The organism is Streptomyces sp. KR80, assembly GCF_052245555.1.
GTDB lineage: Bacteria > Actinomycetota > Actinomycetes > Streptomycetales > Streptomycetaceae > Streptomyces.
The window spans coordinates 111,712-195,497 of record NZ_JBQQCD010000012.1; the positions used below are offsets into that span (position 1 = coordinate 111,712).

An 83,786-nucleotide genomic window follows, 5' to 3' on the forward strand; every position below is an offset into this window, starting at 1 on the left:
GTCGAGCGGTGTCCGGAAGCCGCTGCGTACGCCCCCGGGGCGATCCTCTGACGCGACCCTGAGACTCCGCGCGCCGAACGGGCCGTGCATCCCCCGGGACCGTCACCGCGGCCATGTCGCTGCCCTCCGGCTCCGCCCCGGACGTAGCGTTGGTGGCATGGACCGCGGTGCAGAGGTGGAGCCGCCGACGAGGTCGGATGATCCGGAGTTCCCGGCCCGCCGCGCTCCGCACTGCGGCAGGGTCGCCGAGTTGGACACGGTGGTGCCCGAATGCCGGGCGTGCCCCAGGCTGGTGGCCTGGCGCGAACACGTCGCCGACGTCCGTCGGAAGGAGTTCCGGGACTGGGACTACTGGGGGCGGCCCGTACCGGGATTCGGCCCGGCCGACGCCGGGCTGGCGCTCGTGGGGCTGGCCCCGGCGGCGCACGGGGGCAACCGAACCGGCCGGATCTTCACCGGGGACCCCTCCGGCGACGTTCTCTTCGCGGCGCTCCACGCCGTCGGGCTCGCCTCCCAGCCGACCTCGACGCGACGCGGCGACGGGCTGACGCTGCGCGGCGTACGGATCACCGTGCCGGTGCACTGCGCTCCGCCGGGGAACAAGCCGACCCCGGCCGAGCGCGACACCTGCCGTCCGTGGCTGGCGCGCGAGCTGGAACTCCTGCGCCCGACCCTGCGCGCCGTAGTGGTGCTCGGTGCCTTCGGCTGGCAGGCCCTGCTGCCGATCCTCGCCGAGGCCGGCTGGCAGGTACCACGCCCTCGTCCCGCATTCGGACACGGCGTGCACGTCACGCTCGCCGACGGCCGAGCGCACCACGAACTGCATCTGCTCGGGTGCTACCACCCCAGTCAGCAGAACGTCTTCACTGGGAGACTCACCCCGGCGATGCTGCGCGCGGTGCTGAGCCAGGGAGCCGAGCTGGCGGGACTCCGCGCTGACCAGCGGACCGGCCGGCAGAGCGGGTCGCGGGCACGCGGCTGACCGCGAGACACGGATACCGGTGCGATGGCAGCGAGTTGACGGTGAAGATCGGTGATGCCGTGGCCCGCCGGTCGGAACCTAGCGCACGTCCGGCTCTCCTATCCCGACGACCAGCTGGAACGGGAGCGCCTGACCGCCACGGCCGACGCCGAGCCCGATCCAGCGCCCGTCGACCCGCCATGCGTACACCTGCGATACGAAACCGCACAGGGCGTCCAGCGGCGGCCGCACCGGCTCCCCCATCGCGAACTGCTCCAAGTGGTCCGCGAGCCACACCACTTCCGGCTCACCCCAGCGACGGGTCAGCACCTCGACGAGCACGAGTAACTCGGCTTCGAACTCCTCCTCCACCTCGCGCACCCGGACCACGTCCGCGTCCTCGAACTCCCCGCTCACCGCGAGATCTGCCAGGTGAAACCCCGGGCCGCTCTCGACCCACGACGAACCGCCGCTCCCCCGGCCAACGCTGGGACACCCCGCCTGCGCCGGGAACGGCTGGGCGCGCAGCAGGTCGATCGTCGCCAGGTGTCGGCTGATGTTCATCTGATCTCCTTCGTGGATACCCCCGCCTTTAGGCGGGGGAGGAAACGGACTCCTGCGGAGCAGGGCTGGGAAAGCCGATTCGCCGCCAGGGCGGATCGGCGTCCACCGCCAACCACCGGCATGGGCTCACAAGTTGGGCTGATAGTATGTGAGGCATGGCGACCAGTCACGTGAAGCGGGCGTTTAAGTACCGCTTCTATCCGACCGATGCGCAGGCAGCCGAGCTGTCGCGCACGTTCGGGTGCGTGCGGAAGGTCTACAACATGGCGCTCGCCGCCCGTACCGAGGCATGGGCGCGTCAGGAGCGGGTCAACTACAACCAGACCTCGGCCATGCTGACGGCATGGAAGAAGACCGAGGAACTGGCCTACCTGGGCGACGTGTCCTCGGTGCCGCTCCAGCAGACCCTGCGGCACTTGCAGGTGGCGTTTACGAACTTCTTCGGCAAGCGGGCCAAGTACCCGCGCTTCAAGTCCAAGCGGAAGTCTCGGAAGTCGGCCGAGTACACCACCAGCGCGTTCCGCTTCTGCGACGGTGCTCTGACGCTGGCGAAGATGGCGGAGCCGCTGGCGATCGTGTGGTCCAGGCCCTTGCCCGAGGGGGCGAAGCCCTCCACGGTGACCGTCTCCCAGGACAGCGCCGGACGCTGGTTCGTCTCCATGCTGTGCGAAGACCCCAGCGTCAAGCCGCTCCCCGCCGCGAACACGGCGGTCGGTATCGACGTCGGCCTCGACCACCTGGTGACACTCTCGACCGGTGAGAAGATCGCCAACCCCCGGCACGAGCGCCGCGACCGTGCCCGTCTGGCCAAGGCTCAACGCGTGTTGGCGAAGAAGGCCAAGGGCGACGGGGCGAACCGGGCCAAGGCCCGACGCAAGGTCGCCCGTATCCACGCCCGCATCACCGACCGCCGCCGGGACCACCTCCACAAACTCACCTCGAAGCTCGTGCGTGAAAACCAAACGCTCGTGATCGAGGACCTGACCGTGCGCAACATGGTCAAGAATCGGAGCCTGGCCCGCGCCATCTCCGATGCGGCATGGTCGGAGTTCCGGAGCATGCTGGAGTACAAGGCCGCTTGGTACGGGCGGGAAGTGATCGCGGTGGACCGCTTCTTCCCCTCCTCCAAGCTGTGCTCCACCTGCGGCACCCTGCAAGAGAAGATGCCGCTGAACGTCCGCACCTGGACGTGCGACTGCGGAACGACCCACGACCGGGACGTGAACGCAGCGAAGACCCTGCTCGGGGCCGGGCTGGCCCTCAGAGTCTGTGGAGCTGGTATAAGACCTCAACGGAGCACTCCGGGCGGGCAGTCGGCGACGAAGCAGAAAGCATCACGGCGCGAGCCGTGAGAATCCCCCTCGTTCACGAGGAGGAGAAGTCAAGACGTCAGTAAACCGCGCTCATCTGACATTTGGCGGCTAGTCAGGCATTGCGCGGGGATACGTGGAGGCCGGCGAGGAGTCGATGCCGCCCCTACGGTGTCCTTCCGCTGGAGCTCGGATTCGCCCGAGCGACGGCACCGGGAGCGGGGCACGCTGTACGGTGCCGACCGAACGGTCCGATGTCTGCGAGACCCTGCGCCCCATGATCGGCACCGGTCGGCGAACCCCGGTCCCGCGCAGCCGTGCCCGGGCCGTCACACGGCGTGCGCTTGAGGTCCGTCGTCGCCGGTCGGACCGGGAATCGGCTCCGTAATCTTTCTGACGCTCGCCGCACCGCAGCTGGGCGGCTACGATCCCGCACACACGCACACGAGGGAGGCCCGCGTTGGGGCGGCTCACCGGCGGGGATCCATCCCTGCTGCGACGGATCAACTCGGCGGTGGTGCTGTACGCACTACGAGACGGCGGGTCCGCCAGGCTGACCGACCTCGTCCAGAGCACCGGCCTGTCACGGCCCACCATCGAGGGCGTCGTCGAGGGCCTGATCGAGACCGGTCTGGTCGCCGAGGCCCCCGCCGAGCAGGGCGAGACGCGCCGCCAGGGAAGGCCGGCCCGCCGGTTCCGGTTCCGCGCCGAGGCCGGTCATCTCTTGGGGGTGGAGATCGGCTCGCACCGGGTCGCGGTCCTGCTGTCCGATCTGCGCGGCCGCGTTCTCGGATCCTCGGTGCGGGATGTGACCGAGGAGGCGCCGGCGGACGAGCGTCTGGAGCGGGTCCGGACCGTGGTCGCCGACCTGCTGCGACGCACGGGTATCGCTCGGACCTCCCTGCGCGCCGTGGGGGTGGGCACTCCGGGGATCGTCGGAGCGGACGGGCAGGTCCGGCTGGGGACCGCGCTGCCGGGCTGGACCGGACTGCCGCTCGGCGAGCGGCTGCGGCGGTCCTTCCGCTGCCCCGTGCTGGTGGAGAACGACGCGAACGCGGCCGTGGTCGCCGAGCACTGGAAGGGGGCGGGTGTCGGCTCCGATGACATCGTTTTCGTACTGGCCGGTTTGAGCCCCGGTGCCGGCTCTCTGATCGCCGGCCGGCTGCACCGCGGCTACGGCGGGGCTGCCGGGGAGATAGGCGCCCTGCATCTCCTGGGCCGCGAGGCGATGCCGGAACAGGTGCTCTCCACCACTGGGACGCCGCTGCACCCGCTGGACGAGGAGGCGGTGGCCCGGGTGTTCGCCCGCGCTCGGGAGGGGGACGGCCGGGCCCGCGAGGCAGTCGACCGGTTCCTCCAGCGGCTCGTGCACGACGTGGCGGCGCTGGTGCTGGCGCTGGACCCGGAGCTGGTCGTGGTGGGCGGCTGGGCCGCGGGGCTCGATGGCGTTCTGGAGCCGCTGCGCGTCGAGCTCTCGCGTTACTGCCTGCGACCGCCACGTGTCGAGCTGTCCGGGCTGGGCGAGGCCGCGGTGGCGACGGGGGCGCTCCGGCTCGCTCTGGATCACGTCGAGGAAGAGCTCTTCGCCGTGGAGGGCACGGTCACCTCCTACAGCTGAGGCGCGGCCTGCGGTGAGCCGGTGGGCACCGGTCCGCGGCGAAAAACTGTCCCCCCGTACACCCTGTGAGGCGTACGGGGGGACAGTTCTTCGCCGCGGACCGCGAACGGCGGCTCCGTCAGGAGGCGGCGCGCTGCTCCTCGTGGTGCGTGATCTCCACCGTGCCCGTCTCCCCGAAGGTGAGACGGCAGGTGTCGGCGCGATACGTGGCCACCGCGACCGCGACAGTCCGGCCTTCCGCGTAGTAGCGGGTGGTGACCACCAGGACCGGTGCACCGGGCAACCGGTCCAGCTGTTTGGCGTCGTCGGCGCGGGCCGAGCCCAACTCGACGGCCCGGTCCTGCCCCTCGAGCGCGAGGTGCTGCAGCTCGCGCAGCACCGCCCGGGCGCGGGCCGCACCGCTCGGCGCGCCGATGGCCGTCAGTCCCGGCACGGAACCGGCCGGGACGTAGAGCAACTCGGCCGCCACGGGCTGTCCGCGCGTCATACGGATGCGCCGGACCGTGTACACCTCTTCGTCGCGGTCCGTGTCCAGCAGCCGGGCGACCGCGGCCGGAGGCGCGGTCTCGCCGCATTCGACGGCCTGCCAGGCGCCACCGGCGGTGCCCGGCCAGGCATTCCGCTCGGTGCCGACGTCGACGCCCACCCTGGGCGGCGCCACCGTCGTGCCCACGCCTCGCCGGCGCTGCAGCCTTCCCTCGAGCTCGAGTTGCTCCAGAGCCTGCCGGAGTGTGGCACGGGCGACTCCGAAACGGGCCGCCAGTTCGCGCTCGTTGGGCAGAATCTCGCCCACCGCGAACTCCGAGTCCAGTGCGTCGCTGAGCACGGTCTTCAGGTGCCAGTACTTCGGTTCAGGCACCGATTCAAGCTGCGTAGTCCCCACCCTGTCCTCCGCAATCATCGTGTCCCTGGGCTCCCCCGGGCCGAAGTCCGGGGGAAATTTTTTGCGACCTTGTTTATGAAAGGTTCCTGCACTATCTCTGCGACCATAGGGCGGTGCTCACCCTTGGTCAAGACCAATCCTCAAGCCGCTACCCCCTTCCCCGCGCCGCGGCAGCACAGCGTTCATAAGGCGTTCGCGAACCCCCCTCGAGCCGGGCAGCTCCCGCCGCAACGGTGAACGGGTAGTTTCGGATGATCAACGGCTGGACGGGAGGGGCGGAGCGATGGACCAGGTCACGGTGGTCACCGGCGGCAGCCGCGGGATCGGGGCGGCGGTGGCCGTGCGCCTGGCCCGCGCGGGGCACCGCGTCGGCATCGGCTACGAACGCGCTCGGGAGGCCGCGGAGCAGACCGCGGCCGCCGTACGTGCCGCCGGCGCGCAGTGCGTGACGGTACAGGTCGACACCAGCGTCGAGGAGCAGGTCGAGGCCCTCTTCGACAGCGTGCGGGAGCGGCTCGGACCGGTCACCGGACTGGTCAACAACGCCGGGATCACCGGCCCGCTGGGCCGCTTCGCGGACACCCCTCCCGAGGTGATGCGCCGGGTCGTCGAGGTGAATGTGGTCGGCGCGCTGCTCTGCGCGCGCCGCGCGGTGCGCGACATGTCGTCCCGGTCCGGCGGCCGGGGCGGGGCGATCGTCAACATCTCCTCCGGCGCGGCGACCACCGGCAGCCCCGGCGAGTACGTGCACTATGCGGCGAGCAAGGCCGCGGTGGACGCGATGACGATCGGGCTGTCGAAGGAGCTGGCCCCGGAGGGCATCCGGGTCAACTCGGTGCAGCCGGGCATGATCCGCACCGATATCCATGCCGCCATGGGCGACCCGGAACGGCCGTGGCGCGAGCCCGGCCGGGTGCCGATGCGCCGCCCCGGGGAGCCCGAGGAGGTCGCCGGAGCGGTCGCTTGGCTGCTCTCCCCCGAGGCGTCGTACACCACGGGCGCCGTCCTGCGCGTCGCGGGCGGCCTGTGAGTCTCCCGCCCCCGTCCTGTTCAGGGCGCGACCGCGCCGAGCTTGTTGGGGTTGCGGACCGCGTAGACGCAGGCGATCCGACCGTCCTCGGCGATGTCCAGCTGGACGACGGTGTCCGGCTGCCCGCCCGAGAGGATGAGGAGGGAGGGGACGCCGTTGATCTCCCGAGAGACCACCTCCATGTCGGGTGGCGGTTGCTGGGCCACGGCGCACAGGAAGCGGCCGACCTTGTCGGCGGTCTCCAGGACCCGCAGCGGGGCTTTGGCCTTGCCACCGCTGTCGCCCACGAACCTTGCGTCGGGCGCCAGCAGTTTCAGCAGGTCACCGAGGTCACCGCCGGTGGCGGCAGCGAGGAACCGCTCGGTGACGTCGCGCTGCTCGGCGGGGTCGACGGCGTAGCGCGGCCGCCCCTCGGACACATGCCGACGAGCACGGGCGGCGAGCTGGCGGACGGCGGGCTCGCCGCGCTCGAGGGCGGCGGCGATCTCCGCGTACGAGAGTCCGAACGCCTCGCGCAGCACGAACACCGCGCGCTCCAGGGGCGACAGGGACTCCAGGACGACGAGGACGGCGAGGGAGACTGATTCGGACAGCACCGCGCGCTCGGCGGCGTCCGGGACGGTGTCCGCGTAGTGAGGGGCGATCGGCTCGGGCAGCCACGGCCCGACATACGCCTCGTGCCGCGACTGGACGTGGCGCAGCCGGTCGACGGCGAGCCTGGTAGTGATCCGTACGAGATAGGCGCGCGGATCGCGGACCCGCGTGCGGTCGGTGTCCGACCAGCGCAGCCACGCCTCCTGAACGACATCCTCCGCATCGGCGACCCGGCCGAGCATGCGATAGGCGAAACCGGTCAGCAGCGGCGGGTGGTGCTCGAAAACGTCGGTTGCGGTGTCCATGGGCACGCTCTCATCCCACCCCGAGGGTGCGCCGCGTGTCCAGGTGGCACGGCGTGCCTCAGCCATCCGGCAGGCGCCCGGGATCCCGGCGCCGCGTCTCCCCCTTGAACTCGGGGCTACTCGGCGGTAATTGTTGCTGACACACCGTCTACGCCGCGCCGCACTCCGACGACCAGGAGCGACTCCCATGCCCGCAACGGCATCCTTCACGATCGACTCGACGACCGGGAGGCTCCCGATCTCCCTCGTGTACGAGCGCCGGGGCTCCGGGGAGCCGCTGCTGCTCCTGCACGGCATCGGTCACCACCGCCAGGCCTGGGATCCCATTGTCGACATCCTCGCCGTGGAACGTGACGTCATCGCGGTGGACCTCCCCGGTTTCGGGGAGTCCCCCGGGCTGCCCGACGGGGCGCCGTACGACCTCCCGACGGTGGTTCTTGCGCTTGGCGCGTTCTGTGCAGAACTGGGGGTGAACCGGCCGCACGTCGCGGGGAATTCCCTGGGCGGCCTCCTCGCGCTGGACATGGGCCGCTCGAAGCTCACCCGGTCGGTGACGGCGCTGTCCCCAGCGGGTTTCTGGACGCAGGCCGAGCGCCGCTACGCCTTCGGCGTGCTGCGCGGCATGCGCGTCGGCGCGCGGCTGCTCCCGCCGCGCGTGGTCGAGCAGCTGTCCCGGACGACCGCCGGGCGGGCCGCGCTGGTCAGCACCATCTACGCGCGGCCGGGGCGGCGCTCTCCGGAGGCCGCGGTGGCCGAGACGCGGGCGCTGCGGAACGCGACCGGTTTCCAACCCACGCTCAGTACGGGGCGCGGGGTGCTGTTCACCGACGACGTGCCCCACGTGCCGGTCACCATCGCCTGGGGCACGCGCGACCGGCTTCTGGTGCCCCGTCAGGGGGTCCGTGCCACGAACGCGATCCCCGGTGCCCGGCTGATACGGCTGCCGGGCTGCGGCCACGTCCCGATGAGCGACGATCCGGCGCTCGTGGCGCGGGTCGTCCTCGACGGCAGCGCGCCGGTGGGGTCCGGCTGACGCCGTTCCTTGGACCGCCGAACTCATGGCCGGGAACCGGCCCTCCGCTAGAGTCGATCTTGTGCGAGCCACCCGTCGGTGGCAGTGTCGGCCTTCCGGTCGCATGAGCAGTGGGGGGACCGGTCCGTGACCGGGCCGGGGCGCGACCGCGTCACCGCTGCGCGATGTCCATGGGCTTCTGTGCCGCGAGGGTGAGTTGTTCACTGAGCGTTTCGATGTCCGGCAACAGGCACCGGTAACAACGGCGTGGCACCGTGGACGATCGAACACGGTCGAAAAGTCGAACGGGAGTGAGCACATGGGGCAGGGAACGACACAGGGGGCCGGGAGAGACATGGGCCGGCGGTCACTGCTGCGCGGCGGTGCCGCGGCGTCGGCGGCCCTCGCGCTGCCGGCTCCGGTGACGCTGTTGGCGGGGGCTCCCGCGCAGGCGCTGTCGGGTCGGCCCGCGGCCAACTGGGGTGTGCAGGTGGGGGATGTGACCACCTCGTCGGGCCTGGTGTGGGTGCGGTCCGACCGCCCGGCGCGCATGATCGTCGAGACGTCTCCGACCGAGTCGTTCCGCGCCGTCCGACGCTGTGTGGGCCCCGTCGTCGGCCCCGGTACGGACTTCACGGGGACGACCGCGCTGCGCGGTCTGCCCCCGGGAGAACAGGTGCACTACCGCGTGGTGCTCGCCGACCCCGACGATCCACGGCGGACCGGCGAGCCGGTGTACGGCACGTTCCGTACGGCGCCGGTCCGGCGTACGGGGAGGCGCACTGCGGACGCCAGGACCGGCGTGCGATTCCTGTGGTCCGGCGATCTGGCCGGGCAGGGCTGGGGCATGAATCCCGACCGCGGCGGCTTCCCGATCTTCGAGGAGATGCGCCGCCGCGACCCGGACTTCTTTCTGTTCAGCGGTGACACCATCTACGCGGACGGGCCGATCGCGCCGAGCGTGACGCTGCCGGACGGCAGGATCTGGCGGAACGTCACCACCGAGGAGAAGTCGAAGGTCGCGGAGACGCTGGCGGAGTACCGGGGGAACTTCCGCTACAACCTGCTCAGCGAGGAACTACGGCGGTTCAACGCCCAGGTTCCGGCCATCGTGCAGTGGGACGACCACGAGGTGGTGAACAACTGGTACCCGGGCGAGATCCTGGATGACGCCCGCTACACGGAGAAGCGGGTGGACGTGCTCGCGGCCCATGCCCGTCAGGCGTTCACCGAGTACTTCCCCGTGTCGACTCTGCGTCCCGGCCGCGACGGACGCATCCACCGCGTGGTGCGGCACGGCCCGCTGCTGGATGTCTTCGTACTGGACATGCGGACGTACCGGAACCAGAACTCTCCGGGCCGGCAGCCGCAGGACACGCAAGGCGTTCTGGGCGCGGACCAACTGGCCTGGCTGAAGCGCGAACTGGCGCGGTCGCGGGCGGTGTGGAAGGTGATCGCCTCCGACCTGCCGCTCGGCCTGGTCGTCGCGGACGGTGCGGTGAACTTCGAGGCCGTGGCGCAGTCCGACCCGGGAGCACCGCTCGGACGTGAACTGCAGATCGCGGAGCTGCTGCGGTTCATCAAGCACCGAAGGATCACGGGCACGTTGTGGCTGACGGCGGATGTGCACTACACCTCGGCGCAGCACTACGACCCCGCGCGGGCGGCGTTCCAGGACTTCGAGCCGTTCTGGGAGTTCGTCTCCGGCCCGCTCAACGCGGGCGGCTTCCCCGCGGTGAAGCTGGACGGGACCTTCGGTCCGCAGCAGGTCTTCGTGAAGGCGCCGACGCGCGCGAACGTCTCGCCCCTCGAAGGCGGCCAGTACTACGGCGAAGTCGACATCGACGGTCACAGCGGCGAACTGACGGTGCATCTGCGCGAGGAGGGCGGCGCCGTGCTGTTCACCACAGTGCTCCAGCCCGGCCGGGTGGGTCAGTAGCGGTCGGCGGGAGCGTCGCAGGCCTGCCCCAGGCACGAACAGAGCTGCGTCCACGGAATTCCTTGAAAAACCGACCAAAAGCACCCTTAACCCATCGGACACAAGTCGTTTGTGATCACGCAATACCGGTCAGGAAGGCTGTTCCCATGACTGACGTGACCTCCGCGAAGACCAGCCGCCGCCCGCACCACTGGCGGCGGGACCTCATCGAACTCGCCGCCCTGTTCACCGCCGTCGCGGTCGCGGATGCGATCGCCAATCTGGTCGTCCACGGTCCGCACGGTCCGGTCCTGCTGGTGGCCTCGGCCGTTTTCATGATCGCCACGGCGGGATTCCACACCTGGTGGTCCCGGCGCCACAGTCATGCCCCGCCGAGAGGTGATACCGGCGCCGCCGCACTCACCGGGGGGACAGTGAGCCCGACCGCGGGCGACACGACGCTGTGGCGGATGCGGACGACCGTACGGGACGAGCCCGGCAGCCTCGCCGCGCTGTGCACCGCGCTCGCCCGGCACCGGGTGGACATCCTGAACCTCCAGACCCACCCCCTGTCCCACGGCACCGTGGACGAACTCCTGGTGCGCGCCCCGACCGCCCTCACCCCCGCCGAGCTGACCCGTCATGTCGCCGGAGGCGGCGGCAGCAGCACCTGGGTCGAGCGGGCCGATGCCCACGATCTCGTCGACGCCCCCACCCGCGTGCTGGGCCTCGCCACCCGTACCGCGCTGGACGCCGCCGAGCTGCCGCTCGCGCTGCGCCAGCTCCTCGGCCGCTGCACCATCCAGTCGTTGCCTGCCCGGTCGCCCGGCGGACGGCCGCTCGCCGACCCGGTTCCGGAGGAGGGCGTTCTCGAGGACACCGTGATGCGGCTGCGGGACCCCTCCGGTGGCGTGATCGCGATCGAGCGTCCGTACCTGCCCTTCACGCCGACCGAGTTCGCCCGCGCCCGGGCCCTCGTCGAGCTCGATGCCCGGCTCGGCCCGCGGGTGCCCGCCGGCCAGGACGTGCTGACCCTGCCGGAGGGCAACGAGATCACCGTCCGCCGGGCCGACCGCGGCGACCTGGCCGCCGCCCGTGCGATGCACGACCGCTGCTCGGGGCGCACGCTCGGCCTGCGCTACCACGGCCCGGTCGCCGACGCCGACCGCTACCTGGACCATCTGCTCAGCCCGCGCTACGGCCGCACGCTCGCCGCGCAGACCGCCTCCGGACGGCTCGTGGCCCTCGGCCATCTGCTCTGGGACGGCGATGAGACCGAGGTCGCGCTGCTCGTCGAGGACGCGTGGCAGCGCCGAGGCATCGGCATGGAGCTGCTGCGCCGGCTGGTCGCCCTGGCCGTCGAAGCGGGCTGCGACAGCGTGTACGCGGTGACGCAGTCGTCGAACACCGGCATGGTCGCCGCCATGCGCGGCCTCGGTCTGCCGCTCGACTACCAGATCGAGGAAGGCACCCTCGTCATCACCGCCCGGCTCGACCCGGCGCCGCTGCCCGCGCAAGGTCCTCACCGCCCCCAGGAGACGTACCAACCGTCCCGCCACTGAGGACCCGGCGGGCCCCGGTCCGCGGTGGGGCGCCGAGGGCCCGGTCGAGGTCGCGCCACAGATCCTCGACGTCCTCCAGCCCCACCGACATCCGCAGCAGCCGGTCGCCGACCCCCGAGGAACGGCGGTCGTCCGCATCCACGATGCGGTGGCTGATCGAGGCCGGGTGCTGGATCAGGGTGTCGACGCTCCCGAGGCTGACCGCCGGGGTGATCAACCGCACCCCGGCGATCACCTCGTGCGGTTCCCCGTACACCTCGAAGGCCACCATCGCCCCGCCCAGCTTCGGGTAGTGGACCCGGGCGACCCGGGGATGGGCAGCCAGCCGCCCCGCGAGTTCGGCCGCGGACGCCGACGCGGCGCGCATCCGTACGGGCAGCGTGGCCAGTCCGCGCAGCAGCAGATAGCCGGCCAGCGGGTGCAGCACCCCACCGGTGGCGAATCGCACCTGCCGCAACTGCCGTGCGAACTCCTCGTCGCAGCCGACGACCCCGCCCAGGACGTCTCCGTGCCCGCCGAGGTACTTGGTCGCGCTGTGCAGCACGATCCGCGCGCCGAGTTCGGCGGGCCGCTGCAGGACCGGCGTGGCGAAGGTGTTGTCGGCCAGCAGCGGTACGTCACCGCAGGCCGCGGCCACGGCCCGCAGGTCGATCTCCACCAGCGTGGGGTTGGCCGGGGACTCCACCATCACCAGACCGGTGTCAGGACGGATCGCGTCGGCGATGCCATCCGGGTCCACCCACGTCACCTCGGTGCCGAGCAGACCCGCGGTGAGCAGATGGTCGCTGCAGCCGTACAGCGGACGGACCGCGACGACATGCCGGAGTCCCTGAGCGACGCGGGCGAGGAGGCAGGCGGTCAGGGCCGCCATGCCGCTGGCGAAGGCGACCGCGCTCTGGGTGCCCTCGAGCCGGGCGAGAGCGGCCTCGAAGCGGGCCGTGGTGGGGTTGTCCAGCCGTGCGTAAACCGGTGGGCCCTCCAGCCGGGCACCCGTGGCGGCGAACGCGTCGAGCCGCGCCGCCTCCGCCCGGCTGTCGTACGACGGATAGGTGGTGGACAGGTCCAGCGGTGGCGCGTGCAGACCGAGCTCGGCGAGGTCCTCGCGGCCGGCGTGCACGGCTTCGGTGGCGAGCGAACGGGGTGGGGTCGCGGCTGTCGTCTCCATGCCCCGATGCTGAACACGCGCCGGGAGAGAGCGGCAGATCTCCGTGCTACGTTCGGTGAATGGCCGATTCGATACCTCTGGATCCGGTGGATCTCCAGATTCTGCGACTGTTGCAGAACGACGCCCGGACCACCTACCGCGACCTCGCCGAGGCGGTCGGCGTGGCGCCCTCGACCTGCCTGGACCGGGTGGCCCGGCTCCGCCGCTCCGGCGTGATCCTCGGGCACGAGCTGCGGCTCGATCCGGCCAAGCTCGGGCGCGGCCTGGAGGCGCTGCTGCTGGTGCAGGTCCGTCCGCACCGCCGCGAACTGATCGGTCCGTTCGTGGAGCGGATCCGCGCGCTCCCCGAGTCACGGGCCCTGTTCCACCTCACCGGGCCGGACGACTACCTGGTCCATGTGGCGGTGAGCGATCCCGTCGATCTCCAGCGGCTGGTGCTGGACGAGTTCACCTCGCGGCGGGAGGTGGCGCGCGTCGAGACCCGGCTGATCTTCCAGCAGTGGGCCTGCGGCCCGCTCCTGCCACCCGCGTCAGGTACGTAGCGCCACTCGCTGGTGACGCACGGCCCGTCAGGTACGAGGATGAGCGCATGTCCAACAACATCAGCAGTCCGTTGCCCCGTCAGGTCGCCGACGCCTTTGTGGACGCCCTCGTCGAACTGGACCCGATCACCGGTACCTACCTGGGGGTCGCCGAGAGCTCGAGCCGGCTCCCCGATTTCTCCCCCGCCGGGCAGCAGGCGCTCGCCGACCTGGCCCGTACGACGCTGGCCCGGCTGACCGAGGCGGAGGCCCGGCCGGGTGCCGACGATGACGCCGAGCGCCGCTGCGCCCGCCTGCTGCGGGAGCGGCTGTCCGCCGGCCTCGCCGTGCACGAGGCGCACGAGGACCTCCGCGCCGTCAGCAACATCCACTCGCCCGTACACGCGATGCGCACAGCCCTCACCGTGACGCCGGCCGTGAGCACCGAGGACTGGTCGGCGATCGCCGAGCGGCTGCATGCCGTCCCGGCCGCCGTGGAGGGCTATCGCGTCTCGCTGGCCGAGGGTCTTGACCGCAAGCTGCCGGCCGGTCCCCGGCAAGTGGCCACCTTCATCGGGCAGTTGGACGACTGGGTCGGCAAGGACCGCAGTTGGTTCGCCGAGTTCGCCTCCGCGGGGCCGAAGGAACTGCGCTCGGAACTGGACATGGCGGCGGCCGCCGCGACCGGGGCCCTGGCCGACCTGCGGGACTGGCTGCGCGGTAGCTACGCCCCAGCCGTCGAGGGCGCCCCCGACGTCGTGGGCCGGGAGCGCTACGCGCGCTGGGCGCGTTACTGGAACGGCACGGATCTGGACCTCGAAGAGGCCTACGCCTACGGATGGTCGGAGTACCACCGGCTGCTGGCCGAGATGCGCACCGAGGCGGAGAAGGTCCTGCCCGGCGCGGCGACTCCCTGGGAGGCGTTGGCGCATCTCGACGAGCACGGTGAGCACATCGAGGGCGTGGAGGAGGTACGGGTCTGGCTCCAGGGGCTGATGGACGAGGCGATCGAGGCGCTGGACGGCACGCACTTCGACCTCGCGGAACGGGTCAAGAAGGTCGAGTCGAGGATCGCCCCGCCCGGCGGCGCCGCCGCTCCGTACTACACCCCGCCGTCGATGGACTTCTCCCGCCCGGGCAACACCTGGCTGCCGACCATGGGCGAGACCCGCTTCCCCGTCTATGACCTGGTGAGCACCTGGTACCACGAGGGCGTGCCCGGGCACCATCTGCAGCTCGCGCAGTGGACGCACGTCGCCGACCGGCTCTCCCGCTACCAGGCGACGGTGGGCGAGGTCAGCGCCAACGTCGAGGGCTGGGCGCTGTACGCGGAGCGGCTGATGAACGACCTGGGCTTCCTCACCGACCCGGAGCGGCGACTCGGCTACCTGGACGCTCAGATGATGCGCTCGACGCGGGTGATCGTCGACATCGGCATGCATCTCGCGCTGGAGATTCCGGCGGATTCGCCCTTCCACCCCGGCGAACGGTGGACGCCCGAACTGGCGCGGGAGTTCTTCGGTCTGCACAGCGGGCGTCCGGCCGACTTCGTGGACAGTGAGCTGATCCGGTACCTGGGTATGCCGGGCCAGGCCATCGGATACAAGCTGGGCGAGCGCGCCTGGCTGACCGGCCGCGCGGCCGCCCAGGCGGCCCACGGTGATGCCTTCGACGCCAAGGCATGGCACATGGCCGCACTGTCCTTGGGCTCGCTCGGCCTGGACGACCTGGTCGAGGAACTCTCCCGGCTCTGAGGGAGCCGTCCCGTCCGGCCGGTGGGCGGATGCGCCGTCGGCCGGCTGGATGGGGGTGACCTCGGGTGGGCCCCCGGCCGGTACCGCGGTGGAAGGTGCGTGACCTGCGCATCTGTTCACAGCGGTACCCGCAGCGGTACCGTGACCGCATGCCAGCCCTGAACGTGGAATTCAGCGAGCGGGAGCTCGAGGACCTCCGGGCCATCGCCAAGGAGCGCGGCACGACGATGAAGGCGATCGTCCAGGAGGCGACCGCCGCGGACATCGCCCGCCACCGCGCCCTGCGGGAGGGCGCCGAGGTCTTCCGCCGGTTCTTCGCCGACAATGCGAAGGCCTTCGCCGAGGCCTTCCCCGACGACGAGCCCGGCCCCTCTGCTCCGGGACGGGCCGCCTGACTCATGGCCCTCCACATCGATGTGCCCTGGCTTCTGCAGCGGCACGAGGAAGTCCTGCCCGAGCAACCGGCGATCGCCGACTTCTCCGGGTTGGTCGCCGCCGTCGCCCGCCACCGCGTCGAGCCGCCCCGGCTCGGCGTGGACCCGGACGCCGCCTGGCGCGCTGCCGCGCTCCTGCACACCCTGGCGCTGCTCAAGCCCTTGCCGTCGCGCAATGCGCGATTCGCCTGCGCGACAGCCGTCGCGTACATGCACGCCGGCGGGGAGGGCATCGACCCGCCCTACGGCGCACTCATCGACCTCGTCCGGGACCTCCAGTCGGGCACGGCGACGGTCTTCGACGCGGCCGACCGCATCCGGTCCTGGCGCATCTGACCGGCGGACAGCGGCGGATGCCGTCGCCGGCACCGGTGTCGTACGTCGGACGGCGCGCTCTCAGGTGCCGGTGCGTGGCGCGCGGTGCCGTACGGATGAGCCGGACCGTTCCTTGACGACCTCCAGCTGGGCCGGGATCCGCTGCCGGAGATCGGCGATATGGCTGACGATCCCGACCGTCCGGTCGCGCTCGCGCAGCGCGTCCAGCACATCGAGCACGTCGTCGAGCGTCTGCTCGTCCAGGCTGCCGAACCCCTCGTCGATGAAGAGGGTGTCGAGCCGGGTGCCGCCGGCCTCGTCGGTGACCACATCCGCGAGGCCGAGCGCCAGGGACAGCGACGCGAAGAAGGTCTCCCCGCCGGAGAGGGTGGCGGTGTCCCGCTCGCTGCCGGTCCAGGCGTCGACGACCTGGAGTCCGAGTCCGGACCGGCCGCGGCCGCCGGCCCTGGCGTCGGTGTGGACGAGGGTGTAGCGCCCGGCGGACATCCGCTGCAGGCGCACGCTCGCGGCCGCGGCGACCTGTTCGAGCCGGGCGGCGAGGACATACGACTCCAGGCGCATCCGGTGCTCGTTCTCGGCGGAGGTGCCCGCGGCGAGGGCCGCCAGCCGGGCCACGCGCTCGTACTCCGTACGGAGCGGGGCGAGTCGTCGTGCGTCCGCGGTGGCCTCTGCGCTGAGCCGGTCGAGCTCGGCGCAGCGGGTACGGGCCGCGTCCTCCTGTGCCGAGGCTTCGCGCAGCCGCAGCGTGGCGGTCTCGACTGCTGCCTGGGCGGCGGCCGGGTCGGCGGCGGGCAGCGCCGCTGCGGCCGTGGTCCGCGGGTCGGCGAGCTCCCGGGCAACCGCCGCGGTCTCGGCCTGCCACTGGTCGACACAGCGCTGCAGCTCGCGCCGCTCGGCGTCGGCGAGTCGCGCGTCGGCCGCGGCCTGCGGCGTGCCGAAGCCGGCGGGGAAGGCGGCGTCGGCGAGGCGTGCGTCGGCCTCCTTCAGCCGCCGGGCGGTCGCTTCGGCCGTGCGCACGGCCTCGCCGGTCTCGCCGACGAGGGCGGTGAGGCGCTCCAGTTGGGCGGCGCGGTCGGCGACGCTCGGCGCGCCGCCGCGGGCGCGGGCCAACTCCGCTTCCAGCTCGGCCTGTTCCCGCGCCAGTGCGTCGCGGCGCGAGGTGCGGGCGGCGGCGCGGCGCTCGGCCTCCTGCTGGGCGGTGCGGCGGCATTCGTACTCCCGCTCCGCGCGGGCGAGCGCCTCGCGGGCGGCGTGGGTGTCCGCCGCGACGGCACGGGCGTTGGTGTGCGCCTGCTGCACGGTCCGTACTTCGTGACGGAGTTGGGACAGGGGCGTGTCGCCCGCTGCCGCAGCCGCCCCCGCGAGGGCCTCCCTCAGGGTCCGCACCTCGCTGTCGGCCTGTTCCCGTGCGGCGTCGGCCCGCTGGTGGGCCTGGAGTGCGACGTCCTCCGCGGCCCGGTCCACATGGTCGGCCGACGTGCGGGCCGGCGCGGGATGCTCAGTGGCGCCGCACACCTTGCACGGCTCTCCGGACCGCAGCTGGGCGGCCAGTTCGGCGGCGATGCCGTCGAGCCGCCGTTCCTTGAGCTCGAGCCACTGCTGACGGGTGTCGGCGGCCCGGCTGCGCGCCTGCTGCCATCGTTCCTCCGCCTCGCGTACCCGGTCGGCGAGGTGGTCACGGCGCTCGGCGGCGTCGAGTCGCCGGAGAGCCGGTTCGATGTGGGCCCCGAGCTGTTCGGCGCGGGTACCGGCCTCCAGGGCGGTGTCGATGCGCTGTTGGAGGCGGAGCCGCACCGACTCCCATTCGGCCAGCCAGCCCGCGGCCTCCTCGAGCACCTCGTCGTCGGCGCGTGACTCGTGGTCGAGGTCCGCCCGTTCGGCGGCAAGCCGAGCAGCCCTCTGCTCGGACCGGCGGGCCGCGGCCAGGCGGCCCAGCTCCGCGCGCAGTTCGCGTTCCACGGCTGCCAGGCTCCCCCAGCCTTCGGCCGGGTGGGGGTCCCCCCGGCGCAGCCAGGGGGCGTGCCCCCAGGCGCCCGCGTCGGTGAGGTCGCTCAGCAGGCCCGCCCTCGGCTCCGGCGGATCCGCGCCTACGGCGGCGACGCCCGGCTCACCCTCGGAGGTGGTGGTAGCCCACTCTGACGTCCCTCCGAGCTTCCCCACGGGCCCGGACAGTTCCCGGGCCAAGGCCTCCCGGTGGTACCGCAGTGCAGTGACGGCGGCTCTTTGCTCCCGCTCGGCGGTGTCGCGCAGGTCCAGCGCGGGCACGACGACGTCGGCCGACCGGGCGCGCTCCAGGCGCGCCCGCAGCCGCGCGAACTCCTCGCCGCGGTCGGCGAGTTCGGCCGACCGGCGCCGGGCGTCGGCGTGGGCGTGCTGCAGCCGGGCGCACTCCCGCACGTCCTCGCTCGTACGCTGGGCGCTCCGGTGGGCGGATTCGGCGGCGCGGACCGCGGCTGCGGCAATGTCCAGGCGCTCGCGCGCACTCGTACGGGCCAGCGCGGCCCAGCGCAGGACGGCATCGGCCAGACCCAGGTCACCGGGAGCCGGCAACGCCCCGTCCGCGCGGGCCCTCGGGCGGACGGCCGAACGCTGCTCGGGCAGCCGGGTCCCGGCGGGGTCCGGCTCCATGAGCAGGGGGCCGCCCGGTTCGGCGCCGTCGCCCGCTGCCTGATGCATGCGGTGGGCGAGGGCCAGCAGCCGCTCGTCGCCCCGGCGGACCTGATGCTGGGCGACGGCCCGCAGCTCGGCGAGGCGCTCCTCGACAGCGGCGAACCGACGAGTGTCGAAGAGCCTGCCCAGCACCTTGGCCCGGGCTTCCGCGTCGGCGCGCAGAAAGCGTGCGAAGTCGCCTTGCGGGAGGAGGACGACCTGGCAGAACTGCTCCCTGCTCATGCCGAGCAACTGGGCGATCTCCTCGCCCACTTCCTGGTGGGAGCGGCTGAGGCCCTTCCACCGCCCGTGCGCGTACTCGCTCAGCAGCGTCTGGGCCTTGTCCCGGGTGAAGCCCTCTCCGCGCTTCTTGGGACGGTATTGCTCGGGGCGGCGGATGATCTCCAACCGGCGCCCGCCGACGGTGAGGTCGAGCAGCACCTCGGTGGGCGTAAGCGGGTCGGCGTGGTCGCTGCGCAGACTCTGGCCGCTCTGCCGCGCGCCGGGCACGCCGCCGTAGAGGGCGTAGCAGACGGCGTCGAGCACGGAGGTCTTGCCGGCGCCGGTCGGCCCGTGCAGCAGGAACACGCCCGCTGCTGACAACTCGTCGAAGTCGACTTCCTCGGTGCCGCCGAAGGGTCCGAAGGCGGAGATCCGCAGCCGGTGCAGTCTCACCGGCCCACCTCGCACACGCCACCGCGGATCGCCGCACCGGCCCGTACGTCGTCCAGCGCGCCTCGGAGCACGGCCCGTTCGCCGTCGTCGGGACCGCTGCCGGCCCGCACATGCGCGACGAAGTCCTCGGCGATCTGCTGGTCCGTACGGCCTTTGAGCCGCTCGGCGTACGAGGCGAGGGGGTCCTCGGCGGCGCGCTCGGGGGCGAAGACGAGGCTGAGCACATACGGGAAGCGCTCGGCCAGCCGGGCCATCGGCTCGTGCGGGCGGACGGGGTCGGTGAGGGTGACCTCGACCCAGGCCTCCTCGTGCCGCTCCAGCTCCGGGTCGGCGAGCAGGTCGTCGAGGTGGCCGCGGATTCGGGCGAGGGGGCGTGGCACGGGGCAGTCGATCCGCTCGGCCGTGAGCGCACCGCCCGCCCCCAGATCGATGAGCCACATGCTCTTGCGTTGGTGGCTCTCCGAGAACGAGTACGCCAGCGGTGAACCCGAGTAGCGGACGCGGTCGCTGATCGTCTGGCAGCCGTGCAGATGGCCGAGTGCGACGTAGTCAACCCCGTCGAAGATCTCGGTCGGTACGGCGGCCACACCACCGACGCTGATGTCGCGTTCGCTGTCGCTGCCCGCGCCGCCGGAGACGAAGGCGTGGGCGAGGACGACGGAACGGGTGCCGGACGGGCGGGTGGCAAGGTCCGCACGCACCCGGTCCATGGCAGCGCCGAGCACGGCCGCGTGCCCCGGCTGCTCGGCGCCCAACTCCTCCCGTACAAGGGCCGGTTCGAGATATGGGAGTCCGTAGACCGCGATCTCGCCGTGTTCATCGGTCAGGACGACGGGGTCGGCGCAGCCGGCGGGGTCGGTGCGCAGATGAATGCCGGAGCGCTCCATCAGCCCGGCCCCGACGCCCAGTCGGCGCGCAGAGTCGTGGTTGCCGGACGTCATGATCGTGGGAACGCCCAGGCCGGCGAGGCGGTGGAGGGCGCCGTCGTACAGCTCGACGGCGGCCAGCGGAGGCACCGCCCGGTCGTAGACGTCACCGGCGACGAGCATCGCGTCGACGTGCCGCTCCCGCACCGTCTCCACGAGGTGGTCGATGAACGCCTCCTGGGCGGACAGCAGGCTCACCCGGTGGAAGGACCGGCCCAGATGCCAGTCGGATGTGTGCAGGAGTCGCATGATCCCCGACTGTAACGGTGGGCACTGACACCCACGGGCGCTCGACCACGCCGAGCTGCTGGAGCAGCGGCGCCGCTCGGACGTCTCCATGCTGCCGTCCGCCGTCGAGCCGTTGGCTCGAGCCGTTGGCCGTATCCGCGCTGGAGCCGTTGTCCGTCGGTGCTGCTGATCGCCACCGGTAGCGAGGTCCATCTCGCGCTCGAGGCCCATCACAAGCTAGCCGCGGAATCCATCCGCTCACGGGTCGTCAGCCTGCCCTGCTGGGAAATCTTCGAGCGCCAGCCCGCCACCTACCGCGACGAGGTCCTGCCGCCGTCGATCACCGCCCGCGTCGCCGTGGAACAGGGCGCCACCCTGGGCTGGGAGTGCCATGTCGGCCGGGACGGCGCGATCGTCGGCGTCGACGACTTCGGCATCTCGGGTCCGATGTCGGCCGTGCTGCCGCGCTACGGCTTCACCACCGACGCCGTCGTACGGGCTGCCCGGGACCAGCTCCGCATGGACTGATCAGCCCGGAATCCAGCCATCACACCGACTCGGCGACCGATTAGTAGGAAGGTTTCCTGCCAGCTGTTGACAGAGGCATGGCCCCTTGCCACGATCCCTGCAGCGGCTTGGCGCGGCGTCCGTCATGGCGGGCGTGACGCGCTCAGTTCGAGCTCTGACCCGGCCGCTGCGCTTCCGCCCTGCCCTCGTGGGCTGCTAGAGGCGGACCGCAGCGCCGTGTGTCCAGCTCGCACCTCAGGCCCAGGAGTCCAGGCATGCACCTGATCGCCTCCAGAAGTCCACGTCGTATCGTCCCCATCGCCCTCGCCGCCGTCCTCGCGCTCGTCATCGGCGCCCTGCTGACCCTTCCCGACCGCGCCGGCGCCGCCGATCAGCTCGTCTCCCGGGGCAAGTCCGCCACCGCCTCCTCGAACGAGGACTCCACCCTCGGTCCGGCCAACGCCTTCGACGGCGACACCTCGACCCGCTGGGCCAGTGCCGAGGGCAAGGACCCGCAGTGGATCCGTGTCGACCTCGGCCGCAGCGCCACCGTCTCCAGGGTCGAGCTCACGTGGGAAGCCGCCTACGCCAAGGCGTACCGCATAGAGATCTCCGCCGACGGCACGACCTGGACCCGGCTGGCGAACGAGACGGCGGGCAACGGCGGCAGGGACGACTGGACCGGCCTCACCGGCAAGGGCCGCTACCTACGCGTGTACGGCACGGCCCGCGCCACCACCTACGGCTACTCCCTCCACGAAGTGGAGGTCTTCGGCAGCCTGGAGGGCGGCGGCCAGCCGCCCACGACGGGCCGGTTCGCCGTCGTCGCCGCCGGGGACATCGCGGCGCAGTGCACGGCCGACTCCAGTTCCTGCGCCCACCCGAAGACCGCCGCACAGGCGCAGAAGCTCGACCCGAAGTTCTACATCACCATGGGCGACAACCAGTACGACGACGCCACCATCGCCGACTTCCGCAAGTACTACGACACCTCGTGGGGCAGGTTCAAGGCGAAGACCCGCCCCACTCCGGGCAACCACGAGACCTACGACCCCGCGGGCGAACTCGCCGGCTACAAGTCGTACTTCGGCTCCATCGCCTACCCCCAGGGCAAGAGCTACTACAGCTACGACGAGGGAAACTGGCACTTCATCGCCCTCGACTCCAACGCCTTCGACGACAGCGCGCAGACCCAGTGGCTCAAGGACGATCTGGCCGGGAACACCAAGGGCTGCATCGCCGCGTACTGGCACCACCCGCTGTTCAGCTCCGGTGACCACGGCAATGTCCCGGTCAGCAAGCCCGTCTGGAAGATCCTCTACGGCGCCGGAGCCGATCTCGTCCTCAACGGACACGACCACCACTACGAGCGCTTCGCCCGCCAGAATCCCGACGGCAAGGCCGACGGGCGCGGCATCGTGGAGATCATCGGCGGCATGGGCGGCGCCGAGCCGTACCCCATCGAGCAGGTTCAGCCCAACAGCCAGAAGCGCATCAGCGGTCCCTACGGCGTGCTCGCCCTCGACCTGACCGACACCACCTTCGGGTGGCGGTTCGTCGGCACCGACGGCAAGTCCCTGGACACCAGTCCCACCTACACCTGCCACTGATGGGGTTGACTGCTGTTCGCTCGCGGATCCCGGACCGATGTATCTCGCCGCCAGCCGCCAGGACGCGCCGTCCCCCGTGGATAAGCCATCGGGGCGGCGGCGCGTGCCCGGCACCGTTCTCGCACTCGGCGCGGTCAGCCTCGTCACCGACATCTCCTCCGAGATGGTGACCGCCGTACTGCCGCTGTATCTCGTGCTCGAACTGGGGCTGAGCCCGCTCCAGTTCGGGTTCCTCGACGGGCTCTACAACGGCGTGAGCGCGCTCGTCCGGATCGCCGGCGGGCATGCCGCCGACCGACGGCAGCGGCACAAGCTGGTCGCGGGGGCGGGCTACGCCCTGTCCGCGCTGTGCAAGCTCGGCCTCCTCGCCGCCGGGAGCTCGGCAGCCGGGATCGGCGGTGTGCTGGCCGCCGACCGACTCGGCAAGGGCGTACGAACGGCGCCGCGCGACGCGCTGATCACGCTGCACAGCGACCCCCGCGACCTCGGACGGGCCTTCGGCATCCACCGGGCCATGGACACCACCGGCGCTCTGCTCGGCCCGCTGGTGGCGTTCGCGCTGCTGTGGGCGACCGCCGACGCGTACGACGCCGTGTTCGTCGTCAGCTTCTGCATCGGGATGCTGGGGGTGGTGATGCTGGTGACGCTCGTGCCGCAGGACCGGTGCAGGGCCGCCGCCGAGCGGACGCCGCGAGCCTGGCGGCGCCTGCTGCGCGCTCCCGCCGTCCGGCGGATCCTGGCGGCGGCCACCGTGCTCGCACTGTGCGGCGTGGGCGATGCGTTCGTCCACCTCCTGTTGCAGCGGAGACTCGGCCTGGACGCGGCCTGGTTCCCGCTGCTCCCGCTGGGCAGCGCCGCCGTGTACCTGCTCCTCGCCATCCCCCTGGGGCGGCTCGCCGACCGCGCCGGGCGACGCACCGCCTTCCTCGCAGGTCACGCCGCTCTCTTGGCCGTTTACCTGGTGCTGCTCGGTCCAGTGGGCGGGGTACCGCTCGCCGTGACGGCCCTCGTCCTCCACGGCACGTTCTACGCGGCCACGGACGGCGTCCTCATGGCGCTCGCCGGGCCGCTGCTCCCGGAGGACCGCAGGGCAGGCGGGCTGGCGCTGCTCCAGACCGGCCAGACGGTGGGCCGGCTGCTGGCGTCGGTTCTCTTCGGGGCTGCGTGGACGGTGTGGAGCGCCGATACGGCCCTCGTCCTCGCCGCGGCCGCCCTCGCCCTGGGACTGGCCGTGGCGACTGTGTTGTTGAAGGAGGCTCATTGAGCGCCCGGTCGAAGATCGTCGTCCTCACCGTTGCGGGAGCCCTCCTGGCCACCGTGGCGCTGACGTACACCCTCCATGCGGCCCATCGCACCGACGCGACCGCGGCCTCATCTTCATCCAGGAGGTCCGAACTCGCCCTGGACCGAGGCGGCCTGCTCCATCTGGACGGCACCGACCGGGTTGCCCGCCTCGGGGGAGGCGTCTCGAACCTGTCCTGTGAACGCTTCCACGCCTCCGCCCGGAGGGCCGTGTGCCTGACCCGCCGCCCGGGACTCCCGCCACGATCGGAAGCCGTTGTCCTGGACCGGAAGTCGAGGGAGGTCCGCCGGGTGAAACTCGCCGGTATCCCCAACCGGGCCAGGGTCTCACCGTCGGGCCGGATGATCGCATGGACGACGTTCGTCACCGGGGACTCCTATGCCACGTCCTCGTTCTCCACCAGGACCGGAATCCTCGACATGCGCACCGGCTATCTGATCAAGAGCATCGAGAGCATCCCCCTCCGCATCGACGGCCGCCGCTACCACGCTCCCGACGTGAACTACTGGGGCGTCACCTTCGCGCGTGACGACAACCGCTTCTACGCCACGGTGTCCAGCGCGGGCCGGACCTATCTCGTGGCGGGCGATATGGCGAAGTGGTCGGCTCGCGCCCTGCGCCGCAACGCCGAATGTCCCTCGCTGTCGCCGGACGGCACCCGCGTGGTGTTCAAGAAGAAGGTCTCCGGCAATCCGCGGCGACCGTGGCGGCTCCACGTACTCGACCTGACCACGATGCGGGAGACGCCGCTTGCCGAGAGGGCGAGCGTCGACGATCAGGCGGCATGGCTGGATGACAGGACGGTGGCGTACGCCCGGCCCGGCCGGGCGAGGGGAACCTCCGACATCTGGTCCGTCCCAGCCGACGGCTCCGGCGCACCACGCCTGTTGGTGCACGGCGGCTCCTCCCCGGCCCCGGTCGGCTCGGGTAGACCAGCACCGGCTGGGGACTTCGGCTGAAAGCGCCCCGGGCGTCGAGCGGTTCAGACGGTGCCGTATGCCTCGCCGCCGAGCTCGAGGACGGCCGTGCCCGCCGTGGCGTCGGCCAGCCAGTCGCGGAAGGCGTCCACCTCCGCCTCGGGCAGTCCGATCTCGAGGGTGACCTCGGCGGCGTACCGCACGTCCCGCACCTGGCGTCCCGTCGCCCGCAGGTCGTTCTCCAGCTTCCCGGCCCGCTGGTGATCGACGGTCACGGTGGCCAGCCGGAACCGCGTCCGGGTGACGGTGCCCAGCGCGTCGAGGGCTTCGCCGACCGCACCGCCGTACGCCCGAATCAGCCCGCCCGCGCCGAGTTTGACGCCGCCGTAGTAGCGGGTGACGACGGCGACCACGTACCGGACCTCGCGGCGCAGCAGCATCTGCAGCATCGGCACGCCCGCCGTGCCACCGGGCTCGCCGTCGTCGCTCGACTTCTGGACACCGCCGTCGGCGCCGATGACGTAGGCGAAGCAGTTGTGGGTGGCGGTGGAGTGCTCCTTGCGGATGCGCTGGACGAAGGCCTGTGCCTCCTCCTCGGTCGCAGCGGGCGCGAGCGCGCAGCGGAAGCGGGACTTGTTGATCTCGAGCTCGTGCACGCCCCCGCGCGCCACCGTCCGGTATTGCTCCTGCATCCCTTCACCCTATGCCTGGCGGACACCGCAGAAGCGAGCCGCCGACCGGGACGAAGGGAATCTCCGGAGGCCGGTTGCTGTTGCCCAGCACAGGTGACCCACCCAGCCGCAGGAGGCAGAGCGTGTACGGCGACCCGGCGACGATCCGCAAGATCCTCACGGAGCTCGGCGACACCTGGGCGGTCGTCGGACTGTCCCCGAACCAGCGGCGAGCGGCGTACGGAGTCGCGGACGTCCTGCAGCGCTACGGCAAGCGGATCGTGCCCGTGCATCCGAAGGCCGAGACCGTGCACGGGGAGCAGGGATACCCCTCGCTCTCGGCGATCCCCTTCGACGTCGATGTCGTGGATGTCTTCGTCAACAGCCGGCTGGCCGGCCCGATCGCCGATGAGGCGGTGGAGATCGGCGCGCAGGCCGTCTGGTTCCAGCTCGGCGTGGTGGACGAGGAGGCGTACGAGCGGACGCGCGCGGCCGGGCTGGACATGGTCATGGACCGGTGCCCGGCGATCGAAATCCCGCGCCTGGACTGAGCCCCGCCACCGCAGCGGACGCCCCCGGTTCGAGCACCGTCAGGAGATACCGAGGCCCTCCAGGACGGTCGCTCCGGGGAGCTCGGCGAGCGCCTTGCCGGGCACGAGCAGCTTCCCGCGCCGCCGACCACTGCCGACGACCACGTACGGCACGTCGACGACGGCCGAGTCGACGAGCAGTGGCCAGTCGGCCGGCAGCCCGAACGGCGTGATGCCGCCGTACTCCATGCCCGACTCCCCCACGGCCAGCTCCATAGGGGCGAACGACGCCTTCCGCACCCCGAGGTGGCGCCGGAGCGTTCCGTTGACGTCCACGCGGGTCGTGGAGAGCACCACGCAGGCCGCCAGGGTGACGCTCTGCCCGCGCTTGCCCACGGCCACGACGCAGTTCGCGGACGCCTCGAGGAGCCCGGGCCCGTAGGTCTCCGCGAAGACGGCGGTATCCGCCTTGTCCGGGTCGGTGTCGACGTAAAGCAGCTGCTCCACGGGCACTGCGCCGCGCCAGGTGCGGACGGCCTCGGCGACCGGCGGGACCAGCTCGTCCAGGCACTCGGCGGCCGGTCGGACGGAGTCGAAGTTTCCGATGGGAGCGCGCACGTACGCCACGCTAACAGGCGGCCCACCCAGCTCAGTCGGATGTCTCAGCGAGCGGGCGGGACCGAGATGACCATGGTCATCTCCACGGGCTCGGCGCCGTCGTTGCGGTAGCTGTGCGGGGCGTTCGCCTCGAACGTGGCCGAGGCCCCGGTCGGCACAGGGTGCTCCGCTCCCTCCACGATCAGGGTCAGCTCCCCCGCTGTCACATGGATGAGTTCGAAGGTGCCCGAGGGATGCGGATCGGAGCTGCTGCCCTCTCCCGGCATGAGCCGCCAGGACCACAGCTCGAGCGGGCCGGGCGCCTGCGTTCCGGCCAGCAGGTACGTCGAACTGCCCGCCTCGGTGGACCACATCCGTACGGCCCGTTCGGCCGGGACGAGCCGGACCTTGGGCGTCTCGTCGAAGTCGAGCAGCCTGGTGATGCTCACCCCGAGGGCGTCGGCGATCTTCACGGTGGTGCCGACGCTCGGGTTCGTCCGAGCCTGCTCGATCTGGATGATCATGCCGCGGCTGACGCCTGCCCGGGCCGCGAGCCCGTCCAGCGTGAAGCCCCGCTCGGTGCGCCAGCGCTTGAGGTTGCGCGCGAGGGACTGAGTCAGGTGATCGAGGTCCGTCACGTTCCGTCCAGTATTTTAAATGGCCTAGTTCAGTGGGGTGCACTATTGTGTGCTGAACCCAAGCGTCCACCCCACTGTACTGCGAGGTTTGTCATGACAGCGGTCTTCGCTCTGGCCACCAGCTTCCTGTGGGGGCTGGCCGACTTCGGCGGCGGGCTGCTCACCCGGCGTATCCCGGCTCTCACGGTCGTCGTGGTCTCGCAGACCCTCGCCGCCGGCGTCCTGGGCGCGATCGTCGTCGCGACCGGCGGCTGGAGCGAAGCCGGCCCGCGGCTGTGGTACGCGGTCGCGGCGGGCGTGGTGGGTCCGGTCGCCATGCTCTGCTTCTACCGGGCGCTGGCACTCGGTCCCATGGGGGTCGTGTCCCCGCTCGGCTCGGTCGGCGTGGCCGTCCCGGTCGGAGTCGGGCTGCTGATCGGCGAGCGCCCCGGACTGCTCCAGGTCGCGGGCATCCTCGTCGCCGTGGCGGGCGTCGTCCTGGCCGGCGGCCCACAGCTGCGCGGCGCGCCCGTGCAGCGGCAGGCGATTCTGCTCACGCTCGTCTCGGCCCTCGGGTTCGGCGCGGTGATGGCGCTCATCGCGGAGGCGTCGTCGACCGTGACCGGGCTGTTCCTCGCCCTCTTCGTCCAGCGGGTCGCCAACGTCGTCATCGGCGGGGCGGCGTTGTCCGTGTCCGCGCGGCGGGGCGTCCCGGCTCTGCCCGAGGAGGGCGGTCGGCGGGTGATCCTGGCCGCCCTTCCGGCGCTCGCCTTCGTGGGTCTGGCCGACGTCGGCGCCAACGGCACGTACGCCCTCGCCGCCCAGCAGGGTCCGGTGACCGTGGCGGCCGTGCTGGCCTCCCTCTACCCGGTGGTCACAGCGCTCGCGGCGCGCGGGCTGCTCAAGGAGCGGCTGCGCGCGGTGCAGGCGGCGGGGGCGGGGCTCGCGCTGTTCGGCACGGTCCTGCTCGCGGCCGGCTGAGCGACGCCGCGGCAGCCCGGAGGCGCGGCGCAGTAGACCCGCGGAGCACGCTCAGTACCTGCGGATGGCGTAGATCGCCAGCGCGATGCCCTGGATGACCACCGCCACGGCCAGCAGGATGCGCAGGGTGCGATGGTTCATGGCCGGTCTGCGCCTCCTCACAACGGCTGCCGGAAGACCCGGCTTCAGCGGTCCGCCGACACGTCCAGTGTCCCCGGGCCGGACGTTTCAGGGTCGAGTTCCGCCAACGCCGCCAGCTGAGGGGGCGTGATCCCGTCGGGGACCGGGACGGGCGGCGGCGTACGCAGCGGCGGCTGCCAGCCCGTCGTCGGGTCCCAGCGGCGGACGATGCGGGCGGGCGCGCCCGCGACCACCGCATGGTCGGGCACCTCACCCCGTACGACCGCGCCCGCCGCGACCACCACATTGCGGCCGAGTCGTGCGCCGGGCAGGACGACGGCGCCCGTGCCGAGCCAGCTGCCGGGACCGATCTCCACGGGTGCGGAGCGCAGCCACTGCCGGCCCACCGGCTGGTCCGGGTCGTCGTAACTGTGGTTGTCGCTGGTGACGTAGACGTACGGGCCGCAGTAGACGTCGTCGCCGAAGACGACGGAGCGGGAGGCCACCACGTGGCTGCCGCGGCCGAGCACGACGCCGTTGCCCAGCCGCAGGACCGGGTCCGGTCCGAGGTCGAGATCCGGCAACATCCCGGCGGTCAGGGTGACCTGCTCGCCGATGATGCAGTGGTCGCCGAGGTGTATCCACGGCTCGCCGAAGAGGGTTCCCTGGGGGAAGGCGAGGCGGGTTCCGGGGCCGATCCGGCCGAAGCGGTGCCGGCCCGGGCGCTCGGCGGTGACCGCACCCGTGTTCTGCATCCAGCGCCAGACGCGGTGGACCACTCGCGTGAGGGCCCGGCGGCGCCAGGCCGCGAGCGATGAGAACGTGTTCCGGTTCTTCGGCACCCGGACACCGTACTCAGCCGCGCCGCGGCCCAGGACCGGGCCGAGCTGTGATCTTCACCCCACCCGGCCGCCCGCCCCGCTCGCCCGTCGCCTACGGTGCCGGTGAGCAGGCGGTCCGGGACGGACCCCGATACGAGAGCGAGCGGGAGAGATGGCGGAGCGAGCGCTGATCGCGGCGGTGGGCGGCAAGGAGCCGAAGGTCGACCCGGAGGCGTTCACCGCGCCGACGTCCGTCGTGGTCGGTGAGGTGTCGCTGGCGGCGGGTGCGAGCGTCTGGTACCAGACGGTGCTGCGCGGCGACGGCGGACCGATCACCGTCGGGCCGGACAGCAACATCCAGGACAACTGCACGGTCCATGCCGACCCCGGCTTCCCGGTCACCGTCGGCGAGCGCGTGTCGGTGGGGCACAATGCCGTGCTGCACGGCTGCACCGTGGAGGATGACGTCCTGGTCGGGATGGGCGCGACCGTCCTCAACGGAGCGCGGATCGGGGCCGGTTCCCTGGTCGCCGCGCAGGCACTCGTGCCGCAGGGCATGCAGGTGCCGCCGAACTCGCTGGTCGCCGGAGTGCCCGCCAAGGTCAAGCGGCAGGTGACCGACGAGGAGTCGGAGGGCATCGCGTTCAACGCCGCCGTCTACGTCGACCTCGCGCGGGAGCACCGGCAGGCGCTGGCGGACTGACCGCCCCTGGGCGGGGGAGCCGTCAGTCGGCGGCCGGGACGCGGTCCCGCTCGGCCGCCGCTTCCGACTCCGCCTCCAGCAGTTCCTGTTCCTCCGCGGCCTGCTTCCCCCGGCGCTTGACCACGAGGAACGAGACGAGGCCGACCAGGGCCGCGAGGATCAGGCCGAGCCAGGAGAAACGCTTCAGCCACGCCTCGGCCACCACGCCGACGTAGTAGACGACGGCCGTCGTGCCACCCGCCCAGACGATTCCGCCGAGCACATTGGCGATCAGGAACTTCCAGTAGGGCATGCGCAGCACGCCCGCGAGCGGTCCGGCGAAGATCCGCAGCAGGGCGACGAAGCGGCCGAAGAAGACCGCCCACATGCCCCACCGCTCGAAGGACCGCTCGGCGGTGGCGATGTGGTGGGGTCCGAAGTGTTTGGGGAACTTGCCCCCGAGCCAGGTCAGCAGCGGCTTGCCGCCCTTGCGGCCGATCGCGTAGCCGATGGAGTCGCCCACGATCGCGCCGGTGGTGGCACATGCGCCAAGGATCACGGGGTCGATATCGCCGTGCTGGGAGGCCAGCAGCGCCGAGCTGACGAGAATGATCTCACCGGGCAGCGGGATCCCCAGGCTCTCGAGTCCGATGACGATCCCGACCAGCAGATAGATGCTGACCGCCGGAACGGTCTCCAGCCACTCCTGGACGTGCAACGCCGGCTCCTCCCGTGTGATGACCCCTGGTGCCCGGCGTGCACGTGCTGCTGCCCGGCGTGCGCGAATGAACGCACGCCGGGCAGCCTACTGGATCCGGGGAACCATCAGCCGACAACCGAAGCAATCAGGCATTGGGACGGAGAGTCCAGATGATGGACATGGCGCCGGTGACCGCCCCGTCCTCGCGGGTGATCTCTATGTGCACGGGGAACTCCGGCCGCTCCCCTGCGTCGAGTTCGGCGACCACCTCGGCGACCGGGCGGCCCAGCCGCGCGGTCGCGGTGACCGGCCCCATGGCGAGCTTCTTGTAGCCGATCTCGGCACGTACGGCCAGCGGGACGGCCCGCGAGAGCTGGTCGCCGAACGCCGCGAGCACGATGGCGCCACTGGCGGACTCGGCCAGGGTGAACATCGCACCCGCGTGCGGGCCGCCGACGTGGTTGTGGAAGTCGGCCTGGTCGGGCAGCCGGACCACGGCGCGCTCCGCGGTGGTCTCGGTGAACTCGAGGTTGAGGGTGCGGGCCATCGGCACGGTGGCCGCCAGCATCTCGCCGATCGAGGGCAGGGTCTCGGACATGCAGCTACGTTACCAGCGAGTAGCAAAACCCGGGAGGGGTGCGGCGGCGATAGAGCGCCCCGACGGTCCGGGCGCGCGGTATTAGGCCGGATGCGCTGCACCGGAGCGAAATCCGGTTGGCAACGGCGGCCGCCCGCCGGGACAGTCCTCGGGTGACGCCACCCACTCCCCCGGCACTCCGCCGCCCCGCGTGGGCCGGCCGCAACTACACGCTGCTGACGGCTGCCGCCGTGGTCACCGGCCTCGGCAGCTCCGGAGCCTTGATCGCGGCGGCGTTCGCCGTCCTCGAGGCGGGCGGCAACGGCACCGACGTGGGACTCGTCGCCGCTTCCCGCACGGTCCCGCTCGTCCTCTTCCTGCTCATCGGCGGCGCAGTCGCGGACCGGCTGCCACGGCAGCGAGTGATGGTGGCCGCGAACACCCTCAACTGCCTGTCGCAGGGCGCCTTCGCCGTCCTGGTGCTCAGCGGCGAGGCGCAGCTGTGGCAGATGGCCCTGCTCTCCGCACTCGGCGGCACGGGGCAGGCGTTCTTCGGGCCGGCCGCGGAGGGCATGCTGCTCTCCAGCGTCTCGGGCGAGCAGGCCGGCCGCGCCTTCGCCTTCTTCCGCATGGGCATGAACGGCGCCAACATCGGGGGCGCCGCACTCGGTGGCGCCCTCGTCGCCTCCGTCGGACCCGGCTGGGTGCTGGCCGCCGACGCGGTGGCCTTCGCGGTCGCGGCCGGGCTGCGCGCCTTCCTGGACGTCGGCGCGGTCCCCGACCGCGAGCCGGGCGGCGGGCTGTTGGCCGACCTGCGCGTGGGCTGGCGCGAGGTCGCCGTACGCCCCTGGCTGTGGGGCATCGTCGCGCAGTTCTCGGTGATCAACGCCGTGGTCGGAGCGGCCGAGGCGGTGTACGGGCCGCTGGTCGCCGAGGAGCATCTCGGTGGCGCCGGACCGTGGGGTATCGCTCTCGCGGCCTTCGGCGCGGGCACGGTGGGAGGCGCGCTGCTGATGACGCGCTGGAAGCCGCGCCGCATACTGCTCGCCGGCACCCTCTGCGTCTTCCCGCTGGCGCTGCCCTCGGCCGCGCTCGCCGTACCGCTCCCGGCATGGGAGGTGACCGCGGCGATGTTCGCCGGAGGCGTCACGATCGAGGTGTTCTCGGTGACCTGGATGATGGCGCTGCATCAGGAGATCCCTGAGGACAAGCTGTCACGGGTCGCCTCGTACGACTGGTTCGGCTCGGTGACGATGGTCCCGGTGGCGGCGGCGCTCGCGGGGCCCGCGGCCGAGGTCTTCGGTCGTACGGCCGCGCTGTGGGGCTGCTCGGTGCTCATCGTCCTGCTCACGGCGGCCGTCCTGACGGTCCCGGACGTCCGCCGCCTGACGCGGCGCGTCCCGGAGCCGAGTGCGGGCGGCGGGCCCGCAGCGGCGAACCCTCCGCCGCCGGTCGTGGACGGCTCGCCGACTCCCGCAGACAGCTGAGATCGTGCGCGGGCCCGATTCATGACTCCGCCACCGGCCCGGGGGCCGGTGGCGGAGTTCTGCGTGGGCCTGGGTGGCTCTCAGCCGCCGATCTGCACATCGACGCACGCGTAGAACGCGTTGGCGGTGTCGGCGATGTTCCAGACCGCGAGCACCTTCTGCTTGCCGGTCAGCCCGCCGAAGTTGACCTGGTGCGTGACGGTCTCGCCCGGCTGTGCGTTGCCGCCGTCGAACTCCCCGATCTTGTTACCGCCGACGAAGTACTCCCAGTTGGTGGTGCGGTGCGGGGCGGTGTTCTTCCAGCTGAAGGCCGCCGTGCTGCCGACGGGTGTGACCTTCCAGCCCTTGCTGTCGTCGTCGAGTTCGGCGAAATTCGAGTGACCGGCGCTGCAGCTCCTCAGCCCCTTGGGCCCTTCGACGCTCTGCGGCTCGTACTTGATGGGACCGCACTCCACGGTGCCTGCCGCGCACTGGGCTTGCCGGCTCGGGGGTTGCGACACGTAGCCGTGTGCACTCGCGTGGTCGGCCGGCAGGGTCACCAGGACGAGCGGAGCGACTCCCGCACCGATCGCGATGGCCAACATCCTGATCTTCTTCATGCCAACTCCTTGCCTGAGGCCGCCGCCTGGGTGGGGGCATCGATACCGCGGTATCGAAGAGGTTTCCTGGCGGCCTCGTTGGGTGTGGGGGGAAGCGAGGACGTGAAGACGGGCATGTCGGCGACAGGCCCGCAGCGACCCGCGCAGGACTGACGCCTGCACTGGTCGACCCGGGTTCACGCATCGCCAATTGGTCTAGACTTAAACACCGTTGACGGAACGCGGTCAAGACTTCCGGACAACCGACCGATGCGGCGGCCGACATCGGGTACCTGCCGACGGCGGTCCACCGGACGCCGTTCCTCACCCCCGCCCCCGCCCAGGCCTCCTTCCGCCTGCGCGACGGATCAGCCGATGCTGAAGGTGCCCGCAGGGGGTTCCGGTGACGGGACCGCGTGCGCGTCGTAGACCGGCGACGCCCCGGCCAACAGCCGCTCCAGCGCCGCACCGTGCTCGACGCGGGCCGGGAAGGGGTCCGCGGCGGTCAGGCGGGTCAGGGGGGCGACGGGAAGCTCGCAGTCCGAGGCGAGGAGCACGACGTTGCCGAAGCGGCGGCCGCGGAGGACGGCGGGTTCGGCGACGAGGCACAGGTCCGTGAAGACCTCGGCGAACGTGGCGAGTTGGGAACGCAGGAAGGTGAACGGTGCCGCGTCGGCGAGGTTGGCCGCGTAGCGGCCGCCGGGACGCAGCACCCGGGCGGCGATCCTGACGTACTCCACGGAGGTGAGGTGGGCGGGCACCCGCGAACCGCCCGAACCGCCGAACACATCGGCGACGAGGACGTCCGCGCTGCCGGCGGTCGCGTTCTCGAGCCACGCCCGGGCGTCCGCACCGTGGACGGTGACATCCGCCTCCGCGGGCAGCGGCAGCACGTCGGCGACGAGTTCGAGCAGTCCCCGGTCGCTCTCGATCACGGTCTGGTGCGACCCCGGCCGCGTGACGGCGACGTAGCGGGGCAGGGCCATCGCTCCACCGCCGAGGTGGAGGGCCTCGATCGGGCGGCCAGGCTCGGCGACGGTGTCGAGCACGTGGGCGAGCCGGAGGGCGTACTCGAGCTCCAGGTGGGTCGGATCGTCCAGGTCCACGTACGACTGGGGCGCGCCGTCCACCGTCAGCAGCCAGGCACGGGCCCGGTCCACGTCGGGCAGCAGTTTCGCGGTCCCGCAGTCAACGGTCCGGGTCACGGGAATCGGCTCGTCCACGCCCCCATTCTCCCCGGCCGCACGGTGCACCGCCCCTCTCTCAGAGGGTCATCTCTCAGCCGGTCATCCGGCCCAGACCCGGGCCACCGCCTCCGCGTGCGCCTGCGCCTGGGCGCGGCCCGCCCGGGCGGCGGCCGCGCGGCGCGCCGGATCCAGCGGATTCCGGCCGAAGGCGGCCCGGGCCGTGCGGTCCGGGGTGACCAGTGCCACGCACGCGCCGTCCGCGGTCAGCCGTTCCGCCTGGGCGCGGACCGTCGGGACGGGGCCGCCACCCGCGGCCATGGGTGCGAGGATCACCACGCACGCGTACCCGGCGGCGAGATCGGCGTTGGCCGAAGAGCGGATGCCGCCGTCGATCCAGCGCCGCCCGTCGATGGTGACCGGCGGCCAGACCCCCGGCACGGCGCAGCTCGCGGTGACGGCGTCGACGATGCCGATCCCGCTGGCGCGTTCGAAGGCCGTGAACTCCCCGGTGACCGCATCCACCGCAGTGATCACCAGCCGCCGGTCGGGCCAGCTGTGGGAGACAAGCCGCTGGGCGATGACGCCCCGCCGCTCGGCCTCGGCGGGTGTGCGCGCCCGGAGGGCCAGCCGGCCCATCCGCGCACAGAACGCCGCGCTGTCGCGGGAGCGGAGCGCCCCGAGGACATACCGGGACAGCACCCCGGGGCCCAGCCGCGCGGCGATCTCCCCTCGCGGATCGACCAGTTGGCGCTCGTAGAGCTCGTCGAGGGTGAGTAGGCCCGAGGTGAGCTGCGCGCCCACCACGGAGCCGGCGGACGTGCCGATCACCGCCTCGGCGGTGCTCAGCTCCACTCCCGCGTCGGCCAGTCCGGCGAGCATGCCGATCTCCCAGCCGATTCCAGTGATTCCGCCGCCACCGAGCACCAGTGCCGTGTCCGCCATCGCGATCGCTCCCCTCCGCGCACCAAGGTGCGGGCAGTCTCGCACCCGCCGCAGGAGACGGACAGCGCGGTGGCGGGCGGCGCATCGGCCGCGCTGCAACGACGGAGGCGGCCTGCTGCCGGGTGTGGCCCCGCCCCATGCGGGGCGGGGCCACACACAGCTGATCTCTAGTCCGCGACGGCGACCACCGTGCCGGCGCCCACCGTGCGGCCTCCCTCGCGGATCGCGAAGCCGAGGCCGGCCTCGAGCGGTACCGCACGGCCCAGTTCGACCGTCACCGTGACCGTGTCACCGGGCCGGGCCACCGCGGTCTCGCCGAGGTCCATGTCGCCGACCACGTCCGCCGTACGGATGTAGAACTGCGGCCGGTAGCCGGTGGCGACGGGGGTCGTGCGGCCGCCCTCGGCGGCCGACAGCACGTACACCTGCGCGGTGAAGCGCCGCCGGGGGCGCACGCTGCCGGGCGCCGCCACGACGTGTCCCCGGCGCACCGCCTCGCGCGGCACACCGCGCAGCAGCAGCGCCACGTTGTCGCCCGCCTCGGCGGACTCCATCGGTTTGCCGAAGGTCTCCAGACCGGTGACGACGGTCTCAAGCTCCGCCCCCGGCACCTCGACCTTGTCGCCGACCCGTACGCTGCCGCGCTCGACGGCCCCGGTCACGACGGTGCCGCGCCCGGTGATGGTGAGCACGTTCTCCACCGGGAGCAGGAACGGCGCGTCGGTGTAGCGCACCGGCAACGGCACATACGTGTCGACCGCGTCGAGGAGTGCGTCGATGGCCGCCGTCCAGTGCGCGTCGCCGTCCAGCGCCCGCAGCCCGGAGACCCGTACGACGGGCAGCCGGTCCCCGTCGTAGCCGTGCGCGGAGAGCAGTTCCCGCACCTCGAGCTCGACGAGGTCGGTCAGCTCGGGGTCGCCCGCGTCGGCCTTGTTGAGGGCGACGACGATGTGCTCGACGCCGACCTGCCGGGCGAGCAGCACATGCTCGGCGGTCTGCGGCATCACGCCCTCGAGCGCCGAGACGACGAGCACGGCTCCGTCGAGTTGGGCCGCGCCGGTGACCATGTTCTTGACGTAGTCGGCGTGGCCCGGCATGTCGACGTGCGCGTAGTGCCGGGTGTCGGTCTCGTACTCGACGTGGGCGATGTTGATGGTGATGCCGCGCGCCGCCTCCTCGGGCGCACGGTCGATCCGGTCGAACGGCACGAACGTCCCCGGTCCGCGCGAGCTGAGCACCTTGGTGATGGCAGCGGTGAGGGTGGTCTTGCCGTGGTCGACATGGCCCATGGTGCCGATGTTGAGGTGCGGCTTGGTCCGCACGTATGCCTGCTTGGGCATGGGTGGGCTCTTCCTCGAAGAGTGAGAAGCGGACAGCGGGACCCCTGGGCCGGGCCGACCCTCCCCCTGCGGGGTCCGCCGGAACGATCCGGGGAGAGTCAGCTTCGGGCGCCGCCGAGGGAAGCGGCGACGGCGCTGGCCGCGGCAGCGGCTGACAGAGGAATGACGGCAGCCTTCGGGGCGTCCGCGACCGCGGACGCGATCGCGGGGAAGGCGTACCGGAACATGGCACTGATGATCTCGGCGGGCAGACCCGCGCGTCCAATGATTTTGTGCCGCGGGCCCGTTGGGGAAGGCGCGGGCGGACGTCCGCGGGCGGGTGACGTGAGAGGTGCTTCGGCAGGCCGGCATGACGGCGGCACGCGGCGGCGATCAGGCGGCGTCGTCGGTTACTCTCCCGGAATGCCCGCCCCTGCCATAGCCCCCGCGCCCGCGGGCCCGACCGCTCGCCGCGCCAGGGTCCTGCTGTCCCCGTGGGCCCGTCTTGCGCTGCTGGTCGTCCTGCTCGTCTCGGCAGCGGCGGCGGTGCTGATCGTGGAGCCGCAGCGGGTCCTCGCGGGCGGCTGGCCTCCGCGGCTCTCGGGTGGCGCGGCCGTGGTCCTGTTCGGCGTGACCTACGGGCTGTGCACCGCCGCGCTCGTACCGCGACCGGTGCTCAATCTGGCGGCGGGAGCGCTGTTCGGCGCACAGTTCGGGCTGCCCGCGGCCGTCGCCGGAACGGTACTGGGTGCGGGCATCGCCTTCGGGCTCGGCCGGCTGCTCGGCCGGGACGCGCTGCGGCCGGTGCTGCGGGCCCGCTGGCTGGCGGCGGCGGACCGGCAGTTGAGCAGGCACGGCTTCCGTTCGATGCTGGTCGTACGGCTCTTCCCCGGGGTGCCGTTCGCCGCGGTCAATTACTGCGCGGCCGTGTCGCGGCTGCGCTGGCCGCCGTTTCTGCTGGCCACAGGCATCGGCTGCATACCGAACACGGCCGCCTACGTCGTCGCGGGCAGCCAGGCCTCGGCACCGGCCTCGCCCCCGTTTCTGATCGCCATGGGTTTCATCGCGCTGACCGGGCTCGCGGCGCTGGTCGTCGCCTGGCGCAAGCGGGCCCGACGGTCCGTCAGGTGACCCCTGTGGTCACCGGCGCTCCCGCGAGGCCATAGCATCTGACGCGAACTCCCCGACGATCACACAAGGACGAGCGCACTCCGTCATGTCTTGGTTCGAATCATTCATCCTCGGACTCGTCCAGGGGTTGACCGAGTTCCTGCCCATCTCCTCCAGCGCGCATCTGCGGCTGACCGCGGCCTTCGCGGACTGGAAGGATCCGGGGGCGGCCTTCACCGCGATCACCCAGATCGGTACGGAAACCGCCGTGCTGATCTACTTCCGCAAGGACATCGCGCGGATCGTCTCCGCCTGGGCGAGGTCACTGTTCGACCGGGAGATGCGCAGCGATCACGACGCCCGGATGGGCTGGCTGGTGATCATCGGCTCGATTCCGATCGGCGTCCTCGGTGTGACGCTCAAGGACCAGATCGAGGGGCCGTTCAGGAATCTGCAGCTGATCGCCACCACGCTGATCGTCATGGGCATCGTGCTGGGCGTCGCGGACCGGCTGGCCGCCCGGGACGAGGACGGCGGCAAGCACCGCGCCGTACGGGACCGGAAAACGCTCGCCGAGCTGAGTGTGCGGGACGGTCTGATCTACGGCGTCTGTCAGGCCATGGCGCTCATTCCCGGTGTGTCCCGCTCGGGCGCGACGATCAGCGGTGGTCTGCTGATGGGCTACACCCGTGAGGCGGCGGCCCGCTATTCGTTCCTGTTGGCGATCCCCGCCGTGCTGGCCTCCGGGGTGTTCGAGCTGCGGGACGCCGGCGAGGGGCACGTCTCCTGGGGGCCGACGGTCTTCGCGACCGTGGTCGCCTTCTTCGTCGGCTACGCGGTCATCGCATGGTTCATGCGCTTCATCACCACCAAGAGCTTCATGCCCTTTGTGATCTACCGGATCCTGCTGGGCATCCTGATCTTCGTGCTCGTCGGTGCCGGGGTGCTGGATCCGAAGGCGGCGGCGGACGCCGGCTGACCGTCGCATACGACATCGACCCGCGGGCGGGGTCAGTGGCGGCTCGGCTGGTCCTGCAGGGCGGTTGGACCGTGGACGAAGTCGGGGTCGACCTGGCCGGCCAAATCCTCGCCCGTGGCCTCGTTCGCCCATGCCGCAGCGTTCTTCAGATGAAAGGCCACGGCCTGGGCCTGAAATGCCGCCCAGTCCTTCGGACGGCTGTCCACCGCGACGCGCAGCCGGTCCAGCGCCGCGCGGTTGACCGCTTCGAGCTGGTCCAGCGCGGCATGGCGTCCCTGCTCCTGGGCTCGCACATACGGTGAGTACTCCAGGCAGATCAGCAGGTCCTCGCCGACTTGCTCACGCAGGAAGGCGACGTCGTCGGGCCCGGTGACCTTGTTGCCGACCACCGCGAGCGCCACGCCGTGCTCGGCGGCGTAATCGCGGTACTGCCGATAGACCGACACGCCCTTACGGGTGGGCTCGGCCACGATGAACGTCAGATCGAACCGGGTGAACAGTCCCGAGGCGAACGAGTCGGCTCCCGCGGTCATGTCGACGACCACATACTCACCGGGCAGGTCGACCAGATGGTTGAGGTACAACTCCACTGCCCCCACCTTGGAGTGGTAGCAGGCCACACCCAGATCCTCCTCGGTGAATGCACCCGCGGCCAGCAGCCGCACACCGGTCACGTCATGCGACAACTCACGGTGGATGACGTCGGCTCCGTTCGGCCGCAGCAGTCGGGACCCGCGCCCGGGCGGCGTCGTCTTGACCATGGCCGCGGCCGAACGGATCAGGGGATTGTTCCCCCGCAGGAACTCCTTGATCTCGGTCAGACGACCGCCCAGGGCCGGCAGTCCCTCCGCTTCCTCATCCGTCAGCCCCAGCGCGACGCCGAGGTGCTGATTGATATCGGCGTCGACCGCCACCACAGTGCAGCCGGAGGCTGCCAGGTGACGAGAGAACAGGGCGGAAAGGGTGGTCTTGCCGCTTCCGCCTTTGCCCACAAATGCAATCTTCACGGCGCACAAACCCCGTATCGAAATGACATTCATTACCGGGAGCTACTGTTGACCAAGGAGTGACACGCAGTCAAGTCGGCTTCCGGCAGGAGCGATTCGACCGTCACCGGCAGCGGCAGGAGAGACGGGACCCGACGCGAGGGAGTGGAAGCTCGGGGTCGCTACGCCGACGTGTCGGGCAGCGGCAGGAGTCCGCGCTCATAGGCGCGGACCAGATGGATCGGCACCAGGTACGCACGGCCGTCGACGACGATCGGCACGAGCTGAGGAGCCCTCGCCTTCCACTGCGCGCGGCGGTGACGGGTGTTGCTGCGGGACATGCGCCGCTTGGGCACAGCCATGGGAAACCTCCTGGGCGTTCGACACTCGAAGGCTACCTGGAAATGAATGTCATGTGCCAACTCCCCCGCGTCGAAGGCCCGGCACCGTCTCATGCGATTGAGCATCTGTCGCAATCACAGCGCCGAGAGTGTGACATCTGTCCATGGTGCCCGGCGTGGATCACTCCTACCTTCTGCGTACATCCGGTTCGCGCCGAGCGATCCCCGGCGCGAATCGGGTGCCAGGTCTCCTGGGATCCGGCCCTGCCTGAGCGCCTTCCGTCGTGGCTCCGGTGCCGTTCCCTCCTGCCGTCGCGGAGGCCATACACCCGGTCGTCGGCCGACAGCGCAGACGCCAACTGCCCGTGAGGTCACGGCGGGATCGCCCACAACGTTGCCCTGCCCGGAATGCCCCCGCACGGGTGAGCAACAGGCCTTGGCCCGACCACTCCAGGGTCGATCCGGTCGCGAGTCGGGACGCTCGCGCCACCTTTCGATTGGAGTACCCATGAGTACCGTAGGCAGAACCGGTCCGCGTACCGGCATGTTCCGCCGCCAACCGATCACAGCCGTCGTCGGGGACGGCGAAAGCTCCGGTGGTCTGAAGCGCACGCTGGGCCTCTGGCAACTCACCGCGATCGGGCTCGGCGCGATCATCGGCGCCGGGATCTTCTCTCTGGCCGGGACGGTCGCCAAGGGGACTGCCGGACCCGCCGTCAGCCTCTCGTTCATCATCGCGGGCATCGCGAGTGCCGCAGCGGCCCTGTCCTATGCCGAGTTCGCGGGACTCATCCCGCGCTCCGGGTCGGCGTACACCTACAGCTACGCCGTACTGGGCGAGGTCGTCGCCTGGCTGATCGGCTGGGACCTGCTGCTGGAGTACACCGCGATCGTCGCCGTGGTGGCCATCGGCATCTCCGGCTACTTCTCCTTCCTCCTCCAGGGAATGGGCGTCGATCTGCCCGTGTGGATGCTCGGTGCGCCGGGCACCGGTGACGGGCACCGTGTCGACCTGTTCGCCGCGTTGCTGTGCCTGCTGATCGCCTGGCTGCTCAACCGCGGCATGAAGACCGGGGCACGGGTGGAGACCGTCCTGGTGTTCGTCAAGATCGCCATCGTCGTCGCAGTCGTCGTGGTGGGCGCGTTCTTCGTGAACTCCGGAAACCTCACCCCCTTCCTGCCGTACGGCTTCGGTGGCGCGGTCACGGGAGCGGCGACGGTCTTCTTCGCCGTCTTCGGCTACGACGCGATGAGTACGGCGGCTGAGGAGTCCAAGGACGCGCAGCGCAACCTGCCGAAGGCGATCGTGCTGTCGCTGGCCATCGCCATGGTGCTGTATCTGCTGGCCTGCGCCGTGCTGACCGGCATGCAGCCCTACGACCAGATCGACTCACAGAGCCCGTTCTCCTCCGCCTTCAAGGCGGTCGGCCTTCCGGTCTTCGCCGACATCATCGCGGTCGGCGCGATCGTCGGCATTCTCACCGTGCTGTTCTCCTTCATGCTGGGCGCCTCCCGGGTCTGGTTCGCGATCAGCCGGGACGGCCTGCTTCCCGGATACTTCGCGAAGGTGCATCCGCGCACCGAGGTCCCGCACCGGCCGACCTGGGTCATCGGTGTCGTGTCGGCGGGGATCGCCGGGCTGATGCCGATCGCGGAGGCCGCGGAACTCACCAACATCGGCATTCTGCTGGCCTTCGTGGTGGTCTCGGTCGCGGTGATCGTCCTGCGCTACCGCTCGCCGCACCTCCCGCGGACCTTCCGCTGTCCCGGCATGCCGTTCGTCCCGATCGTCGGCATCGCCTTCTCTCTGTGGCTGGTCGCCCAACTGCAGCCGGTGACCTGGCTGCGCTTCCTGGTCTGGTTCGCGCTCGGCCTCGCCGTCTACGGCCTCTACGGCTACCGGCACTCCAAGCTCGGGCGCGCCGCGCAGCAGCCGGACGCCGAAGGCCGGCCATCCGGGCCGGCGTCCGCCGTGGGCACCGGTTCTGACGCCGGGCACTACGGAGGCGAGGCGTGACCGACGTCCCCGCCCGTGCCGTCGTAGCTCGTTCCGCCACCCCTGGTGCGCTCAGGTGTGATCGCGGACCGTCGCCGGCGCACTGCGGCGGTCGCCCTGGCCACCCCTGCCTCGGACCGCGATCCCTGCCGCTGCAATGACTGCGACGTCGGCCGGTGTTCCGCTCCCCCGGAGCGGAACACCGGAGCGGTACTTCGTCGTGATCGGCAGCGACGTGGCGCGCCGGGTTTGTGGCTCCCTCCAGGCGGCCGGACACCTGGTGCGCCACTTCACCCACCCCACGGACGAAGAGCTGCGGCAGGCTCTGGACCGGGAGGTGGCAGGCGTCGCCATTCTGCTCGACGACGACGTCGAGTCCCTGCGGTACGCGCTCGCCGTCGAGCACATCTGCCCGGGCGTCACGCTGGTGGTGACGGTGTTCGACCGTACGGTCGCGGAGCAACTCGTCCGCGTGGTCCCGAACTGCCAAGTCACCTCACCGGCCGAGGTCGCCGCACCCGTGCTGCTCGCGGCCTGCCTCCAGCCGGACCTGCTGGCCATCACGCCGACCCGCGCCGGCCACGCCGGCGCCCGCTGGGAGGCGGACACCGTGCGGGTGGAGCCGTACCGGCCACCGCCCGCCCTGCGGTACCGGGCACGGCTCGGCAAGATCCGAGGGCAGTTGCGACCCCACGACGGCAGCTCGCGGATCCTGCTGACCGGCCTCGCCGGGCTGCTCGCGGTGCTGGTGGCCGACTGGATCTGGTCCGTCGTCCTCCGCCACCGCCCGCCCGTCGAGGCACTGTTCGAAGCGGCACGAACCGTGTCCGCGGTCGGCCCCGCCCCAGCCCACGGCTCGGACGGGTATCTGGTGTTCTCCTCCCTCGCGATGCTCGTCACCGTCGTCTTCACCGCCGTCTTCACCGCGGGCACGGTCGATCGGCTGCTGGCCCCGCGCTCGGTCGGCATCGTGGGCCCCCGGGCCCTCCCCCGGGCCGGACACGTGGTCGTCGTCGGGCTCGGACAGGTGGGACTGCGGCTGTGCACCCGGCTGCAGGCCCTGGGCGTCGGCGTGGTCGCTGTCGAACGGAACCCGGCAGCCCCGAACCTGCGCCTGGCCAGAGCACTCGGCGTGCCTGTCGTCGTCGCCGACGCCACCGACAGGTTCGTTCTGCGCGAACTCGGACTCCATCGGGCACAGGCCATGGCTGCCGTCGCCTCGGACGACCTGGACAACATCGCGGTCTCGGTGGCGGCCCTGGCGGTCGCGCCCGAACTGCGCGTGGTCATGCGGGCAGGCGACCACGAGGCCATCGCGGAGACCCGCTCGCTGTTCCGGATCGGACTCGTCAACGACTTGGGCAGCCTGAGCGCGGCATACACCACCGCGAGCCTGAGCGGGCTACGGCCACGCGGTGTGCTGGCCCACGGCAAGCGGCTCCTGGTGGAGCGTGCGGACGGGGTGTTCGTGCCCTGGCCGGACACGCAGCGGTGCGACCACCCACAGGAGCGGGATGCCGACGCGGACGGCACCGTCCGTGCGGAGCTCGGGACCAGCGGGCCGGCTCGCGCACCGTGAGTTTCCCGCACTGCGCGAGCCGGGGGGCGCAGGTCGCGCACGGAGACCGTCCCTCGCGTGCACGAGGCGGTGCCGGGTCTCGGTACGGCGAGCCGGACCACGCGGTGCTCGCGTGGCCCGGCCGGCGGTTCAGCCCTGTTCAGTCGTGGTCACCGCGGCGGCGCCGCCCACACCGCGACGCCGCCCCCGATGCCGAGGCGTCACACCCCCGCGTTGGAGTTCCCGCGGAGCTTGACGCTGGAGGTGCTCGCGTCCTTGATGGCCGTCTCGATCTGAGCCATCGTCGATCGCGAGGTCACCCCCGGCACTGTGGCGGTGTTCAGGGCGTACAGGGTGAAGGTGTACGGGTGCGTCGAGCCGCCGGGGCATGGCCCGAAGTACTTCTGCGAGTTGGCGCCGCTGCCCATGGCCTTCTGCTTCGCACCGCCCTGGTTCGGCACGTTGAAACCGGAACCGAGGCCCTCGGGAAGAGATGTCGTCGTCGCGGGCACGTCCCAGATCGCCCAGTGCAGCTTGTTCCCGTTCCCGTTCACGTCGGCGAACACGATCGCGTACCCCTTGGCGTTCGTGTCTCCCGCGCCCCATTGCAGCGGCGGCGAGGTGTCCTGGCCCGCCCCGCCGTCCCCGGCGCAGGTGTACTTGGCCGGGATGGTCGCGTTGTCGGCGAAGGCCGAACTGGTCAGCTTGAACTCACCCGGACTGGCTCCGCCCGAGTACACGATGTCGACCAGGAGGATGCGGTCGTTGCCCGCCGTGCCGTCCTTGTCGGTCGTCGTGGTGAGCCAGATGTCGCCGTCGTGGTCGACCTCGACCGTACGCAGCCGGTTGTAGGTGCCCTGGAAGTACGTCTTCTGCTCGACCAGGTTGCTGTTCGCATCGATCTTCAGCCGGTAGACGCGCTGGCCGACCGTGGTGGCGACGAAGACATAGTCGTTGATGATGGTCAGGCCGCTGGGCGAGGCCTCGCCGGTCGACCAGGTCTTCTTCGGGGCGATGTACCCGCCGCAGCTGCCGCCGGTGCCCTCACAGTTGGGCCAGCCGTAGTTGCCGCCCTTCTGGATGAGGTTCACCTCGTCCTGGCTGCTGTTGCCGAACTCGGCCTGCCACAGCCTGCCCTGGGAGTCGAAGTCGAGACCCTGGGGGTTGCGGTGCCCGAGGCTCCAGACGGCGTTGCCGAACGGGTTGTCCGACGGGATGCTGCCATCCGGGTTGATGCGCAGGATCTTGCCGTTGAGCGAGTTCTTGTCCTGCGCCTTGGAACCGTTCTGCGCGTCACCGGCCGACGCGTACAGCTTTCCGTCCGGGCCGAAGCGCAGCCGGCCGCCGTTGTGGTACTTGCTCTGGCTGATGCCCTGCAGGAGCGACTGGTAGCCGCTGAGCGCGCCGTTCTCGTACTTCATCCGCGCGACCCGGTTGCCCCCGGAGGCCGTGTGGTAGATGTACAGCCAGTGATCGCTGCTGAACGTGGGCGCGATCTCCAGGCCGAGCAGACCGCCCTCGCCGCCCGTGCCCACGGCGTTCGGCACCTTGCCGACCAGGGTCTTCTCGCCGCTCTTGGTCAGCCGGTAGATGTTGAAGGTGTTGCGCTCGCTGTACAGCGCGGATCCGTCCGGAAGGAACACCAGCCCCCAGGCCACGTCCACGCCACTGGCGAGAGTGCTGACGGTGCCCGGGTCGGGCACGCCCGCCGAGCCCGAGGCCGAGGTGGTCACGGAGATCTCGGGGGTGAACTCCGACTTGTTGCCCTTCGCGTCGAAGGCCCGGACCTTGAACGTGTACGCGGTGTTGGCCTTCAGGCCCGCGACGGTCGCCGACGTGCCGTCCGAGGTGGCGGCCTCCGCGCCGTCCCGGTAGATGTCGTAGCCGGTGACCTTCACATTGTCCTTGGAGGCGTCCCAGGCCAGGTCGACGCTGGCCGCGGTCTTGCCGGTGGAGCGCAGGCCGCTCGGCACGCTGGGCGCCTCGTTGTCCGGCGGAGCCGGCAAGGTCCTGATCGTGACGGCATTGCTGGCCTGGGAGACGTTCGGTGTGGCGTCGCGCGCGAACACGGTCCATTCGTACGCCGTGTCCGGGGTCAGGTTCTCCACGGTGGTGGCCAGCGTGGTGCCGTCCACCTTCTTCATCAGCTGACCGTGCTGATAGATGTCGTAGCCGACGACGCCGGTGTTGTCGGTGGCCGCGTCCCAGGCCAGCGACACGGTGGTCGCGGTCGGTTCTTTGTCCTTGCGCAGGTTCTTCGGAGGCGTGGGGGCCTCGTTGTCGACCGGCCCGGTGGGGGTGACGGTCAGTTTATCCAGGTTGGGACCGTCGATGCCGGCCGTGGTGGCACGGACCTTGTTGGCTCCCGCCTTCAGTGCGGCGGTGACGGTCGCCGTATTCCATGTGGTCCAGGCGCCTGTGCCGGCGAAGTCCACGTTGTCAGAGACCAGGGTGCCGTTGACTGAAATGTCCAGCGGCCGGGCGGCGGTGGTTCCGTTGGCGTACCGGAACTCCAGGCTCACGTTGGACGCCTGGTCGGAGTCGACGCTGAACTCGACGTACGCCCCTTCCACCGCCTTGTAGTTGACGAAGCCGGTACCGGAGTACCCGGCGTGGTTGGACTCGACGGCACCCTGCGAAATCGTCGCCGATTCCGCTTCGTACCCGACAGGTGCCGCGCTCGCCTGCGGCAATGCGGCGGCGAATGCCACGGTGGCCGCGGTTATCAGAAGGCCGACCGCCCTGAGCGGCCGATGTGGTCTCAGTGCCACAGGTCCCTCCACATTCCCTTGAGAACAGCGGTGTTGGGTGTTGCACGCGAATGTTAGGAAACTTTCCTAATTGTGAGATAGATCACAGCACTCCGCGGGGACGGAGTCAATGGGGACGTTGATGAAAACATGACAACACGCGCCCACGGTCGCCGCAGGGCCAACGACAGCCTCGCTTCGGCCCGTTCGACCCTGTCCGCGTCGATACGGGCCGTGTCGGGGACGGTCTCGATCAGCGGGCGGACGAACTCGGCCCGAGTCCCGTCAGGTTCTGCTCGGCCCAGATGGTCTTGCCGTCAGCGGTGTGCCGCGTGCCCCACCGCTGCGTCAGTTGGGCGACCAGGAAGGGTCCCCGGCCGCCCTCGTCCGTCGTACGCGCATGCCGCAGGCGCGGAGAGGTACTGCTGCCGTCCGACACTTCGCACAACAAGGAGTGATCGCGGATCAGGCGCAGGTGTATCGGCCCCGACCCGTAGCGGATGGCGTTGGTCACCAGACCACCAGCTCACTGGTCAACTTCTCGGCCCTGAAGGACCGAGTTCGTTGACTCGGTTCCTTCAAGCCAAGTCGCGCTCCCGACTGCCCCCTACGACAGGGCGGTCACGGGTCGCATCCACCACAAAGGCGTGCGGTCACATCCCTCGCGGTGCGGGTCCGTTGACAAGAACCCACGCCGAGCGTGCACGGTTGCGCACGTTGACCCCGGCGACGACGTCGGCCGGGCCAGCGAGCCCGCACCGACGACAGCAGAAGTGATCCCGAGTGGGCCGGTTGGCCCGGTCAGTGTGCCCGCATCTTGGGCACATCTGGGAGGTGTAGGCCGCGTCCACCCATATCACCGGCACCCCGGCGCGCTCGGCCTTGTACGCGATGTACTGGTCGAGCTGGTAGAACGGCCAGGAGGAGAGCGCGGCCCGCTGGTCGCGGCCAGGCCGTACCCGGTCACGGATGCCCCGGAGCTCTTCCAGGGCGATTCCGCGTCCGGTGCGTTTCGCGACGGCCACGCACTCCTTGCTGATCGTGTGGTTGATGTGCGCGGCGTGCCGCGCTTCCTTCTTCGCCCGCCGCTTCAACCGGCGGTTGGCGCTGCGGGTCTGCTTGGCCTGCAGCTCGGCCTTCTTGCGCGCCTGCCACCTGCGGTAGCGGGTCAGCCTCCGGCCGGAGTAGTGGGTGCCGTCCGAGGTGGTGGCGAGGTTGACGATGCCCCGGTCCACACCGATCCAGTCCACCGGATCAGCATTCAGCGGCTCGGCCGGCACCTCGCACACCGCCACCAGAAACCACTTCCCATCCCGGCACACCAGATCTGTCTCGCCCTTGCGGAACTCGGCGAGCATCTTGAGCTGATCAGGGGAGCCCACAAACCGCAGGCCCTTGAGCCGCCCCGAGGTGGTCCAGATGCTCACCGTCCCCGCATCGTGCTGCCAGGACAGAATGCGATCATCGAACGGCTGCGCCGCATCCTCCCGGAACACCACCGGCTTCGAGGTCGCCTTCCCCCGGCGCTTTGACCCCTCCGGGCCCAAGCGCCCCGCCCGCACATTGGCACGCAGCGTCGCGTAGGCGTCCACGACCTTCTTCACCGTGCACAGCGGCCTGCGCACCGAGCCCGAACTCGGCCTTCAACCGGCCATAGACAAGCTTCTGCACGTCATTCCGCGAAGTCACGCCCTTCTCGAACGCGACCGCCGATACCACGTTCGCCCCAGCGTTCACCGCGCGCAGAGTCGCTGCAAGCACCGACGCCTCATCCGGCGTCGGCAGCAACCTGACCTGCACCACGATCTTCACGCCTGCAGGCTAAACGCAGGCACTGACAATGCCCGCTGACCAACAATCTCGCAGCGATGCCGCGGCGCTCCGCACCGCAATCCCCAGGACGCTTTTCCTCCCGACCCTGAAGGACCGGGCCACCAATCGAGAAGTCCGGTGAAACGGGGACACGGCGGTGCGGCCCCGGTACATGTGGTCGACCACCGGGGACCCGGTGTCGAGCACCCGGCGCATCTGGGCCTCGATGTCCTCGGCGAGCAACCCCGGCAGTGCCTCGGTCAACCGCCTGCCGATCCGCTCCTCCCGGGGCACACCCCCGCTGCGGACCAGCGCGTCGTTGAGCCAGACGCAGCGCAGGTCCGGGTCGACCACCGCCATGCCGACCGGTGCTTGCGCGGGCAGCTGGTCGAGCAGTGAGCGTTCCGAGGTCCACCAGGGCATCCGGGCGACCTCGAAGGCCAGTACCAGCCAGTACCGCTCCTTGTCCGGGCCACTGATCGGACAGCACCGCGCCCCGACGTCGACCCGGTGGCCGTCCCGGTGCCGGATGCCCAGCAGACCGTCCCGGCCGGTCTCCGCCGGGCTTCCCTCGACGATCTCTCGTACGGCCGCCGCGTCAGCCTGCTGGTACAGCAGGGACACGCCAGGGGTGCCGATCACGTCGCGGGCCGGGTAACCGAGCATCTGCTCAGCGGCCCCACCCCAGGAGACGAGCACACCGTCCTCGTTCAGCACCGCCGCGGCCAGGGGCGGGGCCCCGAATGGCCCCAGTGTCTTCGCAGTGTCCGCAGTGCCCATGGTCAGCCGCCCGATTCCTTCGGCCCAGAAGTCCACTTGGCGTCCCCAGCCCGGGCACAGCCACTGGAAGACGCCGTCAGGCGTTCAACACATGTGGTGTCCAGACGACGGCGAGCTGCGCCGGTCGGTCCGGAAGACAGTGACCTGGCGGCCTAGTCCTGCGCGGCCTTCCGGTACGCCCGGATGACGGGGTGCGTCGCGCGGTCACCCGCCGCGTTTCGGACAGCGGGTGGCACCCGTGGCGCGGGGTTGATCGCGTCGGGTGCGGTCAAAGGAGGCGGGACGCCCCGGGGGCGGTTCCGGGACGCCCCGCCCCCGGTCTCAACCGGTGAACTGCTTGAAGATGCCGGTGAATTCGTAGCGCTGCTGACTGATGCCGCTGCAGGTGGGGCTGGCCTCTTTCTGGCCGGGGCAACCGCCGTTGTCACGGCCGATGGACCAGAAGTGGAGCCGGCCGAGGTGGTTGGTCCGGGCGAAGTCCACGACCTTGCGGGCGTCGTCGAGCGTGAACACCTCGGAGCGGTTGTCGTTCTGGCCGATCATGGGCGTGGCACCGATGAGCTTCCAGTACTCGGCATCGGTCTTGCCCGGGAGCAGGTTCTTGACCTGCCCGAACACTGCCTGCAGGGCCTTGATGGAGCGGGCACCCATCTGGTCGCCGGACACACCGTCGTAGTAGTCCATGGTCATCGGGTTGACGAGACCGATCTCGACGCCGTGTGCCTTGGCCGACTCCAGGACGTAGAGGTTGTCCGCGTTGAAGCCGTTGTCCGGATTGACGGCCAACGTGAAGGACACGGTGAGCGTCTTGCCCTTGGCGCGGAAGTTGTCCTGAAGGATCTTCAGGGCCGCGGAGCGGCGGTCGACGAGGGGGCGCTCCAGGTTGTTGTAGACGTCGCCGGCCTCGGGGTCGATGTCGAGGTGGTCGACGCCGTAGCGGTCGAGCATCGTCTGGTAGACGTTGGCCAGGCTCTGCGCGTCCGTGCAGCGGCGGGCGAGGTCGTTGGCGTTCCAGCCGCCGGTGGCGACGACCACGTCGCCACCCTCTCCGCGCAGTCCCTTGACGTTGTTCAGCAGTCCGTCGTCATTGGTCGGCCAGACGCCCTGGCAGCCGCCGCCGGAGTTGTAGAAGGCGAGGGTGACGTACTTCTGGCCGGTCTCACGGGCGTAATCGGCCAGGTTCAGGCCGAAACTGGTGTCCACATATGGGGCGAACGGGAACTTCGAGGAGGTCGGTGGCTGCGGGGAACCGCCTTCTCCGTAGATCTCGAACTCCCAGAGGGAGTAGCCCCATTGGGTGCCGCGTTCGGTCCCGACCAGACGGACGTACCGCCCGCTTCCCGACAGGTCGGTGATCTCATCGACGCCACCGTCGCCGGATGTCTGGGAACGGAGACTGGTCCAGTTCTGGCCGTCATCGGATGTCTCGATGCGATACGCCCGCCCGTAGGCGGTCTCCCAGTTGAGCCGTATCCGGGAGATCGTGGCTGTGGCTCCGAGATCCACCTGGATCCACTGCGGGTCCGAGAACTGGCTCGACCAGCGGGTCGAGGCGTTGCCGTCCACGGCGTTGGAGGCGGGGAAGCTCGCGCTCTCGGTGGATGACGCCGTAGCCGGCCTGCCCTGCGACAGCAGCGTTTCTGCTACCTTTCGGCTGGACGCCGGGGCTGCCGAAGCGGCTGACGACGACGGCAGGTCGGCGACCGTGAGGCCGGCGAGCAGGGCGATGCTCAGCGCGAGCAGGCGTGATCTCTTCATGATGGGGGACCTTTCACGGGCGGAGGGCGGTGTCGGCTAATGCGATCTGACAACGTTGTCAAGCCTGACGGCGAGTGCTCCGGCAGCGCCGCCGCGGCGACCGTCGCCCTGGCGCTCACCGTCGCGCCAGGTGGGGCCACACTCCAGCCCAGACCTTCCACGACGCGAAGCGCCACCGTGCCGGGTGTTGCTCCTCGCATCGGCAACCGCCTGTCATCACAGGTGGATTCGGCGTGCATGACAAGACGACGGTACAAGGGTCTGGACCAATTGGGCCTGTCGGCATACCGTCGCTGTCGGTATTCCGACCCGCGGCGGGAGGCGCGGCTATGAACGCGAGGAACGGCTCGGCGGAGCGGACTCCCAGCAACCCGGACAACCGCATCCTGACCAGCCTCGGCGTCTCCCCCGACGACGAGCTGGTCTACCGGACGCTGCTGGCCCGGCCGGGCGCGACACTCTCCCAACTCGCCGAGATCACCGGCTGGGACGCGTCCCGGCTGCGGCGCCGCACCCGCTCTCTGGAGCAGCGGGGCATGATCACCCGCGTCCCGAGCCGGCCGGTCCGGTTCACCCCGGCGCCGCCGGACGTCGCGGTCGAAGTGCTGGCCCTGCAGCGGCAGGAGGAGATCGAACGCGCCCGCCTCGCCGCCGCCGGGCTCGCCGAGCAGTTCCGCGCCGGCCTGCGCAACGGCGGCACCTCTCCGGTCCAGGTGCTCCGCGGCAGGGAGGCGATTGCCCAGCAGTTCTTCCAGACCCAGCAGATGACCAAGCGCGAGGTGCTCATCCTCGACAAGCCGCCGTATGTCGTCGAGCCCGTCCAGCGCCAGGACCGCATCCAGCGCGACCAGTTGCGCAAGGGAGTCCGATACCGGACGATCTACGACGAGTCAGCGCTGGACGCGGCCGGACGCCTGGAGGGCATCCGGGAGCTCGCCGAGCGCGGCGAGGAGAGCCGGGTGCTCGCCGACGTACCGCTCAAGCTCGTCATCGCCGACCGCAGCATCGCCCTGGTGCCCTTCGTGCTGCCCACCGAGCGGGAGATCCTGGTGCTGCGCACCTCCGCCCTGCTGGACAGCCTCGTCGACCTCTTCGAGCTGCTCTGGCAGCGGGCCACCCCGCTCTGGCTCACCGGTGACACAGCCGCGGCGACCGGGTCGAGGGAGGTGCTCTCAGCGGAGGACGAGCTGCTCCTCGCCTTCCTCAGGGCCGGTTTCACCGACAGCGCCATCGCTCGTCGGCTCGGTGTCGCGCAGCGCACCGTGGAGCGGCGGATGCGCAAGATCATGTCGCTGCTCGGGGCGCGGACCCGCTTCCAGGCCGGCCTGCGTGTCGCCCATATGGGATGTGAGTGCCAAGGCGCCGACGCGTCAGCCCCACGCAGCATGAACGGACACGGTTCGAAGATCGACAGCTGTCCTCGTCACGAGTGACCGCAGTCTTCGCATGGAGGCCCGGCAACCTCGGCGCTCCCCGCCCGCCGGCGACCAGCTGCCGTACGTACCGCACGGCCGCAAGAGTGGGCACACCGGAACGCCTCCCGGGAAACAGCCGTCCCCGGTCGGCACTCTTGCCCGCGGGCCAGGGCAACGGCTACTGTCTCCACATTCCATACCGACTAGTCGGTGTGCCCTGCCATCGTCGAGGAGTCACGCCATGGGCCTCACCAACCACCAGTTCCGTCTCGCAGCGCGCCCCGTGGGGCTGCCCAGGGACAGCGACTGGGACCGTGTCGAGGAACCGGTCGGCGAGCCGGACGACGGACAGCTGCTCGTCCAGGTGATCTATCTCTCGCTCGACCCGGCGATGCGGGGCTGGATGAACGCCGGCAAGTCCTATATCCCTCCGGTGGAGATCGGAGAGGTGATGCGCGCAGCGGCGGTGGGCAAGGTCATCGCCTCCCGCAACGACCGCTTCGCCGAAGGCGATTACGTGACGGGCCCGTTCGGCGTCCAGGAGTACTGCCTGTCGGACGGCCGTGGTGTCATCGGGATCGATCCGTCGACGGCACCGCTCCCGGTGTACCTGGGCACCCTCGGAATGACGGGGATGACCGCGTACTTCGGGCTGATCGACATCGGGCGTCCGCAGGCGGGCGAGACCGTCGTGGTCTCCGGTGCGGCGGGAGCGGTCGGGAGCGTGGTGGGCCAGGTCGCGAAGATCCTGGGCTGCCGGGTCGTCGGGATCGCCGGCGGCGCGGCCAAGTGCCGCATGCTGGTGGACGAGCTGGGCTTCGACGCGGCCATCGACTACAAGTCCGAGGACATTCGCAAGTCACTGCGCGACCACGCGCCGGACGGCGTGGACGTCTACTTCGACAACGTGGGCGGGGACACCCTTGATGCCGTGCTGACCCGGCTGGCGCGCGGCGCCCGCATCGTCATCTGCGGCGCGATCTCCCAGTACAACAGCGTGGAGCCGGTCAAGGGGCCGGCCAACTACCTCTCGCTGCTGGTCAACCGCGCCTCCATGACCGGCATGGTGGTCTTCGACTACGCCGACCGGTATCCGGAAGCCGTGGCCCGGCTCGCCGAGTGGCTGGCGCAGGGGCGACTGCGGACGGTGGAGGACGTGGTCGACGGCGGCCTGGGCGACTTCCCCGACACGCTGCTGCGGCTGTTCCGTGGGGAGAACACCGGCAAGCTCGTGCTCAAGATCGCCGACGAGTGACGACGGGCGTGCTCCCGGTCGGCCGGCGGCACGCGGATCACCGGACGGGGCGCCCGAGATGAGCCATTGACCGCGGTCGCGCTGCGCAGCATGGCGGCGCGACCTAGGCTTCCGTGCATGAGCGGACATTTTGACGTCGTGGTCCTCGGCGCGGGTCCCGGCGGGTACGTCGCCGCCATCAGAGCCGCCCAGCTGGGGCTCAGCACGGCGATCGTCGAAGAGCGGTACTGGGGAGGCGTCTGCCTCAACGTGGGGTGCATCCCCTCGAAGGCCCTGCTGCGCAACGCCGAACTCGCCCATATCTTCACCCAGGAGGCGAAGACCTTCGGCATCCGGGTGGAGGGCCGGGTGAGTTTCGACTACGGGGAGGCGTTCAGCCGCAGCCGCAAGGTGGCGGACGGACGGGTCAAGGGCGTCCACTTCCTGATGAAGAAGAACAAGATCACCCAGTACGAGGGCCGGGGGAGTTTCACCGACCCCCACACGCTCCTGGTCACCCGGGCCGACGGCGGCACGGAGACGGTCTCCTTCGACCACTGCGTCATCGCGGCCGGAGCGACCACCAAGCTGCTGCCCGGCACCGCGCTGAGCGAGCGGGTCGTGACGTACGAGGAGCAGATCCTCACCGACCGCCTCCCGCGGAGCATCGTGATCGCGGGCGCCGGTGCCATCGGCGTCGAGTTCGCCTATGTGCTGCACAACTACGGCGTGCAGGTGACGCTCGTGGAGTTCCTCGACCGGGTCGTCCCGCTGGAGGACGCGGAGGTCTCGGCCGAGCTGGCGAAGCGCTACCGCAGGCTCGGTGTCAACGTGCTCACCTCCACCCGGGTGGAGGCCATCGACGACTCCGGCGACACCGTACGCGTGATGGTGACCACCGGCGGCCAGCGGCAGACGCTCGAGACCGACAAGGTCCTGCAGGCCATCGGCTTCCAGCCGCGGGTCACGGGCTATGGTCTGGAGAACACCGGCGTACGGCTGACCGATCGCGGCGCCGTCGACATCGATGCCCGCTGCCGCACCAGCGTCCCGCACATCTTCGCCATCGGCGACGTCACAGCGAAGCTGATGCTCGCGCACGCCGCCGAGGCGATGGGCATCGTCGCGGCCGAGACGATCGGGGGCGCGGAGACGATGGAGCTCGAGTACGTGATGATCCCGCGGGCGACGTACTGCCAGCCGCAGATCGCCAGCTTCGGCTGGACGGAGGCGCAGGCGCGCGAGCAGGGCTTCGATGTGCGAGTGGCGAAGTTCCCGTTCACGGCGAACGGCAAGTCGCACGGTCTTGGCGACACGGCGGGTTTCGTCAAGATCCTCAGCGACGACCGCCACGGGGAGCTGCTGGGCGCCCATCTGATCGGGCCGGAAGTGACCGAACTGCTGCCTGAGCTGACCCTGGCGCAGCAGTGGGACCTGACCGTCCATGAGGTCGCGCGGAACGTGCACGGGCACCCGACGCTCGGCGAGGCCCTCAAGGAGGCGGTCCACGGGCTGGCCGGGCACATGATCAACATGTGACCGCAGTCAGGCGTGCCCGCCCACGGTGACGGTGCCGAGCGTCCAGGCGCTCTCGGCCTCGAGGAATTCCCCACTGCGGGCCACCCGTTCGTCCGGCTCACGGCGGTGTGCGGCACTCAGCCGGCCGAACGGCTCGACGGTGATGGCGCAGCTGCGGCCGGAGCGGCTGATGCCAGATCCCGGCGACGACGCCGTCGACGAGCAGCACGGGGAAGTTTCCGGCCGGGCCACGGGCAACGCCCGTTCCGCGGCCCGGCTGGGAAAGAGCAGTGCGCGCGGGTGGCAGCCGACGCATAGGCATCGAAGTACGGGCAGCAGGCGTACGCCCCTGGGCGGCCCCTGGGGGCACCTCCCAGCGTTAGCTGGGGGAGGCTCGATATCGCCGGTCACGACGCTGGCGAGGGTGCCGTCGGCGTCGACCGGCTCGAGCTCTCCGGCATCTCGGCCCAGGACATACGGGGCACGGTCGGCCCGCGATCGCTCATGGCACGAGGGCCTTCCACTCGCGCCGCCGCGACATCGGGCTCGATTCCGGCTGTCCGGTGCGGGCCACGACGGGCTGGATGGCTGGAGAGCCGCGGCCGGGGCGCACCGTCGGCGCCGCGGTGCCAACCACTGGAGTGGCCGGTGCTCCGACTGGCCGTGACGGGCCGCGAGTTCGCAGCATACGAGCGCCGGAGCTCGCCGCATCTCTGCGTGCCCCGGGCGCCCTGGTGTCCCGCGCGGCAGCGGTGGTCCGTGGCACAGAGCCCGGACACGGGGGCCGGCGAAATCGGTGGAACGGGTGAGATCGACTACCGGCTCAATGTCACATAAATTGGACCAGGTAGCACCGTCGGCGAGGTGTTGTCGCGCTGGACGCGGGAACTCCGCCCAGAGCTGCACCGCAGCCGCACTGCACCAAAAAGCGTGGCCCGGTTCGGCCGGGTCAGCGGGACGGACGCCTATGACCAGCGGGTACACGGGTCCTGAGGACTTCGGTCCGGACTCGCTCGGAGACTTTCTGTCACAGTTCCTCGGAGCCGCGTCGTCCGGGCAGCGGTCCGCCCCGCGCTATCTCGACTTCGGCCGCCTGATGAGCGAGCCCGCCCGGCAGCTCGTCTCCGCCGCCGCGTCGTACGCCGCCCGGCACGGCAGCACCGACCTGGACACCGAGCACCTGCTGCGGGCGGCGCTCAGCGCTGAGACCACGCGCGCAATGGTGTCCCGTGCCGGGGCGGATCCCGATGCCCTCGCCGCCGAGATCGACCGGACCGCCGGAGAGGGGCCACCCCGCAGGTCCATCGCCGTGACCCCCGCCGTCAAGCGGGCCCTGCTCGACGCCCATGAGATCGCTCGGTCGACCGGCGCCTCGTACATCGGCCCCGAACACGTGCTGGTGGCGCTCGCCGCCAACCGCGACTCCACCGCGGGGCGGATTCTCAACGCCGCCCACTTCGATCCGCGCACCGGCGCCGGGACCGCCGCGGGCCGCGCCGCCGGGCCGGGAGGCGCCGAGCCGCAGCGCCCGGCCCCGGGCGAGCGGGGCACCCCGAATCTCGACAAGTTCGGCCGTGACCTGACGGAGCTGGCCCGCGAGGGGCACATCGATCCGGTCATCGGCCGCGAGCAGGAGATCGAGCAGACCGTCGAGGTACTGGCCCGGCGGGGCAAGAACAACCCCGTTCTCATCGGCGAGGCGGGGGTCGGCAAGACCGCCGTCGTCGAAGGGCTGGCGCAGCGCATCACCGACGGCGACGTCCCGGACATCCTGCTCGGCCGCCGGGTGATCCAGCTCGACCTGCCGGGCGTCGTCGCCGGCACCCGCTACCGGGGCGACTTCGAGGAGCGGCTCACGGGCATCATCGACGAGATCCGGGCGTCCGGCGAGCTGATCGTCTTCATCGATGAGCTCCACACCGTGGTGGGCGCCGGCGCCGGGGCCGAAGGCGGCCCGATGGACGCGAGCAACATGCTCAAGCCTCCGCTCGCCCGCGGCGAACTGCATGTCATCGGCGCCAGCACGCTCGAGGAGTACCGCCGCCACATCGAGAAGGACGCCGCGCTGGCCCGCCGCTTCCAGCCCGTCCTCGTCCCCGAGCCCAGCACCGCGGACGCCGCGGAGATCCTGCGCGGACTGCGGGACCGGTACGAGGCACACCACCAGGTCCGCTACAGCGACGAGGCACTGTTGGCCGCCGTCGAGCTCTCCGACCGCTACCTCACCGACCGCTTCCTTCCTGACAAGGCGATCGACCTGATGGATCAGGCGGGTGCCCGGGTGCGGCTGCGCTCCGCCACCCGAGGCACCGATGTGCGCGCACTGGAGCGCGAAGCCGAGCAGCTGAAACTGGACAAGGCCCAGGCCGTGGCTTCCGAGGACTACGAGCGGGCGACCCGCCTGCGGGACCGCGTCCAGGAGGTGGAGAAGCTGATCGAGGAGGGCAACCGCAAGCAGCAGCCGGCCGGCCGCATCCCCGAGGTCACCGTCGAGGACGTCGCCGACATCGTCTCCCGGCAGACCGGTATCCCGGTCAGCAGCCTCACCCAGGAGGAGAAGGAGCGGCTGCTGGGCCTGGAGGAACATCTGCACCAGCGGATCGTCGGGCAGGACGAGGCGGTGACTGCCGTCGCGGACGCCGTACTGCGGTCCCGGGCCGGGCTGGCCAGCCCCAGCCGCCCGATCGGCAGCTTCCTGTTCCTCGGCCCCACCGGCGTCGGCAAGACGGAACTCGCTCGCGCCCTGGCCGAAGCGCTGTTCGGCAGCGAGGACCGCATGGTGCGGCTCGACATGAGCGAGTACCAGGAGAGGCACATGGTCAGCCGGCTGATCGGCGCCCCTCCGGGCTACGTCGGCCACGAGGAGGCCGGGCAGTTCACCGAGGCGGTGCGCCGCCACCCGTACTCGTTGCTGCTGCTGGACGAGGTCGAGAAGGCTCACCCCGACGTCTTCAACATTCTGCTGCAGGTGCTCGACGACGGGCGGCTGACGGACTCCCAGGGCCGGACGATCGACTTCACGAACACGGTGATCGTCATGACCAGCAACCTCGGCTCGGAGGCGATCACCGGGCGCGGTGCGATGCTGGGTTTCGGCGTGGGCGGTGCGGAGGCGGACGAGGAGGCCCGTCGCGAACGGGTGCTGCGACCGCTGCGTGAGCACTTCCGGCCGGAGTTCCTGAACCGCATCGACGAGGTCGTGATCTTCCGTCAGCTCTCGGACGAACAGCTGCGGCGGATCACCGACATGCTGCTGGAGGAGACCCGGCGGCGGCTGCGCGCCCAGGACGTCGGCATCGACTTCACCCCGGCGGCCGTCGACTGGCTCGCCCATCGCGGCTACCAGCCGGAGTACGGCGCCCGCCCGCTGCGCCGGACAATCCAGCAGGAGGTCGACAACCAGCTCTCCCGGCTGCTGCTCTCCGGCGAACTGCAGCCGTACAGCCACGTCCAGGTCGATCTGACCGACGGGAAGCTGACCTTCCAGCGGAACCGGAAGACGGACGCGGAAGCCGACACCCCCGCGCACTGAGCCGGGGCCGCCATTCGGGGTCTCCCCCGCCGGGCCCGTGCCCCGGCGACGCCGGCCGGGGTAGTCGACATGCATGGCCGAGAAGTCTTCCGGGGCCGTGGGCCGGGGCTCGTTGTTCCAAAGGCTGCACCGCGCCTTTCACCGTTCGACGGCCGGGCGGGGGTGGCGGCTGGGCAGCGAGCTGGAGCTGATGCACCGGGCGATGGGCTTCGCAGCGCTCGGGTTCCTCACCCTCGTGCCCTTGCTGATCGTGGTCGCGGCGGCCGACCCGGCGAACGGGCAGGGGTTCGCCGAGTGGCTCTCGGACGGGCTCGGGGTGTCCCAGGCCTCGCGGGACGAGGTGGAGCGGCTGTTCACCCGGCCGGGGAAGGTGCTGGAGTCGACGACGGCGTTCGGTCTCGCGGCACTCGCGGTCTTCGGTCTGACCTTCGGCAGTGCGGTGCAGACCGGTTACGAGAAGGTGTGGGAGCTGCCCTCGGCCCGGTGGCACACGATGTGGCGGCATCTCGTGTGGCTCGCCGTGCTGGTCGGCTATCTCGTCCTGTCGGCGCATTTCACCGTGCAGACGGAAGGCGAGCCCGTACCTTCCTGGCAGGTCGCGCTCACTGCGCTGAGCGCCGTGCTGTTCTTCTGGTGGTCACAGCGGCTGCTGCTGGGCGGGCGGGTCTCCTGGGGCGCACTGCTGCCCGGTTCGGTGGCGACGGTGGTGGGCCTGGTCGGGCTGCGAGTGTTCTCCCGGTACGTGTTCTCCCCGCTGATCGCGACCAACGCGGTGATCTACGGTCCGGTCGGCACGGTCCTGGTCATCCAGTCCTGGCTGGTCGGGGTGGGCTTCGTCGTCTTCGGCGGGGCGCTCGTCGGGCGCCTGCTGCACGAGGAGCACCCGCGCCGTCCGCTGCTGCGGCGGTGGCACCACGAGTGAGGACCCTCGGGCGCCGGTCACCGTGGACGCTGCCGTGCAGCCTGTGCGGCCGTCGGATCTGCGGGGATCGCCGTCCGGCTCTGGCGCACACGCCGGGCATGGGGTGTCATGTACCCGACCATCAACCGGGGAGGGGAAACGATCGTGGGCAGATGGAGATCGGTGTGTGCAGCAGCGGCAGTCGTCGCGACCGTACCGATGCTGGCGGCCTCCGGGGCCGAGGCGCGGACGGAGGCGGGAACGGAGGCGCTGCCGGGCGGCACCGTGTACGTGCAGAGCACGGTCAACGGGCTCAATGCCTCGGACAGCGACGGCACGATCGCGATCCACCGCCCCAAGGGCAACGAGGACCGGCAACAGTGGTCCGCCGTGCCGGTGGCCGGTGGCCGCCACGAGCTGCGCAGCGTCGACGATGCCGCACGCTGTCTGGGACGCAACGGCGCGCACGCGGTGACCGTCGCCTGTGGCACGGCGGAGGCGGCCTGGGAGGTGAGCGCGGTCGGCGGCGGGCGGTACACGATCGCCGTACCGGACTCCGGCGGCCTTCTCACCGTCGGCGCGAAGCCGGCCGACGGGACGTATCCGGAGCAGCTGCGGATCGGCGGGAACGGCGACCTCGCCCGCTGGTTCCTCACCCCGGCTCCGCTGCCGAAGTCCCCGGCCTCGCCCGGCGATCAGCGCACCCTCGACCAGGCCACCTTCCTCACCGCGCACAACGCGTACGCCAACGGCGTCGACGGCGGATTCGCCCCGCCGTTCGCCAATGCCTTCCCCAACCAGTCACGGGGCATCGAACGCCAACTGGCCGACGGCGTACGCGGCTTCCAGCTCGACATCCACCAGACGCCGGACGGCGCCATCCTGTGCCACAACAGCTGCACCCTGGTCCGCCGCCCGGTCGCCCTGTGGGTGGACCTGCAGCGCATGGTGGACTTCCTCGGCCGGCACCCCGGTGAGTTCGCCACCGTCTTCCTGGAGGACTACGTCTCCGCCGACGTCCTGCGGGCCGAACTCGCCCGCGTCAGGGGCCTGTCGGAGATGCTCTACCGACCCGACCAGGAGGGTGTGCGCGAGCACGGCTGGCCGCGCATGGCCGACCTCGCGAGCCGCGGCAAGCAGCTGATGATCTTCACGGACCGAACCCGGGCACAGGACGGTTCGGGGCTCGCCCGTGACAGCTTCGGCGTCATGTACCAGCAGGAGTGGACGGTCGAGAACTACTGGTCCATGGGGCCGGGGATCGGCTCGTCCGACTGGTCGTGCTACAGCCGCTGGTACGGCGCCCACGTCAACATCCCGCTCACCAGGGAGGAGTCGGCCTTCCGGCCGCTCTTCGTGATGAACCACTTCCGCGACGTCCCCATCACGGCGAGCGCGGCCACGGACAACAGCCGGATCCTCAACCGGGCCGAGAACTTCTGCTCGCCCGCCGCCCGGAAGAAGCCGAACTACCTCGCGGTGGACCACTACGACCGGGGCGCACCACAGTCGGCCGTCGACCGGCTCAACACCTACCTCGCCACCCCTTGAGTCACAGGTCCCTGCACCTCAGACGGCGTCGAGCAGGGCGATCTCATCGGCGCTGAGGGCGAGATCGGGCGCAGCCGCGGAGTCCTGGACGGTCTCCGGGCGGCTGGATCCGGGAATCGGGATCACGACGGGTGACTTCGCCAGCATCCAGGCCAGGCACACCCGTTGAGGGCTGGCACCGTGGACATCGGCGACGTGCGCGAAGGGGGCGTACGCGGACCCCAGCGCGCCCGCCTGCGCGATGCCGCCCAGCGGGCTCCACGGCAGAAAGGCGATGCCGAGCTCGTCGCAGAGTTCCAGCTCCGGCTCGCTGGAGCGGAAGGCCGGCGAGAACTGGTTCTGTACGGCGGCGAGCCGCCCGTCGAGGATGTCGTGCGCCAGCCGGATCTGCTCGGGGTCGGCATTGGAGATTCCGGCCATGCGGATCTTGCCCTCGTCGAGCAGGTCGCGGAGGGCGCCGATCGACTCGGCGTACGGAACGTCCGGGTCCGGCCGGTGGAACTGGTAGAGGCCGATCGCCTCGACGCCGAGCCGGGCGAGCGAGGCCTCGCAGGCGCGCTTCAGGTGCTCCGGGCTGCCGTTCAGGGCCCAGGAGCCGTGACCCGGGCGGGTGTGGCCGCCCTTGGTGGCGACCAGCACCTCGGCACCGCGCCCGTGGCTCGCCAGCGCCTTGGCGACGAGGATCTCGTTGTGGCCGGGGTCGCTCGCGTCCAGGTGGTACGCGTCGGCGGTGTCGATGAGTGTCACCCCGGCGTCGAGCGCCGCGTGGATGGTGGCGATCGAGCGTGCCTCGTCGGGCCGCCCCTCGATCGACATCGGCATGGCCCCGAGCCCGATCGCACTGACGTCGACGGCACCGATACGGCGAGTCCGCATGCGTGTTCCCTCTCTTCGAGCTCTTCGAGCGGTCGCCACCGAGCTTCGCTCGTGGGGCACCCAGCTGTCCAATAGAAGAGTCTGAAGAGATTGAGTAGCTAGACTGCTTAATCATGGAGCTGCGGCATCTCGAATACTTCGTCGCCGTCGCGGAGGAACGCCACTTCACCCGCGCGGCCCAGCGACTCCTGGTCTCGCAGTCGGGACTGTCGGCGTCGGTGCGCGCCCTGGAGCGGGAGCTCGGTGCACAGCTCTTCGTCCGCAGCACGCGCAGTGTGGAGCTGACCGGGGCCGGCCGGGCGCTTCTGGTGGAGGCGCAGCGCGCGCTGGGCTGCGTCCGCGCGGCCAAGGAGGCCGTGGCGGCCGTTCAAGGACTGCTGCGCGGGACCCTCTCCGTCGGCACCGAGCAGTGCATTTCCGGGGTGGACGTGCCCGCCCTGCTGGCGCGGTTCCGGCTCCGCCACCCGGAGGTGGAGATCCGGCTCCGGCAGGCGGGCTCGCGGGCGCTCGTCGGCGACGTGGCCGCCGGGCGGCTCGATCTCGCCTTCGTCGCGGTGCCGGGGCAGCTGCCGGAAGGCGTCCGGCTGCTGCCCCTGGCGAGCGAGCCGATGGTCGTGCTGTGCCATGCGGATCACCGGCTCGCCGGCGCGGATACGGTGACCTGGGAAGAGCTCCATGGCGAGCAGTTCGTGGACTTCCATCGCGACTGGGGTGCCCGAGGACTGACGGACCGTGTCTTCGCCGAGGCGGGGACGGAGCGTCAGGTGACCCTGGAAGTGGGAGATGTGCACACCTTGATCGAACTGGTGGGCCATGGGCTCGGCATCGCGGTGGTGCCACGGCCGGTTTCCCGCAAGCCACAGGCGGCCGGACTGTCGGCGATCCCGCTCGCCGGTGCCCCGCAACCGGCCTGGGAGGTGTGCGTGGCCGTTCCGGCCGCCGACCGGGTGGGCCCTGCGGCACGCGAGGTGCTCTCCTCCCTGCCTGGGGGCACTCCCCCTGGAGTTCCTCATGCCACAGGCCAGGGGCCTACCTCCTGGGGGAGGTAGGTCCCCTGGGCCCGACGGCCCGGGGGTGCCCCCAGGGGGAGTGAGTTCACGTACTCTTCCGCCCGCGTTGACAGGCGGTGCACCGCGCCCTTCTCCGTCGCGGCCTTAGCGTGCTCCCCGGGGGTACGCCCCCAGCTACCGCTGGGAGGTGCCCCCACCCAGGCAGTTGGGCCTAGGGGGATCGTGTCGACGATCTCGGGGAGAGCCATGTGCAGTCCGCACCACCAGCCCGGCGGCCCGCAGTCGCTCTCCAGCCGCCGCGGCTTCCTGCGCGGCACCGGGATCGCCGGAGCCACCGTGGCGGGGGTCGCCGTCCCGACGGCGGCCTGGGCGATCCCGTCACAGGACCGGACGGATTCCGGGCGACCGGCCTCCTGGCATCCCGATCCCGAAGACCCCCGGTTCACCCTCGTGGTGATGCCCGACACCCAGTACCTGTTCGACGGTGAGAGCATCCACCCCGAGCCTGTCGAGGCGTCGCTGCGGTATCTCCTGGAGCACGGCCGGGACGAGAACATCGTCTTCATGTCGCACCTCGGCGACATGACCGAGAACGGCAGGGCGAGCGAATTCGGCCCGCTCGACCGGGCGTTCCGGATTCTGGACCGGCACAGGGTGCCGTACAGCGTGCTGGCCGGGAACCACGACGTCGACTCGTCGACCGACGACAGCCGCGGCCGGACGCCGTATCTGGACGCCTTCGGCTCGGACCGCTTCCGTCGGTCGCGCTCGTTCCGGGGTGCCACGCCCGACGGCTACAACACGTACCACATCTTCCGTGCCGCGGGCCGGGAGTGGATGGTGCTGGCCCTGGACTGGCGCCCGTCGCCCGCCGGCCTCGCCTGGGCGCGGGACGTCATCCGCAAGCACCCCAGGACTCCGGTGATCCTCACCACGCACGAGCTCGTGTACGCGAACCGATACGGCGACGAGGCACGGTTCTCCGGCCACGGGCAACGGCTGTGGGACGAGCTCATCGCCGACCACGACCAGATCTTCCTCGCGCTGGGCGGGCACTACTGGCCCGCCGGGCGTACGACCCGGAAGAACGCCACGGGCCGAGACGTCCAGCTGCACATCACCAACTACCAGAACCGCTACTACGGCGGCGCGGCGATGATCCGGCTGTACCGGTTCGACCTTGCCAGGAACACCATCGACGTGCAGACTCTCTCGCCGTGGATCCTCGGCCGCGCGGGTGAGCACCTGAACGCGCTGGAGCGCCAGGAGATCGAACTGACCGGCCCACAGGACTTGTTCTCCGTCCCCGTCGACTTCCGGGAGAGGTTCTCCGGCTTCGCTCCCGTCCCTCCGAGAACGAGCCGGCCGGCGGACCGCATGGTGATCCCCGGGACGGTGGCGTACTGGCGGTTCGACGGCTCACACCGCGCAGGTGAGCCGCTGGAGGACGCCGACGTCGTCCGCGATCTGTCGGGCCAGGGCAACCACCTCAGCAAGGTGTCGGTACCGGGCACCCCTGAGGACGCGCTGTCCTGGTCGGCAAGGCACCATCCCGATCAGCCGGGACACGGCAGCCTGTTCTTCCGCGGCGGCAAAGGCACGCTCAGCGGCGCGTATCTCCGTACGGCTGCCAAGGCTCCGCTCAACTCCGTCACATTCCGCTCGGGTTTCACGGTCGAGGCGTTCTTCAGCCTGCCCGCCGACTGGGACGCACGGCGCCATGCCTGGGCGGGTCTGCTGAGCCGCCGGGGAACGGTCGGCTCGGCAGGGAAGTCCGGTGACCCGGAGGAGCCGGTGGCCACGCTGAGCCTCTCCGACGGTCCCGGTCTGCAGTGGGCGGTCTGCCCTCTGAACACCGACGGCATGGTCACCAACTGGGGCCACGGGCTGGAGCCGGGCGGCTGGTGGCACGTGGCCGTGGTGAACGACGGACGGCGCACGACCATGTACGTGGACGGCTGCTCGGTGGTCCGCAACCCCTCGACCAGAGCGGTGGGCATCACGACACTGGGCCTGCCCTGGCTGCTCGGCGGCTACGAGTACGGCGGGAAGATCGACCAAGTCCTGTACGGGTGGGTGGGGGACGTCCGCATCGTCGACCGGCCCCTCCCCGTCAGCGCCTTCATGACGGGACCGTAGCCCGGTGGCTCAGCCGTAGCCGGACCTGCACCTCCTGGTCGCCGGGCACGACATGGCCCTCCTCCTCGACGCGGAAGGAGCGGGCCAGCGCCTCCTCGATCTGCCGGACGGGGCGGTGGCAGCCGAACAGATCGGCCGTGACCGCACCCTCGAGGACCGTGGGTTCCCGCGTCTCCCCGGGGGTCCGGACATCGTAGGTCTCGATCCACACCATCGGATTGGCCACCTCGGGGGGCCGCTGACGGTGCTCTCTGGTCTCGGCGTTGATGTCCGCCGGGAACGCCGCCCGGAGAACGCCGAACACGGCGTCGGCGTCCCGTGCGGCGCAGTCCGTGAGATGGACGCTGACGTGGGCCGAGTGCTGCAGGGTGGTCATCGGAAGGACTCCTCTGAGGGCGGGTCCTGCACGGCCGGCCGACGCTGGGAGAGACCGCCGTCGGATCCGCTCCGGACGGCCCGCCCGGGTCCGCGGCCCGCGACGGCGACGCCGGCGGTCTCCTCGTCCAGCTGCTCGGCCAGCCGGGCGAGCTCCGCCTCGGCACCGCGTCCACGGCTGCGGACCAGGCCCTCGGCGAGGTCGGACACCTTGCGGTTGGTGTGCTGCGACAGCCGGCGCAGCAGGCTCATGGCGGTCTCCGCGTCGCATCCCAGCACGTACATGACGATGCCGCAGGCCTGGTCGACGAGGGGACGGCTGCGCAGGGCGGTGTCGAGCTGGTCGACCTCGGCCAGGACCTCTCGGTACTGGCGGTCGCGCAGCAGTGAGGTGGTGGCGAGGTCACCGAGGAGGGCGGTCGCCCCGTGTGCCGCTTCCCGCAGGTGGCCGGGGCGGAAGCCGTAGATCGTGAGGGCCAGCGTCAGGGCCTGGCGGCGGAACGGGAGCGTCATGCTGGACCGTACGCCCACGTCCAGGGCGTTCGCCCGGTAGCCGGGCCAGCGCTCGTCGTGCAGCAGGTCCTCCGCAGCGGCCGGAAGGCCGGTTTCGAGCGCGGACGGTATGGGCCCCTCTCCGGACTCCCACTGCACGGTGACGAGGGGAGAGAGGTCGGGGTGGGTGACGGCCGTCGGTGGTTCGCCACGCCCGGCGGCGTCCCGTACGACGATCGTCGCGGTGGCTCCGCAGCAGGCCGGGTTGCACGATGCCGCCTGCTCGGCGAGATCGGCCAAAGCGCCGTCGGGCGGACCTGTCTCCCGGTCGAGCGGAAAGTCACGGCACTCGCTCATGAGTACGCATCCCTTTGCTCGGAACCTGCTCCGATCGTGTGCCCGCCCGGAACCTCTGTCAACCAGGGTCGCCACCCCCGCGGCCGCCTGCCGCCTCACCCGCACGAGGGTCGTCGGGTGCACTCGGTACGGCTCGTCCCTGGAGCGGCGGTCCAGCCTGGGAACGGGTCGCCGCCGCCGCGCTCCGACGGCGCCGTTCGTCCAGGTGGGGGACGCGGGGACCGCCCTGGTGGCCTCGGGCCGTGACGCGGCAGGCCGTCACCCCCGGATGCGCGATCAGAGCCGCCGGTGCATGATGTGCAGCCCCACATACCCCTTGACGGGGTGATGGAAGCCCTCCGGCAGCGTCCCCAGCACCTCGAAGCCGAGCGAACGCCAGAGTGCGACCGCACGCGTGTTGGTCTCCACGACTGCGTTGAACTGCATCGCCCGGTACCCCTCGGTCCGCGCCCAGTTCAGCGCGTACTCCCCCAGCGCCCGTCCGACTCCCCGGCCCGCGTGCTCCGGGGCGACCATGAAACTCGCGCTGGAGATATGCGACGCGGGGCCCATGTGGTTGGGGTTCATCTTGGCCGAGCCGAGGACGGTCCCGTCGTCGTCGACGGCGACGACCGTACGGCCCGGGGGCTCCAGACACCACATCTCGCGTGCCTGCTCCTCGCTGACGTCCCGCGGCCAGGTGTAGGTCTCCCCGGCTGCGACGATGCGGTGCAGGAACGGCCAGATAGCGGGCCAGTCACCCGGTGTAGCTTCTCTGATCAGCATGCTGCTCAGCATGAGGCCGGAAACGGCGGACCGCGAGCGCGTTTCGACCCGGCTGTGCCGACCGGCGCGTCAACTCCCTTACGCTGCTGCCACGTTCATCCCCCACACCGAAAGTGGCATCGCATGCGCAAAATCCACGCCGTCGGTACGGCCGTCGCTCTGGCGGCCGCGGCCACACTCGTCGTCACCACCGCACCGGCCGGAGCCGGGCAGACCGACACCGGTGCGCTCCCCTATGCGGCGAGCACCGCGGTGGGCCTGCACAACGCCTACGAGAAGGCCAAGTACCCGTACTTCGCCGATGCGCTGGACTCCGGGGCAGGACTGCTGGAGCTGGACGTGTGGACCAACGGGCTGAGCAAGAAGTGGCGGGTCTCGCACAACAACCCACTGAGCAACGACAACAACTGCGAGAACGCGGCATCGGCGGCCGAACTGCGCACGAAATCCCGCAATCAGAGCCTGGACGGCTGCCTGGCGGACATCCGCGCCTGGCACGATGCCCATCCCGGCCACCGGCCGGTCCTGCTCAAGATAGAGATGAAGGACGGCTTCAACGACCGGCGCGGGCTCGGGCCCGACGAGTTCGACGCCCTGGTCGGGGCCGAACTCGGGGACGCGCTGTTCCGCCCCGCCGATCTGCTGGGCGGCCACGCCACCCTCGACGAGGCGGTACGGGCCGACGGCTGGCCCGCCCGGTCCGCACTTGCGGGCAAGTTCCTGATCGAGCTGATTCCCGGGACCGTCGAGGAGGGCAATCCCTTCGACTCGCTGTGGACGGACCGCGAGTACGCCGGCCACCTGCGCGACCTCGCCGCCTCGGGGAAACTGCCCCGGGCCACGGCCTTCCCGGCCGTGCACCGAGCCGCGGCGGGTGACCCGCGCAGCCGCTACGCGGACGCGGCACTGCGGCCGTGGTTCGTCGTCTTCGACGGCGACGCGTCCCAATATGTGACCGACACCGGCATCGACACCGCCTGGTACGACCAGCGCCACTACCTTCTGATCATGACCGACGCCCACGCGGTCTCCCCCGCCATCGACGCCGTCCGCCCGGCTGCATCCGATGCGCGGGCGCGCGTCTCGGACCTCGCCCATGACCACGCGAGCTTCGCGACCAGCGACTGGTATCCGCTGCAGGACGTGCTGTCCACAGTCCTCCCGCGCGGATAACCCCGCCATCGGGCCACCGGCTCGGCCGTCGCCGTCTGTCGCCGCTCGTCGCTCTCCCGCACACTGACAACAACTCCCCCAGTCACCGCTGGGTGGCCCCCTGGCCACAGGCCAGAACGACGGAGGGCGGCATGCGGATGTCGGTCGACCGGTGGCGGCGAGCGCTCGCCTCGCCCTGGAAACGGGGTGCTCTCGCAGCCGGTTCGGGGGCTCTGCCGGCGCTCACCTTCCCCGAACCGTCCCTGTGGTGGTTCGCCTACGCCGCGCTGGTGCCCTGGTTACTGCTCGTCCGCTCGGCCCCGACCGGCCGCCGGGCGTTCTTCGACGGCTGGCTGGGCGGGGCCGGATTCATGCTGGCGGTGCACCACTGGCTGGCGCCGAATCTGCATGTGTTCACCCTGATGATCGCCGTCCTCCTCGGGGTGCTGTGGGCGCCCTGGGGTCTGCTGGTCCGCAGGGTGCTGGGCGGCGGGCCGGGGCCGCGCCGCACCGCGGGTGCGCTCGTGCTGATCCCGTCCGGCTGGATGGCCGTGGAGCTGGTCAGGTCGTGGGAGTACCTGGGCGGTCCATGGGGCCTGCTCGGCGCCAGCCAATGGCAGATCACTCCGGCCCTGCGGCTCGCCTCACTCGGCGGCGTATGGCTGGTGAGCTTCTTGATCGTGGCGGTCAACACGGCGATCACCGTAGCGATCACCGTCCCGGCCGGGCGTCAGGCGGCCATGGCCGCGGTGCTGGCGGTGGCCGTGGCGGGCGGGGCGGCTTGGACCTGGGCTCCGCTGCCCGACCGTACGGGCGTGGTGCGGATCGCTCTCGTCCAGCCCGGTGTCATCCAGGGCGGGCCCGACGCCCCGCAGCGACGCTTCGACCGCCAGGAGGAGCTGACGCGGGAACTGGCCGGACGGGACGTGGACCTGGTCGTCTGGGGCGAGAGCGCCGTGAGCGCGGATCTCGAGGGCCGTCCGGACCTGCGGGAGCGGCTGGCGACGCTCACCCGCGCAGTGGGCGCCGATCTGCTGGTGAATGTGGACGGACGCCGACCGGACCGGCGGGGGATCTTCAAGAGTTCGATCCTGGTGGGCCGGGACGGCCCGACCGAACAGCGCTACGACAAGATGCGCCTGGTGCCGTTCGGCGAGTACGTCCCGTTCCGCTCCGTGCTGGGCTGGGCGACGTCCGTGGGTGAGGCCGCGCGCGAGGACCGCATGCGGGGCAACGCGCAGGTGGTGATAGACGTGCCGGACGCCGGCGGGCTGCGCATCGGTCCGCTGATCTGCTTCGAGACGGCGTTCCCCGACATGAGCCGACGGCTGGTGCGCGACGGGACCGCGGTGCTGGTCGCGCAGTCGGCGACTTCGACGTTCCAGCAGAGCTGGGCGCCGGAGCAGCATGCCTCGCTGGCCGCGCTGCGGGCTGCGGAGACCTGGCGTCCGATGGTGCATGCGACGCTGACCGGGGTGAGCGCGGTGCACGGCCCGCGCGGTGAGGCAGTGGGCGGCAGGCTGAGCACGAACAGCAGCACGGCCGTGGTGTACGAGGTGCCGCTGGGCGGCGGCACGAGCCCGTATGTCCGGCTCGGCGACTGGGTGCTGTACGGGTCGTTGGCGGCGCTGGCCGCCTTCGGTGCGTACGAAGGTGGACGGGCCTTCAGAAGGCCTGCTCCTGAGCCTGACGCACCACCCGCTCGCACAGCTCATGGGTCCGCAGCGCATCCTCGGCCGTGAGCAGCTTCCCGGCCCGCACGGCGTCGAGAAAGGCGAGCGTGATCTGCTCGATACCGCGCTGGCGGGCGACGGGCACCCAGTCGCCGCGCCGTCGGACGGTGGGCTGGCCCTTGTGGTCCACCACTTCGGCGAGGTTGAGGACCTGGCGCTTGGTGTCCTGGCCGGAGACCTCGAGGATCTCCTCGGTGGAGCCGCTCATCCGGTTCATCATGCCGATGGCGGTGAAGCCGTGGCCGGAGAGCTGCAGGACGACGTGGTGCATCCGCCCGTCCCGTACCTTCGCCCGGACGTCGATGTGCTCCACAGTGCCGGGGGCGAGGAAGCGGAGGGTGTCGATGACGTGGATGAAGTCGTCGAAGACGAGGGTGCGCGGGTCCTCGGCGAGTCCCACCCGGTTCTTCTGCATCAGGATCAGGTCCCGCGGGTGCTCCAGGCACTGTGCGTAACCCGGCGCGTAACGGCGGTTGAATCCGACGGTCAGGCTGACCTCGTGCTCCTCGGCGAGCCGCACGAGCCGTTCGCTGTCGGCATAGTCATAGGCGAGTGGCTTGTCGACGTAGGTCGGGACGCCCGCCTCGATGAGCCGGGCGACGATCTCGGGATGGGCCGAGGTGGCGGCGTGCACGAAGGCCGCGTCCGGGCGGGCCGCCAGCAGCGAGTCGAGGTCGCCGTGCAGTCGGTCGGCGGGAACGTGGTGGGCGGCACCGAACTGGTCGAGCGTGGAGCGGGAGCGGGTGTGCAGGTGCAGCTCCAGACCCGGCTGGGTGCCGAGGACCGGCAGGTACGCCTTCTGGGCGATATCGCCGAGTCCGATGCAGCCGACCTTCACCTTCGGTCACCTCAGTTCTGCGCCGTGCGCGGGTTGCCTGCTGTGTTCCGTCCGCACAGGCAGCATAGTTGCGGTGCGGTGGACTCCGGTCGGCGTCGCCGTCGAGAACGCTCAGTGGACCGGGACGGCCCGCCGCGCCGCCGCGCGAACCGTCTCCGGCCATCGAACCGCCGCGGTCGCCGGGATGTGCGACCTCGGCGAGCCCTGCGCCTACCCGGCCGCTAGGTCCTGATCGGCCGGACAGGGCCTAGGGCAGGCCTAGTTGAGGTTCGGGATCCGCCAGTCGATCGGCGCGTGCCCGTGCGCAGCGATGGCCGCGTCGATCTGGGTGAACGGGCGGCTCCCGAAGAACTTCTTCGCGGACAGCGGCGAGGGGTGGGCGCCCTGGACCACAGCGTGCCGCCCGGTGTCGATCAGCGGCAGCTTCTTCTTCGCGTAGTTCCCCCACAGAACGAAGACAGCCGGATCGGGCCGCGAGGCCACGGCGCGGATGACCGCGTCCGTGAACGTCTCCCACCCCTTGCCCTTGTGCGAGTTGGCCTCCCCCGCGCGGACCGTCAGCACGGCGTTGAGCAGCAGCACTCCCTGCTCGGCCCACGGCAAGAGAAAGCCGTTGTCGGGCACGGGGTGGCCCAGCTCCTCCTGCATCTCCTTGTAGATGTTCCGCAGCGAGGGCGGGGTCTTCACCCCCGGCCGCACGGAGAAGCACAGGCCGTGCCCCTGCCCCTCGCCGTGGTACGGGTCCTGGCCGAGGATGAGCACCTTCACCCGCTCGTACGGGGTCGCCTCCAGCGCCGCGAAGACCTCGCCCCCGGGCGGATAGACCGGCCCTTCCGCCCGCTCCTTCTCGACGAACTCGATGAGCTCGGTGAAGTACGGCTTCTCCAGCTCCTCGCCGAGGACGTCGCGCCAGGACGCGGGCAGCATGTCGGTCACGTCAACAACCTCCGGTGTGCGATCGGTTCTCCACCAGTTCTCCTCCGGAGAACGTACCGGCGGCCGCTGACAACGACCTCCCCGGGCAGGTCGGCCCGTCGGTCAGCCCACGCCCGCGTTGAGGAAGATGCCGCCGTCGACGACGAGGGTCTGACCGGTGATCCACCCCGAGCGGTCGGAGAGCAGGAACTCCGCGGCTCCGCCGATGTCCTCGGGCAGGCCGAGCCGGCCGAGCGGGTAGGCGGCCGCGGCCTCCGCCTCGCGGCCCTCGTAGAGCGCCTGGGCGAACTTGGTCTTGATCACCGCAGGGGCGATGGCGTTGACCCGGACGCCGGGCGACAGCTCGTGCGCGAGCTGCACCGTGAGGTTGATCATGGCGGCCTTGCTGATGCCGTACGCGCCGATGAAGGGCGAGGGGGCGAGGCCGGCGACCGAGGCGATGTTGACGATCGCGCCGCCATTCTCCTTCTGCCAGGCCTTCCAGGTCTGCTGGGCGAAGCCGAGCGCCGAGACGACATTGGTCTCGAAGACCTTGCGGGCGACCCCGAGGTCGAGCTCGGCGATCGGCCCGAAGACCGGGTTCGTGCCGGCGTTGTTGACCAGGTAATCCACCCGGCCGAAGGCGGCCATGGCGGCCTCGACGGCGCCCGCCTGGTGCGCCTCGTCATGCGCCTTGCCCGGGATGCCGATCACGCGGTCGGCACCAAGTCGCTCGACGGCCTCCTTGAGGGCGTCCTCGTTCCGGCCGGTGATGGCGACCCGGTCGCCTCGGGCGACGAGGGCCTGGGCGATGCCGTATCCGATGCCACGGCTCGCGCCGGTGACGAGCGCGGCCTTGCCGCTGTCCTGAACCTGTGCAGTCATGTCTGTGTCCGTCCTGTTCAGTTGAGCGGGCCGCCGGCGACGTACAGCACCTGGCCGGAGACGAAGCCGGCCTGCTCACCCGTGAAGAAGGCGATGGCGTTCGCCACGTCCTGCGGCTCGCCGGGGCGCTGGACCGGGATCTGCGAGGCCGCGGCTGCCTTGAAGTCCTCGAAGTCCATGCCGACGCGGGCGGCAGTGGCGGCGGTCATGTCGGTGGCGATGAAGCCGGGGGCGACGGAGTTGGCGGTGACGCCGAACTTGCCGAGCTCGATGGCGAGCGTCTTGGTGAAGCCCTGCAGACCGGCCTTGGCGGCGGAGTAGTTGGCCTGCCCCCGGTTGCCCAGCGCCGAGCTGCTGGAGAGGTTAACCACCCGGCCGAACTTCGCGTCCACCATGTGCTTCTGGCACGCGCGCGCCATCAGGAACGCGCCCCGCAGATGCACGTTCATCACGGTGTCCCAGTCGGAGTCGCTCATCTTGAACAGCAGGTTGTCCCGCAGCACGCCCGCGTTGTTGACGAGGATCGTCGGCGGGCCGAGCTCCTCGACCACGCGCGCGACCGCGGCCTCTACCTGGGCCGGATCGGATACGTCGCAGCCGACGGCGAGGGCCTTGCCGCCCGCCGCGCTGATCTTTTCCACGGTGTCCTTGCAGGCCGCCTCGTCGAGGTCGAGTACGGCGACGGCACGGCCTTCCTCGGCCAGGCGCACGGCGGTGGCGGCGCCAATGCCTCGGGCGGCACCGGTCACGATGGCGACGCGCTGCTCGGTGGTGGACATGCGGGTTCTCCTCGCGCTCGAGTAAAGGTGAGCAACCGCTTAGTAGGTCGTTCGACGAAACGCTATGAGCCGTGGCACCCGGTGTCAACGGCCCACGGCACCCGGGCGCCCTCCGCCACCGTGGCAGAGGAGCTGTTCAGCGCACCAGAAGGTCGAGCAGACGCTCGGCTTCGGCCTCCGGATCGACGGTCAGCCCCGTATGCACCGGCCCCGGCTGGACGACCGTACTGCGCGGCGCGATCAACCAGCGGAAGCGCCGCCCGGCGTCGTCGGAGGCCGCGGCGCCCGCCTCCATCCCGCCGCGGCAGACGTCTTCGACGGCGTGCAGCGCGGCGCGTACTCCGTCGAGGTCCACCTCGGGGTCCAGGGCCAGCAGCCGTGCCTCGTCCAGATGAGTGCGGGCGGTCACGAAGGAGCGGGCGCGGCAGTAGACGACCACCCCCGCATTGATCAGCTCACCGCGCTCGACCCGCGGCACGACGCGCAGAACGGCGTACTCGAAGACGTCTCGTCCGCCAGGCAGCCCGGTCATGTCGCGGCCTTTCCGTCGACCCATACGCGGAGCCACTCAGGCGCCTGCGACGGCTTGTCCTCCCGGCGCGGGCCGAGGGTGATCGTGGTGTGCATCGTGGCGGCGCGTTCCGCCAGCGCCTCGACGTAGGCCCGGCGCAGGGCGTCCGGGGACGCGAAGCCCGGCTCGTCCACCAGCCATGCGTCGGGCACATCCGCGGCGACCTCGGCCAGCAGGTCCGTGGTGACGAGCGGCGCCAGCTCGGCGGCGGCCGCCTCGATGTCGGGGCCGTACGGGGCCAGGACATGGTCGGAGGCGTCGTACGGCTTGGCCACCGTGGAGCCGGCGGTCGGCCAATTGTGGTGCCAAATCATGGTGGCGCCGTGATCGATGAGCCAGAGGCGGCCGTGCCAGACCAGCAGATTGGGATTGCGCCAGGATCGGTCCACGTTGTAGATCAGCGCGTCGAACCAGACCACGCGCCCGGCCTCCTGGGAGCCGATCTCGAAGGCGAGCGGGTCGAAGCCGATCGAACCGGGGAGGTAGTCCATCCCGAGGTTGAGACCACCGCTGGCCTTCAGCAGCTCCTGCACCTCCTGGTCCGGCTCGGCGAGACCGATCACAGGGTCGAGCTGAATGCCCACGAGCTCGGGCACGCGCAGTCCCAGCCGTCGGCCGAGCTGCCCGCAGATCACCTCGGCGACGAGCGTCTTGCGGCCCTGGCCGGCGCCGGTGAACTTCATGACGTAGGTGCCGAGATCGTCGGCCTCGACGATGCCGGGCAGCGAGCCGCCCTCCCGCAAGGGCGTGACATAGCGGGTGGCGGTGACTTCGGGGAGCATTCCCCCAGGTTAGAGCGCACAGTTCGGCAACGGCGCGCAGGCCGGTCCGTACGACGATCGCCCGGGTCTCCCACCTGGCGTCGAAGGAGCCGGTGGCCGAGAATCTGCTCCTGCTCCAGCTCGATTTCCTCGAAGAAGGTTCAGGATGTGAACGTCTGAGCTCCACGGTCCGTACAGATCCACTGAACCGGCCGTCGGAGAGCTGGCCACCGAGACGCCCACAGCGAAGGGGACGTACCACCATGACGGGATCTCAGGGGACGGGGCGGACTGCGAGCCGCCGCACTGTGGTCGCAGCGGCCGGGGCCGCCGGTCTGGCTGCCGCGCTCGTCGCATGCGCCGAATCGGGGCCGGGGACGACGCAGCAGCCCGAGGGCGGCGGCGCCCCGGCTCCGTCCGACCCCGCCGCGCCCGAGGGCGGCGAGGCCGGCGGGGGCGCGGTGCTCGGCAAGGCGGCTCAGATCCCGGAAGGCGGCGGGGTGATCTTCAAGGATCAGAAGGTGGTGGTCACGCAGCCGACAGCGGGCGAGTTCAAGGCCTTCTCGGCCACCTGTACGCACGCGGGCTGCCTGGTGAAGGACGTGACCGGGGGCACGATCAACTGCGCCTGCCACGGCAGCAAGTTCGCCATCGCGGACGGCAGCGTGCAGGACGGCCCGGCCACGCAGCCGCTGCCCGGCGCCCAGGTCACCGTCGACGGGGACTCACTCAAGCTGGGCTGAGGCCATCGCGTCCCGCCCGGTTCACGGCCCAAGCCTGCACCGGCCACGTCAGTGCGGCCGGTGTGTCCGGCGCGGCCGCTGCCAGCAGGCCAGGATGGCGTCGGTCGAGGTGATCGTGGCGACCAGGGCCAGGGTGTTGCGCACCATCGCGGGCGTGTACTCGGGGGGTACGCCCGCGATGGCGTCGGCGGGGACCACCGCGGTGTAGCCGAGGTTCACCGCGTCGAAGACGGCGTTGGGTATCGCGACATTCGCCGACACCCCCGCGATGATCACGGTGCGACAGCCGATGTTGCGCAGCAGGGCGTCGACATCCGTCCCGGCGATCGGCGAGAGCCCGTGCAGCCGCCGTACGATCAGGTCGTTCTCCGAGACCGGAACGGGATCCGCGATCCGCACCGCCGTGGAGCCGGTCAGCTGCTGTACGGGCAGCCGCTCGGCGGCCCGGAAGAGGCGGGCGTTGTGGTTCGAGCCGCGCCCGTCCGGGCGCCGCTCGGCCACGGCGTGCAGCACCTGGGCACCGACCTGGTGCGCTGCGGCGGCCAGCCGGGCCACATTGTCGAGCGCTCCGGAGGAACGGGCCTCGCCGGCGAGCTCCGGAAGTGCGCTGTCCGGTCCCACGACTCCCTGTTGGCATTCCACGGTGAGCACCGCGGTGGTCGCCGGTTCCAGCAGCTCCGCGATGCGGTCGTGCTCGGTCATACGCGTCTTCCCCATCGTCCGGCGGCCCCCGCGGCGGGGGACGCTAGTCGCGCTCGCGCGAGGGCGGAAGAGCGCCATTGCGTCCTCGCGGCCGACCCCTCATTATTTCTGACACATCGTCAGGCAGCGGAGGTGGACGGTCATGGTCGTCACACAGCGGCGAGGCCGCCGGATCATGATGACCCAGGAGGAGCTGGACACGTTCCTCGCCGAGCAGCGCACCTGCCGGGTGGCCACCGTGGGCGGCGACGGCAGTCCGCATGTCGGCGCCCTCTGGTTCGCCTGGGACGGCACCTCGCTCTGGCTGTACTCGATCACCCGCAGCCGTCGCTGGGCCCACCTGCGCAACGATCCGCGCCTCGCTGTCGTGGTCGACGACGGCCACGACTACGGCGAGCTGCGGGGCGTCGAGCTCTCCGGCACCGGCGTCTTCGTCGGCGAGGCCCCGCGCACCGGCGAGCCGTGCCCGGAACTCGACGCCCCGGAACGGCTCTTCGCCGCCAAGTACTTCGGCCTGGAGCGGATGCCGCACGACGGTCGGCACGCCTGGCTGCGGCTGACCCCGGACTCCGTCGTCTCCTGGGACTTCCGCAAGATCCTGCAGGCCTGAGGGCGGGGCACGCCGTCGTTCTGCTCACGTCGGCCCGGCCGGAGCGGGCGGTCAGCTCTCGACGCCCTGTGCCGCCCTGCTCAGTGCGTCCACAACGGCCCGGATGGAGGGGCGTCGGTCCGCGTCCTGGCGCCACACGGCGTAGATGTGCCGCCGCATGGTGTGCCGTACCGGCACCACGCGCACCCCGTCGGGCACCGGCCCACGGCCCAGGCGCGGCGCGATGGCGACACCCAACCCGGAAGCGATCAGCGCGAGCTGGGTGTGGTGCTCCTCGGCCATGTGGGAGATACGCGGCTCCACCCCCTTGCCGCGCAGGGTGAACATCAGCCAGTCGTGGCAGAACTCCCCCTCCGGCCAGGAGATCCATTCGTCGTCGGCGAACTCCTCGAGGTCGACCTCGGTGCGGTCGGCGAGCGAGTGGTCGGCGGGCATGGCGACGTCCGCGGGGTCGTCGAGCAGCGGCGCCTTGGCGAGACCGTCGGGCAGCGACAGCGGCTTGTTGTACCAGTCGAGCACCACCGCGAGGTCGATGTCGCCCCGCACCAGCCGGGGCAGCGACACATCCGGCTCCATCTCCTGCAGTCGCACCCGCAGCTGGGGGTGGTCCGCGCGCAGCTGCGCCAGGGCGGCCGGGAAGAGACCCCGCGCCGACGTGGGAAAGGCGCCCAGGAACAGCTCGCCCACCGCCTGGCCGCGGTGCGCCTCCAGGTCGGACCGGGCCAGCTCGACCTGGGAGAGGATGCGCGCCGCGTGGTCGGCGAGCAGCCGGCCGGCGTCGGTGAGCCGGATGCCGCGGCCGTTCTTCGCCAGCAGCTGTTGGCCCGCTTCACGCTCGAGCTTGGCCAGCTGCTGGGAGACGGCCGAGGTCGTGACATGCAGTCCGTCGGCGGCTGCGCTCACCGATCCGTGGCGGGCCACGGCATCCAGGGTGCGGAGGCGGTCCAGGTTCAACATGTAAGCGATTCTAAGCGATAGCGCTTATGAATACTCGCTTGTTCTACGAGGTTTCGGCCAGCATCGTGGTGGTCATGAGCGCAGTCGCCACACCTCGTCCCCGCTCCTCCGACACCCCGGTCACCTCCTCCACGTCTGCTGCCGCACCCTCTCCGGACGCCCGGCGTCCCGCGCTCGACTGGCGTATCCGTTTCGCCCTCCTGTCGCTGATCTGGGGCTTCAGCTTTCTCCTGATCAAGGTCGGGACGCAGGCGTATCCGCCGCTTCAGGTCACCCTCGGCCGGATGGTGTTCGGAACGGCGGTGCTGGCGGCGGTGATCGCGGTGAAGCGGGAGCGGCTGCCGCACGGTGCGGGCACGTGGTGCCGTCTCGCGATCGCCGCGTTCTTCCTCAACGCGCTGCCGTTCTCCCTCTTCTCCTACGCCGAGCTGACGATCCCCTCCACCCTCGCCGGGATCTGCAACGCCACCACACCGCTGTGGGGCATGGCGCTGTCGTTGGTCGCGCTGTCCGAGGACCGCCCGACGCGGCGCCGGGTCGCCGGCCTGGGCATCGGTTTCCTCGGCGTGCTGACGGTGCTGGGCGCCTGGCAGGGGTTCTCGGGGCAGGACCCAGCGGGCACGGCCATGGCGCTGATCGCCTCACTCAGCTACGCCGTGGGGTGGATCTACGTCCGCCGCACGCTCAGTGGCACGGGCAGCTCCAACCTTTCGATGGCCGGGGCACAGCTGTTCCTCGGCACGGTGCAACTGGCCGTCGTCACCCCGCTGTTCACCTCCTTCCCGACCTCCTTCCCCGTCCTTCCGTTGCTCGCCGTGGTGGCGCTCGGGGCGACGGGCACGGGCTTCGCCTTCCTGCTGCAGTACGGCTTGGTGACCGAGGTGGGGCCGACCACCGCGACCCTGGTGACGTACTTCATCCCGGTCGTCGCGACGGCGGCGGGCGTCCTGCTGCTCGGCGAGCGACTGACCTGGAACACACCGGTGGGCGCGCTGATCGTGCTCACCGGGGCCGCCCTGACGCAGAGCCGCTGGACCGGCGCGCGCGGGAGCAGCGGACGGAGCGAGGCGCCCGGCGCGGGCCGGACGCGGTCGCTGCGGGCGGTCGCCCGTCGCGGCTCTCACTCGTAGCGCTCCGTGGGAGCCGGGCCGGTCGCGGCCGCCAGAGCGTCGGCGACCGGCCCAATGTCGTCGTCGGCCAGCGGCGACACGGTGACCCGTACGCCAGGCGGCGAGGACGTCCGGAAGCGTGCGCCGGGGGCGACGGCCCAGCCCGCCTGCAGCAGCCGCGCCACGGCCCCCGTCTCGTCGGGCACCGGCACCCAGACGTTCATCCCGCTGCGGCCGTGCGCGGCGATTCCCCGCTCCCGCAGCGCTCCGACCAGTGCGTCCCGCCGGGCGTCGTACGACGCGGCGACGGTCCGGGGGTTCACCGCGTGCGTCACCCACAGGTGCACCACGGCGTCCTGCAGGAGGTGGCTGACCCAGCCCGGTCCGAGCCGCTGGCGGCCGCGCACGCGGTTGACGGTGAGCTGGTCCCCGGTCAGCACGGCGAGCCGAAGGTCCGGCCCGTACGCCTTGGATGTGGAGCGGACCAGCGCCCAGTGAGCCGAGGTTCCGGCCAGGGGGTGGAGCCGGAGGTCGGCGATGCCGTGACCGTGATCGTCCTCGACGAGCAGCACGTCGGGGTGGGCCGCCAGCATCGCCCTCAGCTCATCCGCCCGGGCCGCGCTCACGGCCGCGCCTGTGGGGTTCTGGGCGCGGCCGGTCACCACGAGCGCTCGGGCGCCCTGCCGCAGCGCGCGCTCGCCGTCCTGCGGCCGCGGGCCCTCGTCGTCGACGGCGACGGGCGCGGCACGCAGCCCGAGGGCATGGATCAGGTCCAGGAGGCTGCCCCAGCCGGGGTCCTCGACCGCCACGACGTCGCCCGGCCTGAGGTGGGCGATCAGCACCCGTTCGATAGCGTCCAGCGATCCGGACGTGACGGCGACAGGACCGTCCGGCACGCCGTCCGCGTCGAAGGCGGCCCGGGCGAGGCCCTCCAGCTCGGGGCCGATGGCGGCGTCGCCGTAGAGAGCGGGGCGGCGGGCGTAACGGGACCCCGCCACGGCGAGCGCCTCCCCGAGAGAGGGCAGCAACGCCGGGTCCGGATTGCCGGTCGACAGATCGCGGACGCCCGGCGGGACGTCGACACGCAGCCACTCGCGCGGCGCGCTGGCCGGCCGGGAACGCACACGGCTGCCACGACGGCCGGCGGTCTCGATGACTCCGCGGTCGCGCAGCGCGCGGTAGGCCGCCGCGACGGTGTTGGGATTCACGCCCAGCTGCTCCGCCAACTGGCGAAGCGGCGGCAGGAGCTGCCCCGGGCTCAACTCACCGGCCCCAATGGCACGCTCCACACTCGCGGCGATCTCGGCTGCGCGACGCCCCTCGATTCGATATCCTCCTAGCACAACACTTATTATGCACTAGAGCAAAGAGAGATCGCCATGTCGGAACCCGCCGCCTACGAGCCCACCGAACGCACCGTCCCGACCCGCTCCAGGGAGCGCGCGACCTACGACCGCGCGCTCGTCCACGCGGTGCTCGACGAGGGCTACGTGTGCCACCTCGGCTTCGTCCGGGACGGCGCGCCCGTGGTCCTCCCGACGCTCTACGGCCGGGTTGGCGAGCGGCTGTACATCCACGGTTCGACCGGCTCCCGCCCCCTGCGCATGGCCGGTACGACGGCCCCCGGCCTGCCGGTGTGCGTCACCGTCACCCATGTCGACGGCCTGGTGCTCGCCCGGTCGGCCTTCCACCACTCCCTCAACTACCGCTCAGTCGTCGTGTACGGCATCGCCCGCCAGGTGACGGATCCGGCCGAGCGCGCCTCCGCGCTGGACGCCCTGGTCGACCACGTGCTCCCCGGCCGCGCCGACGACTCCCGGCGCGCCGACGCCAAGGAGCTCGCTGCCACCGCCGTCCTACGGCTCGACCTGGAGGAGGTCTCCGCCAAGTTCCGTACCGGCGGTCCCGTCGACGAGCCCGAGGACGTCTCGCTGCCCTACTGGAGCGGCGTACTGCCGGTCATAGGCGGCTACGGCACGCCGGTCCCGGCGGACGACCTCGACCCGTCCATCTCCATGCCCGCCTACGTCACCGCCCGCTGAGCAGGCGTGCTAGAACCTGACGCTCCATCAGTCTTGCGCCTTCGAGGCAGGGCGATTACGTTCCGCGGGCGCCCGACGCAGCAGATGGAGAAGGGATGGTCGCATGGCCGAGGTCAGCGCGGAGGCACGGATTGATGCACCGCCGGAGAAGGTCTGGGACCGGCTGACGGACTTCTCCTGGTACGGGCAGTGGAACGCGACGCACACCGGATTCCCAGCGGGCGCTCCCGCCACGCTCGCGCCGGGGGCGACGTACGAGGAGAACATGAAGCTCATGAGCTTTCCGGCCGAGGTGACCTGGACGGTGGAGGCCTGCGAGCCCGCCCGGCTGCTGCACACCGTCGGAAAGGGGCCGATGGGAGTGAACCTCGGGATGCGGTACAGCCTCGCACCGGACGGGGACGGCACGCGGGTGCGTATCGACGGGGAGTTCACGGGCGCCGCGGTGTCCCTCATGGCGGGCAAGCTCAAGGACTCGGCGACCGCGGCTCTGGAGGAGTCCCTGCGGAAGCTGGCCGGCCTGCTCTCGTAGTCCCGCCCGTGAGCGCCCGCGCCATCGGCATCCGCACGGTTGGGGGTGGGTGCACACGCCGAAGGGGGCGGCCCGCGCCCGGAGCCGCCCCCCTGCGCGCCTTCAGCGGACGGTCAGATCCGCCGTCCGGCCACCGGCTGTGAACGTGTACGCGCCTCGCTCGACCCGCGGTGTGCCCGCGCCGTCGAGGTCGCCCGGCGTGACGGCAAGCACCCGCGCCGGCACGGTCAGCGTCACCGTCCTGGACTCCCCGGCCTTCAGGTGCACCTTGGTAAAGGCCACCAACTTGCGCGCCGGCGCCAGCACATCGCTCACCGGCCGCGAGACGTAGACCGGGACCACCAGGTCGCCGTCCCGCTTCCCGGTGTTCGACACCGTCGCCTTCAGCCTCACCGGCTCCCCGGCCTTCACGGACCGCTGGCCGGCATCCAGTGACGTGACGCCGTACGTCGTGTACGAGAGCCCGTCTCCGAAGGCGTATGCGGCGTCATAGGCGGACTCGGGACCGCCGTTGGTGCCCGGCAGTTGCTGGTAGTACATCGGCTCGTTGCCGATCCGCTTGGGCCAGGAGACCGGGAGCCGTCCGCTCGGATTCACCTTGCCGAACAGCACGTCCGCCACCGCGTGGCCGCCCTCGGTACCGGGCAGCCAGGACATGAGCAGGCCCTCGGTGCCCGCCGCGTCACCCAGGGCCAGCGGCCTCCCGGCGATCATGACGACCACGACCGGCTTGCCGCTCGCCTTCAGCGACTTCACCAGTGCCTGCTGGTCGGCGGAGAGCTCCGGCCGCGGGGTGTCCGCCGGGCCCTCGGCGCCGGCCTTCTCACCGACCACGACAACGGTGAGGTCGGCGCTCTTCGCCTGCTCCGCGGCATCGTCGGCGGTCTTCGCGTGCACGACGTCGGTCCCCTTGGGCGCAGCCCCCTTGATGCCTTCGAGGACGGTGGTACCAGGGATCTTCACCCCCTCCGGAACCCCTTGCCATCCAATGGTCCAGCCGCCGACCTGGTCGTTGATGTTGTCCGCGTACGGCCCGGCGACGACGATCTTCTTGGCGCCGGTGGAGATGGGCAGCGTGCCGCCCTCGTTGCGCAGCAGCACCTGGGAATCGGCGGCCGCCTTGCGCGCGAGGTCCTTGTCCGCGCCGAGCACGGCGTCGTCGGCCTTGTCCGGGTCGACGTACGGGTCCTCGAAGAGGCCGAGTTCGAACTTCAGATGCAGGATCCGCTCGACGGACTGGTCGATGCGCCGCTCCGAGATCAGGCCGCGCTTAACGGCGGCCAGAATCCCGTCGGTGAACTCCTGGGCGTGGTACGGCTCCATGGCCATGTCGACGCCCGCGTTGACCGCGAGGGCGATGGCTTCGGGGTAGTCGCCCGCGACCTTGTACTTGGTCTGCAGGGCGCGGATGTCCTCCCAGTCGGTGACGGCCAGGCCCCGGAAGCCCCATTGCTGGCGCAGCACCTTTGTCAGCAGGTAGCGGGAGCCGGTCGCCGGAACACCGTTGATGGCACCGGAGTTGATCATGACGGTCTTCGCCCCCGCCTCCACGGCGGTCCGGTACGGGGCGAGCAGGGTGTCCTGGAGGTAGCGCATCGACACATCGGCGGGCACCCGGTCGTGGCCGTTCATGGGCTCGGAGTAGCCGCCGAAATGCTTGAGGGTCGCCACGACCTTCTTCGCGCCCTTGGCGTGGTCGGTGCCGCGGATGGCCGCCTCGGCCAGGGCTCCGGCGAGCAGCGGGTCCTCGCCGTAGGTCTCGTAGTAGCGGCCCCAGCGCTGGTCGCGGGCGAGGTCGGCCACGGGCGAGAAGTTCCAGTCGATGCCGGTGGCGGCCACGGCACGGGCGGTGGCCGCACCGGAGTCGCGTACCGTGCCGGGATCCCAGGTGGCGCCGAGGCCGATCTGGTGGGGGAAGACGGTGGCGCCGAGCACGTTGTTGTGGCCGTGTACGGCGTCGACGCCGTACAGCAGGGGTATGTGAAGACGGGACTTCTCGACGGCGTACTTCTGCACCGAGTTGACCATGCGGGCCCACTCGGCGGGAGTGTTCTTCTTCGGTGCCATGCCGCCGCCGGAGAGGATCGATCCGACAGCGTTGTCAGCGATCACCGACTTCATGCAGGACTCGTTCAGGTCGCCACCGCTCCACTCGCAGTCGCCCTGGATGCGGGAGACGGCTATCTGGTCCATCTGCCCGACCTTCTCCTTGAGTGTCATGCGCTCGAGGAGGTCGTCGACCCGCTTTGCTACGGGTGCCCGGGCGTCGAGGTATGTCGGCCCGTCGGCCTCGGCGGGTACCGAGGCCAGCGTCGCCACGCAGGCCGTGACCGTGATGAGCACCGCCGCGCCGCGATGGCCGGATCTGTTCGTGGTGCTGGTTCTTGTACGCGTTCGGAACGCCGCCGCGGAGCGGTGCAACAGTCTCATGAGGACTCCGTTTCCTGGTCGGGGACCGGGCGACCGGAGTCTTTACCTCCTCTGAGACCGCGTCAAGATTGGTCTAAGCCTCTTCACATGGCCGGAATCCGACCGGTGAGGCCGACGCGGCGGACCCCCCGGAACCCACCGGGGCCGCCAACCCTCCCCTCCCTTCCCCGCTCCCCTTCTCCATCCCCTTCAGCGAGGAAG

The 83,786-nt window shown here is 71.0% G+C and carries 78 protein-coding genes and 1 pseudogene (1 of these 79 running past the window's edge); 40 read left to right on the plus strand and 39 right to left on the minus strand.

What is annotated here, in order from left to right; translation table 11 throughout:
- Nucleotides 1-51 carry the final stretch of an adenylosuccinate lyase gene (gene purB, locus ACTWQI_RS18545; RefSeq protein ID WP_443271783.1) on the plus strand. The gene continues 1,383 nt to the left of window position 1, outside the view, so only the last 51 of its 1,434 coding nucleotides appear in the window; its start codon lies off the left edge, out of view; its stop codon occupies nt 49-51.
- 106 nt (nt 52-157) lie between these two features.
- Entirely contained in the window at nt 158-982 is an 825-nt protein-coding gene (locus tag ACTWQI_RS18550) for a uracil-DNA glycosylase (protein WP_443271785.1), read from the plus strand.
- 78 nt (nt 983-1,060) lie between these two features.
- Here ACTWQI_RS18550 and ACTWQI_RS18555 read toward each other — a convergent pair whose 3' ends face one another.
- On the minus strand, nt 1,061-1,525 hold the full coding sequence (locus ACTWQI_RS18555) for a hypothetical protein (RefSeq protein WP_443271787.1): 465 nt from the start codon (nt 1,523-1,525) through the stop codon (nt 1,061-1,063).
- 155 nt (nt 1,526-1,680) lie between these two features.
- Between ACTWQI_RS18555 and ACTWQI_RS18560 the strand changes: the two genes are divergently transcribed.
- Nucleotides 1,681-2,877, plus strand: coding sequence for an RNA-guided endonuclease InsQ/TnpB family protein (locus ACTWQI_RS18560; protein WP_443271789.1), 1,197 nt, complete (start codon nt 1,681-1,683; stop codon nt 2,875-2,877).
- Between the two features lie 418 nt (nt 2,878-3,295).
- Nucleotides 3,296-4,453 carry an ROK family protein gene (locus ACTWQI_RS18565; protein WP_443271791.1) on the plus strand — a complete coding sequence of 386 codons (1,158 nt, stop codon included), beginning with the start codon at nt 3,296-3,298 and terminating at the stop codon, nt 4,451-4,453.
- Between the two features lie 118 nt (nt 4,454-4,571).
- On the opposite strand, the gene ACTWQI_RS18570 is transcribed toward ACTWQI_RS18565, so the two are convergent.
- The gene (locus ACTWQI_RS18570; RefSeq protein WP_443271792.1) at nt 4,572-5,336 is read right to left on the minus strand and encodes a GntR family transcriptional regulator; all 765 of its coding nucleotides are present in this window, start codon (nt 5,334-5,336) and stop codon (nt 4,572-4,574) included.
- Nucleotides 5,337-5,619: 283 nt separating this feature from the next.
- On the opposite strand from ACTWQI_RS18570, the gene ACTWQI_RS18575 reads away from it, so the two are divergent.
- A complete protein-coding gene (locus ACTWQI_RS18575; RefSeq protein WP_443271794.1) occupies nt 5,620-6,366 on the plus strand; it encodes an SDR family oxidoreductase in 747 nt (248 codons plus the stop codon).
- Between the two features lie 20 nt (nt 6,367-6,386).
- On the opposite strand, the gene sigJ is transcribed toward ACTWQI_RS18575, so the two are convergent.
- The gene (gene sigJ, locus ACTWQI_RS18580; protein WP_443271795.1) at nt 6,387-7,271 is read right to left on the minus strand and encodes an RNA polymerase sigma factor SigJ; all 885 of its coding nucleotides are present in this window, start codon (nt 7,269-7,271) and stop codon (nt 6,387-6,389) included.
- A 181-nt stretch (nt 7,272-7,452) separates the two neighbouring features.
- Here sigJ and ACTWQI_RS18585 point away from each other — a divergent pair, with 181 nt between their 5' ends.
- The 3 genes from ACTWQI_RS18585 (at nt 7,453) to ACTWQI_RS18595 (ending at nt 11,757) form a co-directional block, all read left to right on the plus strand.
- Entirely contained in the window at nt 7,453-8,298 is an 846-nt protein-coding gene (locus ACTWQI_RS18585; RefSeq protein WP_443271796.1) for an alpha/beta fold hydrolase, read from the plus strand.
- 334 nt (nt 8,299-8,632) lie between these two features.
- Nucleotides 8,633-10,216 (plus strand): alkaline phosphatase D family protein, encoded by a 1,584-nt coding sequence (locus ACTWQI_RS18590; protein WP_443271797.1) that lies wholly within the window; start codon nt 8,633-8,635, stop codon nt 10,214-10,216.
- Nucleotides 10,217-10,362: 146 nt separating this feature from the next.
- Nucleotides 10,363-11,757 carry a GNAT family N-acetyltransferase gene (locus tag ACTWQI_RS18595; protein WP_443271799.1) on the plus strand — a complete coding sequence of 465 codons (1,395 nt, stop codon included), beginning with the start codon at nt 10,363-10,365 and terminating at the stop codon, nt 11,755-11,757.
- Here the strand turns inward: ACTWQI_RS18595 and ACTWQI_RS18600 are convergent.
- Nucleotides 11,675-12,922, minus strand: a complete 1,248-nt coding sequence (locus ACTWQI_RS18600; RefSeq protein WP_443271801.1) for a trans-sulfuration enzyme family protein — start codon at nt 12,920-12,922, stop codon at nt 11,675-11,677. The genes ACTWQI_RS18595 and ACTWQI_RS18600 overlap by 83 nt on opposite strands.
- Before the next feature lie 59 nt (nt 12,923-12,981).
- Between ACTWQI_RS18600 and ACTWQI_RS18605 the strand changes: the two genes are divergently transcribed.
- The 4 genes from ACTWQI_RS18605 (at nt 12,982) to ACTWQI_RS18620 (ending at nt 15,967) form a co-directional block, all read left to right on the plus strand.
- A complete protein-coding gene (locus tag ACTWQI_RS18605) occupies nt 12,982-13,464 on the plus strand; it encodes an Lrp/AsnC family transcriptional regulator (RefSeq protein WP_443271802.1) in 483 nt (160 codons plus the stop codon).
- Between the two features lie 47 nt (nt 13,465-13,511).
- Nucleotides 13,512-15,197, plus strand: coding sequence for a DUF885 domain-containing protein (locus ACTWQI_RS18610; protein ID WP_443271804.1), 1,686 nt, complete (start codon nt 13,512-13,514; stop codon nt 15,195-15,197).
- Between the two features lie 149 nt (nt 15,198-15,346).
- Nucleotides 15,347-15,592 carry a hypothetical protein gene (locus ACTWQI_RS18615; protein ID WP_443271805.1) on the plus strand — a complete coding sequence of 82 codons (246 nt, stop codon included), beginning with the start codon at nt 15,347-15,349 and terminating at the stop codon, nt 15,590-15,592.
- Nucleotides 15,593-15,595: 3 nt separating this feature from the next.
- Nucleotides 15,596-15,967, plus strand: a complete 372-nt coding sequence (locus tag ACTWQI_RS18620; RefSeq protein ID WP_443271806.1) for a toxin Doc — start codon at nt 15,596-15,598, stop codon at nt 15,965-15,967.
- Nucleotides 15,968-16,027: 60 nt separating this feature from the next.
- Here ACTWQI_RS18620 and ACTWQI_RS18625 read toward each other — a convergent pair whose 3' ends face one another.
- The gene (locus tag ACTWQI_RS18625) at nt 16,028-19,291 is read right to left on the minus strand and encodes an AAA family ATPase (protein WP_443271807.1); all 3,264 of its coding nucleotides are present in this window, start codon (nt 19,289-19,291) and stop codon (nt 16,028-16,030) included.
- Entirely contained in the window at nt 19,288-20,466 is a 1,179-nt protein-coding gene (locus ACTWQI_RS18630; RefSeq protein ID WP_443271809.1) for an exonuclease SbcCD subunit D, read from the minus strand. The genes ACTWQI_RS18625 and ACTWQI_RS18630 overlap by 4 nt, the downstream gene beginning before the upstream one ends.
- Before the next feature lie 159 nt (nt 20,467-20,625).
- Between ACTWQI_RS18630 and ACTWQI_RS18635 the strand changes: the two genes are divergently transcribed.
- From ACTWQI_RS18635 to ACTWQI_RS18650, 4 genes are all read left to right on the plus strand, one after another.
- Nucleotides 20,626-20,973, plus strand: coding sequence for a transketolase-like TK C-terminal-containing protein (locus ACTWQI_RS18635; RefSeq protein WP_443271811.1), 348 nt, complete (start codon nt 20,626-20,628; stop codon nt 20,971-20,973).
- A gap of 254 nt (nt 20,974-21,227) precedes the next feature.
- A complete protein-coding gene (locus ACTWQI_RS18640; RefSeq protein ID WP_443271814.1) occupies nt 21,228-22,562 on the plus strand; it encodes a discoidin domain-containing protein in 1,335 nt (444 codons plus the stop codon).
- 37 nt (nt 22,563-22,599) lie between these two features.
- Nucleotides 22,600-23,826 (plus strand): MFS transporter, encoded by a 1,227-nt coding sequence (locus ACTWQI_RS18645; RefSeq protein WP_443271816.1) that lies wholly within the window; start codon nt 22,600-22,602, stop codon nt 23,824-23,826.
- Nucleotides 23,823-24,824 carry a hypothetical protein gene (locus tag ACTWQI_RS18650; protein WP_443271817.1) on the plus strand — a complete coding sequence of 334 codons (1,002 nt, stop codon included), beginning with the start codon at nt 23,823-23,825 and terminating at the stop codon, nt 24,822-24,824. Before ACTWQI_RS18645 ends, ACTWQI_RS18650 begins: the two co-directional genes overlap by 4 nt.
- 23 nt (nt 24,825-24,847) lie before the next feature.
- On the opposite strand, the gene ACTWQI_RS18655 is transcribed toward ACTWQI_RS18650, so the two are convergent.
- A complete protein-coding gene (locus ACTWQI_RS18655; protein WP_443271819.1) occupies nt 24,848-25,474 on the minus strand; it encodes a YigZ family protein in 627 nt (208 codons plus the stop codon).
- Between the two features lie 122 nt (nt 25,475-25,596).
- Between ACTWQI_RS18655 and ACTWQI_RS18660 the strand changes: the two genes are divergently transcribed.
- Complete coding sequence (locus ACTWQI_RS18660) at nt 25,597-26,004, plus strand: CoA-binding protein (protein WP_443271821.1); 408 nt, start codon at nt 25,597-25,599, stop codon at nt 26,002-26,004.
- A 39-nt stretch (nt 26,005-26,043) separates the two neighbouring features.
- Here the strand turns inward: ACTWQI_RS18660 and ACTWQI_RS18665 are convergent, their stop codons facing one another.
- Nucleotides 26,044-26,601 (minus strand): YbaK/EbsC family protein, encoded by a 558-nt coding sequence (locus ACTWQI_RS18665; RefSeq protein ID WP_443271823.1) that lies wholly within the window; start codon nt 26,599-26,601, stop codon nt 26,044-26,046.
- A gap of 44 nt (nt 26,602-26,645) precedes the next feature.
- Nucleotides 26,646-27,218 (minus strand): helix-turn-helix domain-containing protein, encoded by a 573-nt coding sequence (locus ACTWQI_RS18670; protein ID WP_443271825.1) that lies wholly within the window; start codon nt 27,216-27,218, stop codon nt 26,646-26,648.
- Nucleotides 27,219-27,311: 93 nt separating this feature from the next.
- On the opposite strand from ACTWQI_RS18670, the gene ACTWQI_RS18675 reads away from it, so the two are divergent.
- Nucleotides 27,312-28,178: an EamA family transporter gene (locus tag ACTWQI_RS18675; protein WP_443271827.1), complete on the plus strand. Its 867-nt coding sequence runs from the start codon at nt 27,312-27,314 to the stop codon at nt 28,176-28,178.
- Nucleotides 28,179-28,363: 185 nt separating this feature from the next.
- Here ACTWQI_RS18675 and ACTWQI_RS18680 read toward each other — a convergent pair whose 3' ends face one another.
- Complete coding sequence (locus ACTWQI_RS18680; RefSeq protein WP_443271829.1) at nt 28,364-29,140, minus strand: acyltransferase; 777 nt, start codon at nt 29,138-29,140, stop codon at nt 28,364-28,366.
- A 151-nt stretch (nt 29,141-29,291) separates the two neighbouring features.
- Between ACTWQI_RS18680 and ACTWQI_RS18685 the strand changes: the two genes are divergently transcribed.
- Nucleotides 29,292-29,822 carry a gamma carbonic anhydrase family protein gene (locus tag ACTWQI_RS18685; RefSeq protein WP_443271831.1) on the plus strand — a complete coding sequence of 177 codons (531 nt, stop codon included), beginning with the start codon at nt 29,292-29,294 and terminating at the stop codon, nt 29,820-29,822.
- Between the two features lie 22 nt (nt 29,823-29,844).
- Here the strand turns inward: ACTWQI_RS18685 and ACTWQI_RS18690 are convergent, their stop codons facing one another.
- Both ACTWQI_RS18690 and ACTWQI_RS18695 read right to left on the minus strand, forming a co-directional pair.
- Nucleotides 29,845-30,519, minus strand: coding sequence for a DedA family protein (locus ACTWQI_RS18690; RefSeq protein ID WP_443271833.1), 675 nt, complete (start codon nt 30,517-30,519; stop codon nt 29,845-29,847).
- 127 nt (nt 30,520-30,646) lie between these two features.
- Nucleotides 30,647-31,099 (minus strand): DUF4442 domain-containing protein, encoded by a 453-nt coding sequence (locus tag ACTWQI_RS18695; RefSeq protein WP_443271835.1) that lies wholly within the window; start codon nt 31,097-31,099, stop codon nt 30,647-30,649.
- A gap of 152 nt (nt 31,100-31,251) precedes the next feature.
- Here ACTWQI_RS18695 and ACTWQI_RS18700 point away from each other — a divergent pair, with 152 nt between their 5' ends.
- The gene (locus tag ACTWQI_RS18700) at nt 31,252-32,565 is read left to right on the plus strand and encodes an MFS transporter (protein ID WP_443271836.1); all 1,314 of its coding nucleotides are present in this window, start codon (nt 31,252-31,254) and stop codon (nt 32,563-32,565) included.
- Nucleotides 32,566-32,645: 80 nt separating this feature from the next.
- Here the strand turns inward: ACTWQI_RS18700 and ACTWQI_RS18705 are convergent, their stop codons facing one another.
- The 4 genes from ACTWQI_RS18705 to tuf all read right to left on the minus strand — a co-directional run bounded on the left by ACTWQI_RS18705 (nt 32,646) and on the right by tuf (nt 36,612).
- Nucleotides 32,646-33,164: a lytic polysaccharide monooxygenase auxiliary activity family 9 protein gene (locus ACTWQI_RS18705; protein WP_443271838.1), complete on the minus strand. Its 519-nt coding sequence runs from the start codon at nt 33,162-33,164 to the stop codon at nt 32,646-32,648.
- Between the two features lie 347 nt (nt 33,165-33,511).
- Nucleotides 33,512-34,366 (minus strand): spermidine synthase, encoded by an 855-nt coding sequence (locus ACTWQI_RS18710; RefSeq protein ID WP_443271840.1) that lies wholly within the window; start codon nt 34,364-34,366, stop codon nt 33,512-33,514.
- A gap of 63 nt (nt 34,367-34,429) precedes the next feature.
- Nucleotides 34,430-35,272, minus strand: coding sequence for a patatin-like phospholipase family protein (locus ACTWQI_RS18715; protein WP_443271842.1), 843 nt, complete (start codon nt 35,270-35,272; stop codon nt 34,430-34,432).
- A 167-nt stretch (nt 35,273-35,439) separates the two neighbouring features.
- The gene (gene tuf, locus ACTWQI_RS18720) at nt 35,440-36,612 is read right to left on the minus strand and encodes an elongation factor Tu (protein WP_443271843.1); all 1,173 of its coding nucleotides are present in this window, start codon (nt 36,610-36,612) and stop codon (nt 35,440-35,442) included.
- Nucleotides 36,613-37,014: 402 nt separating this feature from the next.
- Here tuf and ACTWQI_RS18725 point away from each other — a divergent pair, with 402 nt between their 5' ends.
- Together ACTWQI_RS18725 and ACTWQI_RS18730 are read left to right on the plus strand one after the other, a co-directional pair.
- A complete protein-coding gene (locus ACTWQI_RS18725) occupies nt 37,015-37,722 on the plus strand; it encodes a TVP38/TMEM64 family protein (protein ID WP_443271845.1) in 708 nt (235 codons plus the stop codon).
- 85 nt (nt 37,723-37,807) lie between these two features.
- A complete protein-coding gene (locus ACTWQI_RS18730; RefSeq protein WP_443271846.1) occupies nt 37,808-38,680 on the plus strand; it encodes an undecaprenyl-diphosphate phosphatase in 873 nt (290 codons plus the stop codon).
- Nucleotides 38,681-38,712: 32 nt separating this feature from the next.
- Here ACTWQI_RS18730 and ACTWQI_RS18735 read toward each other — a convergent pair whose 3' ends face one another.
- Both ACTWQI_RS18735 and rpmF read right to left on the minus strand, forming a co-directional pair.
- A complete protein-coding gene (locus ACTWQI_RS18735) occupies nt 38,713-39,687 on the minus strand; it encodes a nucleotide-binding protein (RefSeq protein ID WP_443271848.1) in 975 nt (324 codons plus the stop codon).
- Between the two features lie 161 nt (nt 39,688-39,848).
- Complete coding sequence (gene rpmF, locus ACTWQI_RS18740; protein WP_443271850.1) at nt 39,849-40,028, minus strand: 50S ribosomal protein L32; 180 nt, start codon at nt 40,026-40,028, stop codon at nt 39,849-39,851.
- Between the two features lie 487 nt (nt 40,029-40,515).
- On the opposite strand from rpmF, the gene ACTWQI_RS18745 reads away from it, so the two are divergent.
- Nucleotides 40,516-42,024 (plus strand): amino acid permease, encoded by a 1,509-nt coding sequence (locus ACTWQI_RS18745; protein ID WP_443271852.1) that lies wholly within the window; start codon nt 40,516-40,518, stop codon nt 42,022-42,024.
- 136 nt (nt 42,025-42,160) lie between these two features.
- Complete coding sequence (locus ACTWQI_RS18750) at nt 42,161-43,582, plus strand: NAD-binding protein (RefSeq protein WP_443271854.1); 1,422 nt, start codon at nt 42,161-42,163, stop codon at nt 43,580-43,582.
- A gap of 200 nt (nt 43,583-43,782) precedes the next feature.
- Here the strand turns inward: ACTWQI_RS18750 and ACTWQI_RS18755 are convergent, their stop codons facing one another.
- The 6 genes and pseudogenes from ACTWQI_RS18755 to ACTWQI_RS18780 all read right to left on the minus strand — a co-directional run bounded on the left by ACTWQI_RS18755 (nt 43,783) and on the right by ACTWQI_RS18780 (nt 50,661).
- The gene (locus ACTWQI_RS18755; RefSeq protein ID WP_443271855.1) at nt 43,783-46,272 is read right to left on the minus strand and encodes a PQQ-dependent sugar dehydrogenase; all 2,490 of its coding nucleotides are present in this window, start codon (nt 46,270-46,272) and stop codon (nt 43,783-43,785) included.
- 292 nt (nt 46,273-46,564) lie between these two features.
- A pseudogene (locus tag ACTWQI_RS18760) lies at nt 46,565-46,828 on the minus strand (ATP-binding protein); the annotation flags it as partial.
- A 136-nt stretch (nt 46,829-46,964) separates the two neighbouring features.
- Nucleotides 46,965-47,873, minus strand: coding sequence for an RNA-guided endonuclease InsQ/TnpB family protein (locus tag ACTWQI_RS18765; RefSeq protein WP_443271915.1), 909 nt, complete (start codon nt 47,871-47,873; stop codon nt 46,965-46,967).
- Nucleotides 47,773-48,123 carry a hypothetical protein gene (locus ACTWQI_RS18770; RefSeq protein WP_443271922.1) on the minus strand — a complete coding sequence of 117 codons (351 nt, stop codon included), beginning with the start codon at nt 48,121-48,123 and terminating at the stop codon, nt 47,773-47,775. The genes ACTWQI_RS18765 and ACTWQI_RS18770 overlap by 101 nt, the downstream gene beginning before the upstream one ends.
- A gap of 9 nt (nt 48,124-48,132) precedes the next feature.
- On the minus strand, nt 48,133-48,939 hold the full coding sequence (locus ACTWQI_RS18775) for a PAS domain-containing protein (protein WP_443271857.1): 807 nt from the start codon (nt 48,937-48,939) through the stop codon (nt 48,133-48,135).
- A 285-nt stretch (nt 48,940-49,224) separates the two neighbouring features.
- On the minus strand, nt 49,225-50,661 hold the full coding sequence (locus ACTWQI_RS18780; protein WP_443271858.1) for a discoidin domain-containing protein: 1,437 nt from the start codon (nt 50,659-50,661) through the stop codon (nt 49,225-49,227).
- Between the two features lie 329 nt (nt 50,662-50,990).
- Between ACTWQI_RS18780 and ACTWQI_RS18785 the strand changes: the two genes are divergently transcribed.
- The 3 genes from ACTWQI_RS18785 to lpdA all read left to right on the plus strand — a co-directional run bounded on the left by ACTWQI_RS18785 (nt 50,991) and on the right by lpdA (nt 54,849).
- Nucleotides 50,991-52,094, plus strand: coding sequence for a helix-turn-helix domain-containing protein (locus ACTWQI_RS18785; RefSeq protein ID WP_443271860.1), 1,104 nt, complete (start codon nt 50,991-50,993; stop codon nt 52,092-52,094).
- 223 nt (nt 52,095-52,317) lie between these two features.
- Entirely contained in the window at nt 52,318-53,331 is a 1,014-nt protein-coding gene (locus tag ACTWQI_RS18790) for an NADP-dependent oxidoreductase (protein WP_443271861.1), read from the plus strand.
- Between the two features lie 117 nt (nt 53,332-53,448).
- Nucleotides 53,449-54,849, plus strand: coding sequence for a dihydrolipoyl dehydrogenase (gene lpdA, locus ACTWQI_RS18795; RefSeq protein WP_443271863.1), 1,401 nt, complete (start codon nt 53,449-53,451; stop codon nt 54,847-54,849).
- A 6-nt stretch (nt 54,850-54,855) separates the two neighbouring features.
- On the opposite strand, the gene ACTWQI_RS18800 is transcribed toward lpdA, so the two are convergent.
- Entirely contained in the window at nt 54,856-55,080 is a 225-nt protein-coding gene (locus ACTWQI_RS18800) for a hypothetical protein (protein ID WP_443271864.1), read from the minus strand.
- Between the two features lie 715 nt (nt 55,081-55,795).
- On the opposite strand from ACTWQI_RS18800, the gene ACTWQI_RS18805 reads away from it, so the two are divergent.
- From ACTWQI_RS18805 to ACTWQI_RS18815, 3 genes are all read left to right on the plus strand, one after another.
- Nucleotides 55,796-58,360 (plus strand): ATP-dependent Clp protease ATP-binding subunit, encoded by a 2,565-nt coding sequence (locus ACTWQI_RS18805; protein ID WP_443271866.1) that lies wholly within the window; start codon nt 55,796-55,798, stop codon nt 58,358-58,360.
- A gap of 73 nt (nt 58,361-58,433) precedes the next feature.
- Nucleotides 58,434-59,282: a YhjD/YihY/BrkB family envelope integrity protein gene (locus ACTWQI_RS18810; RefSeq protein WP_443271868.1), complete on the plus strand. Its 849-nt coding sequence runs from the start codon at nt 58,434-58,436 to the stop codon at nt 59,280-59,282.
- A 198-nt stretch (nt 59,283-59,480) separates the two neighbouring features.
- Complete coding sequence (locus ACTWQI_RS18815; RefSeq protein ID WP_443271916.1) at nt 59,481-60,812, plus strand: phospholipase; 1,332 nt, start codon at nt 59,481-59,483, stop codon at nt 60,810-60,812.
- An 18-nt stretch (nt 60,813-60,830) separates the two neighbouring features.
- On the opposite strand, the gene ACTWQI_RS18820 is transcribed toward ACTWQI_RS18815, so the two are convergent.
- Entirely contained in the window at nt 60,831-61,688 is an 858-nt protein-coding gene (locus ACTWQI_RS18820) for an aldo/keto reductase (protein WP_443271869.1), read from the minus strand.
- 113 nt (nt 61,689-61,801) lie between these two features.
- Here ACTWQI_RS18820 and ACTWQI_RS18825 point away from each other — a divergent pair, with 113 nt between their 5' ends.
- Together ACTWQI_RS18825 and ACTWQI_RS18830 are read left to right on the plus strand one after the other, a co-directional pair.
- Nucleotides 61,802-62,737: a LysR family transcriptional regulator gene (locus ACTWQI_RS18825; protein ID WP_443271870.1), complete on the plus strand. Its 936-nt coding sequence runs from the start codon at nt 61,802-61,804 to the stop codon at nt 62,735-62,737.
- 207 nt (nt 62,738-62,944) lie between these two features.
- Nucleotides 62,945-64,837, plus strand: a complete 1,893-nt coding sequence (locus tag ACTWQI_RS18830; RefSeq protein ID WP_443271872.1) for a LamG-like jellyroll fold domain-containing protein — start codon at nt 62,945-62,947, stop codon at nt 64,835-64,837.
- On the opposite strand, the gene ACTWQI_RS18835 is transcribed toward ACTWQI_RS18830, so the two are convergent.
- The 3 genes from ACTWQI_RS18835 to ACTWQI_RS18845 all read right to left on the minus strand — a co-directional run bounded on the left by ACTWQI_RS18835 (nt 64,821) and on the right by ACTWQI_RS18845 (nt 66,826).
- The gene (locus tag ACTWQI_RS18835) at nt 64,821-65,213 is read right to left on the minus strand and encodes a hypothetical protein (protein ID WP_443271873.1); all 393 of its coding nucleotides are present in this window, start codon (nt 65,211-65,213) and stop codon (nt 64,821-64,823) included. The genes ACTWQI_RS18830 and ACTWQI_RS18835 overlap by 17 nt on opposite strands.
- Nucleotides 65,210-66,061 (minus strand): ANTAR domain-containing protein, encoded by an 852-nt coding sequence (locus ACTWQI_RS18840; RefSeq protein ID WP_443271874.1) that lies wholly within the window; start codon nt 66,059-66,061, stop codon nt 65,210-65,212. Before ACTWQI_RS18840 ends, ACTWQI_RS18835 begins: the two co-directional genes overlap by 4 nt.
- 276 nt (nt 66,062-66,337) lie before the next feature.
- Nucleotides 66,338-66,826: a GNAT family N-acetyltransferase gene (locus tag ACTWQI_RS18845; protein WP_443271876.1), complete on the minus strand. Its 489-nt coding sequence runs from the start codon at nt 66,824-66,826 to the stop codon at nt 66,338-66,340.
- A 123-nt stretch (nt 66,827-66,949) separates the two neighbouring features.
- Here ACTWQI_RS18845 and ACTWQI_RS18850 point away from each other — a divergent pair, with 123 nt between their 5' ends.
- Both ACTWQI_RS18850 and lnt read left to right on the plus strand, forming a co-directional pair.
- Nucleotides 66,950-67,999 carry a phosphatidylinositol-specific phospholipase C domain-containing protein gene (locus tag ACTWQI_RS18850; RefSeq protein WP_443271878.1) on the plus strand — a complete coding sequence of 350 codons (1,050 nt, stop codon included), beginning with the start codon at nt 66,950-66,952 and terminating at the stop codon, nt 67,997-67,999.
- Between the two features lie 131 nt (nt 68,000-68,130).
- Nucleotides 68,131-69,720: an apolipoprotein N-acyltransferase gene (gene lnt / locus ACTWQI_RS18855; protein ID WP_443271879.1), complete on the plus strand. Its 1,590-nt coding sequence runs from the start codon at nt 68,131-68,133 to the stop codon at nt 69,718-69,720.
- Here lnt and ACTWQI_RS18860 read toward each other — a convergent pair.
- Complete coding sequence (locus ACTWQI_RS18860) at nt 69,644-70,549, minus strand: Gfo/Idh/MocA family protein (RefSeq protein WP_443271881.1); 906 nt, start codon at nt 70,547-70,549, stop codon at nt 69,644-69,646. The two genes, lnt and ACTWQI_RS18860, sit on opposite strands and share 77 nt — an antisense overlap.
- Nucleotides 70,550-70,622: 73 nt before the next feature.
- Between ACTWQI_RS18860 and ACTWQI_RS18865 the strand changes: the two genes are divergently transcribed.
- Entirely contained in the window at nt 70,623-70,781 is a 159-nt protein-coding gene (locus ACTWQI_RS18865) for a hypothetical protein (RefSeq protein ID WP_443271883.1), read from the plus strand.
- A gap of 26 nt (nt 70,782-70,807) precedes the next feature.
- Here the strand turns inward: ACTWQI_RS18865 and ung are convergent, their stop codons facing one another.
- The 5 genes from ung to ACTWQI_RS18890 form a co-directional block, all read right to left on the minus strand.
- Nucleotides 70,808-71,476, minus strand: coding sequence for a uracil-DNA glycosylase (gene ung / locus ACTWQI_RS18870; RefSeq protein ID WP_443271918.1), 669 nt, complete (start codon nt 71,474-71,476; stop codon nt 70,808-70,810).
- Between the two features lie 111 nt (nt 71,477-71,587).
- Complete coding sequence (locus tag ACTWQI_RS18875) at nt 71,588-72,349, minus strand: SDR family oxidoreductase (RefSeq protein WP_443271885.1); 762 nt, start codon at nt 72,347-72,349, stop codon at nt 71,588-71,590.
- Between the two features lie 17 nt (nt 72,350-72,366).
- A complete protein-coding gene (fabG, locus tag ACTWQI_RS18880; protein WP_443271886.1) occupies nt 72,367-73,128 on the minus strand; it encodes a 3-oxoacyl-ACP reductase FabG in 762 nt (253 codons plus the stop codon).
- A gap of 136 nt (nt 73,129-73,264) precedes the next feature.
- Nucleotides 73,265-73,660 carry a DUF3037 domain-containing protein gene (locus ACTWQI_RS18885; protein ID WP_443271888.1) on the minus strand — a complete coding sequence of 132 codons (396 nt, stop codon included), beginning with the start codon at nt 73,658-73,660 and terminating at the stop codon, nt 73,265-73,267.
- A complete protein-coding gene (locus tag ACTWQI_RS18890; RefSeq protein ID WP_443271890.1) occupies nt 73,657-74,481 on the minus strand; it encodes a HipA family kinase in 825 nt (274 codons plus the stop codon). The genes ACTWQI_RS18885 and ACTWQI_RS18890 overlap by 4 nt, the downstream gene beginning before the upstream one ends.
- A 242-nt stretch (nt 74,482-74,723) precedes the next feature.
- On the opposite strand from ACTWQI_RS18890, the gene ACTWQI_RS18895 reads away from it, so the two are divergent.
- Nucleotides 74,724-75,203, plus strand: coding sequence for a Rieske (2Fe-2S) protein (locus ACTWQI_RS18895; protein ID WP_443271892.1), 480 nt, complete (start codon nt 74,724-74,726; stop codon nt 75,201-75,203).
- A gap of 48 nt (nt 75,204-75,251) precedes the next feature.
- On the opposite strand, the gene ACTWQI_RS18900 is transcribed toward ACTWQI_RS18895, so the two are convergent.
- A complete protein-coding gene (locus tag ACTWQI_RS18900) occupies nt 75,252-75,905 on the minus strand; it encodes a cysteine hydrolase (RefSeq protein WP_443271893.1) in 654 nt (217 codons plus the stop codon).
- A gap of 142 nt (nt 75,906-76,047) precedes the next feature.
- Here ACTWQI_RS18900 and ACTWQI_RS18905 point away from each other — a divergent pair, with 142 nt between their 5' ends.
- Entirely contained in the window at nt 76,048-76,515 is a 468-nt protein-coding gene (locus tag ACTWQI_RS18905) for a pyridoxamine 5'-phosphate oxidase family protein (protein WP_443271895.1), read from the plus strand.
- A 51-nt stretch (nt 76,516-76,566) separates the two neighbouring features.
- Here the strand turns inward: ACTWQI_RS18905 and ACTWQI_RS18910 are convergent, their stop codons facing one another.
- Nucleotides 76,567-77,472 carry a LysR family transcriptional regulator gene (locus tag ACTWQI_RS18910; RefSeq protein ID WP_443271897.1) on the minus strand — a complete coding sequence of 302 codons (906 nt, stop codon included), beginning with the start codon at nt 77,470-77,472 and terminating at the stop codon, nt 76,567-76,569.
- A 74-nt stretch (nt 77,473-77,546) separates the two neighbouring features.
- On the opposite strand from ACTWQI_RS18910, the gene ACTWQI_RS18915 reads away from it, so the two are divergent.
- Nucleotides 77,547-78,602 (plus strand): DMT family transporter, encoded by a 1,056-nt coding sequence (locus ACTWQI_RS18915; protein WP_443271898.1) that lies wholly within the window; start codon nt 77,547-77,549, stop codon nt 78,600-78,602.
- Here the strand turns inward: ACTWQI_RS18915 and ACTWQI_RS18920 are convergent.
- Nucleotides 78,593-79,924 carry an aminotransferase class I/II-fold pyridoxal phosphate-dependent enzyme gene (locus tag ACTWQI_RS18920; protein WP_443271899.1) on the minus strand — a complete coding sequence of 444 codons (1,332 nt, stop codon included), beginning with the start codon at nt 79,922-79,924 and terminating at the stop codon, nt 78,593-78,595. The genes ACTWQI_RS18915 and ACTWQI_RS18920 overlap by 10 nt on opposite strands.
- A gap of 36 nt (nt 79,925-79,960) precedes the next feature.
- Between ACTWQI_RS18920 and ACTWQI_RS18925 the strand changes: the two genes are divergently transcribed.
- Complete coding sequence (locus tag ACTWQI_RS18925; RefSeq protein WP_443271901.1) at nt 79,961-80,623, plus strand: pyridoxamine 5'-phosphate oxidase family protein; 663 nt, start codon at nt 79,961-79,963, stop codon at nt 80,621-80,623.
- 103 nt (nt 80,624-80,726) lie between these two features.
- Entirely contained in the window at nt 80,727-81,155 is a 429-nt protein-coding gene (locus tag ACTWQI_RS18930) for a type II toxin-antitoxin system Rv0910 family toxin (RefSeq protein ID WP_443271902.1), read from the plus strand.
- Between the two features lie 102 nt (nt 81,156-81,257).
- Here the strand turns inward: ACTWQI_RS18930 and ACTWQI_RS18935 are convergent, their stop codons facing one another.
- A complete protein-coding gene (locus ACTWQI_RS18935; protein WP_443271904.1) occupies nt 81,258-83,585 on the minus strand; it encodes a glycoside hydrolase family 3 N-terminal domain-containing protein in 2,328 nt (775 codons plus the stop codon).
- Nucleotides 83,586-83,786 lie beyond the last annotated feature (201 nt).

Excerpts from the sequence above, each read along its gene's own strand:
- ACTWQI_RS18550 (WP_443271785.1), top strand. The coding sequence starts at position 158 with ATGGACCGCGGTGCAGAGGTGGAGCCGCCGACGAGGTCGGATGATCCG.
- ACTWQI_RS18555 (WP_443271787.1), bottom strand. The coding sequence starts at position 1,525 with ATGAACATCAGCCGACACCTGGCGACGATCGACCTGCTGCGCGCCCAG.
- ACTWQI_RS18560 (WP_443271789.1), top strand. The coding sequence starts at position 1,681 with ATGGCGACCAGTCACGTGAAGCGGGCGTTTAAGTACCGCTTCTATCCG.
- ACTWQI_RS18575 (WP_443271794.1), top strand. The coding sequence starts at position 5,620 with ATGGACCAGGTCACGGTGGTCACCGGCGGCAGCCGCGGGATCGGGGCG.
- ACTWQI_RS18585 (WP_443271796.1), top strand. The coding sequence starts at position 7,453 with ATGCCCGCAACGGCATCCTTCACGATCGACTCGACGACCGGGAGGCTC.
- ACTWQI_RS18590 (WP_443271797.1), top strand. The coding sequence starts at position 8,633 with ATGGGCCGGCGGTCACTGCTGCGCGGCGGTGCCGCGGCGTCGGCGGCC.
- ACTWQI_RS18595 (WP_443271799.1), top strand. The coding sequence starts at position 10,363 with ATGACTGACGTGACCTCCGCGAAGACCAGCCGCCGCCCGCACCACTGG.
- ACTWQI_RS18600 (WP_443271801.1), bottom strand. The coding sequence starts at position 12,922 with ATGGAGACGACAGCCGCGACCCCACCCCGTTCGCTCGCCACCGAAGCC.
- ACTWQI_RS18605 (WP_443271802.1), top strand. The coding sequence starts at position 12,982 with ATGGCCGATTCGATACCTCTGGATCCGGTGGATCTCCAGATTCTGCGA.
- ACTWQI_RS18610 (WP_443271804.1), top strand. The coding sequence starts at position 13,512 with ATGTCCAACAACATCAGCAGTCCGTTGCCCCGTCAGGTCGCCGACGCC.
- ACTWQI_RS18615 (WP_443271805.1), top strand. The coding sequence starts at position 15,347 with ATGCCAGCCCTGAACGTGGAATTCAGCGAGCGGGAGCTCGAGGACCTC.
- ACTWQI_RS18620 (WP_443271806.1), top strand. The coding sequence starts at position 15,596 with ATGGCCCTCCACATCGATGTGCCCTGGCTTCTGCAGCGGCACGAGGAA.
- ACTWQI_RS18630 (WP_443271809.1), bottom strand. The coding sequence starts at position 20,466 with ATGCGACTCCTGCACACATCCGACTGGCATCTGGGCCGGTCCTTCCAC.
- ACTWQI_RS18640 (WP_443271814.1), top strand. The coding sequence starts at position 21,228 with ATGCACCTGATCGCCTCCAGAAGTCCACGTCGTATCGTCCCCATCGCC.
- ACTWQI_RS18645 (WP_443271816.1), top strand. The coding sequence starts at position 22,600 with ATGTATCTCGCCGCCAGCCGCCAGGACGCGCCGTCCCCCGTGGATAAG.
- ACTWQI_RS18655 (WP_443271819.1), bottom strand. The coding sequence starts at position 25,474 with ATGCAGGAGCAATACCGGACGGTGGCGCGCGGGGGCGTGCACGAGCTC.
- ACTWQI_RS18675 (WP_443271827.1), top strand. The coding sequence starts at position 27,312 with ATGACAGCGGTCTTCGCTCTGGCCACCAGCTTCCTGTGGGGGCTGGCC.
- ACTWQI_RS18685 (WP_443271831.1), top strand. The coding sequence starts at position 29,292 with ATGGCGGAGCGAGCGCTGATCGCGGCGGTGGGCGGCAAGGAGCCGAAG.
- ACTWQI_RS18695 (WP_443271835.1), bottom strand. The coding sequence starts at position 31,099 with ATGTCCGAGACCCTGCCCTCGATCGGCGAGATGCTGGCGGCCACCGTG.
- ACTWQI_RS18705 (WP_443271838.1), bottom strand. The coding sequence starts at position 33,164 with ATGAAGAAGATCAGGATGTTGGCCATCGCGATCGGTGCGGGAGTCGCT.
- ACTWQI_RS18715 (WP_443271842.1), bottom strand. The coding sequence starts at position 35,272 with ATGGCGGACACGGCACTGGTGCTCGGTGGCGGCGGAATCACTGGAATC.
- tuf (WP_443271843.1), bottom strand. The coding sequence starts at position 36,612 with ATGCCCAAGCAGGCATACGTGCGGACCAAGCCGCACCTCAACATCGGC.
- ACTWQI_RS18725 (WP_443271845.1), top strand. The coding sequence starts at position 37,015 with ATGCCCGCCCCTGCCATAGCCCCCGCGCCCGCGGGCCCGACCGCTCGC.
- ACTWQI_RS18730 (WP_443271846.1), top strand. The coding sequence starts at position 37,808 with ATGTCTTGGTTCGAATCATTCATCCTCGGACTCGTCCAGGGGTTGACC.
- rpmF (WP_443271850.1), bottom strand. The coding sequence starts at position 40,028 with ATGGCTGTGCCCAAGCGGCGCATGTCCCGCAGCAACACCCGTCACCGC.
- ACTWQI_RS18745 (WP_443271852.1), top strand. The coding sequence starts at position 40,516 with ATGAGTACCGTAGGCAGAACCGGTCCGCGTACCGGCATGTTCCGCCGC.
- ACTWQI_RS18750 (WP_443271854.1), top strand. The coding sequence starts at position 42,161 with ATGACTGCGACGTCGGCCGGTGTTCCGCTCCCCCGGAGCGGAACACCG.
- ACTWQI_RS18780 (WP_443271858.1), bottom strand. The coding sequence starts at position 50,661 with ATGAAGAGATCACGCCTGCTCGCGCTGAGCATCGCCCTGCTCGCCGGC.
- ACTWQI_RS18785 (WP_443271860.1), top strand. The coding sequence starts at position 50,991 with ATGAACGCGAGGAACGGCTCGGCGGAGCGGACTCCCAGCAACCCGGAC.
- ACTWQI_RS18790 (WP_443271861.1), top strand. The coding sequence starts at position 52,318 with ATGGGCCTCACCAACCACCAGTTCCGTCTCGCAGCGCGCCCCGTGGGG.
- lpdA (WP_443271863.1), top strand. The coding sequence starts at position 53,449 with ATGAGCGGACATTTTGACGTCGTGGTCCTCGGCGCGGGTCCCGGCGGG.
- ACTWQI_RS18805 (WP_443271866.1), top strand. The coding sequence starts at position 55,796 with ATGACCAGCGGGTACACGGGTCCTGAGGACTTCGGTCCGGACTCGCTC.
- ACTWQI_RS18810 (WP_443271868.1), top strand. The coding sequence starts at position 58,434 with ATGGCCGAGAAGTCTTCCGGGGCCGTGGGCCGGGGCTCGTTGTTCCAA.
- ACTWQI_RS18815 (WP_443271916.1), top strand. The coding sequence starts at position 59,481 with ATGCTGGCGGCCTCCGGGGCCGAGGCGCGGACGGAGGCGGGAACGGAG.
- ACTWQI_RS18820 (WP_443271869.1), bottom strand. The coding sequence starts at position 61,688 with ATGCGGACTCGCCGTATCGGTGCCGTCGACGTCAGTGCGATCGGGCTC.
- ACTWQI_RS18825 (WP_443271870.1), top strand. The coding sequence starts at position 61,802 with ATGGAGCTGCGGCATCTCGAATACTTCGTCGCCGTCGCGGAGGAACGC.
- ACTWQI_RS18830 (WP_443271872.1), top strand. The coding sequence starts at position 62,945 with ATGTGCAGTCCGCACCACCAGCCCGGCGGCCCGCAGTCGCTCTCCAGC.
- ACTWQI_RS18835 (WP_443271873.1), bottom strand. The coding sequence starts at position 65,213 with ATGACCACCCTGCAGCACTCGGCCCACGTCAGCGTCCATCTCACGGAC.
- ACTWQI_RS18840 (WP_443271874.1), bottom strand. The coding sequence starts at position 66,061 with ATGAGCGAGTGCCGTGACTTTCCGCTCGACCGGGAGACAGGTCCGCCC.
- ACTWQI_RS18845 (WP_443271876.1), bottom strand. The coding sequence starts at position 66,826 with ATGCTGATCAGAGAAGCTACACCGGGTGACTGGCCCGCTATCTGGCCG.
- ACTWQI_RS18850 (WP_443271878.1), top strand. The coding sequence starts at position 66,950 with ATGCGCAAAATCCACGCCGTCGGTACGGCCGTCGCTCTGGCGGCCGCG.
- lnt (WP_443271879.1), top strand. The coding sequence starts at position 68,131 with ATGCGGATGTCGGTCGACCGGTGGCGGCGAGCGCTCGCCTCGCCCTGG.
- ung (WP_443271918.1), bottom strand. The coding sequence starts at position 71,476 with ATGCTGCCCGCGTCCTGGCGCGACGTCCTCGGCGAGGAGCTGGAGAAG.
- ACTWQI_RS18875 (WP_443271885.1), bottom strand. The coding sequence starts at position 72,349 with ATGACTGCACAGGTTCAGGACAGCGGCAAGGCCGCGCTCGTCACCGGC.
- fabG (WP_443271886.1), bottom strand. The coding sequence starts at position 73,128 with ATGTCCACCACCGAGCAGCGCGTCGCCATCGTGACCGGTGCCGCCCGA.
- ACTWQI_RS18885 (WP_443271888.1), bottom strand. The coding sequence starts at position 73,660 with ATGACCGGGCTGCCTGGCGGACGAGACGTCTTCGAGTACGCCGTTCTG.
- ACTWQI_RS18890 (WP_443271890.1), bottom strand. The coding sequence starts at position 74,481 with ATGCTCCCCGAAGTCACCGCCACCCGCTATGTCACGCCCTTGCGGGAG.
- ACTWQI_RS18895 (WP_443271892.1), top strand. The coding sequence starts at position 74,724 with ATGACGGGATCTCAGGGGACGGGGCGGACTGCGAGCCGCCGCACTGTG.
- ACTWQI_RS18900 (WP_443271893.1), bottom strand. The coding sequence starts at position 75,905 with ATGACCGAGCACGACCGCATCGCGGAGCTGCTGGAACCGGCGACCACC.
- ACTWQI_RS18905 (WP_443271895.1), top strand. The coding sequence starts at position 76,048 with ATGGTCGTCACACAGCGGCGAGGCCGCCGGATCATGATGACCCAGGAG.
- ACTWQI_RS18910 (WP_443271897.1), bottom strand. The coding sequence starts at position 77,472 with ATGTTGAACCTGGACCGCCTCCGCACCCTGGATGCCGTGGCCCGCCAC.
- ACTWQI_RS18915 (WP_443271898.1), top strand. The coding sequence starts at position 77,547 with ATGAGCGCAGTCGCCACACCTCGTCCCCGCTCCTCCGACACCCCGGTC.
- ACTWQI_RS18925 (WP_443271901.1), top strand. The coding sequence starts at position 79,961 with ATGTCGGAACCCGCCGCCTACGAGCCCACCGAACGCACCGTCCCGACC.
- ACTWQI_RS18930 (WP_443271902.1), top strand. The coding sequence starts at position 80,727 with ATGGCCGAGGTCAGCGCGGAGGCACGGATTGATGCACCGCCGGAGAAG.
- ACTWQI_RS18935 (WP_443271904.1), bottom strand. The coding sequence starts at position 83,585 with ATGAGACTGTTGCACCGCTCCGCGGCGGCGTTCCGAACGCGTACAAGA.